We start from the raw sequence: 99,228 nt of genomic DNA on the forward strand, positions 1-99,228 counted from the left end.
CAATGACTTCCACGAGTTCCACGGCGTCAAGCTCGTAGTCGGAGAGAGCAATGCGCTAGTTGCCAAGGATGGGACGCGGGTTCTTTTGGTCAGCTAACAAGCTTTCCTGCCCTGGCCATGTCGCGCATCCGAAGACGAGTCTTCATGGCGTCTTCCATTTGCTGCGGGGTGCTGCTCTGGATCACGTCGACATAGAGGTCGACCGCGTATTTCAGACGCTCTGTTTCTGCGGAAATGACTTCAAGCTTGCCGAAGCGTTCATGTCGTGTTTTGACTGACTGCAAGGCTCTTTGTCCATTCTGCAATGCTTCAAGCAGAGGATTTTTGGCGGCATCTGGGCCACCAATATCGATAGCGCGAATAGAGGCCACTCCAAGCGCCTCGGAAACGATCAGCGGATCGTCGATCTCCGTTGAGACGCCATCCATCAGACGTTACAATGCTGCGCGAACATTGATGATTGAGCGGGAAAGTGCATTTTCTGCACTCTGGTGGATGTTGGTGGTATCGCCGATGATTGGGCCAGCGCCGTATCCTCTGCACATTGCGAGCTGAGCAAATAGGGCGCAGGAGCCCGCGACTTTCTTCAATGCGAGGTCCTGCGTTCCTTTGCGGCCTTTCCTTTCTGCTCGGCGCTGTGCGCGATTCATGACGATATTCATTGCTATCTCCAATACAGAGGTGCATGTGACCAGTGCTGCAACACGGCGCGTTCAAGTTCTTCCAGGGTGCCACTGTTGATCACGGTCTGATCGGGGGCGAATTCCTTGCCGCTCACGGTGCTCACATGGTTGGATGCGATGGCATGGCCTGGGCGGTGGATGCGCCAAATTTGACCTCCCATCTCGCGGATCAGATCAGCCTCGTTCCCGAAGCGCACATCAGTGATCACGATGGCTGGTGCGGGCAGTGGAATGCCATCAGCCCAGGCGATACGCTCACGCATGGCCTTGATCCAGTACTCTGGATCTTGTGCGCGGCGGTACTCAGTGCCCCACCAGCGCATGATTTGGCGTGGGCTCTGTGGCTCGTTCGGGTCGGTCTCAGGATGAGAGGCCAGTACCGCACTGACAAAGCTGAGATCCGTGCTACGCCAAAGAGCAAGCAATTCGCTCGGCAGCTCTTTGGTGGCTCTGCATGTCAACTCGTGCATGTCAACAGTAAAGCTGCGTGAGACTTCCTGGCGCAATGAGTCGGCAAACGCCACTGGAAATGCAATGCGATGCCGGAGCAGAATCTCAGCGGCGCTATCCTTGCCTGCGCCTTCCAGGCCCGTCAGGCCGATGATGCGGAGTTGGGTCATTCTGAGTTGGCCGCGTTTGGCGGCATTGCGAGGTGGTGATGGGCATCTACCAGGGCGCGCGCCAGAGGTAGTAGCAATTCGATTGGCAGGTGAAATGTCACTTCTGCGCGATTGATTGCTTCTAGTACCATATAGACGTGGCTAGAGTAGGCATTGGTGCTGCCTATGTAGAAGCCAAACTGGCTATCGCTACTGGGTTGCCAGCCTTGGGAGTAGGTAAAGCATCCTGCCCCTTTCTCGATTGGCTGGCGGGGTAAATGTGCGAACAGCTTGGTGGATGCCTCAGTGAGGTGGGGTGTGCTCATGCTGCCACCTAGTCAACACGGTACACATCGTGCACGCGGTCGCGCAACACATGAATGGCGGTTTTGCGGGCAGCATCTGCGCTGACAGACTTGATTCTGGTGCGAGGCAGGCGCTTGGCCTCGGCCAGCATGTCTACATCTTCGGGCCGCACGTTGACGGGAACGGTGATGACTTCGTAGGTGTGCAACTGGATGTTGGCCAACTGCTTTTGTTGTGGTAGCACTGGCGATTGGTGGATAGTGCGGCGGCGGATACTGTGGTCCATAATGTTGCTCCAGTAGAAAAGCCACCGAGCGCTCAATCTATGCGCTGGTGGCTGTCTGATTGATGGTGGGTTGATTTATCGCTTGCAGTAGCTGCCCATCAGCACCGGGATAGCCTCGGGGATCTGCTGGCGGATCAGTCCACTCATTTCCTCGGCCGCCTCTTCGCGGTGGGTTTCCAGTGCGATGATGTTGAGCTGAAACAGCGGCTTTGCCTCGCTGGTAATGACGCTGATGCGTGTGATGTACGTCCGCTCGGTCAACTCAGGAGCTGGGCGGCAACTGAAGAGGAGTGCCGTAGGGATGGCTTCATCGCTCTTGGCTTTGACGCTTTCAAAGGCGCTGCGGCTAGAACTGAGCGATTCTTCCTTGTGCTGTGCGCTGGCGGCGCTTTCGATAGTGATGTTGCGCACCGCTGCCAGTGCCTTATGCAAAGGCATTTCGTCAGCCTTGCTGCCCATGGAAATCTGGGGTGCCCAGTTTTCGATCCATTCTGCAAAGTCGCGCTGGCTCAATTTGCGGGTAGTGGCATGCAGCAGTGCATCGTAGGCCGCAGTTGTGCGCAGGGTGAGGCTGCAGAGGTTGTCGCAGTGGCCGGGGTTGCTCGCATCGCCAAAATCAAGCACAGCCGTGGCGCGCAGGTGGTCAGCATCCACAAACACGGTGGTGCCTTCGCCCTGGTGCTTTTCGGTATAGGCCGCAAAGGAGCGAATCACCTGAGTGCTCATGGTGCCCTTGGGGCGACGGCGGAATGGGGCATATGCCTCAAGGCCTTCGACCTTAAAGTCATCCTGTACTGCCACGACCTTGGCTGAGCTGTTGGTGGCCTTCGCCAGAGCGGCGTTAGCCTGCTCGATATTAGTGTTCTGGCTCAGGATCTGGCCACATGCTCCAGAGGGCATACCGAACTGCTCCAGTGTGGCATTTGCGAACTCTTGATTCACGGTGTTCTCGGGTGTCATATTTGCTTCCGATAAAAAATGCCCCCCGGCGGTGTGCCTGGCGGGCAGAAAGTTGGAGTGATCGCGACGGATGTGGCGTGGGGCTTAGGCCGTTGCCTTGTCGAACATCTTGAGTTGGTTTTCGGGCATCAAGGTCAGCTTGCCGAATTTGCCGACATGCAGCACTGTGGTGCGTGTGGCTTCTTCGCCTGCCTTGCCGTCAGCGGTAGGGCGGGCGAATTTGAGCGTGTGCTTCAGGTTGATCTGGCTCGTGCCTGGGATATGCTCGATGTGGAATTTGATGTTCACCTCGCCCACGCGCTTGTTGTCCACCACGCCTGCGGCCACTTGGCTCAAGGCGATGGAGAGCATGCGGTCAAACTGTCCGCCGTCCAGATCGGTAATGAATTCGCCCACGTCGGTGGCGGCTGCGGTGCTGTCTACTGCTGTCATGGTGCACTCCTTCTTGGTTAGTGCGGGTTGGGAAATCGGGTGCGCCAGCTAGCGATGCCTTCGCTGACTGCTAAGGTTTTGGCAATGGCTCGCCTGCTTTGATGGCGGCCTGTGTTGCTTGATCTGCTGCGCTGCTAGGGAAAGGCATCACCTGGCCGTCTGGGTAGTAGAGCCAGTCGCCTGAACGGCTGGGGAGGGTATATGCAGCGAAGCGCGCCGCTGGTATGCCTGGGTTCTGCAGCAGCTCAGTTCCGGCGTAGGAGTTCTGCTCGTCAACGGGAAACGCAATTACATTGCTCTCGCGTGGCTGGTTGCGCGCTGCTCTTTCGGCTGGGGTGAGTATTGGCATCTTCCCGCGCGCCGTCGGCACGGTATGGGCGTTGGCCTTGCTGGTCTGAGAAAATGGTCGCGGCCCGCTACTGGCGCGCCGTCGGTGTTGGTGCTGTGGTGTGTCGATCATGGGGCATGCTGCAGATTCAGGCGTTTGACAGAGACCTTGCCGGTGGCGCCTGTGAAATGCGTCAAGGCCTCTACGATTGCGAGGGAGCCGGTGGGGGCTTTGCTGGTGAACTCCAGCTCACCCACGCGTACAAGAAAACGGGGCATGGCGATGCTCCAATGAAAGCGGCCCGCGCATCAGGTGATGGGCGGGCCAGTGGGTTGTAAAAGTGCCGCTTCGCAAGCGTGTGGGCGCTGGAGTGTGCTGGCGGCAAACGCGCTGGCTGCAATGCAGTTACAGCGCGGAGGGAGTGTTCTAGCGGGCCTGGGCTTGCTTGGCAGCCGGTTTCACAGTTGGCTTGGGGCCGTATGCCACCAGCTTGAAATGTGGGCGCTGCAGGTCTTCGCGTTCCTGGGCGAAGCGCCTGCGGATGTCGGTATCAAACCAGCGCTGGTAGCGAAAGTTGTCATCGCTCAGCCCCTTTGTGGGGTGACAGCACTTGGGGTGTTTGCTGGGGATCATTTGCGGGGCTCCAGAAACGAGAAAGCCCACCGGGTGGTGGGCTTGGTTAGAGTAGAAGGGTTAGTGTTTGCGATTTTTTCCTAGGCCATATGCTCCGCCGCTCACGACCAAGTTTCTGTCAAAAACATCATCACCTCGTGGTTGGCGGGGTAGCTTTGGCGTATTGACTTTAGCTTTTGCTGGTTTGAGGTGCTGCATTGGGTCCGCCATGTTGAAGATATCTTGCATATCGGGGCTGGGAATGCCGGCGTGTTGCTCTTTGAAGTGCTTAAGGACATCACTGAGGGCAATATGTTTCTTACATCCACTGCAAAGTATCTGTGTGCGCAAATACGTCTCACGGGCCTTTTCCAGAATCAATTTGTTCTTGGCCTCAATAGGTCCTATACGCTCAGATTCCTTGGAGGGTGTGTGAGCCTTTAGTTTGTGGGCCTTGAGATCCTTTACCACCTGGGCACAAACATAACAGTATTGGGCTGCTTTATTTGGCTCTGAGATCTCGCTCATCTGCAGGTCTCCATCATCCGCACATTGTCCTGCTGCCTGGCGCGCTCGTATGGGGTCAGGCCAATGCTGCTTGCTGAGACTGCCGCGTTGTGCACTTCGTGGCTCAGCGGGCAGGGGCCGTTTTTGCTGCTGTAAGGATTTACTGCTGGGGAGCGGTAGCGCCATGCCTCTTGGCCGTAGCTTGGTTGGCGATATGAGCGTGCTGGCCGGTGGTAGCCGTAGTGCCCGTTGTGCGGTCGTGGCCCGTACCCATAGCCAGATGCAGGGCGGGTGTCTACCGAGCGCGCTGCGCTGCCAGATCCGCAGGGGCCATCTTGATAAGTGACACGGCCCCCGCTATCGCACCGACTGACTGCAAAGGCACTGCCAGCGCAAACCAATGATACGCAAGCAGCTATCAATCTTGAAATCTGATGCATGTTGGTCCTTATTGCCTAATAGGGCATGACGCTAAAGCGATATCGATTGAATGCTTGGACTGGATTTTTACAGTCCACAATGGGTCAAAAGCATTGCCTGTGTCATTTCTGGCAATGGTTGCAATTGCATGGCACAGGCCAGGGGCCTTGTCCGACTCGCCAGGCCACCATACTTTGATGGCCGGCATGATTCGCAAGGTGTCGTTGAACTTTTGCACCATACAACTCAATTTCAGATCGCGTTCGATTTTCTGGCAAATGTTGATGGCGGCCAGATTGGTGTCAATTTCCGGTGTTGGTGCTTTTGGTTGCACCACATACGTTTCGCGCTGCTTGGGTGAGGCTGTTGGTGCCGGTAACTCCGCAGATGGTTTGGGTGCACCGCGCGGGGTTATGTCTTGGCCATCAAGCGTCTCCCATTTTGTAGCGTCAGAAGCGCAACGCTGCGCATTCTGCAGAGTGATAGTCTTACCATTTGGCATGGTGCACTTCACTTGGGCAGGAGTGCTGCCAGCAAAAAGTATCAATACCCAGGCGGCTAAGCATTTGACTATGTACCTCATCCCAAAACACCCGTAATCAGTTGTATCTACAGGGCATTATGGACGATGGGGCCAAAGATGACTACGCCGTAGGCGAAAGCACGATGCGTGCGCGCTCGCGCTCGATGGCTTGCAGTTCGGCCAAGTGTTGATTCAGAAGATTGGTAGTTTCTGGCGGCAACATGCTGCTTCCAATTCCTAGGCTTGGGCGTAGGCAGTTGACTGTATTCATGATCGCTGTGCGCAACTGGTGGTTGCTGAGCTGGTAGTCGAGGTCTGCCCCATCTTGGCGCGAAGTGGGCAATGAAGTGATGTTGCTACTAGGCTTTTGGTTTGTGGGCATGGTTTTAATCGGGCTGAATGCTAATTGGCTTCTGGTCAGCGTTGGCGCGGCTGGCTTCAATGGCGATCAAACTGGTCAAATGATCTTCAAGCTGGCACTTAGTTTTCTCCGCTAATCCTGACGTGCCGAGGTGGCTCAATCTGAGTGCGTTCTGTGTGTCGCGGATAGCAGCCCGAAGTTGAAGGTTGGTCAGCCCAGTCGTGGCTGGCTTAACGTTCATTGAAGACATTGCGCTTTTTCCCCAACCTTCAACAATAATCGTCAGATCCATGCTACGTATCGACAAGTTAAAGGCTGCCAAGCTGGGCACAAGGTGTGTCAAGGCCAGAGTCCCTGTGTCGGGGATGCGCTGGCCGACCCAATTGTCGATAACCTGTTCGAGGCCAAAGCGTTCTAGCAACGCTTGCTGGTTTGCAGTTTTGCCGCTGCCTTGTGGGGCGCAGTAGATGACGGAAGGCTTCATATTGATCTCCAAAAGAGTATTTGTTGAGTCTTAAACTAAAAAAAGCTACCGTTAAGTAGCTTTCCTTGGATGCCGCGAACTAGGGTCTTCATGCGACATGTGGCGCGCCACTGCAGGCCATCTGGTGAGCACCTTGCGACGAAGGGGCTGTTTTTCATCAAGTGATGGGTGAAATGCCGCGAGGTGCTCACCAGATGGCTGCACCTTACGGGTGCAAGTCGGCCATTGGTCGGCGATTTTGTTTGTCCGTGTCTTTGCGGACTGTCAGCGCATAGAGCGCAGGGCGTTTCTTTTCTTGGCACCCCGTTTGCCTCACCCCCGTATTCAGCCCCAGGGTCTGGACTTTGCGTGACCTTTGATGTTCCTGTTGCTGATCCCATCCGGGGGCAGAGCAGTACTGACTACAGCGCACGACGATCTTTTCTATCCCGCTACCGCCTGCGGTGCCCTGTGTTTACCCAGCCGTGCTGGCTGCATGAGCTTGAGGTGCTGGCTCGATGACTTCACACCCATCGCGTTCTGCAACTCCCACTGCGCTCCACTGGAGCTAGACCTTCCTCTTGCATCGAGTCGGTTCAGGGGCCGGATCGCTACCCCTTCGGTCGTTTCGCGTTGTTTGCTGCGATGGGATAAATTTAGCAAAGTATTGCTAATCATGCAAGCAAAACTTTGCTAGAAAAATAGATCGTTAGGTAGGCTTGAGCTTGTCTGCTACAACTTTTGGTGAAGTGCCAGTGCAGCTTGCATGCCAGCCAAAATTGCGGTTGCAAGCCATCTGGCTATGTGGAATACTGTATATAAACACAGTTTTTCAACAAGCACGGAGAAGGCAAATGATTGAAGATCGCAGGCAGCTATTTGGGGCACGTTTGCGCGAAGAGCGCAAGAAACTTGGCTTCTCTCAGGCTGAGGTGGCTGAGTTCCTGAATGTGGCTAGGCAATCGGTTTCTGCCTGGGAGACAGGGGCAACATGCCCTTCTGCTGTTCAGCTTGGTGAGTTAGCTGCGTTGTATTGCTGCTGCGCTCATCTGTTGCTATTTGGCGAGCCTTATCAAGGAAGCTTGCTCAGAAAGCTCATGATAGATACTTCGTTGGTCTCTCATCAAAAAGAAGTCCAGTAGCCACAAACCGCTGTAATTGGCGGTTGTCTTTAAGCGTGCTGTTTCTTTGCCTTCTCGTTCGCCTCGGCCGTAGGCTGTTGCTGTTTTGATGGGTTGCTGGTGAGAGGCTGCTTGCTCAAAGCTTTGTAGGCCTCTTCGATTCTCTCGTACACCAGACGCTGTATTCCATCAAGCGGTCGCACTAGCTCCCATGGCTCTACATCCAGAGCATTGGCGAGCATTTCCACTTCTGTAAGTTTTGCAGACCCTGGCTTCGCATCTTTCCCCTGCTTTCTTCGCTCAGGGTTCAAGTAAAGGCTGATTGTTGTCTGGCCAATCCCACATTTCTTTGCAAGCGCCATCTGAGTGAGCCCGCGCTTTTCCATGTGATAGGCCAAGTTGTCAGCTAATGCCTGGTTAAGTGGACTGGTTTTCATGCTTTAAGTTTGCATAACTTTGCTAGCAAAGTGTTGCTTGATGTTTTAGCAAAACATTGCTAAGATGGGGCATGTCTACGAAATTTGACACTGCAATCCGTAGTCGCCTCGAGGCTCAAAAAGGTGAATGGCCAGACATCGCTAAGAGGGCGGGTGTCAGTCATTCGTGGCTATCGCAATTCATGAGGGGGCTAATTCCAAACCCAGGAATTCGCACGCTCGAAAAGCTGGATGCAGTCTTGCCCACGCTTTCGCCCACCCCTGAGCAAAAGGAGATGGGTCATGGTTGAAAGCGCACAACCAAAAAACACAGGTAGCTCTGGCCACCTGCAGTACTACACCCCCGTTCTCTTGCGCGGTGTGAGCCCCATGCGCAAAACCGGTTGGTGGTGCGTGTCGTTTGAGGCCGAAAACGGTGAGGTCGTTCGTTTGCGTCTGTCCGCTGCCGATGCATCCGCGCTGGTAGAGGCGGGCTACCGCGATCTGGCTGACGCGGGATGCACTCTCCAATTGGATGCTTCGCCGCTCAAATTTGTCATTGATGAGCTGCAGCAGGACAGCAGCATTAAGGAGGCTGTCAATGCGTAATCCAATTCGGATCCAAAAGTTCGCGCACTGGGTAGCTCGAAAGCTGTTTATCGTCGGTGGCGTGGTGCCCATGGCAGCTTTGGAAAAGCTCCGTACCCACTCCACGCCCATCGTCGCTGCAGATACCGCGCTTGAACAACATTTTGCCAACTGGTCTACAAAACGCGCTTTTGTAGTTACCGAATGACGCGGTGCATGTCCATGAGCAGAGTTTCTAACGTCGTATTGCCTTGTTCTTCGGCTTGTTTGGTCAGTCGCGCTATGGCTTCGGCCATTTTGGCGCGTTGTTCTGGCTCTAGCGCGTACGCCATGCTGAGGGCTAACGCCCCCATGCCGCTGACGATGGCATTCATGGTTTCGGCGTTGGCTGGGAATTGGTTTTTCATGCTCGTTCTCTTTGGTAGTTGTGTAGGAGCTGCCATCGTATGCCAACGTTGGGCGGGCACCTATACCGGGAGCTGCAATGCGTGAGTTCATGGCTTTGCTCCATGGCCTGTTGGCATATATCGGCCTAGCGATTTTTGCGCTTGTTGTGGATGTGGATACAGGCCGCGCTGATCCGCGCGCATGTGTAGCACTTGGCCTAGTCCTTTGGGCTGTTTCAGTGGTAACTGGCGTGGCAGTGTGGTTGGTAGTTGGGGGCGGTTCATGCCTCTAAGTATGGGCATCAACCGCCGCGCGTCATATGTTGGCGATGACGATGTGCCCCACATTGCGGGCCAAGACATCTTGGATGTTGCGTACCAGACCGCCCATGGCTATCTGGGCGGTGTGTCTGCTTTGGCTGTCCGCATGGGCGTGGTGCCCGGCACCCTGCTGAACAAAGTGAACCCCAACAACAACAGCCACCACCTGACATTGCGTGAGGCGGTGGAGATGATGGAACTATCTGATAACCCAGCACTGTTGCAAGCGATAGCAGCGCGCCTGGGCTACACGGTCATCCCTGCTGTACCAGACCAGAGTGAAGGTGATCCAGTGCAGGCCATGGCCGAGTTCGGTATAGCGCAGGGCGACTTTATGAACTACGTGGGCCAGGCATTGGGCAATGGCCCACATTGCACGGCCAATCAGGTGCGGGCGGTAGATGAGATGGCCAGCCGCTTCATTGCCGTGGTTGGCCACACCGTGGCTATGGTGCGCCGCCGTATGCGCAAGGCGCCCAAGCACTTTGCGGACCAGTAACAGAGAGCGACTGGCCGCATGAGTTTCTTCCCACCACTCCAGATCAATGCATGCGCGGGCGCAGGGATGTCTCACCCTGCACGCGTCTTAGTCAGCGCAACTGCCATAGGCACAAAGGAAGTTGTGCCCTTTGCGCATGCAGGGGTGGTGGGGCCTTTCTATCCCACAAGCAGGGCGGACCAGACACCCGCACCGAAGCACTACAAGACTATGAACCACCTCCAAACCCCGGCCCCCATGGTGTATGGGAAGGGCTGCATGCACGCGCATGTGTCAGTAACAACGGCATCGGAGCGCGAGACGCGAACCAGCAAAAGGTACTCCCCCGCTCTTGGCGATGAGGGTAATTCGCGCCTCATCGCCTGGGTAGTCAGTGGGCCTGAAAGTTACTGACATGGCTGCCAACTACGATGATGTGTTGGGCCAACTGCAGGTGTTTGGCCTGCAGGTGGACAGCCTGGAGACCGGGAGGCTCCGACGTTGCCGTGTTGATGGCGAGGGCCGTGAGCGCAAGGGCTGGTACATGCTGCACGAGCTGCGGCTCGACAACGGCACCGATGTGCTGGTTGGTAGCTATGGCGTATGGAGAGGTGCAGAGAATAACGCGCAAAAGGTCGAGCTGAAAAAAAATACCCTCAGCCGCGAACAGCAGGCGGCCATGCGCGAGCGCCTAGCCCAAGATAAGCGCCGGGCAGAGGCCGCGCGCCGGGCTAACGCAGAGCGCGCGGCGAAGCGGGCCAGCCGAGCCTGGAAGGCGGCGGTCGAGCAGGGCAGCAGCGAGTACTTGAGCCGCAAGGGCATCGGTGGCCACGGCGTGCGCTACTCGCCCCAGGGCGCGATGGTGATTCCGATGTGCGATGCCCTGGGCAATGTGCATGGCCTGCAGATCATTCGCGGGCGCGATGTGCTATCTCCCGATGGCCAAGAGCGGCGTGAAAAAGAATACTGGCCGGCTGGCCTGGTCAAGCAAGGCCACTTCCACCTGATCGGCGGCGTTCCGCAGGGCCTGTTGCTGGTGGGCGAAGGCTATGCCACCTGCGCCAGTGCCTACGAAGCGACGGGTATTGCCACGGCCGTGGCGTTTGACGCGAACAACCTAGCGCCGGTTTGCGCTGCGTTGGCCAAGCGCTACAAGGGCGTCAAGATCCTGGTGCTGGCCGACGACGACAACACCCAGAAATGCCAGGCTATCGAAGAAAGCAAAACCATAGAAGCCGGGCGAACAGTCTTGTGCAAGGCCCCGGTTTGGCTGCCCGATGGACAGGAGTGCGAGGTATGTGGCCATCCGCATAAGGCAGTTAATGCCGGCGTAAGCTGCGCCAGCGCAGCAGCGCTGCAGGTGAGCGGCGCTTGGATAGCTCCACGCTTTGCAGACCCGGCAGCCGTTCGCATCGCTTGGATAACTAAGGGCCGCAAGGCCAACGATTTCAACGACCTGCACCTGGCCGAGGGCCTTGTAGCCGTGCGCAGCCAGATCGAGGCCCGCCTGCTGGAGTTGAACTGGCGGGCTCCGAGCGCAGCGCCTCGCACACCACGCCGGGGGGCGGGGGAGAAGCTGGTGGATCTGACAGCCATCAGCGCACTGGATGAGTTGCTTGAACGCTATTCGCTGGTGTACGGGTTGGGTGACGTGGTGTTTGATCACCAGGAACACATTCTGGTGTCCATGGTGGACATGCGCAATTTGTGCATCGGTAAGGATCTGCACCGCACCTGGCAGGACCACCCCGACAAGAGCGTGGTGCGAGAAGAGGATGTGGGCTTCGACCCGGCTGGCTCGGACCCCGCAGTCAAATGCAACCTGTGGGGTGGCTGGCCCATGCAGCCCAAGGCGGGCAAGTGCGACCATCTGGTGCAGCTGCTTGAGTACATGTGCGGCGAGGAAAAGAATGCGCAGGAGCTCTTTACCTGGGTGCTGCGCTGGCTGGCGTACCCGCTGCAGCATCCGGGCGCCAAGATGAAAACCACTATCGTTGTGCACGGTCCCCAGGGCACCGGCAAGAACATGTTTTTCGAGGCGGTGATGCGCATCTATGGCCGCTATGGTGGGGTGATCGACCAGAACGCCATCGAGAGCCAATTCAACGATTGGGCGATGCGCAAGCTGTTCTTGATTGCTGATGAGGTGGTTGCGCGGGCCGAGTTGTACCACGTCAAGAACAAGCTTAAGACGATCATCTCGGGCGAAAAGATACGCATCAACCCCAAGAACAAAGCGGCGCACGACGAGCAGAACCACGCCAACCTGGTGTTTCTGTCCAACGAGACGCTTCCGGTTGTATTGGAAGCCGATGACCGGCGCCATGCGGTTATCTGGACGCCGGCCAAGTTGCCGCAGGATTTCTACGCCGGGCTCAAGCACGAGATCGCCAATGGCGGCGTGCAGGCGTTGTACGACTTTTTGCTGCACCTGGACCTGGGAGACTTCAACGATGGCACGCTGCCGCCGATGACCGAGGCCAAGCGAGACCTGATCGACCTATCCAAGGATTCGCCCAGCAAGTTTGTGCAGGCGTTTGAGGACGGCGATATCGACGGCTTCCCCGGTTTGCGCGAGCCTAAGCTTTTGTCGCCCATGCTCAGCAGCGATTTGTACGAGCTCTACAAAGCATGGTGTGCCCGCACAGGGCTCAAGGCACTGGCCCAGCCGCGCTTTGCCGCAGACCTCAAGCGTAAGCATCAGGTGCTGGTGGATCGCAAGCGCTACACCGTTACAGACAGCGAAGGCTTTTCACTGCGCGAGCGCGGGCCGGTGGCGGTGAGCTACTTCCGCGGCGGACACGAGCTGCCTGTGGGCGCGGTGGAAAAGGAATGGCTCAGCGAGCGCATCGATGTGTTCAACCGCGCAGTGCGCGACTTCATCGGGAAGGTGATGTGATGCGCGTGGCCCCCGTTCGCCCTGTTCTGTGCGGTATGTGCGGTATGCCGTGCGGTATGTTGTGCGGTATTAAGTCATTGATTTTTAATGATTGTGCGGTATGTGTGGTATCTGGCGTCCGACCCCATGCGCACACACCCGCACACACATACACATGCAGGCGTGCGCATGTGCATGGGTGCACGGATACCGCACATACCGCACATACCGCACACGCCACTGTCCATGCAGTTTTGCTTGCGCCGCATACCGCACACCCGTACCCCACATACCGCACAAAGAAAAAAGGACTGTTATGGAAAGAGAGAAGCAAGCGAGGGTGCGTTGTACGGAAAGCAATGCGGCGGACTTCCGGCAGCTGGTTAGTGAGTGGCCGTCCCTGGCTGCCACGGTTGCCAGCTTGCAAAAGCAAGGGCTGTTCCCTGGTTTGCGGGGCATGCAAATCACGCTCACAGGCGATCAGCAGTTTGTAGATGGGGGTGTGGGTAGCCTGATCGGAGAAAACGGCTTGCTTGCCCGCGTGGCGCGTTCTGAGTGTGCAAAGGGGGGTAATGATGGCAATGCGGTTTGATGCGCGCATGACGGGCGCTGATGAAGTGCTGGCGACCCTGCTGGGCTTGAGCCGTGGTGGCGCAGCGCGTGCGTATGCCAAAGCGCTCAACGATGTGGGTTTTGCAGGGCGCGCTGCCATGCAAAAGGAGTTCGGCGAGGTGTTCAACCAGGTCACGCCCTACATCCAGAAAAGCGTGCGCGTAAAGATGGCTACCGCTGAGCGGCTGTCGGTCACCATCGAGCCGACCTACTACGGCGGCAAGGGCATCGATCCCCAACGGGTTTTGCAGGCGCAAGAGTTCGGCGGCCGGCGCCGCGACAAGCGCTCTGAGGTGGCGCTACGGCGCGTGGGCATTCTTCCCAACGGTTACCAGACTGTGATCCCCGAGGACCCGTTTCCTGGCAGCGTCGACCAGTTCGGCAACATCAAGGGCGCGTTCATCACGCAGCTGCTGTCGTACATGCGTGCATTTGGCGAGCAGGGCTACCGCGCCAACATGACGGACAAGGTGCGCGGCAATCTCCACCGCGGCGGCAAGAAAGCCGAGGGCAGGCGCTACTTTGTGGCCTACGGCCGCATGCGCGGCGACGCCAAGAGCGGCCACCTGGCCCCGGGCATCTGGGCGGCATCTGGCACGCATGGCTCCAACATCCGGCCGGTGCTGATGTTTGTGCGTGCGCCAAGCTATTCGTCGCGCCTGTCGATGGACAAGGTCGTGCAAAAGGCCCAGCTCGAAAGCTACCTGGACCGGCGCATTCGCTTCCGCTTCCGGGAGGCCGCAGGCGTATGAGCAACACCACCGATGACAAACTGGTGAGCCTGGCCGACCTGTCGCAGGCCCTGGGTTGCAAGCGCACCTACGCCTACCAGCTCCGCAAGGAAGGGCGCCTGGTGCCGGCTGATGATGGCAGCAAGCGCGTATGGCTGCGCGCGAGCATGCAACGGGTGCAGGACACCAAGGACCCCAGCAAGGCCGGGGTGGTGGCGCGCCATGCCGCTGCGCGTGGCGCTGGCATGACGCAGTTGCCTGACGATGACGCCGACGACGAGTTGGCGGGTGGTGCCGGAGCTCAGGATGCCGAAGGCCTCGCCGGTGGCTACGATTTCCAGTCGAGCAAGGCCAAGCGCGAGCACTTCGCAGCGGCACGCGAAGAGAACGAATACCGCAGGGAGGCTGGTGAGCTGATCGAGGTGGCCGAGGCCAAGAGCGCCTTTGCCGACGCTGCAGCCTTACTGGGCGCCGGGCTTGATGCCATGGCACCCACCCTGGCACCGCAACTGGTGGGGCGCGATGAACTGGCGATTCGCAATGCGCTTCAAGATTACGCCGAAGAGTTGCGTGGCGAGCTGGCCGCCCGCATCGCCAAGGCCGCGCAGGAGTGGAGCGGGCATGCGGCTTGATGGATACGCATCTGCTGCGCAGCCACTGCTGAGCATGGCGCGGGCCCTGGCGCCGCGCAAGCGCCGCACAGTGAGCGAGTGGGCCGATGCAGAGCGGCGCCTCTCGGCCAAGGGCAGCGCGCTGGCCGGCAAGTGGCGCACCGACCGCAACCCGCCGCTGCGCGAGCCCATGGACTGCATGAGCGCCAAAGGAGGCGCGCGCGAAGTGGCGCTGATGTTCCCCATCCAGTTCGGCAAAACCGAGGTGGCCATCAATGCCCTGGGGTACACGATGGATGAGGACCCGTGCCCTATCATGGTTTGCCTGCCGTCCGAAGTGAGCATGAACAAGTGGGTGGCGCAAAAGCTCAACCCGGCGCTGGATGAAACGCCGGCCATGAAAAACGCCCTGGCCAGCGTGGCCAGCCGCGACAGCGCGAACACCCGCACATTCAAGGACTTTGCGGGCGGCCAGCTGTATCTGGAGCACGCGGGCAGCCCCTCACGCCTGAAGTCGACCACGGTGCGCAAGTTGATCGTCGATGAGGCCGACGAGTTTGCCAACAACCTCACCGGCGGTGACGATCCGCTGGAAATGCTGGACGGACGTACCAGCGCCTTCCCGGCCACCAGCCAAAAGCTTTACATCAGCACGCCACAGATCAAGGGGCTCTCGCGCATCGAGGCGAAGTGGAACGCCAGCGACCAGCGGCGCTACCACGTGCCGTGCCCGCACTGCGGCCACAGCCAGCATTTGCAATGGTCTGGACTGCACTGGAACACTGCATGCACAGAGGTTTGGTATGTGTGCAATGACTGCGGCGCGCACATAGAAGAGCACCACAAAACGGCAATGATCGCCGCGGGCGAATGGGTGGCCGAGAACCCGAGCGCCAAGATTAGGGGCTACCACATCAACTGTCTGTACTACCAGTTCGGCATGGGCCCGCGCTGGATCGAGCTGGCAGAGCGTTGGCGTGAGGTGCAGGGCGACCCGGCCCGCATGAAGACCTTCGTCAATGACCGGCTGGCCGAGCCCTGGGAAGACGCTGCCATGCGCTCGGTGCGGCATAACGCCATTGCCGACCGGGCCGAGCCCTACGCGCTGCGCGCGGCGCCGGCAGGGGTGCTGGTAATCACAGCCGGCGTGGATACACAGGACAATCGCCTGGCTGTGCACATCACTGGCTGGGGCGCGGGTATGGCTTTCTGGACACTCGACTATGTGGAGTTGCCCGGCGATCCCGCCGACGGCGCGGTGTGGGCATCGCTGACCGATCTGCTCAATCGGCCCATCGAACACGCCAGCGGCGCCATGCTGCATGTCGAGGCCACCGCGATCGACACCGGTGGCCACCGGGGCGAATATGTCAAGGCCTACGTGGCCGAGCGCCGCATCCGTCGGCCAATGGCCATCTTTGGCGCGGTGCCCAACAATGCTCCGCTGCTCAGCAAGAGCAAGGCGGTGGACGTGATGCGCAATGGCCGCGTGGACAAAAAGGGCGTGATGCTCTACACCGTGGGCACGGTGGCCGGCAAACACTGGCTGTATGGCCGTCTGTCGGTGGATGCGGACAAGCTGCCCGAGGATCGGCAGACCCATTTCAGCGCAGATCTGGAGCTGAGCTATTTTCAGGGCCTGGTGTCAGAGACATTCAACCCCGCCAAGAATCGCTTTGAGAAAGCCCGCGGCGGTGCGCGCAATGAGCCGCTGGACACCTGGAACTACAGCTTCGCTGCGGCCCACCACCCCGAACTGCGCCTGCACCGCTTGCGCCGGGCAGATTGGCAGCTTATCGCTGACCGCATCACATATAGCAAACGCTCCGCAGAGGCGAGCGCCTCCGTCCCCACCAGCCCCGCAGAGGGTAGGGCTCCCAGCCCAACAAAACCTGAGACCACACCACAGCGTGCTTCCTCACGCGGTAACCGATTTGCCAGCCAAGGCTGGATCAACCGCAGATGACAGAAACCACCATTCGCAAAAGAATCACTCCAGGTAAAAATGAAGACATTGCTGTGCAGTTGGAGTCGGAGTTCGCAAACATACTGCGCGATGACATGGGTTACACCGCCAGCGAAGCTTCGACCCGAGCGGCAGAGTTGGTGCAAGGGATGCGCAGTCGCCTTGGGGGCGCCTGGTGCTATATCCCGGTTCCCAGCAGCGGGCGTCGGGCGAGGGATGAAGCAATACGCCGCGAATTCTGCGGTCCGGCAAGCCTGCCTGCGTTGACGCGAAAGTATGGGCTTACCCCCAGGCGCATCTACCAGATTGCAAGGCAGCGCAGTAATTGAAATTTTTGCGGTACGCATTTCATAAGCGTGCGTATACGCTCAGCGCGATACATAGCCCGCGCGGGCAGTAGAGCAAGGATCAACACATGAGCAACGCCACCGAGATGCTGGCTAAGTACCTGCAGGCAGAGTCTGCGGTGCTGTCCGGCCAGAGCATTACCTTCAATGGCCGTACCGTCAGTCGCGCTGACCTGTCCGAAATCCGCAAGGGTCGGCAGGAATGGGAGAAGAAAGTCCAAGCCGAAGAAGGCGCAGGCTCACCCAGCATCGGCGGCAAAGGCTTTGCTGTGGCTACATTCGGGCGCCGTCTATGAATTGGATCGAACAAACCATTGCCAGCATCAGCCCGCGTTGGGCGATGCAGCGCGCCCATAGTCGCCATGTGCTGGCCCACTATGAGGCCGCCCGGCCCAGTAAGCAGCGCATATCACACAACAGCAACGCTTCCATCAACACCAGCATCCAAGCTAGCGCTGGCTCAATCCGCGCGCAGGCGCGTGATCTGGAGCGTAACCATGACATTGTGCGCGGCGCCTTACGCGTGTTGGTAAACAACGTGGTGGGCGCTGCGGGCATCGGTGTAGAGCCGCAACCGCGCATGACCAATGGCGAGGTGCACGAAGACTATGCCGCGCAGTTGCGTAGTGCATGGGCTCTGTGGCAGCGGCGCCCTGAAGTAACGCGTCGCTACCACTGGGGCATGTTGCAGCGCTTAACTGCCTACACCTGGCTGCGAGACGGTGAGGCCTTTGGTCAGATGCTGAGTGGTCCGGTGGATTACCTGCGCCACTCCACGTCGGTGCCTTTCTCGCTGGAGATGATGGAACCCGACTTCATCCCGCTGGACTTGACCGATCCTGAGCGCAATCTGCGCCAGGGTATCCAGTGCAATGCATGGGGCCAGCCCGTGGCCTACCACTGCTACAAGGGCGACCCGCGCGAAACCTACCAGCTGGCGACCAAGACCATTCCCGCCGAGCGCATGTTGCATGTAGCCACGATTGACCGCTTGCATCAGTACCGTGGCATGAGTGAACTGTCCAGCGTCATAACGCGCCTGGAGGATCTGAAGGACTTTGAGGAAAGCGAACGTATTGCCGCCAAGGTGGCCGCCAGCCTGACGGCCTATGTGAAGCGCACCGAGGCGTTTACTGGCAACGATGTGCCAAAGGTCAACGGGGACGATGATGAAGACAAACGTCCTCATCGCGAGTTGGAAATGATGCCCGGGATGATTATTGACACCCTACAGGTGGGCGAAGAAATCGGCATGATTGACACCAAGCGACCCAACCCTAACCTGGTTGCATGGCGTGCAGGTCAGCTCAAGGCAGTGGCAGCAGGCATGGGAGCCAGCTACAGCAGCATCAGCCGCGACTACGACGGCACCTACAGCGCGCAGCGGCAAGAGTTGGTGGAGCAATGGGTGCACTATGCCGTGCTGGCTGATGAGTTTGTGGGCATGCTGGTGCAACCCGTTTGGGAGGCCTTTGTGCGCGCGGCCCATTTGTCTGGTGTAGTGCGTTGCCCCAAGGAAGTGCCGCTTGAAAACAGCGACGACGCGCTCTACATCGGACAGGCCATGCCTTGGATCGATCCCTACAAAGAAGCGGTTGCCATGGAAAAGTTGGTGCAAGCTGGTTTTGCAAGCGAGGTAGAGGCCATCCGCAAGCGTGGGCAGAACCCGCGCGACGTGATGGACCAGACCGAGCAGTGGCGTAAAGATGCAGCGCGGCGTGGTCTGCGCTTTACCAGCAACGCTGCCAGCATGACTGGCGGTGGAGCTTTGGCCAGCAATGACGGCGGCAGCGATAGCGGAGACGATTCGGCAACCAAAAACAAGAAGGATGCACCCGCCGCCGATTAGGCTTGAGCAGAAAGTGAAATTTCTGCGGTATTCATTTCACAAGCGTTTGTTGAGACTAGATCCCATTGCAATCAATGGGCTCATTAAATGTCTGCTGCACACACTGCACCTTGGTACAACATCCGGCAAAAAACTGCCGTGGCTGCTGCTGCATCGGGTGTGCAAAGCGCTGCTGAGGTGATGATCTATGGCGACATTGGTGAAAGCTGGTGGGATGAAACCATAGCCGCAAAGGACTTTGTGCGCGATATCGCGGCGCTGGATGTAACTGAACTAACAGTGCGCATCAATAGCTACGGCGGCAGTGTGACGGATGGCGTTGCCATTCACAACGCCATCAAGAGGCACAAGGCTCATGTGATTACCGAGGTAGATGGGTGTGCATACAGTATCAGTAGTTTGATTGCACAGGCGGGTGACAAGCGTCGTATGGCCGCTAATGCCCTGATGATGGTGCATGCACCTCTAATCGGCGTTAGTGGAAATGCAATTTACCTGCGGGGTGCCGCTGATTTGCTGGATCAGACCAGCGTGGCATTGGTATCTAGCTTTGTGGCTAAAGGTGTGGCCGAAGCCGACATCAAGGCCTGGCTCGCCGATGGCAAAGACCATTACTTCACCGCCGAAGAAGCCCTGGCCAACGGCCTGATTGACGAAATCTCCGACCCACTCCCCATTGCCGCCTCCGCCCATGTGCGCGAGGCAGCGCAAGCCCGCTACAGCCGCCATCCGGTCGCTGTAGCGCAACCTCGTGCGGCCACCGCCGTGAAACAACCCAAGGAACCATCCATGGATAAGACCGAAAACCAGGCGGTGCAGACTCCTGTCGCAGCCGCCGCTCCTGCCGCGGCTGCTGTGCCAGATGCTGCAGCCATTCGTGCCGCAGCCTTGCGCGAAGATACTGAACGCCGCCAGTCGATTGCCGCGCAGTTTGCGCCATTTGCTGCGCAAGAAGGCGTGGTTGCCTTGCAGCGCAGCTGCGAGGACGATGTGACTATCACCGCCGTTGCCGCCGGCCAAAAGCTGCTGGCCCACATGGCGCAAGGTGCCAGCTCTGTTGCGGGCAATGTGGTGGTGTTGCAGGATGAGGCGGATAAACACCGCCAGGCACAAACTCAGGCGTTGCTGGCCCGCGCAGGCATGGTCAAGCAAGACGCTGCCAACCCCTTCCGTGGCTATACGTTGATGGAGCTGGCCCGTGCATCAGCAGGCCGCGCTGGCCTGGGTTCTGGCGACAAGATGGCGGTGGTGGGCAGCGCGTTTACACACGCTACCAGCGATTTCCCGCTACTGCTCTCCGATGTGGCGCGTCGCTCCCTGATGCAGGGCTACGAAGAGGCAGCCGAGACTTTCCAGTTGTGGACGCGTGCAGGCACCTTGACCGACTTCCGTGAATCCAAGCGTGTATCACTGGGTGCATTTGCTGGTCTGGACAAGGTGGCCGAAGGTGCGGAATACAAGTACGGAACCATCGGTGAAGGCGGTCAAAAGGTGGCACTGGCTACTTACGGCAAGTTGTTCTCTATCACCCGCCAGGCCATCATCAATGACGATTTGGGCGCCTTTACTGCTATCCCCCGCGCCATGGGGCGCGCTGCCATCCGCACCGTTGGTGACATGGTGTATGCGCTGTTGACCGGTGAGCCACTGATGGATGAGGACGGCAAGACGCTGTTCCACGCCGATCATAAAAACCTGCTGACAGCAGCTGGCATCAGCACCGATAGCGTGGAGGCCATGCAAGCGGCCATGGCGCTGCAAGAGACACGTGACGGCCATGTCACGAACATCGGCATGAAGTACCTCCTGGTGCCTGTCTCGCTGCGCGGAACTGCCAATGTGGTGCGTGCTTCGGAGTTCGCAGTCGGCGCGACGGCCAAAAACAACACCATCCCCAATATCGTCCGCGATACCTTTGAGGTGGTTTCGGATGCTCGCTTGGACAAGGCCAGCAAAAAGGCTTGGTACGGCGCTGCCGACCAGAACATGTTTGACACCGTGGAGGTGAACTACCTGGACGGCAACCAAACGCCTTACCTGGAGCAAAAGCAGGGCTGGCATGTGGACGGCACTGAGTTCAAGGTGCGCATCGATGCTGGCGTGTCGCCGCTGGACTTCCGCGCGTTGGCCAAGAACCCCGGCCAGTAATCCCCAACCGTGCCTGGCTAGCGCCGGGCGCATCCTTTGATAGGAGAGATCCATGAAGAATTTCGTGCAAGTGGGGGATGTACTGGACTACACCCCCTCGGCCCCGGTAGCGGGCGGTACTGCGGTTGCCATTGGCAAGCGCGTAGGCGTGGTGGTCAAGTCACTGGCTGCCAACGAGCAGGGCGCTTTGCGCGTCAGTGGTGTGGCCACGCTGCCCAAGGTGGAGGGCGACGCTCTTACCCAGGGTGATCTGGTGTACCTCAATGCTGAGGGCCTGATCACCAAAACCTCGACCAGCAACACGCCAGCGGGCTATGCGGCCTACCCCGCAGACGCGGGCGTTGCAACGGCGCAGGTGCAGCTCAACGGCTAATCCCATGACGCAAGCGCTTGCCCCTTTTGCTGACCTGATGGAGCAGACCAATGCTGCAGTGCTGCAGACATTGTCGAACGCCATTGCACGCATCGGGGCTGGCGAACCGTTTGGCGTGATGTTCGAGACGCCCTTCCGCGAAGGCTATGGCAGCGTGATCGACGGACGTGCGCCTGTGTGCGTTGGCTCTGTTGAGAAGTTAGGGGAGTTGGAGCGTGACGACGAGATCGTCATCGGTGGCCAGCTCTACAGCGTCGAGAGCGCCGAGCCCGATGGCGACGGCTTTGTGCGCTTGCAGCTGATCAAGGGGGGTGAGTGATGTTGGCTCTGGAGCCAGTGATTGTTGAGCGCTTGCGGGCTTTGCTCGATCCGCTACAGCCCGACCTGAGAACCGAGGTCAAGGGCTGGAGCGAGGACGGCGACCGCAAGGCCGCACAAGGCAGGGTGCTGATCATCGTGCGCTTGGCCGGTACGCCCATGGGGCCGGTCTCCAAGGTGGCCGCAGCGGTCAATTTGGGCTGGTGGATTGAGCTGCGCACCAAGCGTGCACCGATTGCCGCAGGTCTGCTCGATCGCTGCTTTGCAGAGGTTATGTCTGGGCTGCATGGTTGGTCGCCTCAGCCTGCCGGGGGCCGCCAGTGGATGCAACTGGCGTACCAGAGCACAGAGCCTGCAGAAGGTATTGATGACGGCGTTTTCGGCCTGTCAATGTATTTCCAAACAGCCGCGATCTATAGCGGCAAACGATAGAGGAGCCCACCATGGCTTTCAAGCGTGAAGAAACCCAGCTGCTGATGCCGCGCGGGGAAGTATTTTTTGATTTGGAGTTGCCCGAGGGCGGCTACGCCGGAGAGTTCCCGATGGGCAATTGCCCGGAGGCCAACATCAGCATCAGCGCTGACAAGGCAGACCACTACGACAGTCGCACCGGCATTGCGCAAAAGGATAAGACTGTGCCGATCAAGGTGGAGCGCTCGGGCAAGCTGACCTGCGACAACTTCTCGGGCGAGAATTATGCCCGCTACCTGTCCGGCTCGCTGACGCGCATTGCGCAGCAAGCGACGCCAGTTGCGGACGAAGTAGTCATGGTCAGCCAAGGTTACTTCTACCAGCTCGGACAGACGGCAGAGAACCCCATCGGCGTGCGCGATGTCACTGGCCTGGCAGTCAAGAGCGAAGACGGATTGACCACGTATGAGCTGGGCACCGACTACGAAGCAGACCCCAAGCTTGGCCGCATCCAGATCACCGTGGGTGGTGCCATCGCAGACAAGACCAAGGTCAAGCTGGCATACACGCCCGTGGCAGGCGTCTACGAGCTGATCAAGTCCGGCGGTGTTTCCGAGCTAAAGGGGCGACTGCGCATCGTGCCTGATAACGCTGTGGGCGCGAACCGCGATATGTACTTCCCTTCGGTAGTACTCACTCCCGATGGTGAGTTGCCCATTATCACCGAGGGCTCCAGTACCGACTTCGCTCAGATGGAGTTTGGGCTCGAAGTTCTCAAGCCTGCTAATGGCGAAGCCGTGTATGTTGGTGGGCGTCCCGTGCCCGGCGTCTTGTAAGTACCCCTAAACAGATCTCCCGGAATGGCCATGCCTTCCGGGGTGGTTTGCCCTGTGGTTAGCAGCACTGACCTTAGCGCAAACCAAAGCAGCAAACGGCATGGCATTCAAACCCATTCAAATCATTATCGGCGCCAAGGATGAAGCATCCAAGGTGATCGATGGCTTGTCTGCTCGGATCAAGACCGTAGGTGTTGCTGTCGCGGCCTACTTCGGTATCAATGCGTTTGCCGGAGTAGTCAAAGGTGCTGCCGACCTCGAAGCGGCCATGTCGAAGGTGCAGGCTGCCACTGGCGCGACCAGGGGCGAGATGCAGGCTATGGAAGGTGCCGCCGACAAGGCGATTGCCGGGACTGCATTTACTGCGATCGATGCGGCTGGTTCGTTGGAAAACCTTGGCAAGGCAGGTCTGTCAGCAACAGATGCAATGCAGACACTCGCGCCTGTGGTTGCCTTGGCGTCTGCTGGCAACCTCGATCTAGCTGCTTCGTCGGACATTATGACCAAGGTGGTCATGGGCATGGGCTTGGCGTGGAGCGATGCTGCTCGTGTTGCTGATGTACTGGCTAAGGGTGCCAATGCAACCAACACCAGTGTTGAGGGCCTGGGGCAAGCGCTGAGTTATACGGCACCCATTGCTCGCACGCTGGGGGTCAGCCTTGAAGGCACTGTAGCCATGATCGGTAAATTGGCCGATGCTGGTATTGATGCGAGCCGGGCAGGTACTGCACTCAACAGCATGATGAGTCAGTTTGCCGACCCAGCCAGCAAGTTCAAACAGGAGCTTCGCGCCGCAGGTATTACGACCAATAGCTTTGAAGAAGCGCTCAAACAGATGGCTGCCGCTGGGCCGGCAGCGAGCAAGGCCATCAATGCCGTTGGTCTGGAGTCTGGCCCTGCATTGCGGAGCCTGCTCAACCAGGGTATGGGTGCACTTACAGGTCTCAAGACCGAACTGCAGAACGCAGGCGGAAGTGCGAAGTCGTTTGGCGACATTCTGCGCTCTAACCTTAATGGCAGCCTGAGTGCTTTGAACCAGGCATGGACGGCTCTCACCAATGCTCTTGGGAAACCTGTACTCCCCATTCTGCAGTCGGGTGTCGACAAGTTGGCTGAAACCTTTCGGGCTTGGGTGGCAGATGGCACCATCGGCAAGTTGGGTGATTCCATAGCCAAGACTTTTGAAGCAGGAATTAAATGGGTCCAGCAGTTCATTGCTTCGTTTGATCTGGATGCACTGACCGCCAAGGTCAGTGGTTTTGCTGACCGTGCTGGTGCAGCAATGACGGACTTTGGTAACAAGGCTGCAGTAGCCGGCGGTATAGTCCAGACCGCATACGGAATTATGTCCGCGGGCGCCAGTGGCGTGATGACGGCCGTCTATCTTCTTGGTGGTGCATTCACACGGCTGCTAGAGAATGTTTCACTGGTACACCAGAAGGTGCTGGAGTTCTTCTCGAAGATTTCGTTTGGCGACATGTCCAAGCGTTTCAAGGAAGAAGCTGATCGCATCAAGATCGAAACAGAGGGATTGGGTGCAGTTGCAGAGGCGCTAGAGGCAAAGGCGCGAGAATCCTTCGCTGGTATGGCCGATGGAGCGCAGACCGCTCGTGAAGGCTTTGAGAAAATTACCGGAACCATAGAGGACAATACTGCGGCTGTTGTTGATAACAACAGGGCATACAAAGATGCGCTTGCCATGGCTGACGCTGGCCAGGCGCAAATGGACAAAGAATACGCGGCTGCACAAAAGACTACCGCAGCCATAGTGGACAAGAAAGCTGCCCTGGCCGACCTCCGAGCGCAGTATGCAGAAGCTGCCAAGAGTGGGGATGTTCAGCGTATGGCTGAGCTTCAAGGCCAAATGAAAGCCGCTTTTCAGGGCACTACCGGTGCAATGAAAGAGCAGGCTGCACAGGCGTCCGCAACATCTGAGGCAGTGGTAAACGCCTTCACTGACCTCGGTGTTGTTAGTACTGCCCAACTTAAAACTGCCGCGGCAAATGCTCGCAAATCCTTTGAAACTATCCGCGATGCCGGCACGAGTACGCCGGAGGATATTGCCAACGCCTGGGAAGCCTATTCTAAAAAGGCAATTGCCGCGAATAAGGGGGTGGAAGACTCTGCTCTTAAAACGGAAGGCTCCATCTACAAATTACGTGATGCGGCAAAAGTTGCTGGATCAACGGGTGGGCAGGAGATGGATGGTGCTGAGCGGTCAACACGTGCTGTAGGGGATGCAGCGCGAGAGGCAGCAGCTGGCTACCAGCAAATGGGTGATGAGGCGGAGGCAGCAGGTGAGAAGGCGGAGCGGGCTGCTGAGCGGCAGAAGCTCGCTACGCAACGCACCGACAACATGGGCCATGACACGCGCAGTGCTGGCGGTAAAACATGGCTATCCATATATAACGATCTCAAAAGCAATGGCCTCGATGAAGAGTCTGCCCGCAAGGGCGCTGGCGACTTCGTTGATGCTATGGGGAATGTCACCTTTTACAACAACGCAGGTCAGAAGAAGTGGCGTGGTAACACGCTTGATGCGGCCATCGGAAACCTGATTCAGGACTATTTTCTCAATGGCAAGGGCAAAGATCTGGCCCAGGCGGAAGCCAACAAGTCAAAGGAACTGGTTTCCGCAGTGCCCACACCTGCGCCTACAGCTGCTACGGCTGCCTCTCCTTCGCGCACCAGTTCCTCAGTGATCAACAACATCACGCTTATCTATAACGGCCAGCAGGAGAAATTCGGTGTCGAGACCGTCAACGGTACTGACTCCGATCTGCAGCGACTGCTCAAGAAATTGGATTTTGCTGCAAAGGTGGCGCAATGAGTAATGAGCATCACAGCCTTGGCGGAATTGTGGTTCCGCGCGGAATGATCTGGATTGATGAGCACGACTGGCTTCCAGTGCAAAAAAGCAAGGAATACAGCGTTGAAGGTGCTTTGCTGCTGGATGTGAGTGTCAAGCAAGCAGGGCGCCCCATCACCCTCCAGGCAGATGACGACGCGGGCTGGATCTCTCTTGGTGTTCTCAATCAGATCTGCGTCCTGGCCAGTGACCCTGTGGCCACCCATCGACTCATTCTCGCCGATGGCCGTGAGTTCGATGTGCAGTTTGACGCCAGTGATGACGCCATTACAGCCCGTCGGATTGGCCGCCCCGCGTTGCCCCCGTTCGATTGGGACTATGTCGCAACCTTCAAATTGATAACCGTATGACCATCCTCGAATCAGACATCGTTCTGCGCAAGTCCATCAAGATGGACGATACCGACAACGGAGGCGGTGGCCCCGGCAGTGAGTTGATCCCGTTTGGCGGCAACAACAACATTTTCCGCGACCTCTCTGCTATCGATCGCGCTGGCGGGCGGGTGCAGATTCGGCAGATCTTCCTGGGCATCCAAAGCCCCAATGCAGACCCGGCCTTGGGCGTGCACCTGTTCATCTCCAAGCCGCCCACGGACCCCAATGTGTCGGTGGTCCTGGTAAAGTGCAGCACCTTTGCTACGCGCGCCCAGATTGCCAAGGCCATCGAGGGCTACCTGGTCCGCTCTGTCGAGATCGGCCCCTATCTGCTTGAAGACCATGTGAAGGGCTCGCGCTCCATCGACCTGTTCCACCGCCCAGGCACCCAGCCGCCTGGCGTCAATGACACGCTGTTCCTGACGATTGACGAGGGCAAGCCGACCGAGCGTGTCGAGCCCATCCGCATCACTCGCGTGGCAACCGAGCCTATCAAGGGCACGGTCTCTATCAATGGCGGCTTTGAGGACTACGACGCGCTCAAGTCCAAGTGTGACCTCGCTGACCCGCTGCAAGACTTCTGGCCGGGTAGCCCGCCCAGCCGTTCATTTGGGCGCGACACCAGCAAGACGCGCGTGCGTTCTGCCTCTGTTGCAGACTCTGCCGACTTCTATGGCGCGTCCTACCTCACGACTCCCGCACAATTGGGCGACCGCACCGTGCGGGTGGACTCCATCTTTGGGCAGATCGTGCCTAACACCCGCTCGGAGCGCTCGTCCATCGACCAGCGCCCCGCAGCGGCCCGCACGCTCACCCTGGCAACCACTCCGCGCCTCGTAGAAATCGGTACGGCCGCCCACACGGACCGCATTCTGGTGACGGCTGCCAACCAGGGCTACAGCTTTGTACGGCAGATGCGTCCCGTGCCCGCGCGCGGCTCAGTCACCGTGTCCTACCGCGCTGGCGGCAATTGGTATGAGCTGCGCGACCAGGGCGACGGCAACCTCACCAGCGATGGCGCGGGCGTGGGCCGCTACAACGTGCAGACCGGAAGCCTCGCCATGGATTTTGCGGCGGTGCCCGACGTTGGGAGTTTCATCCTTATCCAGTGGGCGGACAACATCGGTTTCACCAACCGCTCGGGCGGATCGATCAATCTGGCGCCGCCCGAATACTGCTTTGTGCTGCCCGACCAGGGTGTGATGCCCGAGACCATGACCATCCTGTGGCCCAGCGGCTCGACCACGGCACTGGCGACCGTCAGCGCAACTGGCGACGTTAGTGGCGATGCTACGGGCGTCTTTGATGCGCCCAGCAGCACCATGCTCCTGCGCCCGCTCAAGATGCCAGATCCGGGGGCTGAGTTCGCAATGGAGTACCAGGTGGACAACGTGATCACCGAGCTGCTCACGCCCTCGGCAGTGGATGCCGGTGGTTTTGTGACCGTCAACCTCGCTCAGCAGCCAGCGGCGCGCAGCCTGCAGCTGCGTTGGGTGACCGCGCGCAGCGTCTCTGGCACCTCGGGTGCCAACCAGACCACTACCAATGCGATCAAGGATGTTGATGTCACCTACACCATCCGCTCGGTGCCGGAGTACTACGCCCCAGCTGAGCAGGCGACAGCTAGCACGGGCGCAACCATCACCTATCCCAAGGTGAACCCCTACGACGCAGTACGCACGGACACAAAGGGCTGATAAAGGGCTGATCTATGGCAATCAAATACGAACAACGCCCGTTTACTGTCACCAAGACGGCGGGCAATTCCAGCACCTACACCACGCAGGTGGCGCAGACCTCGGACAACAAGCTGCTGGTCATCCATGACCTGACAGACGATGGCGCAGGCAATTTCATCGGCGGCATGGGCACCGTGAGCTATGCCAGCAAGTCAGCCAATTTCAAGGCAGTGCGCTTTGACCGCACGACCGAGGCCTACCAGCAGGACTATGAAGACGCCAAGAATTTTGATGTGGCGGTGGGGGACGGCTCGGGCAACAGCTCCAGCAATGGCCTCAAGGGTGGCTCCTACAGCACGGCCAGCGTTGGCGAAGAAGTGCTGGCAGCATCCAGCGTCGTGGCGACCTATCGTGTGGCGCCCGCTGCACCGCAGAACAAGTCGTTCACCTACCAGCCCGACGCCATCGTGCTCGACCTGTGTCCGCTGACCAGCGACACGGTCGTGCCAGGCTCGGTGCGCTTTGTCTGGATGGGGCAGACCTATGACGACTTCGAAGGCGTCATCTACCGCAACCGCACGGACACCGATGTGGGGGTTCCCTCCGGCAATATGGACTACGAGGGCGGCAAGGCAATGATGTATGACTATGTCGTGGGGCCCAACCCGCAGACCGTGAACATCGTGAGCCTCTACACCCGCAAGGGCAAATGGAAGACCGCTTCCATTTTCTTCCGCACGCAGGCTGCGCCCGTCAAGCCCACCTCGGTGATCATCAACCTCGTCGACGTGCATGGTGGCAACATTTCCGTGCAGGGCGACAGCCAAGGCAAGCTCACGGGCGACCATGCCTGGGGCACCTTTGATTACCAGAGCGGCTGCGGGCAGGTACTGCTGGGCGATTGGGTGCTCGATAGTGCCCTCACGGCCGCCGATAAGGCCGAGTGGTGGTACAGCGCAGCCGACGTGGGCGCGGTGCAGCCGGGCAAGATCTGGCGCCCCTGGCCAGTGGACCCTCAGTCCATCCGCATCAATAGCGTCACCTACGTCTACCTGCCCATTGATTCCAGCATCGTGGGCCTGCAGGCCACCACCTTGCCGCCCGATGGGCGCGTGCCGATCTTCCGCCGTGGCTACTATGCGGCGCTTAGCCACACCACCGACATGGCCCCGGCGGTGCTCACGGCTGGCAACCTGATCGATGTCGGGCGGGAACGCCTCTCGCGGGTGCATCTGATTGACGCCCATGGCGAGCTGATACACACCGGCTATGTGGCAGACCTCAACATGGGGGCCATCTCGATCCAGGACACAACCGGCTGGGCGCAGCCAGTGACAGTGCGCCACGCGATTGAGCAGCTGTTCCGACTGCCCGATGTGCAGATCAATGGTGTCATCACCCTGGACTCCGATATCGCACACGACTTCCCGATGGGCAGCGTGCTCTCCAGCGCGTTGGTCGCTGGCGACCTGGAGGCCAACGTCTCGGCCAACTTCACGCAGGCCAGCTGGACCAACGTGTGGGCAGATTCGCCCATTGGCAACAAGCCCACCGCCAGCTACGACTTCCTGAACAACAAACTCGCCATGACCAACGCGGGCGGCATCACGGAGCGCTGGGCGCTGGTCTTTACCAGCACTACCCAGTTCTATGTGATGGGAGAGCACCTGGGGGTGATCGCCACAGGCGATATCAACACCAATTGCGCGCCGCTCAACCCGTTTGCCGGAGTTCCGTACTGGACGCTGCCTAAGGCGGGATTTGGCCTCAATTGGGGCGCTGGCAATGTCATCCGCTTCAACACCGTCAGCAGCCTCTACAGCCTGGCCGCAGCCATGGTGGTGCAGGCGGGCTCTCCCGAGGTGATTGATCACCAGTTCCAGCTCGTGGGCCGGGTCGATGTTGACCGCCTGCCAGCCTGACCACAGAGCACACAGAAAGGTATTCCATGGCTTTCCCCGTTAAAAACTATTCCTCGGTGAGTGCGGCAGCGCCAGTGCTCACGGGCGTTGCGCAGTCGCTGCAGCAGCTCATTCGTGCCTGCCTGGTGACCGGCTATGGCTCCAAGGCGGTGCAGTCGCTCACCGTGAGTGCTGGCATTGCGACCGCAGTCTATGCCACCGCCCATGCCTATGAGGTGGGCAAGGTGCTGCGTGTGACGGGCGCAGGCGCATCCACGGTCAACGGCGAGCGCCTGGTGCTCTCTGTGACCGCCAGTGCTGTCACATTCGCAGTGCCTGGCACGCCGGATGGTGTTGTCTCTGGCAGCATCTCCACCGATATCGCCCCTGCGGGCTGGACGGAGGTCTACACGACAGGGAGTGTGTCGGTATTCAAATCCAGCGCAGTGGAAGCCACGGGCCTGTTTCTGCGTGTCGATGACGCTGGTGCGCTCAATGCCCGTATCCGCTTGTACGAGACGATGAGCGATGCCAGCACCGGCACGGGGCCGACACCACTCGACAGCCAAGTGTCGGGTGGTCTGTACTGGCCCAAGAGCGGTGCTGCCAATGCCACGGCGCGGCCCTGGGTTCTGATCGCCGATGACCGGGGCTTTTACTTTGCCGCAGATCCGCTGAGCACTGGCCGTTACACGCTGGTGTTTGGCGGCGACTTCGCCAGCGTTAAAAGTGGCGATGCCTGGGCGGCCATGGTTGCAGGCAATCAAAGCGATCAGACCAACCTGACCACTACGCCGGACGGCTGCTGCGGCTTCTCCAACCGGGATGCCCGCTCTGGCGCCTACATCGCCCGCGCGCATTCGGCCACAGGCGGATCAGTTGCCGCCAATCGCATGGGCGCGGCGCACAACGGCACGGCTTCGGCAGTCTATTCCGGGGGCTCGGGCTACTCGGGCGCAGCGTACCCCAACCAGCCCAACAACGGGCTGCTGCTCACAAAGCCTGAACTGTGGAGCCTGGGCCTGCGGGGCACGCTGCCGGGCCTGTACCACATCCGAAACTCGGTCGGCCAAGATGTTGGTGTAGGTATCACGATTGACGGCACCGATGACCTGGCAGGCCGCAAGCTCCTCTTGCTGCGCGTGGCACCGCCTACGGGTGCTGTCGCGCCGGGCGTCGTTGCGCTGGATCTGACCGGGCCTTGGGCACGCTGAAATGGCAGTCCCCAGCTTCAACTTTGGGACGGGCAACTGGGAGATCGAGTTCTGGCTGCGCATGCTCGATTTCACATCCAACTATGGAACGGTCGTGGGTAACGCCACGTCCAGCTTTGTGTCCAGTTCGTTTTACATCATGGTGTTCGGCGATGGTGTACCCCAGACTGACGTTCGCAGAAAACTTGCAGTCGGTGGTTTCAGCGCGATCACCGGTAGCAACGTTTATGAAGCAGCAGGCAATCCGTTGTGCCTTTCGGATGTCATGCCCCAGGGGAAGCTGGAACACATCGTAGTCAACAAAGTAGGCTCGCTTGTCCGCATCTGGCAAAACGGCGCGCTCAAGGGGTCGGGCACCAGTAACGCTGCGTGGAACTTTGAAGCCAATGGCCTTTTGCTGGGCCGCAACGGCTGGGACGGGAACGCCAGTTTCCTGTCAGCGGCCATCGTGGATATGAAGGTCCGCACCGTGCCCATCCGCACCGCTGCATTCACGCCGCCAGCCGCGCCTGCCATCGGGCTGCTGCGGGAGGGCTCGGCCATTGGCACGAACCACCCCAGCTATGACGCTGTTTGCAACGGGGGTGTCGCGGTGGCATCGGTGGGCTTTGCAGGCTACCGCTACCCCACTGATGGCGCAGGGGGCACGCGCCTGGCTGCGGGCCTGTGCGGCTCTTCTGCGCCCCAGGCTGACGCCACCATCTCCGAAGCCAGCGGCCTGCTGGGCCGCGATCTGGAGTTTGGTGGGCCTGGGGTCTACCCCTTCACGGTGGAGGGCTTGCCCGATTCTCAAAAGGCGCGCGTAACCTTGCTGCGCGCCCGTGACAAGCTGGTGGTGCGTGAGGCCTGGTCCACGGCAAGCGGCACCGGCGAGTTCACGGGCCTGGATCTCGCAACGAAGTTCATTGCCGTGGCGCAGGACCCTGCAGGGCTGATGCACCCCTGCGGCGCTGAGCACTTTCCCAAGCTGCCAGGGGGTGCTCCATGAGCGAGTTGTATCTGGGTCCCGAGCATATAAACGCCCAGCTGCTGGCAAGCCTTGCATTTGCCGATGCTGCCAGCGGTGCGAGCCATATCGTGCTCTACAGCGCATTGCCTGCGCAGCCGCGTGATGTTCCGGCGGGCAGCGCCCTGGCCGATATCGCGCTTGCCAAGCCCTGCGGCTCGGTCGCTGGCGAGTCATTCACCCTGCAGCCAGCCAGCGCGGGCGGCACCATGATCCTGACCAACGGCTTTGCCCGCTGGGCGAGGTGGGTGCGCTCTGACGGCAAGCTGGTGGCCGCAGGCACGGTGAGCAATACGCTGGGCGACGGCGCGTTTCGTCTGTCGGGCGGTACGACGCCCGATGGCGAGACCACACCGCTGCTGCAGGCGGGCGGCCTCGTCGTGTTCGGCACATTGATTCTGACCTGATATGTCCGATCTTCCCGCTCTGCCTGCACGCCTTGTCTTTAGGCGCCACACGGACGATGGCCTGCCCGCGCGTCTGGTGTTTGGTGACTCGGGCGAGGGTGGCGACAACGTCACCCTCCACAGCAGCGCCAGGCTGTCGGGCCTGCGCGGCTTCGTTCGTGGCCGCGTGGGTGTCCGGCTGGGCGGTGGTGGGCGTATTTCCGGGCTGCGCGGGTATATGTCGGGCCGCTATGACGTGAATGTCGAGCGCCCCCTAGTAGGGCAGACCAAGCAGCATGTGCAGGCAGCTGCCAAGGCAGCGCTGCAGTCCTCGGACCGCTGGCAAGATAGCGAGCGGGCCCAGGTGCATGTGCAGCAGCACCAGCAGCAGGCGCTGCGCCTGTCAGGTCTCATGACCGGCAGGTGGCAAGACAGCAGGCAGTTGACCACCGCCATGGCGCAGCGGCAACAGCAGGCATTGCGCCTAGCAGCTGCAATGTCGGAGGCGTTCTCTGACGCGGGCCAACTGGTGATCTCGCTGGCCTCCCGCACCCAGGCGGCAGACAGGCTCGCTCAGCTCGCTGAAGAGGCGTTTGAGGATGCCGGTCAGCTGCGCACGGTTGCGGGTGAGCGCATTCAGCAGGCAGACCGTCTGCGGGTGCTGGCCCGTCACGCTGGTGGCTCTGCAGTGCAGTTGCTCCTGCACCATGCCGAGCGCACGCAGCAAGCAACATACCCAGGGCTGGGCGTGCGGCCTCCATTCAAGCCAGAGGGGCCAAAGCCTTGCCACCCGGATCTGCCAGCGCTGCTGTGCTTCGAGCTACCTGCGACCGGCACGCTGCCTGCCCGGCTGTATTTCCATTGCTGTGACAGGCAGGAGCCTGGCGGCGAAACCATCGTTGTCCCTGTTCAGAAGGTATACATCGTGCTCAATAGCATTTACATGCGCCGTGTGCGTGACAACGCAGTCATTCCTGCATACAGCTTTGGAATGAGTCTTGACGTGGGAAGCTGGACCTGGAGCTGGCAGGCCAGCCTGCACAGCTCGGCATTGGCCCAGATACAGCCAGAAGATGGCCAGCCGGTTGAAGTGGTGGTGGCAATCAATAGCGTCCCATATCGTCTGCTGATCGATGGATTTTCTCGGGAACGAACATTCGCAAGCACCCGAATCAATGTCTCCGGACGCGGCCGATCCGCTGTGCTGGATTCGCCATTTTCTCCCGCGCTGAACTATTCCGTTGACTCTGAGATGACCGCACGGCAGCTCGCTGAGCAGGTGCTCACGATCAATGGTGTGCCCAACGGCTGGGGTATTGACTGGCAGCTGAATGACTGGCTTGTCCCCGCAGGTGCTTGGTCGATGCAGGGCAGCTACATCCAGGCGCTGACCGACATTGCATCCTCTGTGGGGGGCTATCTACAGCCGCACAACACGGATACAACCTTGCGAATTCTGCCTCGCTATCCATCTGCGCCATGGAGGTGGGGGGTGGTCACGCCGGACTACAGCTTGCCGTCCAATGCTGTGTCTGTCGAGGGTATTGAGTGGCTGCAGAACGCTGAATACAACCGCATCTTCGTAAGCGGTGAGGGGGTGGGCGTGCTGGGTCAGGTCACCCGCATGGGCACCGCTGGTGATCTGGTGGCTCCAATGGTGACGCATCCGTTGATTACACATGCAGATGCTGCACGTCAGCGCGGAATAGCGGAACTGGCGCCTTCTGGCCGCCAGCAGCAGATTCGGCTGAGCCTGCAGATATTGCCGCAAACCGGTGTTATCAAGCCTGGCTCCTTTGTGCGCTATGTCCTGCCCTCTGGTGCTCATTTGGGCCTTGTTCGCAGCACCAGTGTTGACTGGCAAGGGGACGCAAAGCTGCGCCAATCCATCACCTTGGAAGTCCCGGAGTTCGCATGAGAAACCTTTATACCGAGTTGAAAAGGCTGGTTGGCGGAAAGCCTCGCCAGGTTGGAGATGTGATCTCCGTGGGTGATGTTGTCACTGTTGCCTTGCTGGGCGGGGGCGAGATCAAGGTAATCGGCGTTGCTGAAGTTGGGCAGCGAGTGTTTATCCGTGATGGTGTTGTAGAGGGGCCTGCGCCCGATCTGCCTATGGAACTGATCGAAATCTAGAAGGGTGACTATGCAAGATGACTATGGAGATTTGTTGCCCAGCCAGTCGGAGATTGTCAAGCGTCTTGACGCGGGTGATTCACGCATGGGGCGCCTTGAGGAAGGCTTGGACAAAAACACAAAGGCCACAGAGAGCATGGCGCGTGATGTGGCCATGCTGGTTGAGTTCCTGAATGCCATGCGTGGCGCATTCAAGGTCCTCAATTGGCTGGGCCGGTTGGCCAAGCCGTTGGGTTACATCGTTGTGCTGGCCACCGCTCTGCTTTCATTTTGGGCGGCAATCAAAGGAGGTAGATCATGAGCATGCCGGAAGTTCTCAAGCGCCGATTGATCGAAACCGCGGTTGCTATTGCTGCCGGAGCTGCCGGTGTAGCGGCATACACAGAAGCAGAAAAGCCATCGCCTGCCGTGCTACTGGCCATGGAGGTGGGCTCTTACTATGAAAGTAGCAGCCGCCATATTGGAACGCCCTACATTGACAATGCCGGAAAGGGGCGCCCGCTAACAGTCTGCAATGGAATCACGGGCAAAGAAGTTGTGGCTGGCAGGTACTACACGCCAGAAGATTGCAAGCGTCTGGAGTTGCCGCGCTACCAGAAATCGGAGCGGGAGGCCAAGGCTGCGCTCAAGCATTGGGCGACTTACAACCCCTACATCCAGGCCAGTTTCATCGACGCCTATTTCAATATGGGTGCGCGCACGGTGAACGCAGGTAGCATTCCAGCGCTTGCCAACTCCGGCGCGCTGGGCCTCGCATGTCAAAAGATGACTGAGTATGTTCTGGGGACGGTCAATGGGCAAAAGGTGAGGTTGCGTGGTCTTGTTGATCGCCGCGGCACGACGGCCGAGTTGTGTTCCGAATGGGGGCGGGACGGGCACTTCAGTGCGGGGCTCATCACTGCGGAGGCCAAGCCATGATCGTCAAGCCAATTCGCCTTTACACCTATGTGGCCGTCGGATTGCTTGGGCTCACCCTTGGTTCTATCGCTGCCTGGAATGTTCAATCTTGGCGCCTTGGTGCGCAGGTGTCCCAGGTGGAAACAAAGGAGGCGAACGGGCGTGCCAGTCGCGCCGAGGCCGCCCGCACCGACGAAACCCAAACCGCTCAACTGGAGAGTAAACATGCACAAAGCACGATCTACAATGCTGACAAGCTGGCCACCCTCAAAACTGGCATTGCTGTTGATGTGCGCTCTGAGCTTGAGCGCGCTCACCGGCTGCAGCTCAGCGCCGACAGCCGAGCCGCCACTTATCGCGCGCAAGCCGAAGCCGACGCCACTGCCCGCCGCGATCTTGCAGATAAGGCCTCTGCCCTCGATCGCCAGCTTGCAGAGGGCGTCGGAGTGGTCGCGGAACTCGGAGGCGCTCTTAAACAGAGAGACGCCGAAGTAGCAGCGCTGTGCGACCAGGTGAGCATCGAGCGCGGGTTGAACGGTGATGCGGGCGATCGGGCGTGTAGAGGACAATAAAAAACCGCCCGGAAGGCGGAATATGGAGTGTGTTGGAGCGCTTTTAAGCAAGCTTGTATGCCAAGGAAGGAGAGGCTTGCTGGCCTTGCTCCTGATCCTGTTTCTCCTTGTCAGTAGGTGGCTTTTTCCCTTGCTCTTGCGGGGATGGGATACCTGACATGTGGAGCATTCGCTTGGTTTTGGCCCAGAAGGAAGCTGAAGGATAGGCTGAGAAGTTGAACATGTAGACCTCCGGTCTATTGCGGCGCATCGAGATGGATTGCCTAGACCCACAGTACTCTCTTTAATCCCCTAAATCCTGATTACACAAAGACTTACGTGTAGAGACTCTTCTCTGGTTCAGATTGCCAAGGCGCAACGGGTAGTGTTGTTTCATTGTTGAAAATAATAAAGATAGCGGACTTTATGGCAATTGATGTATAGTGGGCTACACAAAGAAGCGTGTACTCAATGTGCAGTGCCTATTTGTTCGCTTCTTGGTGGCTCAACGCCACCCCAAAGCGTCCTCTGCGAAATTCGCCATGTTGACTTGTAGGGCTGCAGTCAACAGAGTACTTTTAAGCCCTCCAGGCCGACGAGGCTTGTGCTTCTGATTGATCTTCATTTTTAAGTCTTCTATTCCCATGGGCAAGTACGTCGTTTCGCCCGCGACTCATCAAACCGTCAGTGGCCGTTTCAGCGCCTCTTTTTCGGTTCAGCGTTCACAAGGCAATGGAAACTACTGCCGCGTGTTCCGCTTTGACAAAACCTTCGCCTCTCGCGAAGCCGCTCGAATGTTTGCAGTCACCCAGGGCTGGCTTCAGTCGAGCATGCCTAACCCGCCTGCATGTTGATGATCTGGTGACCACAGATCCAATCCCATCGCAATCCAGCGCTAATTTTCGCGTCTGTATTCGGCCAGTGCGTCACTTCTTAGCGCACACTAATCAAGAAAGGCTCCACCATGAGCAACAAAATTTATGTGGGCAACTTGCCCTACTCCGTAACCGATTCCAGCCTGAAGGACAACTTTGCTGAATTCGGTGAAGTGTCATCTGCCAAGGTGATGATGGATCGTGATACTGGTCGCTCCAAAGGCTTCGGCTTTGTAGAGATGGCATCAGCTGATGTTGCACAGGCCGCGATTAAAGGCCTGAATGGCATGTCCGTTGACGGACGACAAATTATTGTCAACCTTGCTCGCCCCCGTGAAGAGTCCAGAAACTCTGGTGGATATGGCGATAACGGTTTCCGCGCAAGTGGCCGTAGTGATGTTGGCTATGGCGCAGGCGGTCATGGTGGTGGCCGATACTGAGCACTTCAAATCGTGAAGAATAGGCTGAAATAGCCGACTTCTATAGGGCTTAGATAGGCCATCTAGCCCAAACTAAGAGCCTCCCCGGCGCCACTACGGCACTGGAGAGGTTTTTTCTTGTATGGAGAACCCATTGCATGTTCGTTATACTGTATTTTTGAACAGTATTTAAGGGTGGCCCATGCAGATTGATCAGATCGCAATTGCCGTGCTTGGGGCTGCTGCTGCCTGGCTGTCTCAGGCGCGCTCGGAGGCTTTCAGGCGGTGGGCATGCATCTTTGGCATGCTTGGGCAACCATTCTGGTTCTACGCCTCATGGAATGCTGAGCAGTGGGGCATATTCGTAGTGAGTGTGCTCTACGCCCTGGCCTGGATGAAAGGGCTCTGGAACCATTGGATTCGGCCTACACCCAGCGACATGGCGGCGGAGAAAATAGGCACCATTCAATTCGTCCCCGAAGCGAAAAAATGATCCAGAGCCTGCACATTGAAAAAAAGCGCGCCCGGTCAGTATCTGGCCCGGGTCATGAATGAACACTCAGAAGCCCTGAGCTTCACATCGAGTTGCATTGCTGGCGCGATCCGAGACGCCGCCCGCATGATCCCCAAGGCCAAAGCGTTTCACATCTGGTATGAGCATGTGAGCATCGGAACCACACCCGTCCTGCACATGCAGAACGACTCGGAGACGCTGGCCTCCAAGCTGAAGCTGTTGCATGGGCAGTTTTGGGGTTGAAGGTTGACGAAGAACTACCGTCAAAACGGCACATCCGGCCCTAGATCGCGGCAGACTTCCCGCATTTCCGCAGGTGTTGGTGCGCAGCGCCAGATCATTGAGCCCAGGATAGGCATAGTCTCAGGGTGCGACGGCTTGATGCTGTCCGCGCGCTCATGCTCCGGCGTCTTGATCCATTGATCTTGTGGCTTGATGTGCCATTGCCAGTATCTTGATCCAATCATGTTGATCTCCAAAACACTGTATATTTATACAGTAATATGGAGTTGCCATGGAATCATTTGCACACTTTGAAGTCGGGGATTTGCCTGGCAGGTTTAATCAGGGCAGGGCCTCTCCTGGAACTGATGGGTACATTGCAGCCAAGAAAAAGGCGGGCTATCCATCCTGTGTACTGAGGCTGCAGCATGCTGGCGTGATTCTTCCTGTCTATCTGCTGCAATTCAGACCAAGGCTGCATGGAAATTTGGTCACAACCCGCGCCTATGATGGTTCTGACTGCACCTGTTTGGTAGACCGCGAAGATCCTGACAAATTGCTTTGCCAGGCTTTGGAGCATGCAGAGGTGTGGAAGGAGCGGGACAATGTGCTCTTGCTTCGCGGTATCGAGTGGGATGAGGCAGAGTTGCAGCAATGGCCTCAGATTTGGATCTGCGCACCTTCGCCTGCTGAGATCGCGAGCAGTCTAAAGATCCTGAGCCCTTGGCTTGAGAAGCAATACATGAAGGTCAAACGGCCGCCATATCCTGAATTCCCCCGGAGGAAATAGTTACAGCTCTACGTGCGCTGCGGGTGCGGAGGATTGGGTTCCTGTGATCTTGGCATTGGTAGCTATCCCATCCGGCCAGTGACACAGGTTTGCAGAAAAGGTGTTGCTATTGGAGGTCTCTCGATTTCGCCGAGCGCACCCCTACAGGTAGAATCGAAAGCGAAATTTGCCCTATAGTTGGTGGTAGAAGTGGGTAAGGGTTTTAACTCTTTGATTTATAAAGATGCGATAATCCCTTACAAGGCGTAGGTCGGCGGTTCGACCCCGTCAGCACCCACCACCACCGAATAAAGGCGAACGAAAGTTCGCCTTTTCTTTTTTCTTGCTCAGAAAGTTAGACGATGTTTGAATCCATCCGCAAGTACTCCAAGGTGCTGATGTATCCGCTGTTCTTGCTGATCATTCTGTCATTTGTTCTGGTAGGAGTGAACCAGAACTATTTCGGCGAAAAGAGCCCCGTTGTCGCCAAGGTCAACGGCAAAGAAATCACTCAGATGGATTGGGACAATGCGCACCGCATGGAGACTGATCGCATGCGTCAGCAAAATCCCAACATGGATGCCAAGTGGATGGACGGCCCCGAAGCCCGTTACCTCACGCTGGAGCGGGTTGTGCGTGATCGGGTGCTGGATGCCGCCGTGCAAAAAATGCATCTGACCGTAGACAATGCCGCTCTGGGCCGCGCGCTGATGGAGATTCCGCAGATTGCCGCTTTGAAAAAGCCCGATGGCAGCCTGGATGTGGAAGCCTATCGCGCCTTGGTAGGTGCGCAAGGCATGACTCCCGAGGGCTTTGAAGCGGGCATGCGCCGCGATTTGGCGCTGCGCCAGGTTCTGGGTGGGGTCTCGAACACGGCTTTTGTGACTGACGCACAAACCAAGTCCGCTATCGACGCGCTCTACCAGCAACGCGAGATCCAGATTGCGCGCTTTGACACGAAGAGCTTTGCATCGCAGGTCAAGGTGAATGATGCCGATCTGGAAGCTTTCTACAAGTCCAACCAGGAGTTGTTCCGCCAGCAGGAAGAAGCCAGCATCGAATACGTCGTGCTGAACGCCGACACCGTCAAGGGCATGATCAAGCCGAGCGAAGATGACTTGCGCACCTATTACAAGGAAAACCTGAACCGCTTCGTGGGGCCGGAGACACGCACGGCCAGCCACATCCTGATCAACGCACCGCAATCCATGGCCGCCGCCGATCGCGCAAAGGCCAAGCAGCGTGCCGAGGCGCTGCAGGCAGAAGCGAAGGCCAACCCCGCGCAGTTTGCAGAACTGGCCAAGAAGAATTCGCAGGACACCAGCTCTGCTGTCAACGGCGGCGCACTGCCGGCCTTCAAGAAAGGTGACATGGTCAAGCCGTTTGAGGACGCCGCATTTGCCATGAAGACGGGTGATATCAGTGATGTGATCAGCACCGAATACGGTTTCCACATCATCAAGATGGGTGAAATCAAAACCCCTCGTACCCCCACTTTTGAAGAGCTGCACAGCAAGCTTGAAGAAGAAGTGCGTGCCCAGCAGGTGCAGAAGAAGTATGCAGAAGCTGCCGAGATTTTTTCCAACACCGTGTTCGAGCAATCGGACAGCCTCAAGCCCGTGGCCGAAAAGCTGGGTCTGAAGATCGAAAAAGCCGAGCACATCACCCGTACACCAGCTGCTGGTGCCACAGGCGCATTGGCCAATCCTACATTCCTGGAAGCACTGTTCTCGAACGACTCCCTGCAGAACAAGCGCAATACGGAGGCCATTGAGGTTGGCACCAGCATGTTGGCATCGGGTCGCATCGTCTCGCACCAGGATGCACGCGTGCTGCCATTTGAAGAAGTCAAGGCCAAGGTGCATGACTTGTATGTTGCACAGCAGGCCACAGAACTGGCACGCAAGGAAGGCGAGGCAAAGCTGGCAGCATGGAAGACAGATGCCACAGGTGCCAATCTGGCAGCTCCCATCGTGGTGTCGCGTCAGGATGTGAAGGGACAGCCGCTGGCGCTCATCAATGCGGTGATGCGCTCCAAACTGGATGGCGCTGCTGTATGGACAGGTGTGGACCTGGGCAAGGACGGCTACGCCGTGGTGCGCGTCAACAAAACTGTGCCTCGTGCTGAAGACACTGCGGAAAAGCGTCTGGCCCAGAAGCAAGAGTTCGAGCGGCTTGAGGCTTATGCAGAAACCATGGCGTACTATGAGTTGCTCAAGGAGCGATTCAAGGTGCAGATCAAGGTGCCGCGTCCACAAGAATCCAAGGCTTCATAAAAATCCTTGTTTTCGTTTAGATCGGTAAATTAACCGCTATAATCATGTCTTCACCAACACGGTGGCTGTAGCTCAGTTGGTAGAGTCCAGGATTGTGATTCCTGTTGTCGTGGGTTCGAGCCCCATCAGCCACCCCAAATAAACAAAGGCGCTAGTGCTATTAAAGCTCTAGCGCCTTTTGCTTTGTATTCCAACCGTTGGAATTTGGATCCTTGCAAAGAAGCTCTTCGGAGTGGTCATTGGCCGCGCAGGTGGCTGCCCGTTCATGCTGTCCTTCTACGTGCATGCTACATCGCAGGCAAAAAAATGCCACCTCTAGGGTGGCAAAGCACTTACAGCATAGTGCCATGGTGCCTCCGCTCCCAGAGGCAAGGTGATGGGAGGGCAAGGGGAGGGAGGGTGTTTTGAGATGGGTCAAGGCGGTGCGCACTCGGTAGGATGGAGGGGTGAGAAGGGACAACCCGCTCAAAGACAGGGTAGAGGTCATAATTTAAAAGACGATGCCGATAACTACCAAACCTTGATGCATACCATATCAACCATCGAATGGACCTCGCTTCTCACTGAGCCAAAGGCCGTACTCGGCCCCTATGGCGGGAGCCCGCCACCGCTCAGCACGTTCGCTCCGCATGCTTGGCGTGCACAGTTCGACCAACTTGCGATTCTTGGGCAATTCACGCAGTTGCCTGTGAATGAGCCAACAAGTTGGGGTGAGCCAGGGAATGCCCGTGCAGATGTTGTGTTTGAGTTTTCCTGCACTCGACTTTTGCGAGTGGATGGATTTCTAAAAGCTAGCGAAAGTGACGACTCTCTCCACGGAGCGCCGTGCGGACTGCCTGGAGACTGCTCGCTGATTGCTCTGCCAGACTTCTATCTATTTGATGAGGAGCGAAGTATTGCTATACCATGGAAGCGGTTCGAATTTCAGCAATCGAATTTTTCCATAGTGTTGGAGGCGGGGCACGTTAGGGCCTATTGCGGACAACGTGCGGTGGGCCAGTTCAATCGTTGAATGTATTGTCTTCTAGCAAATGAAACCGAGTGTTTGCGCGTTGAACGGTTTTTGGCCACTATGCGATAGAGGCAAACCGGCCAGAAGCGGACGCTTGGACGTTTCCCAATCAGAAGACTCTGCAACCGCCTAGAAAGCCTCAATGAAGAAATTAATATTTTGCCTTTCTCTGACACTGCTTTTTCTTTCCGAGAGTGCAAATGCTCAGGATAGCGCGCTAGTCACAAGTCAAAAAACAATAGCAGGCAAAACTCAGACTGAGTGGGCCGCAAGATGGTGGCAATGGGCTTTTTCGTTTGACAGGATGCGTAGCCCCATTACCGACCAGACAGGGGAAATGTGCGCAAGCCGGCAAGAAGGAGAAGTTTGGTTTCTTGCCGGCACCTATGGGACCAAGCGCACGCAACGGCACTGTAAGGTTCCCGCGGGAAAAACTCTTTTCTTCCCTCTAATCAATTACATGACTTTCAGGCCCCAGGGTTCCAGCGCGAGTTGCGCAACCTTGGCGAAGCAGGCGGCAACGCTAACGGATGAGCCGTCTGCACTTATTCTGGAAATAGATGGCAGACGGTATGAAGGGCTTGCCGCCCATCGGCTCAAGACCCCGTGCTTCAGCTTAGTCGATGGGCAGGGTCAGGACGCAGTCGCGGATGGATACTATGTCGCAGTGGGGCCTTTAACCAAAGGTAAGCATGTATTGAACTTTGGAGGGGTGCTGCCAACAATGATGCAAGCAGTGACCTATGACTTGCTGGTTGAGTAAAGTCATCACGTCCCCACGCAGCTTTGTCTCTCGGCAATATCGAATGGCGAGTTAGAGGCGAGCAGCGACAACCGCAATCGGCCAGAAGCGGAAGTTGACCACGCAGCTCTTATCAACTGAGATTTTCACGCCAATGCGCCAAGCAGCACAAGTACTCCATGACATAAACCAGTTCCACCCTGTCGATGGTCAGTGGCTACCATTCGATGACTTACTGAAGGAGTTGTGGTCACTCGGAACTCCACCGCTAGAGTCGTTGTCAGTTCTTTTTGGCGTATTTGAAAGATTCCCTGACGATGATGGCGCAGGCGTCCTTTGGTCGATTGTCCATGGAATTGAAAGCCTGCCATACGAATACGATGCATTGCTCGCCGAGTCCTATCGCCGTTGCCCCTCCGAAATGGCTCAAATAATGTTAACCAGACTGGCCAAGTCGGAAGAAGCAAGGTAGCGAATTACTCAAAATCAACGTGACTCCATAGACGAGCTGATTTTGGGGAGAATGGGTGATTTGCTTTGCGTGAAGGCCATCATTGGGTCGAACTGGTACAGTCTCTATTAGCCATATTCGGACCTTTGTACCGGAGACCGAGATCAAAAATTTTAGGCCTGTCTAAAAGCGGCGATAGCAAATTTGCCTATCGAACAGCAAGCTCATGTAGTATTAGGCGAACTAGCCGTGCAAACTGCATGTCTTCTAAATCTAGTTAGGCTTCTCTATGCAGGCGCCAGAAATCGCATCGTTTGTTTCTGATCGAGCCAAAAAATTCGGTTTCGATAACTCTCAGCAACTTCAGTTTTGCGCATCTCGGTTGAGATTGCTACCAGAAGAGACGGTGCTCGCGGGGCTGCTTTTGGTGTTCACTGAAGGCTCGCCTCCCCCAGAAGGTACTGCAGCACAAGAGTTGGCTGGCCGGTTGCTTGTCGCGCTTGCACCCAAAGGCAACGTCGAACTGGAACAGTTACTACGCTCGGCCATATCAAAGTACGAGCTCAGCGTCGAGCAACTGCCTCAGTACCTCATGTATCTATGTGGCAAGGAAGCTGTAGCTAGTACCTTACACTTGCTTGAAGCCGAGGACCTCGGAAGCGATGAACGCCGAGCACTTGGAACCATGCAGTTTTGGGTCCGCAACTTACCCGAACACCTATGAAATTCCCCTTCGTCGCTTCGCCCCGAAGCCTACTACGCGCCCTATATGCAGGTTTTCAGAGCTGACCGATTTATGGCACCGCATATTCAGAACCAAGTGGAGAGAGAGCAGGGACAATAGTGGTTCAACGGCTATCGCAGCTAGTGGAAACTCTTGAGAAGTAACTTCGCTAATTGACTGCCAGCTTCGGGTTGTTCAGTGACAGTCGCAGGTTGGCTAGCAATCGAAATTTCAATGTAAAGTCAATGCAGCACGTTATCGTTTACTTCAATCACAAGATTCAAGACCTCATCCCATGGTGCGAATTCATTGAACGCTTGCGGCTTGAACTCGACTGCAGTGGAGCAGGTGAGTTTGTTGGGGATGACATGGCGATTGATGGAGGAGATTGTGAAGCTATATTTCGCGGGGCCGACGCGAATGCACTGTACGAATACCTGCGGCCTCACTTGCTTCCGCTTTCTTTCTTGAACTCGACAGCAACTAGAGTGGCGCTTGTTTACGGTGAACTCGAATCCTCAGCAGAGTTAAGGACAGTTGGCCTAATCGGATAGTTGCTCAACAGCTGCTTTGGGGCGTTCAGTGACAGCCACAGATCGGCATGGTGCAACCACAGAGACTCATGCTTCTAAGGTGTGTTGACGATGAACTTCTTTCTCACCGCAATTCTTCTGCTCATCGTTCCTCTTGGGTTGTTCCTTGCTTGGGATCAATGGCGACTTGGCAGGAAAGCATCAGAGGATGCCAAACTAGTAAGGCCTTATCCGGCCGAGCCTCTAAAGAATTACGCGACGAAGGGTGGCGTTGCCGATGGGGGTAGTGGAGATGCCAGTTGTAGTGACGGCAGTAGCTGTTCTTGAGCACATGCATGCGATGCACCCAGCAAAAAGCCCACATCAGTGGGATCGTCTTGGGGGCAGTGGAGGTCAGTGGTGCAATACTGCTATGGTAGGTGGCTGGCTACAGTAAGAGTTGAACCTATGAAAGCAACAACATTGGCCGAGCGGACACTGAAGGTCAATCATGCGGGTGAGAATGGAGCTGTGAATATCTATGCGGCTCAAATAGTGGTGGCACGAGTCACCGCGCCGTCAATGGTCGGCAAACTCAAGGAGTTCAAGACTCATGAACAGGAGCACCGCGCGATCTTCTGGAGCGAGCTTCAGAGACGCGGGGTACGCCGTTGTCGAAGCTACATGCTGTGCGGTATTGGCGGGTATGTGCTCGGCTTCATCACCGCTCTCTTTGGCCTCAAAGCCATAGCGGCAACTACTGCTGCCGTGGAGCGTGTTGTACTAGGCCATCTACAGAGCCAGCTTCGAGCACTTGACGGTCAGGACGAAGCAGCGGTTGTAGCAATTTCAAAGATTGTTAATGATGAGATGCTGCACCTTGAACAATCGGAAGTGCATCTTGATGTAGGTCAGTTTTGGCCAAGAGTGCTTATCCCAATTGTGGCGGCATCGACTGAGTTTGTTATTTGGTTGGGGATGCGTCTATGAGGTGAGTTCACCAGACTTTCAACACCTAGTTTTCTAGTGTTAGGCCTTTTGGAATAACTTCTGGAGGCCCTTCTTTATAGCTCGCCGAGGCGAGTTTTTTTACGCCCGAACCCGCCAAGAAACAATCTACGCGGTGATAGATCTATGCGGTTGAAAGTTGCGTACAAAGTGGAAGAGTTCACTGTGAGTTTGTAAATGTAAAAATCGCCTAGATAGTGATCTCGGGACGTTGTCCTACGGAAGAGCCCAATCTTCAGGAGAAAGATGCAGACTCCATCAATGATAGGAGGCGTTTATGAAGAAGCAGTTTGTCATAAATGATCTGGATATCTTGAATGCAGCTCTTGAGTTGCATCCAACTCTTTTCTCAGCCACTCATTTAGTCTATGCGGCGCGAAAAGTTGGCATCTCATATCCTCTGAAGGGGGTTGAAGATTTGAAGCCAATCTTCGATAAATTCCCCACATTCGGCTCACTCGAAATTAAATTTGAGCAGGCAAGGAAATTCATACCGTCTAAGTATTTCCCGGTTGAAACAGAGGACGAGTTGCTTGTTAGAGCGTTGATGGCATTCAGCATTGGTGAAAATTCACACACACTGGACCGCAAGCAAAATTTCCATGACGACACTGAGTACGAGATCATTCCGGGGCCGAGTGCTACTCACATGAATTTTGATTCACTTTCTGTAAAGGGAGAAAGCCATGCCAACTAGCAAAGCAAGGAAGGTCGAACTCCGTAATAACAGATGGGTTCAAGTGGAAAAATTCTGGATGAAGGTATGGCCGCGCTGGGAGGAATACAGCGTCCAGGCAAATGCCAATGTCTACTGGAAGTGGTACAGCGATGCCGCACCATTCTTTCTAGAGGGCAAGTTCACGCGCAATGACGTGAGGCTTTTCATCCCCGGAGGCGTTCACTGCCAAGTATTCATGCGCTCAGAGAAGAACAGCACAGTCGTTGTGCGCTAGATCCTGGAATAGATCTCCAGTCTTTTCATCTGCAAGCCTCTTGACCCTGAGTCGGAGGCTTTTTTCATGGGCTCACGTTTTCGCGTGGGCCTTTTTTATTTGAGGCCCAAACATGGCAGATATCGAACCAATTGGCGCAAAAAAGCCCTCCGGAGAGGGCTGGGGCGAGAGGTAAGCAGTCCAGCAAGGGGTTCTCTATAGAATAGGATCGATTGCTTCAAATGTGTATCCTATTTATGAAAACTTTTTTTAGTGCGACGCTGCTTGCTGTATCAAGCGCAACCTCAGCCGCACCTCCGGTAGAGATTTGGAGCACAGCTACTGCGACAAGAGCCTCTGATGGCTGGGTCTTGATATATCGAGTTGCTGATCGCATGATCCCAGAGTTCCAGAAGCAGAGTCAGCCTGATCGAGTTGTAGTTTCCTGGCGGTTCAGCGGGCAAAAGGGACTTCCTACGGCTTCAGAACAGAAGTCTATGGATGCTTTGGAAGACGCGGTCGATGGCCTATCGGCGAATTTGGCCACGTTGGTGTCTGTTTCTACAGGGAACAACAAACGCCAGTGGGTTTATTACACTCAGTCTGGGCGTAACTTTATCGACGCTGTCCAAAAGGTCCAGTCAAAGGCCGTTGTACCACTCGAATTTGAGACCATTTGGGATCCCAAGTGGGCCTTGCACGATTCATTTGTGCGCTCCATCCGGCGTTAAGTCAGTAGCGCATCATGCGGGCAAAGCACTTACAGCAAAGCGCCTCCGCTCCCAGAGGCAAGGTGATGGTAGGGCGGGAGCGGGAAGGGCGCTTCGCTCTGTCAAGGTGGGGCGCACTCGGTAGAATGGCTGAAGTCGGCTAGGCGTGGACGGTGATCTTGTGATTGAATAGCGACAGGAACCGATATTGAAGGGTTTATGCGATTATCAGAAACCAAAGTCCGATTTTTCGCCACACTATGTGCAGTCTTACTTAGTGCTGCAACGTGGGGTGTAGTCTTCGCGGCATCGCCCTACTTATTTAAAGGTCCATCGCACGAATGGGGATGGTATGCATTTTTGCTATCAGTCATTCTGTCAACTGTTGTCCTGATCGCAACTTACAAGTGTGTTGTCAGAACTGTCGGCCCAAAACTGGTGAGAAAAACGGTGTTGAGTAATGGAATTGACTTCCCAAGCTAAAGGGCGATCAATCGGTATCATTGTGTGGCTATTTTTAGTGATCATGCCAGCACTAGCATTTTTAGTAGCTACCTATATCACAGCGAATGTTCCAGGTTGTAGATGTGACACAGGGGCTGGTTGTCACGGATGTGGCTTGGATAGCTTTGTTGAGTTATGTCTTTTCGGTGGTTTCATTGGATCACTTCTCATTTTTATGTTTGGTTGGCCAATCATCTTCATTGTGAACTTGTTTGCGCGACGCTAGGCACCTTCTTGAATTGTCTCGGCAGGATTGGACGCTCTTGCTCAGACACGTTGAACAAAAAAGCCCACATCAGTGGGCTCGTCTTGGGGGGACTTGCCATGCAATCAAAGCAAAAGTCCCTGCTAATATGACCAATGTCTACACCTAGCAAGGATCTGCAAACATGTCTCATCGGAGAAACCGGTTGTCCGCTGAGCTGTCTACGTTTGTGCAGCAATACGGTCGTAGGGCGCAGCGAGGAGTGGAGCCGAATGACCGCGGCTACTCGCGTGAGATCGAGGCGCTCATGAAGAGACTTCCACCCGAAGAACTATCTGAACTCCTTAACTCTGAGACTTATGAGCAGCCGCAATCAGCCGGCCCAAAATAGGCGGAGTTCGTCTGCCCGACTACAGGTAGTCCAGATCGTGAAGGAGACGATAAGTTGTCTAGAGCAGGCTCGGAGCGGACCCTTAAAGGCCTCCCGCCGCGCTGAACAACTTTGCAATCTTGCGAAAGCGTTTTGATGCCCTTGTATACCTACGTCGTCTCCTACAAAGGCGCTACCCACATAGCGCAAGGAAGTCACAGCAACTATCGCGGATTTATTTCTACTTGGTGTTCAAACATCCCGTCCGGCGCGCTCCCGGCTTTGACCCCCGCACTCATGAAAGAACTTGCTTTGAAAGCGTATGGCGAGTTCACACCTGTCTCAAACATCAAAAATGCCTGGCGCAAGTCGATTGATGTTGATGGAGGTGAATGTGTTGTAGTCGTCGTTCAAACTCAGCAATAGTTAAGACGCTCAAAACTCCCAGAACGTATCCGCGTATATTGACAGCCTATGCATCGACTTTACAAAGTTCCAGACGACTTCAAGGTGTCCATCAGAATCCTGTCCTTTGAGGAGGGTGGGCGGCAGTCACCACCATTCAACGGTATCCGCTGGGATTTTTGCTATGCAGAGGACGCACCAGCTAAGCATTTGTGGATGTTCTGGCCTGATTTCATGGATGAGCAAGGGAACTCGTTGCCTACTGACGAGTTACTTCCTGTAGGTGTCAACCTAGCTGCTCGGATGACGGTATTGAATGATTAGTTGAGGATGGAAGTCTATCGAGAGCGTCTGGCTGTCGGCTCAATGTTTTACTGCCATGAAGGAGGTAAACAAGTAGCTGTTGGTCAAGTCACAAAGATCACAGGCCTCTTCAATGAAAGGCCCAGCAGGTCTTAAAAACAACGCACCCGCCGCCCCCGAGGCGGTTTTTTTACGTCCGAACCCGCCAAGTGCGGGTTTTTCTATTTGAGGCACAGGCAAAATTACTTTAAAGATTACCCATCTTGGGGTGCTGGAGCTATCCTTTGTTTTTTTCTGCATACAAGATATCATTTAGCTCCTGCCAAGTTGGATCTTTATCGCTGGAGCTCTTCTTTTTACTTAAAACGATTTCGATAGAGTCATCGTATTTGGCCCCATATTTAAAAATTTTTTCTATTATTTTTAGTGTGGAATTTTGGCGTGGCTGATATTCTCTTACGGCAATATAAAGAGGTGTTTGGAAGAGCGGATCGCGTTTGTAGCTGGGGAATTGATATATATCTATTGGATTATTTACGTCTGCACCAACTAAGACGCCAAAATCTATCAACGCGGGACTGTTTGACATTATGGCTGAATATATGATTAATGATTTATTGAACCCGGTAAGAGCTTTGTAATCATTCAAAAGTCCCGCAAGTTGAGGAAGGTCTTGAGGTTCTGTTTGGACAAGGGCGATGCGGAAAGTTGATGAGCCAGTCTCACATTTACTAGGACGAGCCCCAGCAATTAATGCCTTTCTAACTATATCAAACCTTTTGCGTCTTATTGCTATATCTAGCAGGCACGCACCATAGCCTCCAGATTCAGCTTTATGATTTATTGTTCTTAAAATAATTGGGCGATCCTTTTCAAAAACATCATCTAGATAGGAGTCAAGAACTTGCCTTTCCCTATTGGCCATTTCGGTGCGAGCTGGAGCAGTCGCAAAGCCCATGATCAATACCGCTGATTCGCAGCCATAGAGAAGACTAGAGATCGCAATAAATGTACATAATTTGAAAACGGATTTTCTATTTTCTAGGAACATATATCTCTGGTTGGTATCCGAGCTACGACAAGACGATCTTACGCAACCATGCCTATGACGACAAGGATGGCATAGTGGCACATAGTTCCATAGCTCGTTTCGGCGGGCTTTTTTTATGGGCTCACGCTTTCGCGTGGGCCTTTTTTATTTGACGCCCGAGCATGGCAGACATTGAACCAATTGGCGTTGCCAATGGAGGGCTACTTGGAGTTCCCCTTCGACCGTTGGAATGGCGGGACTCGTGCAATTTCGATTCCGTCTTCATCTGAGATTGTGAAGCCCTCGGCGAGTCCCTTCAGGAGCCCTGCTAGAGCGGACACCTCTTGAGCGTTCTTGGCAAGCCTTGAAAAGACCTCTTGCATTTGCTGAGGGCTGAATGATCCATCCTCCGGTAAGGATGAGGCCTGCTTCACCGCAACAAGGGGCGGGAGTTCTGAGCGGAACGAATTCTCTAGTCTGGCCACCAGCTCCGCTGTCAATGTGCGCTTGTTGCCCACAGCAGCAGCCTCAAGACGCTCCTTGAGCTCAGCAGGGATTCGGAAGTTGAGTTGGGGGTCGGTACGGGCCATGAGTGAATTATTGCATCACGGTGCTTGCAAGTTGGCTAGTACCGTGCTACATTAGCACCGTGCTATACGAAAGGAGTCACAAATGGCACGTAAAGACGAACAAACCAATGTCCGCATTCCGCAAGAGCTAAAGGAGTGGCTGAAGGACCAAGCTAGTGCAGCACGGCGTAGCGTAACTGCTGAACTGGTAATGCGACGTGAGCAGAGTCGAAAGGCGCAGGAGGCAGGCAATGAGCAGGCAGCCTGAAAAAGGAAACGCCCCGGAAGTTGCAGCAACCGAGGCGTTGAGTGTCAAACCCCAAGTTCTCACACAAGGAATCAACATGTCGAATTGTACCGATATTCAAGTTAGTAGCCAACCCGTCTTCAACTTCGGCGAACACCAAGTGCGCGTTGTGATGCGGAATGCTGAACCATGGTTTGTTGCCGCCGATGTGGCGAGGGCGCTGGAATTTCGTGACGCGTCTAATGCAGCGCGCATGCTTTCCGACCATCAGAAGGGTACTCACTCAGTGAGTACCTCTATGGGAAATCAACAACTTACTGTGGTTTCTGAGGGCGGTCTTTATAGGATGGTGTTGCGCAGCCGCAAGCCATCAGCGGTTGCATTCAGTGATTGGGTGTCCTTTACATACCGGAACGATAAGAATCCGATGAGAAGCCGCAAGGTGTTCGATTTGTTCGATACAAAGTCGCACACCGTTCCAGTCAGTGCCTGCGTGCTTGTTGATCCTGTATTGCAAGAGTTCACAGAACAGGGTGCAGTTTGGCGCGGTTACGAGATCGCTGTGATTGACGGCGAGGTGTACGAGTTTGCTCAGCTCTGGCTTGTGCGGCAGGTTTGGTGATAGAGGGTCGCGCTCCTGAGTTCATCCAAGCTTGGCTGGTGTCTTTGCTATAGCTGGCGTTTCGAGACTAGGCAAGGAGACAAGCAAGGCCTTTCCTCGTAGATAGAATGCTGGTTGCTATAGTTTTTCGCGGAAACGATGCGGAAACTTATGAGGAAACGATGAAATGAATGCGACCAGCCAGAAAAATAAAAAAGCCGTTAAGTTATTAAAACTTAACGGCTTTCAGGTTGGTGCCCGGGGCCGGAATCGAACCGGCACGCCTTGCGGCGGGGGATTTTGAGTCCCCTGCGTCTACCAATTTCACCACCCGGGCTGTGTATCTCGCAGACCAAAATTATGACACAAAATTCGGCCATGAAAAGATATCCAACGATCGAAGACGCTATCGGCAACACCCCTTTGGTTGCGTTGCAGCGCATTGGTGCGGACTATAACGAGCCGCACGGCAATGTGGTGCTGGGCAAGCTGGAAGGCAATAACCCCGCTGGTTCGGTGAAGGACCGCCCGGCCATCTCGATGATCCAGCGCGCGCAGGAGCGCGGCGAGATCAAGCCTGGCGATACCTTGATCGAGGCGACATCGGGCAACACGGGCATTGCCCTGGCCATGGCTGCGGCCATCAAGGGCTATCGCATGGTGTTGATCATGCCTGAGGATCTGTCGATCGAGCGGGCACAGACTATGAAGGCCTATGGCGCCGAGCTGATCCTTACGCCCAAGAGCGGTGGCATGGAATATGCGCGCGATCTGGCCGACAAGATGGTGGCCGATGGAAAGGGCAAGGTGCTTGACCAGTTTGCCAATCCAGACAACCCACGTGCGCACTACGAAGCCACCGGTCCTGAGATCTGGCAGCAGACTGGCGGCAAGATCACCCATTTTGTCAGCGCCATGGGCACCACGGGCACCATCACAGGTGTTGCGAAGTACCTGAAGGAAAAGAACCCCGCCGTGCGCATCATCGGGGCGCAGCCTACCGAGGGCTCGCGCATTCCCGGTATTCGCAAATGGCCTGAGGAATACCTGCCTGCCATCTACGATGCCAGCCTGGTCGATGAACTGGTGTATGTGACGCAGGACGACGCAGAAGACATGGCGCGGCGCCTGGCACGCGAAGAAGGCATTTTTGCAGGCATCTCTGCTGCTGGCGCCTGCCATGTCGCGCAGGAAATTGCACGCCGCGAGCGCAACGCTACGATTGTGTTCGTTGTCTGTGACCGCGGAGACCGCTATTTGTCGACCGGGGTATTTCCGGCCTGATGGATCGATAGCGCGTGGTTCCTCAGCGGCTGCGGTTATTCCTTTGAAAGCGTTATGCAATACGAAACCAAATTCTGCGTGAACTGCGCCACCCCACTGCAATGGATCGTGACGGCCGAAGACAGCGGTGATGTCAGCCGTCTGCGCTGTCCGGCCTGTGGCTGGACGCACTGGGGCAATCCCACGCCTGTGCTGGCTGCCGTGGTGGAGAACGATGATGGACAGGTATTGCTCGCCCGCAATGCGCTGTGGCAGGAAGGTGTGTTCGGGCTGATCACCGGTTTCATGGAAGCGGGCGAATCGCCCGAAGCAGGCATTACACGGGAAGTGCTTGAAGAGACGGGCCTGCGTGCCAAGGCGCTGCGCCTGATTGGTTGCTGGGAGTTTCTGCGGATGAACCAGGTGCTGATTGCCTACCATGTGCGTGTGCATGGCAAGCCCGGCGATGTGCGCCTGTCGCCCGAGCTGGCCGATTACCAGTGGAAGACCGCGCAGCAGGCGCAGTGCTGGCCGGCTGGCACAGGCTACGCGCTGGCCGAGTGGATCAAGAGCAAGGGCGAGCCTGTGCGTTTTGGGGCATTCCGCCCTGGCCAGAACCCGGAGCCAGACCCCGCCAAATGGCCCGTGCGCTACTGGGACGAGGATGGCCGCTTTGTAGTAGCGCCTGCTTTGGACTAGGCTTGCAGCGGTCATTGATGGCTTTGCTCCATGGCGATGCCATGGGCCGCGAGGTGGGTTGGGATAATTGGAGTGATGACGCAGCGCCCCCGCGCTGCAGAGAGAGTGCACGATGGAAGTTGACCAAGAAGTAGATACCCGCGGCCTGAACTGTCCGCTGCCCATTCTGAAGGCGAAGAAGGCGCTTGCAGCCATGCAAAGCGGCCAACTGCTGAAGGTGGTGGCTACCGATACCGGCTCGATCCGGGATTTTCAGGCCTTTGCCAAACAAACGGGCAACGAACTGATAGAGCAGCAGACGGTGGGCGAGGAGTTCATCCATATCCTGCGCAGACGATGAGAGGGGCCCAGGCGACCGCATCGGCTTGTGGCGATGCAGCAATGTAGCAGCGGCTTGACCATGGATTCTTTTTGCTATCGATAAGGTAGCATTTTGCGCAAAAAAGCCTGCATTTGCAGGCCTTTTCGTATTTGAAATCCACATGTCCCCCGATGGGGCCACTGTGGATCCCATCAGATGCTCAGGTTTTTGAGGTATTCGCGAAAGCTCTCGCCCACATCAGGGTGCTGCAGCGCGAGCTCGACCGTAGCCTCCAGAAAGCCTTCCTTGCTGCCGCAGTCATAGCGTTTGCCGTTGTAGCGGAAGGCGTACACCGTCTCGTGCGCCATCAGGCGCTCAATCGCATCGGTCAGTTGAATCTCTCCGCCCACGCCTTGGGGTTGGTTGCGGATCTGGTCGAAGATTCCGGGGGTGAGCACATAGCGGCCTGCAACGCCCATGCGCGATGGTGCCTTTTCTGGGGCGGGTTTCTCCACGATCTCATCAATGCGCATCAAGGGGCCACCTGCGGGCTCGCCCTTGACGATGCCGTAGCGCTTGGTGTGCTCCAGCGGTACTTCTTGCACGGCCAGCAGCGAACGGCCTTGCTTGAGGAAAGCCGCCGTCATTTGCGCCATCACGCCCTGGCCACCGGCAGAGCCGGTCATCAGGTCGTCGGCCAGCAGCACGGCAAATGGCTCATTGCCTACCAGCGGCTCGGCGCACAGCACGGCGTGGCCCAGGCCCAGCGAGCGCGGCTGGCGCACGAAGAGGCAATTCATGTCATCGGGGCTGACGCTGCGCACCAACTCCAGCATGGCTTGCTTGCCGGCGCGTTCGAGTTCGTTCTCCAGTTCGTAGGCGGTGTCGAAATGGTCTTCGATTGCGCGCTTGCTACGGCCAGTGACAAAGATCATGTCGCGGATGCCAGCTTCATAGGCCTCCTCCACTGCGTACTGGATCAGCGGCTTGTCCACCACGGGCAGCATTTCCTTGGGGGATGCCTTGGTTGCAGGCAAGAAGCGGGTGCCCAGGCCAGCTACCGGAAAAACTGCTTTGCGGACACGAGTTGGAGTGATCATAGGTGCTCAGTTTGATAAGGCAGATGTGACAAAGGCGCAGCATGCTGCGCCTTGTGCACTGTCATGGCGCATTATCTGACGATTTGCGCATGGCTATTCGGGTCAGCCTCCCGGTTCAGCCCAGGCGCTGCAACTGTTCCTGCAGTTTGGCCAGGGTGGCGCTCTTTTCGGCCACGCGGGTGCGCTCCTGCTCCAGCACTGCGGGCGGCGCCTTGGCGACAAAAGCCTCGTTGCCGAGTTTCTTTTGCGAGCTGGAGAGTTCAGCCTCCAGCCGGGTGATTTCCTTGGTCAGGCGGACTTTTTCGGCAGCCACATCGATTTCGACGAACAGTGCCAGGCGCGCATTGCCCACCACCGAAGCGGGTGCGTTCTGCGCGTCTGCAGCCCAGGCGGCTTCGTCTTCGAAGACCTTGACATCACTGAGTTTGGCCAGGCTCTTGAGCACCTGGGCATTGCTGTGCAGGAACTGCAGCTCGTCGGCGGAACCTGCCGTTGCCAGCAGCGGCACGCGCTGGGCTGGAGAGATGCCCATCTCGCCGCGCAGCGCCCGGCAGGCGTCCACCATCTGCTTGATGCGGGCTACGTAGGCGATGGCGGCTTCGTCGATCTTTTCGGGCTGGGCCTCGGGGTAGCGCGCAATGGCGATGGATTCGCCCTGGAGGCCGGCCACCGGTGCCACTTGCTGCCACAGCTCTTCCGTCACGAACGGGATGATGGGGTGCGCCAGACGCAGGATCGCTTCGAGCACGCGGATCAGTGTGCGGCGCGTGCCGCGCTGCGCAGCTTCGTTGCCGGTCTGGATCTGCACCTTGGCGATTTCCAGGTACCAGTCACAAAATTCGTTCCAGACGAAGTCGTAGATGGTGTTGGCCACGTTGTCGAGGCGGAACTCCGCAAAGCCCTTGGCCACCTCGGCCTCGACTTTCTGCAATTGGGAGACGATCCAGCGGTCCGGCTGACTGAATTGCAGGTACTCGCCGGTGGCACATTGTTCCTTGGTGTGTTCCAGCAGGCCGCAGTCATGGCCTTCGCAGTTCATCAGCACGAAGCGCGAGGCGTTCCAGAGCTTGTTGCAGAAGTTGCGGTAGCCTTCGCAGCGCTTGCTGTCGAAGTTGATGCTGCGGCCCAGCGACGCTAACGCAGCGAAGGTGAAGCGCAATGCATCGGCGCCGTAGGCGGGAATGCCGTCGGGGAATTCCTTTTGCGTGTTCTTGCGCACGGTGGGCGCAGTCTCGGGGCGGCGCAGTCCGATGGTGCGCTTGTCCAGCAGGGGTTCAAGCGCAATGCCGTCGATCAGGTCCACCGGGTCGAGCACGTTGCCTTCAGATTTGGACATTTTCTTGCCTTGCGCGTCGCGCACCAGGCCGTGGATGTACACATGCTTGAACGGCACGCGGCCGGTGAAGTGCGTGGTCATCATGATCATCCGGGCGACCCAGAAGAAGATGATGTCGTAGCCGGTCACCAGCACCGAAGAGGGCAGGTAGAGGTTGTAGTCGTCGTCGGCCGCGTCGGTCTGGGCAGGCCAGCCCATCGTCGAGAACGGTACCATGGCCGACGAGTACCAGGTGTCGAGCACATCGGGATCGCGGGAGAGCTTCTTGCCCGGCGCAACCTTGTCGGCCTGGGCCTGGGCTTCGGCTTCGGTCTTGGCAACATAGATATTGCCTTCTTCGTCGTACCACGCCGGAATCTGGTGGCCCCACCACAGCTGGCGCGAGATGCACCAGTCCTGGATGTTGTTCATCCACTGGTTATAGGTGTTGACCCAGTTTTCGGGCACGAACTCCACCCGGCCCGAGGCCACGGCGTCGATCGCCTTTTGTGCAATGCTCTTGCCCGTAGGGTCCTGGTCGCTGACCTTGCTCATGGCGATGAACCACTGGTCTGTCAGCATGGGCTCGATCACCTGGCCGGTACGGTCGCAGATTGGCACCATGAGCTTGTGCTTCTTGGTCTCTATCAGCAGGCCTTGCGCCTCCAGGTCGGCCACGATGGCCTTGCGGGCCACAAAGCGGTCCATGCCACGGTATTTTTCGGGCGCCTCGTCGTTGATCTTGGCGGTCAGCGTCAGCACCGTGATCATGGGCAGGCCATGGCGCTGGCCCACCTGGTAGTCGTTCTGATCGTGTGCAGGGGTGACCTTCACCACGCCGGTGCCGAACTCGCGGTCGACGTACTCATCGGCAATGATGGGGATCTGGCGGCCCACCAACGGCAGGGTCACGGTCTGGCCGATCAGGTGCTTGTAGCGCTCGTCCTCGGGGTGCACCATGACGGCCACGTCGCCCAGCATGGTTTCGGGGCGGGTAGTGGCGACCACCAGATTACCTTCGCCGCTGGTGAGCGGGTAGGCAATATGCCAGAGGCTGCCGTCCTTTTCCTGGTTTTCGACTTCCAGGTCGGACACGGCCGATTGCAGCACCGGATCCCAGTTCACTAGGCGCTTGCCGCGGTAGATCAGGCCCTGCTCATAAAGCTTGACGAAGGTGTCGGTCACCACGGTGGACAGCTTGTCGTCCATCGTGAAGTATTCGCGGCTCCAGTCCACGGTATCGCCCATGCGGCGCATCTGCGTGGTGATGGTGTTGCCGCTCTTTTCCTTCCACTCCCAGACTTTCTTGACGAAGTCGGGGCGGCCCAGGTCGTAGCGGCTCCGGCCTTGTTCCTGCAGCTGGCGCTCCACCACGATCTGCGTGGCGATGCCAGCGTGGTCGGTGCCGGGAATCCAGGCGGTGTTGTAGCCCTTCATGCGGTGGTAGCGCGTGAGGGAGTCCATGATGGTCTGGTTGAACGCATGGCCCATGTGCAGCGTGCCCGTCACATTGGGGGGGGGGAGCTGGATGGCGAAGTTCTTGTGCTCCGCAGTGGCCTGGGCGTCCGGCTGACCGGTGCCACGATAGCCTGCGTTGCCATAACCGCGCTTTTCCCACTCGGGGCCCCAGTGGGCTTCGATGGACGAAGGCTCAAACGACTTGGAGAGGCTGTCGAGGCCCGGCTGGGAGACCGTTGTGGAATTGGTTTCGCTCATGGTGTTATCAATGGAAAACGGCATCGCGGGTGGGGATGCCGTTCTATAGCAATCAGACAGATGGCTTGATTTTAGCCCGCCCGCTGGCGGGAATGGGCTGCGTGGGCATGTGGGCCGTGGCAGGTTGGTTGCGACTGCGGTATGTACTCCCAAAAAAATAGCTGCCAGCGCTTATGCATCAAGCGCTGGCAGCTATTTTTATCTGAAATTTGAGCTTATTGCTTTACGGCTTCGATCTGCAGTACCAGGCGCACATTCTTGGGGAAACCGTAGGCAATGCCGTAGTCCAGGCCCCACTGGGTGCGGTCGATGGTGGCTTCAAAGTCGCCGCCGCAAACTTCGCGCTTTTGCAGCATGGGGCTTTCGTAGCAAGTGAACTTGTTGGCCTTGATGGTCATTGGTGCGGTCTTGCCCTTGAGGGTGAGCTGGCCGGTCACTTCCTTGAGCTTGTCGCCGTCAAACACGAACTTGTCCGACACGAACTTGGCGGTGGGGAATTTCTCCACGTCAAAAATGTCGGCGCTTTGCAGGTGCTTGTTGAACGATGGCGTGCCGGAGTTGACCGAAGTCATGTCCAGTTCCACTTCCACTTTGCCGCTCTTGCCTTGCTTGTCGAACTCGACCGAGCCGCTCTTCTTGTCGAAACGGGCTCGGTTGGTGGAGGCGCCGAAGTGGTCGATCTCGAACGTGGCGAAGGTGTGGGTCGGATCGATGGCGTAGGTAGCGGGCGCTGCCTGTGCGGCGGTGGCAAACAGAGCGGCAGCGGCCAGGGCAAAAACGGTGGTACGCATGGTGAAAACTCCTTGTTGGAATGTGGATTTCAAAAATGAGAGCTACTGGCGCTTGATGGATAAGCACCAGCAGCCAATTTCGTTCAAATCTTGCCGACGCCGGTCAAGGCCAGCTTGAACTGCACGTTCACTTCATCGGCCACCATCGAGGTGTCGGCCCAGTCGCCATCGCCAATCTTGAAGGCCAGGCGCTTGAGTGGCAACGTGCCGGTGGCCGTGGTGGTGGTGCCCGATTGCGCCAGCGTCACGGGCAGGCTGACCTTCTGGGCATTGCCCTTGATGGTGAGCGTGCCGTCCACCTGGAACTTGCCGCCACCCAGCGCCTTGACGGCGCTGGAGTCGAACGTAGCCTGCGGGAATTTGGCAACGTTGAACCACTCCGCCTTGGGCAGCTCGGCATCGGTTTCCTTGGCGCCCATGGTGGCGCTGCCGGTATCGACCGTGAAATGGATCTTGCTCGCTTCGGGCTTGGCTGCGTCGAACGCGATCTTGGCATCAAACTTCTGGAAGTGGCCCTTGATTGGCACGCCCATCTGCTTGGCTTCGAAATTGACGGCGCTTTGCGCCGGCACCAGGGCTTGCTGGGCGAATGCGGGGACGGCAAAGGCAGCTGCGCCCAGGGCAGTGGCGATGAGGGTGGTTTTGAAGAAGGAAGACATGGGTTCGGACTCCAGAGAATGGGGAATATCAGGCTTTGCCGGGCAGCATGCGGGCCAGCAGGCCATCACGGTCGATCAACTGGTGCTTGAGGAGCGCTGCCACATGCAGTACCACCAGGGCTGCCAGGGCATAGGCCAGGTAGGCATGCCAGGGCTTGAGGGTCTCGGCCAGCTCGGGGCTCTTGCTCACCAGATCAGGCAGAGGCAGCATGCCAAAGAGAACGATCGGGAACCCGGCGGCAGAGCTGTAGGCCCAGCCGACCAGCGGAATGGCGAAGAACAGCACATACATCAGGTGGTGCACGCCATGGTGGGCGATGTGCTGCCACGCTGGCATGCTGCGGCTGACAGCCTCTGGCAGCGCAGGGGGGCGGTGCGTAATGCGCCACAGAATGCGCAGCGCCGACAGGATCAGGATCGTCATACCGGCCCATTTGTGCCAGTTGAAGTATTTGAGCCGGGCGGGCGAGAACGGCAGGCTGGTCATGTACAGGCCAAAGGCAAAGATGCCGATCAGGGCCAGGGCCAAAATCCAGTGCAGTGCGATGGCGGTGCCGGTATAGCGTTGCGAAGTAGTTGGAGCAGAGGACATAAAAAAAGCGCTGCGCTACAAGCGGCAGCGGTCATCAATGGGAGCCAGTGTAGGAGCTGCGCGAGTTGCGAAAGTTCAGCCTGATTGATGTTGAAGTTCAAAAGAATTGAATTGACTGGCCGGAGCCACACAAAGTTCCAGAACCAATTGCCATATGCAAATGCCGGTTGGCTATTTGCGCAACACGGCTCTGCAGCATGGTTGACTTGGTACAAGCCCTGACAAACAAAACGGGTAAACCCCATGGACGGCTTTTAGATATGCAAATAAATTTGCATTGACGCTTTGCATGCAAATATTTATTGCTTTTGGTGATGGGCCTATTCAGCGCACGCCTCGCCTTCGGGGTTGGGTAGTGCGATCGGGCCGCAGCGAGGGCAGCTTTTGCGAATGGCCAAGCGCCTGATCTTCAACATGCCTGAGAAAGGGTTGCGATGAAATTCAAGTTCAAGAAACTGCTGGCCGTGGGCCTTATGTCGCTGGCTGCTGCGGGTGCCTCGCAGGCCGCACAGCTGGTAGTGGCCACGGATACGGCTTTTGTGCCTTTTGAATTCAAGCAGGGCGACAAGTACGTCGGTTTTGACATCGATCTGTGGGATGCGATTGCCAAGGAACTCAAGCTCGACTACCGTCTGCAGCCAATGGATTTCAACGGCATTCTGCCTGCGCTGCAGACCAAGAATGTGGATGTGGCGCTGGCCGGCATCACCATCAAGGATGAGCGCAAAAAGGTCATCGACTTCTCGGATGGTTATTACGACAGCGGCTTCATGATCATGGTGCCCGCCAACAGCAAGATCAACGGCGGCGAAGACCTTGATGGCAAGCAGATGGCGATGAAGACAGGCACTTCGGCTGTCGACTACGCCAAGGAGAATTTCAAGAAAACCGAGCTGCGCCTGTTCCCCAACATCGACAACGCCTACATGGAGCTGATGACGGGTCGCGTGGATGCGGCCATGCATGACACGCCCAATGTCCTCTATTACGCCAACACCACTGGCAAGGGCAAGGTCAAGGTGGTGGGCAAGCAGATGATGGCGCAGGAATACGGGATCGGCTTTCCCAAGGGCAGCGAGCTGGTGCCCAAGGTCAATGGTGCATTGGCCAAGATCAAGGCCGATGGCCGCTACACCACCATCTACAAAAAGTGGTTCGGTGTGGAGCCTCCCAAGAAGTAACTGTCCCTGAGGCGCCACGCGCCTTTCCTCCCTCTCGGGCGCCTTGCGCCGGGGAGGGCGGCACCGTTGCTGCAAGAGGCGGCAAGGGCTTGTGCGTTCATTGAAGAAAGAAACTCATGGATTTCGACTGGTCAGTGATCTGGAGCGCCATGCCCGAGCTGATGAAGGGCACGCGGCTCACGCTTTACATTGCCATCCTGGGGCTGCTGGGTGGCCTGGTGCTGGGACTGCTGGCGGGCCTGATGCGAGCCTATGGCAACAAACTGCTGAGCGGCATTGCGCTGGTGTATATCGAGGCCATTCGCGGCACGCCCATCGTCGTGCAGGTGATGTTCCTGTACTTTGTGCTGCCGCTGCTGGCGGGCCTGCGCATCGATCCGATTGCCGCATCGGTGCTGGCCATCATGGTCAACTCCGGCGCCTATATTGCCGAGATCGTGCGTGGCGCATTTCTGTCGGTGCCCAAGGGCCTGAGCGAAGCGGGTCAGGCCATGGGCATGCCGATGTGGCGCGTGCTGCTCTTCGTGGTGGGGCCGGTGGCTTTCCGCCGCGCCGTTCCCGCGCTGGGCAACCAGTTTATCGTCAGTTTGAAGGACACCTCGCTCTTCATCGTGATCGGCGTGGGTGAATTGACGCGCCAGGGCCAGGAGATCATCGCCACCAATTTCCGGGCGGTGGAGATCTGGACCGCCGTGGCACTGATTTACCTGGCTCTCGTGGGCGTGCTGACCTTTGGCCTGCGCCAATTGGAGAAAAGGATGCGCATCCTATGAGCATGGTCGAATTCAAGAAAGTCAGCAAGCGGTTTGGCAAGACCGTGGTGCTCGATGGTGTGGATCTGCAGATCGAAAAGGGCGAGGTCGTGGTGCTGATCGGGCCTTCGGGCTCGGGCAAATCCACCTTGCTGCGCTGCATCAATGCGCTGGAAAAAATCGACGGTGGCGATCTGCTGGTGGATGGCCTGAGCGTGAAGGGCGGCGAGCGCACGGTGCGCGAGATCCGCCGCGAAGCGGGCATGGTGTTCCAGCAGTTCAACCTGTTTCCGCAGATGACGGCGCAGCAGAACGTTGCCTTTGGCCCGCGCCAGGTGCGCGGCACGGCCAAGGCGCAGGCCATGCAGGAGGCCGAGCAACTGCTGGCCCAGGTGGGCCTTGCCGAGCGCAAGGGCCACTACCCTTCGGAGTTATCGGGCGGCCAGCAGCAGCGTGTGGCGATTGCGCGTGCGCTGGCAGTCAAACCCAAGCTGATGCTGTTTGACGAGCCTACCTCGGCCCTCGATCCCGAACTGCGCCAGGAGGTGCTCAAAGTGATGCAGAACCTGGCTGAAAGCGGCATGACCATGATTGTGGTGACGCACGAGATTGCATTTGCCCGCAAGGTGGGTACGCGCCTCATCTTCATGGAGCATGGCCACATCTCGGTCGATGGCAATCCGGTGGAGATGATCGACAACCCCACCAATCCGCGCCTGCGCGATTTTCTGCAGCACGTGGAGTAGCTTTATGTTGAAGTATCTGGAAGTGGAAGGTTCGCCCTACGAGTTGGGCCTGGCGTTGGGCCGCTTTGGCAAGCAGGCGGTGCACGATTTGCTCCTGCCAAGCGCTGCATGGGTCAGCCTGATGGCGTGGCGCGGCAGTGCAGAGGTTGCGGCCATGCAGCAGCTCACGCAGGAGCGGTTTCCCGCGATCTGGCAGGAAATCGAAGGCCTGGCCGCTGGCCTGGAGCTGCCGCTGGCCGATGTGTTCATCTGGAACTGCCGGGGCGACCTGTGGGCTATGGCGCCCGATGGCTGCACCACCGTGCTGTTGCCCGGCGAAGGCGGAGTGCCTGCCCGGCTGGCGCACAACGAGGATGGCCTGCCGTTCTTCAAGAACCACTGCGCCATCGTGCGTGCCAGTGTGCGGGGCCACAGCGATGTGGTGTCGTTCGCCTACCCGGGCTCGATTCCGGGCCATACGTTTGCCGTGAATGCCCGGGGGCTGGGCATCACCGTCAACAACGTGCGCACGCGGCTCGTCAGCGCTGGCGTGCCCCGCATGGTGCTGGGCCGCGCGGCGCTCAATCTGGACAGCGCCGTGGCGGTGCAGCATATGCTCGAAGAAGTGCCGCGCGCGGGAGGCTTTCACTTTTCGGTGGCACAGGCGGGTGTGGCGGCCATTGCCAGTGTGGAGTTCACGGCACACCGGGTGTCGATGGAGCTAGTCACCGCGCCAGCGCTGCATGCCAACCATCTGGTGCACACAGCCATGCGCCACCATCCGCAGCTGGTCACCAATTCATCGGGTTTTCGGCAGGAGCGCGGCGAGCAGCTGTTGCGGGAGGGCGTGCGGGATGCGCTGTCGATCCTGGCAGACCAGCACAACAGCGCATTTCCGATTCTGCGCAATGCGGCCGATGACAGCGACGATGAAAACACCATGGCGACGGCCTTCATGGCGGTGGGGGCAGATGCCATCCATTGGGAGGTACTGGAAGATGGCGGGCGCGCGCCGGTGATGCGCTTTGTGAACGCCCAGGCGGCATGAACCCGCCAGCCACGCCAGAGTTGACCGGCACCGCTGCACCTGCCAGCCTGCATGCCTTGGCCCAGCTGGTTGATCGCCTGGCGCAAGGCACGGGCGATGTGCAGCTGGGTCGCAAGGCCATGACGGCGCTGGCGCAGGCATTGGCTGCGCCCGCTGATTTTGCGCTGCTCAGCATCACGCAGGCAGCGACGCGCCACGGCATCAGCGCATCGACGTGGACACGTCTTGCCACCCGGCTTGGCTACCAGGGGTTTGCAGATTTTCAGGCGGTGTTCCAAGCGCATCTGGCGCAGCAGACGCCGTATTTCTATGCGCGCCAGACCAGGCAGGCAGTCGACCTGCAACAGCCCGGTGGCGCAGCCGCCGCCGTGCTGGCTGCCATGGCCCAGAGCGCCATCGACAACATCCATGCGCTGGGCAGCGAAGGCCATGCGCAGCAGATCGAGCAGGTGGCGCAGCAATTGGCTGCCGCGCCCCGGGTGGCCTGTTTTGGCCTGCGGCAGATGCACAGCGTTGCCAGCTATTTAAGCTATGGCCTGGGTCTGCTACGCCCAGATGTGTGCGTGCTGGGCGGCAGCAACATGGCCGTAGCCGAGGGCTTGGCGCAATTGGCGAGCGGCGATGTGCTGGTGGTGACCAGCGTGGCGCCCTATACCCGCATGGTGGTGGATGTGGCACGCGCTGCGCGCGAGCAGGGGTTGGTGGTGGTGGCCTTGACCGACCACCGGGCATCGCCTCTGGCCGCTGCTGCCCAGCACGCCATTTATGTATCGCATACCTCGGCCTTTGTCAGCAACAGCCTTGTGGCGCATCTGGTGGTGTGCGAAGCGCTGGTGAACACAGCCGCTCAGTTGCTGGGCGATGGCGCGCTTGCAGCGGTGCAGCAGCGAGAGCGCTGGATTGCCAGGCTCGGGATCGAGCAGTGAAGGGCGAACCACAGCTGTAAGCCTTGCAACCCTGCAAAGGCCATAGTGTTCAGCGTCTTTATTGCATTGGTTTTTAAGGGTAGAAACACCAAAAAACCAGGCGAAGCAATCGCTACCTGCTATTGTTTTTATCGATAGCGATGGATGGAAGAACGCTGAGTGCCGCCTGCTTCCAGGCCTGCGCCGCTGCCGCGTCGTCACCGCGATGCTCTGCCAGGCGAGCGAGGTGGTGCCAGGCCCTGCGGCGCAGCTCGGTGTCCTGCAGGGCAGGGGCGGCCTGCTGCAACCACTGCTGGGCCTTGCCCCACAGCTGGCGCTCCAGGCAGGCGCAACCGGCGAGGTACTGCAGATGCTCGTCGTGCGGGCGCTTGCGATGGGCATTTTCGATCCGGGCCAGCCATTCGCCGTCCAGATCCAGCATGCTGTCTTCCAGCACGCGCACCAGGCGCTCGGTTTGCAGGCTGGGTAGGCTTTTGCTGCCACCCGTGAACCGCTCCCAGGCAGGCAGCAGCCATTCGCGCATCTGGGCGGGTGATCCGGCCAGGGTGTGCAGGCGGCGCGCTGCGTGGATGCCCACTTCGGGCATGGCGCGTTCAGCCACATCCAGGCTGCGCCAGGCCTGCATCAGCTGCTCGGGGTCGTGCGCGTCGTTGATCAACTCCATCGCCAGGCCTTTGACGATGCTTTGCGCCGCAGCGGCCGAGAATGCACGGTGCTTGGCCAGCAGGCGCGCGGTATCGAGCGCTGGCAGGGCCTGTTGCAACTGGCGCGCAGCCTTGAGCTTGAGGCGAAGCGCCAGCGTGCGGCGCGCGGCGCCCTGCGGCAACTGAGCCAGGTTGTCGAGCGCGGCATGGGCGTCGTGGTCGTCCAGCGCCCATTGCGCGGCGCGCAGCTGGGTGCCTTCGCGCAATTCGGGCAGGTGTCTGGCGTCCGGGCTGGCCGCTTCCTGCATGGCCAGGTCCCAATGGCGATCGCGCTGGGTCTGGTCCTGCAGCGCATGGGAGCTTTCAGCGGCCAGCACGTGCGACAGCACGCGCAGTTGCAGGCCGTGTGGCATGGCTTCGCCAGTGTCGTGCAGGGCCTTTTCCTGCGCCAGGGCCGACAGCGCTGCCTTGCGGGCCCGCACGAAGCGGCCTGCCTGCAGCTGGGTGACGGCATCAAGCGCCGCGCCATGCATGGCGCGTTCCTTTTGCTGCACGCGCCAGCGCTTGGCCTGCTTGGGCAGCTCGAACATGACGCTGATGCCGCGCAGCGCGCCATAGAGCACCACAAAGCCCAGCAGCAGCAATACCACCACCATGTTGAGCGAAAAATCAATGCGGTAGGGCGGCCAGTACAGGGTGACGCTGCCCTGGTTGCTGCCTGCAAACAAGGCAGCGGCGACGGCAATCGCAAAGAGACCGATCAACCAGATGGCGGCGCGCATGGCTTAGCGTCCTGCAGCCGCAGTGGCCAGGGCCGCCAGCGTGTCGCTGGCACGGGGGATTTCCACGTCGCGCATGGCCTGCTGCAGCTGCAGCAGTTGCTGGCTGGCCTGCTGCGTGCGGCGCGATGAGGGGTCGAAGTACTTGCGGATGGTGTCGCCAGCCGATGCGAGGTCATTGCGCGATGCGGGCATCTGGCGCGCCAGCAGGGCCAGGCGTGCGTTCATGATGCGCAGCTTGAGGTTTTCGCGCAGGAAGAAAGCCTCGCTCGGGGAGAGCAGCACGGCATCGGGGTAGTCGATGCGGCGAACGCGCACCAGGCTGCGTGCCTCGTCATGCACGGCGTTCCATACGGTGGAGAACGCGGTGGACCACCAGCTCTGCGGTTCATCCGCGGCGTCGTCCTTGCTGGCCACGTCTTTGCCGTGGGATGCATTCTTGGCGCGGGCAGGTGCGGCGCGGCGGCCCGTGTTGGTGGCCACGTCGTTCTGTAGCGGCAATTCGTCCACCTGGCGCAGCAGATCGTCCAGTCGCGCCAAAAGACCAGCGGTGTCGAGCGATTTGCTGCTGGCAAAGCGATCCAGATCGCGGGCAATGGCGCGTTCGACGGGCGCCAGGCGCGGCTGGGCAGAAGCCACGACGCGCTGCTGCGCCGTTTTGAGCGCACTCACCACCGGGTCCGGGCTGCCGCTGAGCTGGCTTTGCTGCATGGCAAAGCGGATCGCACCTTCAATATCGCCCACGAGGTTGTCATCGCGGCTGCGCGAGAGGCTGTGCATCAGCTCTTCGAGCTGGCCGCGCTGCAGCGCCACTTCGCCCACGCGCGCTTCGAGTACCGACATGCGCGAGGCCGCGTCCCGCGATACATCTTCGGCCTGGCGCGCCAGGGTGCGCGCTTCCACCGCCTGGCCGCGCGAATCGGCACTTTGCAGGGCCAACTGCTGCTGGATATTGCCCAGCCGCTGCCACAGCAGCACGCTGCTGACCACCGCGACGGTCGCCGCAGTGCCCAGCACGACCGTAGTCCATACCCATGCATTCGAGGCACCGCTCGCACCGCCGCTCGAAATGGCAGGCCCCGCAGCCGCAGCGCCTGCGATGCTTGCAGTGCTGTCAGTCACGGGAGAGGCGGGTGCTGGCGTAGGGTGGGGGGCCGGTGTCTGCTCTGGCGGCGTCATAGCCTGGATTCTAACGACGCTATGACATCCGTCATGGTGGGCCGGCATGGCTTGACAGAGGCAAATCCCGCATTCTGTGCGGCCTGCGCTATGCGTGGATGGGTGGCGATAGCCGATACGGATGCCAGTTCTGCGGGTGAAAAAATGTTGCGTAAATGCATCACTGCCTGCGAACTGCTGAACAGCCAGAGGCTGCCATCGGCGAGCGCGGTGCGGGCCTGTGCCATCTGCTCGGGCGACCAGTGCGGCATTCGTCGCTCGTACACCGCGACAAAATCCACCCCCACACCAGCGGCCTGCAACTGCGTGGCCAGCCATTGGCGGCCCTTTCCGCCGGGGGCGTAGTTTTCGCCAGACCCACCGTCGCCCTCGGACGCGCCACGTACAACCAGGACGCGCAGGCCTGCCTCCGCCATCGCAGGTACCTGTGGGGCAACCTGGGCCCATAGCGATTCAGAATCAAACTGCGCAGCACCCGGCGCAGGCTGGTCGATCAGTGCGGCGGGAATGCCATGCGCCATGGCTGTGCGCGCCGTGCCGGGGCCGGGGCACCATACTCTTGTTTTGATAGCCACTGGTGGTTGACAGGAAAGCGCCTGAGCCATTTTTTGATCGATAAAGAACTGCGCCGCATTGCCGCTGACCAGCATGATGGCGCCATAGGGGCCGCTGTTTTGGCAATCGGCCCGGGCCTGGTTGGCTGCCTGCTGGTCGGCAGGCAGGGTGGCTGCCCCGATCTCGATCAGCGGCAAGGCCAGTGCGGGCACGCCATGGGCTTGCAGTTGCGACACCCATGCGTCCGCTTCAGGTTGCGGGCGGGTGACGATGATGCAGGGCAGGGTCATATCATTCATCCATGATGCTGTGCACTACCCGCGCCGGCGGCTCATCGCTGCTTGGCACCTGCGGCTTGCAACAGCTGCGCCACTTGCTGGCCCAGGGCGTCGGCACTGGCCAGGTCAGTGACTTGCGCGCTGGCAGCAGTGCGCACGAGTGGCGCGTCAGGCTGAAGCTCGTCGCCCCAGGCGGCGCGCAGGTGCAGGGTGTCGCCTTGCCACTGTCCGTGCGCGGCCAGCGGCATGGAGCAGCTGCCGCCCATGCAGCGGCTGACAGCGCGCTCGGCCGTCACTGCCCTCCAGCTACGGGCATCGGCCATGCTGGCAAACAGTGCCATCAGGTCTTGCCGGTCTGCGCGGATTTCAATGCCCAATGCGCCCTGGCCCGCGGCGGGCAGCATGGTGTCGGTATCGAATTCGTGGCGGATGCGATCGTGCATGTCCAGGCGTTTGAGGCCCGCCGCCGCCAGCACGATGCCATCGTATTGACCATCGTCGAGTTTGCGCAGACGGGTGTTCACATTGCCGCGCAGTGGCTGAATGTCCAGGTCTGGCCGCAATGCCTTGAGCAGTACCTGGCGGCGCAGGCTGGAGGTGCCGACAACCGCGCCCTGGGGCACGTCATCCAGCCGCGCATAGCGGTTGGACACCCAGGCATCGCGCGGGTCTTCGCGCTCCAGCACGGCGGCTAGCGCAAAGCCTTCGGGCAGCTCCATCGGTACGTCTTTGAGTGAATGCACGGCCAGATCGGCGGCGCCGGTCTCCAGCGCGGTCTCCAGCTCTTTGACGAACAGGCCCTTGCCACCCACCTTGGAGAGTGTGCGGTCCAGGATCTGGTCGCCGCGCGTGGTCATGCCCAGCAGCGAGGCCTGGTGGCCCAGGTTTTGCAGCAACTGCTGTACATGCCGGGCCTGCCACAGGGCGAGCTGGCTTTCACGGGTGGCGATGGTCAGGGATAGAGAGGTCATGGGCTTGGGCACCGTCTTCTGCGCTGACCCGCGGCGGATTCCCCACCACTACAGCGAAAAAAGCGACTCAAAATAGGTCACAAAATGCAATCTTCGATGCTAGCATGTGCTGCGCCGTGATTGGCGCAGTGCGGATTCGCCCTGCGTAGCGCGCTCTGCCCTCTGCTCTTTGTTTTGCCACCCGTTTTCCTTTGCCATGACTACTGCCAGCAAAAAAGACTCTCCTGCAGCGCATGCAGTTGCCAAGACCGCAACGCGCAAGACCAGGCTTGCCGACAGCGCTGCAAGCCAGCCGACCGGCCGCCGCGCCGACAAGGACCAGCCGCTGATCGAGGACATCCGTCTGCTGGGCCGCATTCTGGGCGATGTGATCCGCGAACAGGAGGGCCAGGCCGCGTTCGACCTGATCGAGCAGGTGCGCCAGCTCTCGGTGGCCTACCGGCGCAATGACGACCAGGACGCGGAAAAATCGCTCAAAACCCTGCTCAAGCATCTGTCGGGCGACCAGACGGTGAGCGTAATCCGCGCCTTCACCTACTTCTCGCACCTGGCCAATCTGGCGGAAGACCGCCACCACATCCGCCGCCGCGAGGTGCACGAGCGCGCAGGCAACACTCAGGAAGGCAGCATTGAAGTGGCGCTGGCGCGGCTGCGCTGGGCGGGGATTCCGGTCAAGTCGGTGGCCGATACCCTGTCGCACAGCCTGGTATCGCCGGTGCTGACCGCGCACCCGACCGAAGTGCAGCGCAAGAGCATTCTGGACGCCGAGCGCGCGATTGCCGCCTTGCTGGTGGCGCGTGATGACATTGCAGCCCGTGCCCAGCTCTTCAACAGCAGCAAGGACACGCTCACGCCCAGGCAACTGGCCGACAACGAACTGCTGCTGCGTGCGCAGGTAACGCAGCTGTGGCAAACGCGCTTGCTGCGCTTTTCCAAGCTGACGGTAGAGGACGAAATCGACAACGCGCTGTCGTACTACCAGGCCACGTTCCTCACCGAGATTCCCAAGCTCTACGCGGCGCTGGAGCGCGAGTTGGGCGAGCGCGATCTGGCAACATTCCTGCGCATGGGCCAGTGGATTGGCGGCGACCGCGATGGCAACCCCAACGTGACCGCGCACAGCCTGCAAGAGGCCTTGCGCCGCCAGGCTGACCTGGTGCTGCGCCACTACCTCAAGGAAGTGCATTACCTGGGCGGGGAGCTATCCATGTCGCAACGCCTTGCAGGCACTACGCCCGCACTGCAGGCCCTGGCCGGGCGATCGCCCGACACCAGCGAGCACCGCGAGGACGAACCCTATCGCCGCGCGTTGATCGGCATGTATGCGCGGCTTGCCGCAACGCTCAAGAACCTCAGCGGCGGCGATGCGGCGCGCCATGCCGTGGCGCCGCAAAACCCGTATACGACGAGCGATGAGTTTCTGGAAGACCTGCGCGTCATCGAAGACTCGCTGCGCGACAACCATGGCCGTGCGCTTGCCGAGCAGCGGCTGTCACCGCTGATCCGTGCGGTGCAGGTATTTGGCTTTCACCTCGCCACGGTGGATCTGCGCCAAAGCTCCGATCAGCATGAGGCCGTAGTGGCAGAATTGCTGGCCACTGGGGGGCTGGAAGCCGATTACGCCCAGTTGCCTGAAGCTGCCAAGCGCGAGCTGCTGATCAGCCTGCTGTGCGACGCGCGCCCGCTGCGTGTGGTAGGGGCCCGGTACAGCGACAAGACCCAGAGCGAGATGGCCATCTTTGAGCGGGCCTGCCAATCGGTGAAGCTGTATGGGCGCGATGCCATCCGGCACTACATCATCAGCCACACCGAAGCGGTGAGCGACCTGCTCGAAGTGCTGCTGCTGCAAAAGGAGGTGGGCCTGCTGACCGGGCGTATCAACGACGGCCAATCGCAGGCCGCGCTGATCGTGAGCCCGCTCTTCGAGACCATCGACGACCTGCGCAACGCCGCCAGCATCATGCGTGAATACTATGCGCTGCCGCATATTGCGTCTCTCATCCAGCGCAGTGGGGCGGAGCAGGACATCATGCTCGGCTACAGCGACAGCAACAAGGATGGCGGCATCTTCACCAGCAATTGGGAGCTGTACCAGGCCGAGATTGCATTGGTGGCGTTGTTTGACGAACTCAGCAAGCCGCACAGGGTGCAACTGCGGCTGTTCCATGGCCGAGGCGGTACCGTTGGCCGTGGCGGTGGGCCCAGCTATCAGGCCATTCTTGCGCAGCCGCCGGGCACGGTGCGTGGCCAGATTCGCCTCACCGAGCAAGGGGAGGTGATCGCTTCCAAATACGCCAATCCCGAAATCGGCCGCCGCAATCTGGAAACCTTGGTCGCCGCCACGCTGGAAGCCACCTTGCTGCAGCCCACCAAGCCCGCTACGCAAGCGTTTCTGGCAGCAGCCGCCGACTTGTCGGCGGCCAGCATGGCCGCGTACCGCGAACTGGTTTATGGCACCAAGGGGTTCGAGAGCTACTTCTTCAGCTCCACCCCGATCCGCGAAATTGCCGAGCTGAACATCGGCTCGCGCCCCGCATCGCGCAAGGCCAACCAGCGCATTGAAGACCTGCGCGCCATCCCCTGGGGCTTCAGCTGGGGCCAATGCCGCCTCACCTTGCCAGGCTGGTATGGCTTTGGCACGGCGGTGCAGGCTTTCGTGAACCAGGAAGGCAAGTCTCCCAAAGCGCAGTGGGCCCTGCTGCAGAAAATGTACCGCCAGTGGCCATTCTTTCGCACCCTGCTGTCCAACATGGACATGGTGCTGGCCAAGAGCGACCTGGCGCTCGCTTCGCGCTACAGCGAACTGGTGGCCGACACACGCCTGCGCAAGCGCGTGTTCCAGGCGATCGAGACCGAATGGAAGAGCACCGCGCATGCCCTGGCCCAGATCACTGGCGAACAGAACCGCTTGGCCAACAATCCGGCGCTGGAGCGCTCCATCCGCCACCGCTTCCCCTACATCGATCCGCTGCACCACCTGCAGGTCGAGCTCATCCGCCGCTGGCGCAGCGGCGAGGACAACGAGCGTGTGAAAACCGGCATCCATATCTCGATCAACGGCATCGCGGCGGCATTACGCAATACGGGTTGAGGGAATTTACATCTGTAAAAAATGTTTGTTGGAAATTTTCTTTGGCTTATTGGTTAATGAATATGAAATTACGTCATTGCGTCTCCGTGTGGGCTCTGGGGCTGATATCACTGGCTGGTGTGGCCTTTGCTCAGCAAACGGTGCCTGCTGATGGTTTTCGAGTCAACGCGTATCAGCAGCCGCTGAACACGCCCCAAGAGTTTGTTCTCACCAAAGGCATGCAGGCGGGTCTGGCAGTTGAGCCGGTTCACATTGATCTGGGCGAATGGAGTGGCCTTAAATCTGTTTCCCAGGGTCCGATGCTCCTGGTAGGCCAGTCGCGGGAGATCAGTCAGACGCAATCGACACAAGCATTGAGTTCGATGCTGCAATGGCGCGCTTCTGCCAATGGCGGATCGGTGGCGGCCATCAGTGTTCGTTCAGGAGGCGCCGAGGGGATGCGCCTAGGCGTTGTGGTGGATCAGTTACCCGGCAACGCGTTGCTGCGCCTCTACACCGACCATCAGCCCAACGCTGTGTTCGAAATTGCCGGCCAGCGTGTCATGCAGATTCTCCAGGCCAATCTGGACGCAGGCGACCGCAGCGAAGCGGGCCGCACGTGGTGGACGCCCAGCAATTCGGGCGATCAGGTAACCCTGGAGATTGAACTGCCAGCTGGCACGTTGCGAGAGGCGCTGAAGATTGCATTGCCACGCGTGATGCATATCTATGAAAACCTGTCCTTGCCCATTGGCGACGAGGCTGGCGCGGCGATCGATGAAAAGACCATGCCGCTTGGCAATCCGCTTACCTGCCATTTGGATGCCACTTGCTACAGCCAATACGATATGCAGCGCCGCGGCGTTGCCCGCATGGCCTATATCACCGAAAGAGGGGCAGATGGCAGCTATTCCTATGGCCTGTGCACCGGCGCCTTGCTCAATGACTACCAGTCTTCCCGGACACCGTATTTCCTGACTGCGGCCCACTGCATTTCCTCCCAGACCCTGGCTTCTGCACTGGAGACCGATTGGTTCTATTCTTCCAGCAGTTGCGGCAGCAATAGCCTGTCGCCCAATAGCGTGAATCTGCGCAATGGTGCGCAATTGCTGTATTCCAGCGCCAATCCGGATGTCACGCTGTTAAAGCTCAATGATGTGCCTCCTGCGGGTGCCTATTTTCTGGGTTGGGATAGCAATCCTGTTCCATTGAGCAGCAGTGTGGTTGGCATTCATCACCCCGATGGGGGACTGCAGAAAATCAGCATGGGCGTGACACCGCTTCGTGCCAACTGCACCCCTAGGGGTGGCAATTTCAACTGCTCCATAGGGGGAAGTACCGGCAATTATTACTACGTGCAGTGGAGTCAGGGATTGACCCAGCCCGGTAGCAGCGGCTCGCCGTTGTTCTACCAAGGGTTGGTCACGGGTGTTCTGTCAGGTGGATCGACTGCGAGCTGTCCAGCTTCTGACGCCACTAGCATTTACCCAAGCTTGAGCAGCGTTTTTCCAGAACTGCGCAAATGGCTGGTTGATGCCAATGCCAAACCAAATTCTGATCCGGCACGTGTGCCCGTCTACCGCTTTCTTAACACCCAGACGGGTTCCCACTTTTTTACAGCCGATGCGAGCGAGAGGAACCATTTGATTGCCAACAGCCCGGTGTTCCAGTATGAAAACATTGCTTTCTATGCTTCCAAACAGTCGGTAACGGCTCCCGATGCGGTGTATCGCTTCTATAACACCAGCGCTAACTCCCATTTCTATACGATCAATGAGGACGAGCGCAGGAGCGTGATCGCCAATTACCCGGCTTTCAGGGAAGAAGGTATTTCCTGGTATGCACGAAAAACGGAAGGGGAGGGCAGTATTGCAATGTACCGTTTCTACAATATGAATACCGGCTCCCACTTCTACACCATCAATGTCTCGGAGCGAGACTTTGTGATCGCAAATTACACCCACCTCCGATTCGAGGGAACCAGCTACTATGTATGGAGTAGCCAGTAAATGCGTATGCGCATGGCTTGGGTATAAAAGCACGGCCTCTAGGCCGTGCTTTTATTTTTGGTCTGGATTTTTTGGAGCTGAATCGTATTGATCCCGTTTCAGGCCCAGTGCAGGGATGAAAGTTTCGTGCCGGCGTTTCACCCGCGCTCCACCGGCCGTGCCGCATCGCTGCACCATTCGCTCCAGCTGCCTGCAAACAAGGCCGTGGGCGCGTAGCCTGCGATTTCCATGGCAATCAGATTGGGCAGGGCGCTCACGCCGCTGCCGCATTGGTGAACGACGGTGCCAGGATCGCGGTCGCCCAGCAGTGCGTCAAATTCGGCCCGCAATTCGGCAGCAGGTTTGAAGCGCCCATCCGCGCCGATGTTGGTGCTGAACAGGCGGTTGAGCGCCCCAGGAATGTGGCCGGCCACCGGATCGAGCGGCTCCACCTCGCCGCGGTAGCGGGCGGGCGCGCGGGCATCGATCACGGTCTGCGTACTGCCCAGCGCTTGCAGCACCTGGCCTGCGGTGCGCAGCTCGCGCAATGGGGCTTTCAACTCGAAATTGCTCTGGAAATGGCTGGTGGGCTTGCCACTCTCCACCGCTCCGCCCGTGGCTTGCCAGGCCTGCAGGCCACCGTCGAGCACGGCGACGGCATCGTGGCCTGCCCATTTCAGCATCCACCACAGGCGGCCTGCGTAGTTGACGCCATTGCGGTCATACACCACGGCCTGCATGTCGTTGCGAAAGCCGACCTGCGACAGCCACGTGGCAAAGGTTTCGCGCGTGGGCAGGGGGTGGCGGCCGCCGGATGCCGCAGAAATCACCCGGCCAGCGCCGTCATGCGGGGCGCTGAGGTTCTTGTCGAGGTTGGCGTAGATCGCGCCGGCAATGTGCACTTCGTCATACAGTGCTTCGCCCGCCAGGGGTTGGGCCAGCTCGAAGGTGCAGTCGAACACCATGACGCTGCCGGGCGAGCTTTGCTGCAGGGCCTGCAGCTGGGCGGGGGTGATGAGGGTGGTATAGGGGGGGGTTGCCATTGCAGTGCTCCAAAAATACGGCTGATGCAGGCCGGACAAGACCCGCTCAAGCCCGAAAAGAGTCGCTTTCAGCCATTATGGTGCAGCGCCACTAGCGCAGGGCCTTATGGATAGAAATGCGGCTAGCGCATTGCTGGTGTGCGCTGTCAGCTATCCTTTGCGCAGCACGGTGGCGGCAATGCCGCTGCCCACGATCAGCGCCATGCCGATCCAGCCGATGGCCGGGATCTGGTCGCCAAACACCACAATGCTGGCCAGCCCCCCGAACACGATGCCCGAGTACTGGAGGTTGGCTACGACCAGGGTCGCGCGGCGCGTGATGGCACTGGCGTAGGCCATGGTCATGAACAGCTGGCCTGCTGTGGCCAGAATGCCGATGGGTATGTGCCAGAGTGCGGGCCAGCCGGGGAAGGGCGAGGCGCCGGTGAACAACATGGTCAGCCCGCCTGCAACAGCGGAGCCCACCGCAAAGTAGAAGACCACGCGCTGCTCGGACTCTCCGATGCGCGACAGCGCCACCACTTGCATGTAGGCAAAGGCAGACATCAGGCCTGACAGCAGGCCGATGATGCCGGCAAACAGCTGCTCGGCATCCATGCTGGGGCGCAGCATCAGCAGCACGCCGGCAAAGCCGATGAGGACGGTGAGCACCAGCGGAATATTGAGTGCTGGCTGGTCGCCTGCCGCCTTGGGCCGCCAGGCCATGAGCGCGCCGCCCACCACAAAGGCCGCAATCCAGAGGCTGCTCATGTAGTTGAGCGTCATGGCAGTGGCCAGCGGCAGCTTGCCGATGGAGTAGAACCAGAAGCCCATCGAGAGCACGCCGATGAAGCTGCGCCAGGCGTGCATCAGCGGGTACTGGGTGCCCAGGGTGATGCTCTTGCGCCGGGCCAGCCACCACAGCAAGGCCATGCTGATGAGGCCGCGGTAGAAGATGATCTCTGCCGCGTTGTAGTGGGCAGATGCGAATTTGATGCACACGCCCATGAGTGCGAAACAAAAGGCGGCGGCCACCATCCACAGGGCTTGCATCGGAATGACTCTGTAATAAAAAAGCTGCTTGCGCTTATTGATTAAGCGCGAGCAGCTATTGATTTGATAGTAATTGAGAGGAATTACTTCGCCAAAACAGCGTCTTTCATCATACTGCGATACCACTCATGAAAGTGCTGCATGCCGTCTTCCATGGGACTCTGGTAGGGGCCGACTTCGTTGTCGCCGCGCTCCCAGAGGGCCCGACGGCCCGCGTCCATGCGCTCGCCGATCTCGTCGTCTTCAATGGCGGTTTCCATATAGGCCGCACGCTGGGCCTGCACGAACTCGGGCTCGAAGGCGCTGATTTCCTCCGGGTAATAGAACTCGACCACGTTCATGGTCTTTTCCGGGCTGATCGGGTGCAGGGTCGAGACGGTCAGCACATGCGGATACCACTCGACCATGATGTGCGGGTAGTAGGTGAGCCAGATGGCGCCATGCTCGGGCATCTGCCCGCCACGGTAGGCCAGCAGCACTTCGTGCCACTTTTTGTAGGTGTCGGAGCCGGGGCGGGCAAAGCCGGGCGCAATGCCCACGGTCTGCACCGAGTACTCCTTGCCGAACTCCCACTTGAGATCGTCACAGGTGACGAAATTGCCCAGTCCAGGATGGAAGGGGCCGACGTGGTAGTCCTCCAGATAGACCTCGATGAAGGTCTTCCAGTTGTAGTTGCACTCGTGCATTTCCACGTGGTTGAGCACAAAGCCGTCAAAGCTGAGCGCAGCGGCGGGGCCCATGCCAGCGAGGTCAGCCAGGATGTCACGGCCATTGTCTTCAAACAGCAGGCCGTTCCATTCGCGCAAACGGTAGTTGTTGAGGTTGAGACAAGGGTCTTGCGCGAAATGTGGAGCGCCCAGCAGCTCGCCGCTGGGGCTGTAGGTCCAGCGGTGCAGCGGGCAGACGATGTTGCCGCCTGCACTGCCTTTTTGCTGGTGATGGAGCGAACCCCGACCTTTGAGCATGACCGCCTGGCGGTGGCGGCAGACGTTGGAGATCAGCTCGGCCTGGCCGGAGGCGCTGCGCACGAGGGCGCGCCCCTCCTTTTCATGCGGAAGGGCATAGTAGTCGCCAATCTCGGGGATCGCCAGCTGGTGGCCGACATACTTGGGGCCGTGCTGGAAGATGGTTTGCATCTCGCGCTCAAAGAGCGCTTGATCGAAATAGCTTGAAACTGGAAGTTGGCTTGCGGCCTGCTGCAGTTGAAGACTTAAATCAGACATGGGTGACCTGACCTAAAGACTCCCCACAGGGAGGTTGCGCGTGCATGCGCAGAGAAAAAATAAAACCGGCTACCCTAGAAGAATACCGGTTTCGCGAACAATGGGATTATACCCAGTGGGGTTATTCCCGTTCCGTTCATGCGTGAATTGAGAGCAATTCTCGGCTACAGAACGGAACTGCCTTTCCATACTGGCTTCAAAATTCTATCAAATTGATAGCTGAATGCGCGCTCTAGTTGGGCGAAAGCCCTGTCTGGAGAACTGGATATGATGGCCCGCTGGTCTGCGCCTTGCAGGGACAGCGGGAGCTGTGTTCGTGGTGGCGCGCGCAGCGCCTAAAATCATCGCTTTCCATTCCGTTTTAGCGGCAACTCCGGTTGCCCCGCATGCCCATGCCCAAGGCCACAGCCTCCAAGGCGTCTGCCACGCCAGATTTGCCCGAACCCGCCAACTATGAAAGCGCCTTGCAGGAGCTCGAAGGCTTGGTGGCGCGCATCGAATCGGGCCAGTTGCCGCTCGACGACATGCTGGCCGCATACCAGCGCGGCGCCGTGTTGCTGGCCTACTGCCGTGGCAAGCTCGAAGCCGTGCAGGACCAGATCAAGGTACTGGATAACGGACAGCTCAAGCCCTGGGCGAGCGAGGAATAAAGAGAACAATGACAGCAGCGCACGAAAATTTTGCACAGTGGTGCAGCGATGAACTCGCCCGCGTGGAAGCGGCCTTGAACCAATGGATCGTGGCGGATGCTCCAGCCAATCTGGGCGAGCCCATGCGCTACGCCGTGCTCGATGGTGGAAAGCGCCTGCGCCCCCTGCTGGTGCTGGCCGCTGCCCAGTCCGCAGGTCCGCTGGGCGTGCCGCAGGCCGAAGCCGCCTTGCGCGCGGGCTGTGCGGTAGAGCTGATCCATGCCTATTCGCTGGTGCACGATGACATGCCCTGCATGGACAACGATGTGCTGCGCCGGGGTAAACCCACGGTGCATGTGCAGTTTGGCGAGGCCCAGGCGCTACTGGCGGGCGACGCTCTGCAGGCTTTGGCGTTTGAATTGCTGGTGCCCGAGGGGCGCGATATTCCCGACGTCATGCAGGCGCGGTTGTGCCGCCAGTTGGCACTCGCTGCAGGCTACAACGGCATGGCAGGGGGGCAGGCGATCGATCTGGCAAGCGTTGGCAAGAGCCTGACACAGCCCCAGTTGCAGCAGATGCACAAGCTCAAGACGGGTGCGCTGCTGCAGTCCAGTGTGGAAATGGGCGCCACCTGCGCCGGTATTACCGGCGCTGCACTGGCAGCGCTGCGGCAATACGGCGCGGCACTGGGCCTGGCCTTTCAGGTCATCGACGATGTGCTTGATGTGGTGGCGGATTCCGCCACCTTGGGCAAGACGGCAGGTAAGGATGCGGACAATGACAAGCCTACCTATGTATCGCTGATGGGCCTGGATGCCGCCCGTGCCTACGCCAATGATTTGTTGGCCGAGGCGCAGCTGGCGCTGGCAGGCAGTGGCCTTGCGCAACCGCGCGCGCTGGCCGCGTTGGCCGATATGGTGGTGCGCCGCAGCCATTGAGGCATGTTGCAAAAAGTGCCTTGATGTTGGTCAATTTGCCCAAGGCGCTACCATAGACCATTGCGATTTGAACAAAAAACTGCGCCAGCGATTGTCTGGCATGCGCAGTCAGCTATCGAAACAGTAGTATGCCCACGAAGAATTTTCCACTGCTCGCCACCATCAACGATCCGGCCGATCTGCGCAAGCTGTCGCGCGCCGAGCTCAAGACGCTGGCGCGCGAGCTGCGGGAGTTCGTTCTGGAGAGCGTGTCGCAGACAGGCGGACACCTGAGCTCCAACCTGGGCACCGTCGAGCTGACCATTGCTTTGCACGCAGTCTACGACACGCCCCATGACCGCTTCGTGTGGGACGTGGGCCACCAGACCTATCCGCACAAGATTCTGACAGGACGCCGTGACCGCATGACCGGCCTGCGCCAGATGGGCGGAATTTCGGGCTTTCCGCTGCGTACCGAGAGCGAATACGACGCTTTTGGCACCGCGCATTCGTCCACCAGCATCTCGGCGGCCCTGGGCATGGCCGAGGCCTCCAAGCTCAAGGGCGAAAGCCGCCAGGCAGTGGCCATCATCGGCGATGGCGCCATGACGGCTGGCATGGCGTTTGAGGCTTTGAACAACGCCGGGGTCAGCGATGCGAACCTGCTTGTGATTCTGAACGACAACGACATGAGCATCAGCCCGCCAGTGGGCGCGCTCAACCGCTACCTGGCGCAGTTGATGAGCGGCCAGTTCTATGCCAAGGCGCGTGGCGTAGGCAAGAGCGTGCTCAAGCAGGTGCCGCCGCTGCTGGAGCTTGCCAAGCGCCTGGAGCAGCAGGCCAAGGGCATGGTGGTGCCCGCCACGTTGTTCGAGAATTTCGGCTTCAACTACATCGGCCCCATCGATGGGCATGATCTTGATTCGCTCATTCCCACGCTGGAGAACATCCGCCAGCTCAAGGGGCCGCAGTTTCTGCACGTCGTCACCAAGAAAGGCCAGGGCTACAAACTGGCCGAGGCCGACCCGGTGGCCTACCACGGCCCGGGCAAGTTCGACCCGGCCATTGGCCTCGTCAAACCTGCCACACCGCCCAAGCAGACCTTTACCCAGGTATTTGGCTGCTGGCTGTGCGACATGGCGGCCCACGATGAGCGCCTGGTGGCCATCACGCCAGCCATGCGCGAAGGCTCGGGCATGGTGGAGTACCACAAGCGCTTTCCCAAGCGCTACTTCGATGTGGGCATTGCGGAGCAGCACTCGGTCACCTTTGCCGGGGGGCTGGCCTGCGAAGGCCTCAAGCCGGTGGTCGCCATCTATTCCACCTTTCTGCAGCGCGCGTACGACCAACTGATCCATGACGTGGCGCTGCAGAATCTGCCCGTGGTGTTTGCGCTGGACCGCGCAGGCCTTGTCGGTGCCGATGGCGCCACGCACGCGGGCAATTACGACATTGCATTCACCCGCTGCATTCCCAACATGAGCGTGGCCTGCCCGGCCGATGAGCGCGAATGCCGCCAGCTGCTGAGCACCGCCTATGCGCAGAACCACCCCGTGACCGTGCGCTACCCGCGTGGCGCAGGCGTTGGCGTGGCACCGCTGGAGTCGCTGGAGGGCCTGCCTTTTGGCAAGGGCGAAATCCGCCGCCAGGCCCAGCCCGCAGTGGCGGGTGCGCCGCGCATCGCCATTCTGTCGTTCGGCAGCTTGCTGTATCCGGCCTTGCAGGCGGCTGAGCAGATCAATGCCACCGTTGTCAACATGCGCTGGGCCAAGCCGTTGGATACCGAGCTGCTGCAGCAGATTGCGCAAACCCACGATGCCCTGGTGACCGTGGAAGACGGTTGCGTGATGGGCGGTGCAGGCAGCGCCGTGCTCGAAGCACTACAGGCCCTGCGCCTGGAGGTGCCAGTGCTGCAACTGGGCCTGAAGGACGAATTCATCGAACACGGAGACCCCGCCAAGCTGATGGCGCTGCAAGGGCTGGATGCGGCCGGAATCCAGAAATCGATCATCGATCGCTTTGGCGTGCGGGCTGCGGCAGCCGCCAGCGCTGCCGCCTGAATCCCGAAAGTGTGGATCACGATGCCTGGCAGATTGCCAGGCATTTTTTATGAAGCGCATTGCCGGATAAAAGTGTTTGCCTGAGGGCAGGGCTTCATCCGGAATACCTTTGCTGGAGCGCGTGGCCTGTCTCCAACGTCGCAAGCAAGGTTTCAGGTACGCCAATCAGCGTGCATGGGATGAAAGCGCACGCACCCAGCGCTTGTGCTCCTCATCTTCCAGCTCCAGCAAATTCTCCGGCGAGCCACCGCCGCCGACGGCCTGGAGGTCTTGCAGATGCTTGCGCACCTCGGGCTTGGCAAGCACCTGGGCTATGGCGTTCTGCAGCAGGCGATTGGATGCGGCATCTGAATCGGCTGGCGCCCAAAGGCTGAAGTGGTCATACGCGGTGTAGCCGGTCAAAGCTGCGCTCGACGCCAGGGTCGGCCACTGCACCCCTTGGTAGCTTTGCGGGTGCTCCGGGGCGGCGGTGGTGCCCAGTACACGCAACTGGCCACGCTCTACTGCAACTTTCACCCCGTTTGCGGGTGCAAACAGCAGGTCTACCGCATGCTCTTTGGTGATCACATCGGAGTCGGGGTACATGCGCCTGAAGACCACGCGTTGCATGTCGGCGCCGCTCATGGCGAGCAACTGGTTGAAGGCGAGATGGCCCGTCCAGCCATCATCGCCCGTACCGATGCGCAGGCTGCCAGGGTGGGCACGTGCGTAGGCAAGCAGGTCATCGGTGCTATGAATGCCCAGCGTGTCGGCCTTCTCGCTGTCCATCACCAGAACCAGGGGCTCGGACGCCAGCAGCGTGACGGGGAGGAGGGATTGCAGCAGCGCGTCGATCGGTGGGCCCCGGTGCACACCCTGGATGCCCCCCCGCGGCAGGCGCACGGCCGCGAGCATAGCCCTGGTGTTGCCGCCCTCCGTCATCAGCCTGGGGTCATCGGTCAAGGTGGTTGGCGGTACATGGTCGACCAGCACGCTGCGCCCCAACAGGTTGGGCAGATGCGTAGCCAGCATCTGGGCATAGTGGCTGGTGCGACCGCCCTGTGCAAACGGTACGGTGATGTGCAGCGCGGGCTGCCGCACAGGGACAAGCCATTGCCCCGCATCGTTCAAAAGGCCGTCGCGGATGACCCACCGCCCGTCTGTGGAAGCGTTGCGCACCAGCGCTTCGGCCACCCAAAAACGGCCCATCCGATAGAACTGCCGGATGATCGGCTGGCTGTCTTGCCACCCTGGTGGCCGCCAGTCCTCGGGAAAGGCGCCTGCCACGACAGCATAGCCGTGGCGGAAAGGGCGCGCCTCATGAAACTGCGGCGCGATCACCCATTGGCCTTGCGCGTTTTGGTAGCCCCAGCGGCTGGTGCTGGTGTCTTTGACCGGGCGCAGTGCAGCGCCGCCTTGGCTGCCGCGCAGCCTTTGCCAGCGGCATGCGCGTGGCGTGCTGGCATTGCGCTGGCGATTGAGCCCCACGGAAGTGCACAGCCGTATGCGCCGCTGGGCTGTTGCATCGGGTAAATTGCCAAAGATGAATGGAATCACCACCTTTCCGCGCGCGTCGATGAGGCCCGAGCCGGTGGAGCCTGGCGTCACTATTTGCAGCAGGTAGTCCATCCACTGTGCCGTGGCGATATCCCGTGGCGGGGCAGGGGTACGCCACTGTCCCTGCGCATCGCGCAAGCCGTGCTGTGCATACACCGTGTCCACCTGCAGCTCGGAAGGCATTGGCCTGGATTCTTCCGGCATCAGGTAGGAGAGAGCGGTGGAGGATTCGATGGACATGGTGGTCTTGCCATCGCAGCTGACGGGTGGAACGGCCCACTGGCCTTGCGCATCCATGCGCCCAACGGCCGTGGTGGTTCGCAGCCCGCCCCCGGGGCGCTGCTCCACCAGCCACACCTTGAGCGATGGCTGGTATTCGGTGTTCAGAGAGATATATTCCAACCGTACGACCTGCCAGCGGCCTTCGCAGAAGCTGCGAGCTGACGGAGACAGCGAAAGCGTACGCCCGTCAAAGGCGTCGAACAGCGCAGGGGCAAGCTCGCTGTATCGGTTTGGATTCAGGCTCAGCCAGCGCAGCCGTTCAATCAGGTTGGGCGCAATGCCGATGGTGAATGCGAAGATGTCGTCCCACGGGGGTGCCTGTGTTTGCACCGGCTGCAATTGCCAGGTAGGCTGCATCGGCATGGTGCGGGCCGGATTCGCATACAGGTCCTGGTAACTCGGCGGCGCTGCACGGGCCAAACCAGGTGCCATGCCGAGCCATAGCAGGGCTATAAACAGATACAGGCGCTTCATCGGGGCCTCCAGGCACTGCGTGACCGTTTCCATGGCGTGATTTTCCTGACTTTGCCACGCCGTTCCTGCAAAGGGCTGGTCAGCCTGGCAATGGCGCGCGGCATGTGCCCTCCGGCAATGCAAGGCTGTCTTCACCCTGATCAGTCCTGTCAGCTTGCCACTGGCTGGCTGCGCATTGTAGATGTCCCACCGCTATTCTTGGGCGTTCATCCCGAATGCCTATGTCTCGTACCAACCCCGTGTCTGGTTCACGACGCGCACCACCAGCAGCATGATCGGGACTTCAACCAGCACACCCACCACAGTAGCCAAGGCGGCACCCGATTGCAGGCCGAACAGGCTGATGGCTGTCGCTACAGCCAGCTCGAAGAAGTTGGACGCACCGATCAAGGCCGACGGGCAGGCGATGCTGTGCTTCTCGCCCACCACCCGGTTCAGCCAATACGCCAAAGCAGAATTGAAGAACACCTGAATCAGAATGGGCACGGCCAGCAGCGCAATCACCAACGGCTGCTGCAGGATGGCCTTGCCCTGAAACGCGAACAGCAGCACCAGCGTTGCCAGCAGCGCCACCATCGACCACGGGCCGATGGCTGCCAGCGCGCGATCAAACGACGCCTGCCCCTTGGCCAGCAGCCTGCGGCGCAGCCACTGCGCAAGGATCACCGGCACCACGATGTAGAGCAGCACCGATACCAGCAGCGTTGCCCATGGCACCGTAATGGCGGAGAGGCCGAGCAGCAGGCCCACCAGCGGGGCGAACGCGATGATCATGATTGCGTCGTTGAGGGCGACTTGCGAGAGCGTGAACAGCGGATCACCCCCGGTGAGACGGCTCCATACAAACACCATGGCCGTGCAGGGCGCGGCAGCCAGCAGGATCAGCCCGGCGATGTAACTGTCGATCTGCTCGGCCGGAAGCCACGGCGCAAACGCATGGCGAATGAAAATCCAGCCCAGCAAGGCCATGGAGAATGGTTTGACCAACCAGTTCACGAACAGGGTGACGCCGATGCCCTTCATGTGGTGGCGAACTTCGCCCAGCGCACCAAAGTCCACCTTAAGCAGCATGGGGATGACCATCACCCAGATCAGCAGGCCCACCGGCAAATTGACCCGCGCCACTTCCATGGCGCCGATGGCCTGGACCGGGGCAGGAAACAGGTGACCCAAGGCGATGCCCGCAACGATGCACAGGAATACCCAGACCGTGAGGTAGCACTCGAAGACGCCCATCGAAGCGCCGCTCGCCTGCAGGGAGGCAACGTCACAGGTTGGGTTCATGGCGTTGTCTGGTGCGGAGAGTTCGCGGGCCGTGTGCTGCAAGGCCTCCTGATGGAGCTTGTCAGCGGGCAGGTTCACCAACAGCTCCAGGCGCTGCCGCATTCGGTGCATGGTCTGCCGAAAGGCTTCCAGCTTCGCCTCAGGCGGCGCATCGCCTTCGGACGGATCGGCATACCCCCAGTGGGCGGTGGCCGGATGGCCGGGCCAAAGGGGGCACATCTCGCCCTTGGCGTTGTCGCACACGGTAATCACCAAGTCCATCTGAGGGGCATCGGGCTGGGTGAATTCATCCCAGCTTTTGCTGCGCAGGCCCTCCACGGCAATACCTGCGCGCTGCAATACTTCCAGACCCAGCGGGTTGGGTTGCTGGTTCGCGCGCGGGCTGCTGCCAGCCGAGTAGGCCTTGAAGCGGCCTTGTCCCATGTGGTTGAGCAGGGCCTCGGCCACGATGCTGCGCGCCGAATTGTGGGTGCACAGGAACAGCACGTTCAGGGGCGAAGCGGTATGGGTCATGGTGACTCAGCAGCAAGCCTTGGCGGTGTTGGTGGCAGCGCGCGGTTCGCAGCAGCTGGGTGCTGCAGCAGGGGCAGTGGTTGCGGGGATGCAGCAGGCGGCAGTCGCAGGCGCAGGCGCTGCAGAAACTACCGATTCATGGAACAAAGGGATGCTGCCCAGCGAATGGAAGTGCTCCCACGCCATGCCTTGCGGATCGGTGATCCAGTGCTTTTCGCTGCGGGCATAGCAGCAGGTGGTTTCGCCTTCATCAAGCATCGCCATGTCGGCCGCTTCTGCCTGCGCCTTGAGTGTATCCAGCTCGGCGGCGTCATCGACTTGGAAGCCCAGGTGATCGAGTCCTGCCTTGGCATCACCGCGGGTGGAGATGGCGAAATTGATACGCGGGTCTTCCAGCATCCACTTGGCGTAGTCGCTTTCTGCGCGGGTGGGCTCGGCACCAAACAGCCTGGAATAGAAGGCGATGTTCTGGGCCAGATCATCGACATGCATGTGAACGTGAAAGCGCTTCATCGTGGGGTCTTCAGCAATTGCAGGAAGCGGCAGGGGCAGGGCTGCAGGCGGCGCCGTGGCAGCAGTTTTCTGTGAGATAGCCCAGCAGGGCGTTCATGGTGTCAAACGAGGCGCGATACACCAGATTGCGCCCTTGGCGCTCCTGCGTAATCAACCCAGCATTCGTCAGTTCTTTGAGATGAAATGACAAGGTGTTGGCGGCAATGCCCAACTGCTCCGCCAGTGTGCTGGGTGTCAGTCCTTCAGGGCCTGCAACCACCAGCGCGCGGAATGCACGCAAGCGCGCCTCCTGGGCCAGAGCGGCGAGAGAGCGAATGGCTTGGGTTTCTTGCATACTTCAATATTTCAACTTTTATTGGATTATATGCTTGCCCTTCAAGTGTTGCAAGGGCGCGGGAAGAACGAGGAAAGGTTCTGGTCCGTGCGGTTGAGCAGAACATGCAGCATCCGGGCCAAGCTGCATCGCACAATGCCTTACAGAGCCCGGCCAGCGTCACTGGCCACATACCGGCCCTGGCCTGTATGTGGCGGACGATACACTCGGCAGGATGAAATCGATGATCCGCCCCGAAAGGCCCGCAGACCATGCAGCCATCGCGTCCGTGACGGCTGCTGCCTTTCTTGATGCTCCGCACTCAGGCCATAACGAGCAGTTCATTGTTGCGGCCCTTCGTGACGCGGGTGTGCTCCACCTTTCTTTCGTTGCAGAGGTGGATGCCGCCGTGGCCGGGCACATTGCTGTTTCGCCAGTCTCCATTGCCGGTGGCTCGGTGGGCTGGTTTGGCATCGGGCCGGTGTCGGTCATTCCTGCGCTGCAAGGCAGAAGCATGGGGTCAAAGCTGGTGCACCAAGCCTTGGATGCGCTCAGAGACCAGGGGGCGTCCGGTTGCGTGGTTCTGGGTGATCCTTTGTACTACGCGCGATTTGGTTTCAAAAATGAGCCAGGCCTTCTCTTGCCCGGTGTTCCGCCCGAATACCTCATGGTGGTGTCATTTGGCCCTGCAGTGCCTGTCGGCATCGTGACCTACCACCATGCATTCATGGCAACGCATTGATTGAATGCGTTTGGGGCTTTCTGGTTTTCAGCGCCATAGCATCTGCTTTTGCCAGAGGCCTTCCTTTTCCGTTTTGGGCCACCGAAGCCGTTGGTGCAACCTGTCCGTTGCGCCCTGCCAGAACTCCACAGTGGCTGGCATTACGGCGAACACCCGCCATCCTGGCTCGGCAGCCGTCAACATCGAATCTTGACATGCGCGGCGGCTGGTCATTTCATGGTGGCTTCCAAGGGTTATGAGGAAGTTCTGAGATCAGTGATCGGTGGTTGAAAGATCGGCCTCATTTGCTGCTCTGGAGGGCAGGGTGAAGGCGCTGCCCGTTGCTGCGCAGATGATGCAGAAAATGACCACCCATTGCCAGAGGTTCAGATGCTCGTTCAACACCACCATACCCATGAACGCGGCAACCGCAGGTTCGGAGGCGAGCGCAACGCCAAAGGTGGCAGGCGGCAGCCGTCGCAAGGCCAACATTTCCAATGAATAGGGCAGCGCACTGGAGACCACGGCGACCGCCAGGCCCAGCAACAGAACGGATGGCTGCATAAGCTTGGCACCTGCCTCTGCCAGACCTATGGGCACCACAATCACAGCAGCGCACAGCATCCCTAGGGAGGCAGCCTGCCCGTTGGGGATGCCTCTCAAACGCCGGCCCAGCACGATGTAGAGCGCCCAGCAGACGGCCGAGCCTGCTGCACAGGCGAGCCCCAAGAATTGCACCAGCGTCGCTAACTGAGCGCTGCGCAGTGGCCAGCGCCATGGTCGCCATATCAGCGCCAGAATGATGGCGGCCAGACCTACCCGCAAAGCCGACGCCCCTTGCGCGCCAAGGATTGGAAACAGCTGCTTGGCGAGCGATGTTCCTGCCGTCAACGAGCTGACGGAAGCAAGAACCGCGAGCAGCGGCCAATAATGACTCCTGTGTTCTTGTCCATCGCCTCTTTGCGCTGCCTGTAGTGATTGCCGACCGATCCCTTGCCAGCGCTGCAATGCGACGTGCGTGGTGTGGGGCATGTTGCGGAGCGCCACTATGGAGGGATATGCGCCGATCGTCGAATGAGCAAATACTCATGACATGGACCCAGCTAACCGGGTCTTCCTTCGGTTCTCTCCACGCCAAGGAAAACGGCCTGCAAACAGCCCGGCAATGCGCCATCACACAGACACGCTGCGAATGTGGTGGATAGGGGACATAAATAAGGTGCGATCTGCAGGGAAAACCCGAGCAAGTCGCTTCAGCAACCATTTCTACAATTTGCAAACCCCAAACCAGACCGCAGCTGTGGCACGATTGCAGCTGCAACTTTTTACAATCAGTCGGAGATATAGATGGATCGTCGTTCCCTTATCAAGAATGCTGGCATCGCTGGCATCGCTGGCATCGCTGGCGTGTTGGCCGCTGGCGTGGCCCCCGCCGTGCATGCCCAAGCGGCAGTGCGCTGGCGCCTGGCCTCCAGCTTCCCCAAGTCGCTGGATACTATTTTTGGTAGCGCCGAGAAGCTGTCGCAGACCGTCAAGGCGTTGTCGGGCGGCAAGTTTGAAATCTCCGTTCACCCCGCTGGCGAGTTGATGCCCGCTTTCGGTGTGGTCGATGCACTGCAGTCCGACACCATTGACATGGCGGAAACCGCTGCCTACTACTTCACGGGCAAGGATCCGATCTTCGCTTTCAGCTGTGCGGTGCCCTTTGGCCTGACCACCTTGCAGATGAATGCCTGGAAGGACCATGGCAACGGCCGCAAGCTGCTCGATGCCTTCTTTGAAAAGTACAACTTCAAGACGGCGTCTGCTGGCAACACCACCACCCAGATGGGCGGTTGGTACCGCAAGGAGATCAAGACCGTTGCTGACCTCAAGGGCCTGAAGATGCGCCTGGGCGGCGGCGTGTTCGGTGAAGCCATGGCCAAGCTGGGCGTGGTTGCGCAGAACATGCCCGCAGGCGATGTGTACCAGGCTCTGGAAAAAGGCACGCTGGACGCCGTGGAGTTTGTTGGCCCCTACGACGATGAAAAGCTGGGCTTCAACAAGGTGGCTCCGTTCTACTACTACCCTGGCTGGTGGGAAGGCTCCGCAGACCTGGAGTTCTTCATCAACATCAAGAAGTACAACGCGCTGTCGCCTGAGAACAAGGCGATCCTCGATGCAGCGACCCGTGTGGCGGCAGCCGACATGACCAGCAAGTACCAGGTCCTGAACCCCATCGCGCTCAAGAAGCTGGTGGCCAACAAGACCCAGCTCAAGCCATTCCCCAAGGAGTTGATGGACGCGGGCTTCAAGGCTTCGATGGAAGTGTTTGCCGAGCACGAAGCCAAGTCGCCCGAGTTCAAGAAGATTCACCAGGACATGCGTGCCTTCCAGCGCGATCAGATTCTGTGGAACCGCTTCTCCGAGTATCCGTTCAACCAGTACATGGCATCGGTCAAGATCTAAGGCGATTCCCGCCGCAGTGCTCAGCGAGCGCTGCGGGAAAGCCCCCCAAGCCGCAGCGCAAGCTGCGGCTTTTTTATTTGCGGTGTGCGAGAGTGCTCAGGCTCTGGCGCCGCTGGGCTCGAAGCACTCGCCGGTGTCCATGCGTACATTGCGCAATTGGGCGGTCTTGAGGTGCGAGGCATACAGCGGCGCGGCAAAGTAGCTGACCAGGAACGAGCGGCGCCGCGCGCCGGATGGGTTGACGCAGGCACCATGCACCAGGTCTGCATCAAATACCAGGATATCGCCCGCACGGCCTGTCAATTGCAGCGAGCGCGATTCATCGAGGTAGTCGAATGGCGCTTCGTGTGGGCGCACGCGGTGGCTGGTCGGCACAATGCGCGTGGCTCCGTTGTGGGGCCCGTAGTCGTCCAGAAAAATAAGTGCACTGACATTGTCTCCCGGCCGCTGCGAAGAAAGATCGCGGTGCAATTGCTGGTGACCGCCGCCCTGGCGCGGCTCCCGGCCCTCCACCTGGGCGAGGAAGAAGCGCTCGCCGATCAAGGCGCCCACCACTGACAGCAAGGCAGGCAAACGGCACACCGTCTGCACCAGAGGCTCCAGATCAACCATGGCGTGGTTCCAGCTTGATGAACGGGGCACGGGCCACAGCGCAGACGCTGCAATATTGTTGTCAAAAATGGTGCGCAGCTCTGGCAGCCAGTTCTGTGGCACAGCCTGGCTCAGCAAGGAAAAGCCATTGCTCTGGAGTTGCTCGTATTCGTCTGAGGAAAGTGAAGGAGAGGTGGCAGCGGTCATGGTGTGGTGCAGGAGCGAAATACGACCAGCACGGGGCAAGAAGAAATTGTCTGCGGACTCTTGAAAGATACAAAAAAAAGCCCCGGCACATGCCAGGGCGAGAGGGAGTGGTTCAGCTTACTTGCTTGCAGGTGCTGCAGCAGATGCTGCATCCTGCAAGATTTTGGCTGGATCGTCAGAGCCGTAGCCACCATCAGCAGCAGGCGCGGCGGGTGCGGTCGGAGCATCCGCCCCCGGGGCTGGCGGCTCGCCGTTGATGCTGGGTGCATCAGAGCCATAGCCACCATCGCTGCTACCAGGGGTGGCAAATGGGTTTTCTGAGCCATAGCCAGCACCGGCGTCGTTCAACTGCTCCATCATTTCTGCGTTGATCTTGTTCATGTCCACGGCCACCGGTTTGTCGACGGCGCCCGTCACGATGCCGGGGAAGGCGATCAGAACGCCCACCATCACCAGCTGGATCAGCACGAAGGGAACGGCGCCCTTGTAGATCTGCATGGTGGTCACCGGCTCGATCACCTTGTGCGTCACGCGGTCCACATATTGCTTGTCAGGCGCCACCGAGCGCAGGAAGAACAGCGCAAAGCCGAAAGGCGGGTGCATGAAAGAGGTCTGCATGTTGACGGCCAGCAGCACGCCAAACCAGATCAGGTCGATCCCCATCTTCTCGGCCACGGGGCCAAGCAGTGGCACCACGATGAACGACAGCTCGAAGTAGTCCAGGAAGAAGGCCAGGAAGAAGATCATGATGTTGACCACGATCAGGAATCCAGTCTGGCCGCCGGGCAGGCTGGTGAGCAGATGTTCTACCCACTTGGGGCCATCGGCCGCCTGGAAGACCAGGCTGAAGGTGGTGGCGCCAATCATGATGAACATCACGAAGCTGGCCAACTTGGTGGTAGAGCCCAGGGCTTGCTTGAGCAGAGTCATGTTCAGGCGCTTGCGGGCAAAACCCATGATGAGGGCTGCCATCGCACCCATGGCGCCGCCTTCGGTGGGCGTTGCAATGCCCAGGAAGATGGTGCCCAGCACCAGGAAGATCAGCAGCAGCGGTGGAATCAGCACAAAAGTCACACGCTCAGCAAGCTTGGACAGCAGGCCCAGCTTGAACACGCGGTTGAACGATGCCAGCAGGAAGGCGATGAAAGTGCCACCGCACATGGCCGTGACGATCTTTTCATCGGTCGGGACTTCGGTGACTTCAACACCTTGCCACCAGGTATGGATGTCGGCCATGTGGCTTGCCAGGAAGAGCGCCACCACGGTCGAAATACCCATCACCACGATCAAAGAGGTGTATCCAGCGTTGCCATTGGCCTCGCGGTAGATGCGTGCTTCAACAGGCAGGGCTGGCACCATCTTGGGCTTGACGATGGCCAGGAACATGACCCAGACCACGTACAGGCCCATCAGCATGAAGCCAGGAATGAACGCGCCCTTGTACATATCGCCCACGCTCTTGCCCAGCTGGTCGGCCATCAGAATCAGCACCAGCGAAGGTGGAATGATCTGTGCCAGAGTGCCGGATGCTGCAATCACGCCCGATGCCAAGCGCCGGTCATAGCCATAGCGCAGCATGATGGGCAGCGAGATCAGCCCCATCGAGATCACCGATGCCGCAACCACGCCGGTGGTGGCTGCCAGCAGGGCGCCCACAAAGATCACTGCCAGTGCCAGGCCGCCGCGGATGGGGCCGAACACCTGACCCACCGTGTCCAGCAGGTCTTCGGCCATACCGGAGCGCTCCAGAATCAGACCCATCAATGTGAAGAATGGCACGGCCAGCAAGGTGTCATTGGCCATGATGCCGATCAGGCGCTGGGGCAGCCAGGCCATGACGGACGATGGGAACACGCCCATCTCAATGCCGATGAAGCCGAAGGTCAGACCCGCGGCGCCCAGGCTGAATGCAACCGGAAAGCCCAGCAGCAGAAAGACGATGAGCCCCGCGAACATGATCGGGGCGTAGTTGGTAGCGATGAATTCCATGTGTTTTTCTCCCGCTACCGTCAGGCTTTATGAGGACTTGCTTGCGCAGCCAGCGCTTCGGCCTGCTTGCGCTCTGCTTCGGCACGCAGCGCCTCGGCCAGTTCTTCTTCGGCGCTCTTGTCGCTGAGCTTGCCCATCGGGTCTGGGCCGTCACCTGTCAGGAAGGCAATGCGCTTGATCAGCTCGGAGATGCCTTGCAGCAGCAGCAAAGTGACGCCAACTGGGATAGCCGCCCATACCGGCCAACGGATCAGCCCGCCGGGGTTGCCTGAAATTTCGCCCGATTGGTACATCTGAATCACCACGGGCATGGACAGCCACAGGATCGTCAGGCACAACGGTGTCAGGAAGAAGGCAAAGCCGATGATGTCGATCCACACCTGTGCCTTCTTGGACAGGCGCGAGTTGATCACGTCAATGCGCACGTGCTCGCGGTGCAGCAGCGTGTAGCCGGCGGCAATCAGAAAAGACCAGGCAAACAAATACCATTGCACTTCCAGAAAGGCATTCGAGCTGGTGTCGAAAGCCTTTCGCACAATGGCGTTGGCGGCGCTGATGAAGGTGGCGGCAAAAATAAGCCAGATGGAATATTTGCCGACAAAGGCGTTCAGCCTGTCGATAGCCCTGGATAGGGCAAGTAAAGCCTGCATGGTGTCTCCAATGGTTGGCTAGTCCTGTGTCGTGCGCTGGTCTGCCGGTAAGCGGGCGTACGCATCGTCAAAAAGCATCGATTTTACGAATAGCTACGCTTTCTCAGGAATAAGTTTGAACCCGGGAAAGTGCTGAATGTTGCGTTCACAAGGAAAATAGTATTTATAAATATTGAAATCTAGGGTAAATACTGAGTCGAGGCTGATATTGATTGCTTCCATTGCTATGGTTTTTGGGCTTTCCCTGGAGCCCGGGTTCAAGATGCTCCACAACGCGCAAGCGCAATCTGTTGCGCAGTGCTGCAGCGTCTTCAAGGCGTTCTGGTTACAATCGCGCTCGCATTCCGTGCTTTGTATGTTGAGCCATTGCCGTGCTGCTGGCCCGGCCTTTGCAGCGGATCGAATCGATTTTTTTCTTCTTCATAGTTAATGCACCAACGGTGTTTGGAGTTTCACAGTGAGTTCCTCGCAAAACAATGACAGTGATGAGCGCTTTGCCCTGGGCCTGGTTTTTGCCCTGATCACCCTGGTGGTGCTGAGCGTGTTGTGGTTTGGTGCATACAAGGGCATTCACGGTGCCAAGTCTGCCAAGGGTGGCGTGACTGCCGCCAAGGTGCAGCCCGGCGCCTCCGGTGCCGTGCTGGGGGGCACTGCTTCGGCAGGGGCCGTTTCTGCAGGCGCTACAGGTGCTGCAGGGGCAGTTGATGCTGCAGCTCAAGCTGGTGCGGGTGTTGCGGCTTTTGCTGCTGGCGCTGCTGCCCAGGCAGGCGCTGCGGCAGACGACGTGGCCCGCGTGCTGATCGAAAATGGCATCGTCAAGTTCTACTTTGCTACCGCCAAGGCCGATCTGGCCCCAGGTGCCAATGAGGCCCTGGCTGATGTAGTGGCCGGCGTGAAGGCGGGCCAGCGCGCGGTGATCTCGGGCTACACCGATTCCACAGGCGATGCTGACAAGAACGCCGAATTGGCCAAGCAGCGTGCTTTTGCGGTGCGCGATGCGCTGGTGGCCCTGGGCGTGGCTGAAGACAAGCTGGACCTGAAGAAGCCCGAAGCGGTGGAAAACGCAGGCAACAATGCCGAAGCTCGCCGCGTGGAGGTGGTGCTGGCCAAGTAAGCCTGCACCTGCTGCAAACAGCCCGGCCGCATGCCGGGCTTTTTTATGCCTTGTTGCTTTTGATTTGATAGCGTTTAGTGCTTTATGAGTGGGCGCTAGATGCTATTTTTTCATTGCTATTCAGTGTAGCACCGCGACGCTTTTGAGTTGCGCATGCACAGCCATGCCAGGAGCAATCTGCAAGAGGCGTGCGGACCGGGCGGACACCAGCGCGAGCAAGTGGGTGTCTGCATTGCCAGGCGCCAGGCGCAGTTGCACCAGCACCTGCCCTGGGCCGCTGGCCTGCACACCGGTCACCATGGCAGGCAGGCTGTTGAGAATGCTGCTGCCGGTATGTGGCGCCAGCGACAGGCTGACATCGCGCGCCAGAATGCGCAGGCGTACACGCTCTTCTGGCTGGTAGTGGGCTTCGGGCTCGGTCCAGTGCAACTGATGGGCGGTGTGTGCGCCGATCTGCATCGACCACAGATGGTCTTGCGCATCATGGGCGCAGACCCTGCCTTCCATGATGCTGGCCTGCTGGTCGCCAGGCAGGCTGCGTGTCAGCGGCGCATCCATCCGGGTCAGCACATCGGCCACCTCGCCTTGGGCCACCACGCGGCCAGCCTGCATCAACAATATCTGATCGGCCAGGCGGCTGACTTCGTCAATGGAGTGGCTGACATAGAGAACAGGCAATGCCAGCCGCTCGCTGAGCTTGTCCAGATAGGGCAGTACTTCGGCCTTGCGCTCGGCATCCAGTGCGGACAGCGGCTCGTCCATCAACAGCACGCGCGGGCTCGTGGCCAGTGCGCGCGCGATGGCTACGCGCTGGCGTTCGCCACCCGAGAGTGTTGCCGGCCTGCGCGCCAGAAGATGGGCAATGCCCAATAGATCAATGATCTGTTCCAGCGCAATACTTTGGCGTGATGCTGGCGCGCGGCGCAAGCCATAGCGGATATTGCCTTCTGCCGTGAGGTGGGGAAACAGGCTCGCTTCCTGAAACACATAGCCCAACGCGCGCTGGTGCGTGGGCAGCCACTGGCGCGTGGCATCGTCCTGCCAGACATGGCCGTTGACGGCGACTGCACCGCGCGCCCGCTCCAGCCCTGCCATGCTGCGCAGCAGGCTGGTCTTGCCACAACCCGAGGGCCCGAACAATGCGGTCACTCCCTGGCCGGGCAGTTTCAGATCCACATCGAGCACAAAATCGCTGCGCTGCAATTGCAGGCGTGCGCGAATGCCTTGGGAGGTGCTACTCTCGTTCATAGTGGTGCGGCGTTTCGCTGGTCACGCGGCTGGAGCCATTGCAGTGCCACCAGCACCACAAAAGCGAAGGCCACCATGCCGCCAGCCAGCCAATGGGCACGGGCGTACTCCATGGCTTCCACATGGTCGTAGATTTGTACTGACACCACGCGCGTTACGCCTTCGATATTGCCGCCCAGCATCAGCACGATGCCGAATTCGCCCACTGTGTGGGCAAAGCTCAGTACCGCAGCAGTGATGAAACCAGGCAATGCCAGCGGCAGCGCCACGGTAAAGAACGTGTCGATACGGCTGGCGCCCAGCGTGGCGGCGACTTCCAGCGGGCGATTGCCGATCGATTCAAACGCGCGCTGCAGGGGCTGCACCGCAAAAGGCAACGAATATACGAGCGAACCCACCACGAGCCCTGCAAATGTGAAAGGCAGGCGACCGAGCCCGAGCGACTGCGTGAGGTGTCCAATCGGTCCATTCGGGCCCATGGTGACCAACAGGTAAAAACCGATCACCGTGGGCGGCAGTACCAGCGGCAGTGCAACCACTGCCCCGACCGGCCCGCGCCAGCGTGAGCGGGTGTGCGCCAGCCACCAGGCCAGCGGCGTGGTCAGTACCAGCAGCAAAACGGTGGTGGTGCCAGCCAGCTCCAGGGTCAACCGGATGGCGGCCCAGTCTTCGGGGCGGAGGAGAATGGTCAACGGTGTGGCTGCAAAAATGCGCTGTCAAAGTAGCATGTGCAGGCTGCGTGGGGTGCTTCAGGCTTCTCCAGCCAAAAGCCCCCGTATTGTGGGTGCGCCTGCTGTTGGTCGATCTTAGTTCTTTGAACAGGTTCTTAAAAGGCGTAACCGTAGCTTTTAATGACCGCACGAGCCTTGTCGCCCTTCAGGTACTCCATCAGCGCCTTGGCCGCGGCATTGTCCTTGGCACTGTTGAGCACGATCGCATCCTGGCGGATCGGCTCGTGCATGGCTTCGGGCACCACCCAGGCAGAGCCTTCGCGCAGCTGGCCGCCCTCCATCACCTGCGACAGCGCTACAAAGCCCAGCTGGGCATTGCCGCTGGCGGCGAACTGGTAGGTCTGGCCAATGTTCTCGCCCTGCACGACCTTGGGTTGGACCTGCGCAGTCAGGCCCAGCTTGTCGAGCGTTTGCATGGCGGCCAGGCCATACGGGGCCAGCTTGGGGTTGGCGATGGCGATATGCTGGTAATCGCCGGTTTTGAGTACCTCGCCCTTGCCGTCCACATAATTGGCCTGCTTGCTCCACAGTACCAACTGACCAATGGCGTAGGTAAAGCGGCTGGCATCCACCGCCTTGCCTTCCTTGGCAAGCTTTTCTGGCGTGGTGTCATCGGCTGCGAGCAGAATGCCGAAGGGCGCGCCGTTGTTGATCTGCGCATAGAACTTGCCTGTTGCCCCGAACGACAAGGTCGCCTTGTGGCCCGTGTCCTTTTCAAACTGGGCAGCGATCTTCTGCATGGGCGCAGTGAAGTTGGCAGCGACGGCCACGGCAACTTCGTCGGCCTGCGCCGATGCGCAGAAGAAGGCGGACAGTACCAGGGCAATGGAGGCAGGGCTCAGGCTATTCATAGGTGTCTCAGAGGGTTCGCTATTCTTAATGGGAATAACGAGTGTAATCTGATTTGTTGCAGCTGCCAAATATCGGCGGCTTCATGCGAAGATGCGTGCCATGATCCGTAAAGCATCCCTTACTGCTGCGCTGGCCGAACAGCGCTCTGATCGACGCATCGAAGTGCTGCGCCGCATCCAGGCGAGCGGCTCCATTTCGGAAGCCGCCCGCCAGGTGGGTATCAGCTACAAGGCGGCCTGGCAGGCGCTCGATACCCTCTCCAACCTCGCAGGGGTGGAGCTCGTGCAGCGCAGCGTCGGGGGCAAGGGCGGTGGCGGTGCCGTGCTGACGCCCGATGCCCTTTTGCTGCTGGAGGCCGCCGATGCCATGGGCCAGGCGCGCGAACAGTTGCAAGTGCAACTGCAGCAGGCGCAAAACCAGGCAAAGGGGGATGCGCCGCGCGCAGGTATCTCCGTTGCTACCACGTTGGCGCGGCTGCAGGTGGTCACAAGCATGCGCAACCAGTGGCCCTGTGTGGTGCAAAGCCTCAGCGCAGACGGGCCACTCGTGGTGGTGCAGATGCATGGCGCAGAGGCTGGCGCGCAGCAGTTTGGGGTGCGCTCGCACATCACGGCCGAAAGCGCGCAACTGTTGGGCTTGAGGGCAGGCCTGCCGGTGCTTGCGATGTGCAAGGCGACCGCGGTAGCAGTGATGCCAGCGAGCGAAACCATGCGGTCCGCTGCCAATCATTGGCAAGGTACTGCCACCCGCGCTACCCGGGGCGCAGGGGTTCAGGAAGTCGCCGTACGGCTGGCGGCCGGGGTGCAACTGGTCGGTTTCAGCCAGCAGGCTGTCGGCTTGCGCGCACGTGCCAGGGTGCAGGTGGCAGTAGAGCCTTCTGCTGTAGTGATTGCGCTCAGTGGAGAGTGATGCAGATATTGCCTCGCTACGTGCATGCAGAGGGCAGGGCGAAAGCGCGGCTGCGGGCGCCCAATCGTGTCCGGCGAAACGCTGAAATCGCAGCACGATGCGGCCAAGGCAGGGGGCGCTGGCCTTTCTGGATAACTAAAGCCCAAGCGTTTCACATTTTTTATGCAGATGCGCGCATCGGAACAATCTCCGTACTGCCCATGCTGCCAGACTCGAAGACGTCGGCCTCAAATCTGAAGCTGCTGCTCGGCTCGTTTGGTCTTCCCTGCTGGTCAACAAACTGTCGGATTTGCAAGGTTGCCGAAGTCTGCGTCAGCGAAATGGATAGCGAACATATATTCCGTACGCTACCAAAGCCTGAGCCTCCCCAGCCCCACTATGACATCGGAGAGCTTTTCCGCCCATGGACCGGGTCAGTACATAAGGCGTTATGACTTCTTCCCTCTCCGCAGTTAATACAGCGAATCAGAGTCTTGATAGTGCAGACGTTTTTGACGGTCTTCCCCTGGTCTTCAATGGTGGCGTGTAACACTGACCAGGAAAAAGAACCGCCTCTACCTCTCGAAGTGAGACTAGGCCGAACCCAGGCGTCTTTAGCAAGTCGTGTGGATACGCTTTAATAACTTGCTCCTCAGAATTAATGCCTCTTCTGGACAGTGCATTGAGCACCCGGGTTGTAAGTCTATTCGTTAATGGGGAATATTGGGGGAAGAAAGATTTAGTCATTTAATTTCGACTCTTTAGCACGAAAATCCAATTCTTCCCGAAAGTATCATAGAATGGTAGTTCAGTGTGAATAATGTTTGTCAAGCATTATTAATTGTGATGGAGATAATTCAGATATTGAATTGCGCAATTTAATAATTGAATTTATGAGAAAATAATGCTGATGCACAAGCTATTTGACCGATGGTGGTGATGATTATTTTGTATTGTAAATTTAATCGCTCGATATCACTTCTATTGTTTATCAGGAACTTCATTGACTAATTTATCGTGGGACATGCGATGCATTGAGGGGTTGCGCCAGACACCTAATAACCATACCAAGGCACCGACTGCCGAACCGAATACAATCTCCATGATTACTGCTGTTCCAATTTTGTACTTTAGCCAATGAATGATTTTATCGACGCCTAGATCTGCTGCGTAAGGTAATAAATATATTGCTGAGCATAAGCCTCCAATCAATATACTCATAATTAAATTGATGCGGCCGAACCGCCAAACGATCAACAGCGCAATCAATGCTAAAGGAAACACATAGACATAGAAAAATATCGCCGTATGTGTTGCATCAGAAGCCACTGCAAAAACAGTAGCATATCTAGGCGCGCTCCAGAAAGCGCGCATCAGCCATGTTAAATATGGAGTAAAAAGCAGAGCAGCGGTGAAACGCAACATTTTTATCTACAGGTTTGAATAAATCTAAGTCTATAAAAACTTCGGTCGGTATAGCAAAGATCATCAGACACTCGCTACCGGTAATGCCAAGAAAAATAGAAGGTGCTGTGTCGATATTAAGAGCCGCTAACACAACCCTTGATACGTCGTTGCTTCGCCGGGGGTGCCTAGCCGGGGGCGCCTAGCCGGGGGCGCCCAGCCTTGTCGTACGTCTGTACTGCCTGCGGCTTCGCCTAGCGCGGCCCGGCGCCTCGTCTCAAACGCAAATCTGCGATTTGCTGGGTGGCGTTAGCGGCTCTAAGTGTTTCGGCAATCCATTGTTAGGCACGCCCCCGAGTAGTCCAAGAATTTCTTGTAGGGGGTGTCGATACGACTGCAGCCTCAACAGAACCAATAAAAAAAGCCACCCGAAGGTGGCTGTTTTTTTGCATCAGTGCTGGCGCCTGCGTAGCTGCACTACGCCCATCGCCACCAGCAGGAGCGACATCGCCATCACGCCCCATTCCTTGAGGGTGGGCACAGGTGCCGGTGTGGGTGGCGCCGTGCTGGTGAGCTGGTTCACAAACGCTGCCACATTGCCGCTGCCCGATGTCACCAGCGTCACGGCAGGGGGCAGGTCCGTGCTCCAGGCATAGCCTGCAGGAGCCGCTGGCAGCGCAGCATCTTCACTGACCGTGCAGCTTGCGCCTTGCGGAACATTGGTGATGGCAATGGCGCCAGTACTCGTGCCACT

105 protein-coding genes, 2 tRNA genes and 1 pseudogene are annotated in these 99,228 nt (G+C 58.8%); 62 read left to right on the forward strand and 46 right to left on the reverse strand.

The genetic code is table 11. The features are described from left to right. Positions 1–89: 89 nt before the first annotated feature. From HNP33_RS12450 to HNP33_RS12505, 12 genes are all read right to left on the reverse strand, one after another. The gene (locus HNP33_RS12450; protein ID WP_184708904.1) at positions 90–428 is read right to left on the reverse strand and encodes a hypothetical protein; all 339 of its coding nucleotides are present in this window, start codon (positions 426–428) and stop codon (positions 90–92) included. 6 nt (positions 429–434) lie between these two features. Next, positions 435–662 carry a hypothetical protein gene (locus HNP33_RS12455; RefSeq protein ID WP_184708906.1) on the reverse strand — a complete coding sequence of 76 codons (228 nt, stop codon included), beginning with the start codon at positions 660–662 and terminating at the stop codon, positions 435–437. 2 nt (positions 663–664) lie between these two features. Then, positions 665–1,303 (reverse strand): hypothetical protein, encoded by a 639-nt coding sequence (locus HNP33_RS12460; RefSeq protein WP_184708908.1) that lies wholly within the window; start codon positions 1,301–1,303, stop codon positions 665–667. Continuing rightward, positions 1,300–1,608 (reverse strand): hypothetical protein, encoded by a 309-nt coding sequence (locus HNP33_RS12465; protein ID WP_184708910.1) that lies wholly within the window; start codon positions 1,606–1,608, stop codon positions 1,300–1,302. The genes HNP33_RS12460 and HNP33_RS12465 overlap by 4 nt, the downstream gene beginning before the upstream one ends. An 8-nt stretch (positions 1,609–1,616) precedes the next feature. Beyond that, positions 1,617–1,874, reverse strand: a complete 258-nt coding sequence (locus HNP33_RS12470) for a hypothetical protein (RefSeq protein ID WP_184708912.1) — start codon at positions 1,872–1,874, stop codon at positions 1,617–1,619. 75 nt (positions 1,875–1,949) lie between these two features. After that, entirely contained in the window at positions 1,950–2,834 is an 885-nt protein-coding gene (locus tag HNP33_RS12475) for a DUF2303 family protein (protein ID WP_184708914.1), read from the reverse strand. Positions 2,835–2,918: 84 nt separating this feature from the next. Further along, entirely contained in the window at positions 2,919–3,266 is a 348-nt protein-coding gene (locus HNP33_RS12480) for a hypothetical protein (protein ID WP_184708916.1), read from the reverse strand. 456 nt (positions 3,267–3,722) lie between these two features. Continuing rightward, positions 3,723–3,872: a hypothetical protein gene (locus HNP33_RS12485; protein ID WP_184708918.1), complete on the reverse strand. Its 150-nt coding sequence runs from the start codon at positions 3,870–3,872 to the stop codon at positions 3,723–3,725. Between the two features lie 148 nt (positions 3,873–4,020). Further along, positions 4,021–4,227: a hypothetical protein gene (locus tag HNP33_RS12490; RefSeq protein WP_184708920.1), complete on the reverse strand. Its 207-nt coding sequence runs from the start codon at positions 4,225–4,227 to the stop codon at positions 4,021–4,023. A gap of 60 nt (positions 4,228–4,287) precedes the next feature. Continuing rightward, positions 4,288–4,734 (reverse strand): hypothetical protein, encoded by a 447-nt coding sequence (locus HNP33_RS12495; RefSeq protein ID WP_184708922.1) that lies wholly within the window; start codon positions 4,732–4,734, stop codon positions 4,288–4,290. A gap of 427 nt (positions 4,735–5,161) precedes the next feature. Continuing rightward, on the reverse strand, positions 5,162–5,635 hold the full coding sequence (locus HNP33_RS12500) for a hypothetical protein (protein ID WP_184708924.1): 474 nt from the start codon (positions 5,633–5,635) through the stop codon (positions 5,162–5,164). 407 nt (positions 5,636–6,042) lie between these two features. After that, entirely contained in the window at positions 6,043–6,501 is a 459-nt protein-coding gene (locus HNP33_RS12505; protein ID WP_184708926.1) for a hypothetical protein, read from the reverse strand. A gap of 833 nt (positions 6,502–7,334) precedes the next feature. Between HNP33_RS12505 and HNP33_RS12510 the strand changes: the two genes are divergently transcribed. After that, a complete protein-coding gene (locus HNP33_RS12510; protein WP_184708928.1) occupies positions 7,335–7,622 on the forward strand; it encodes a helix-turn-helix transcriptional regulator in 288 nt (95 codons plus the stop codon). 29 nt (positions 7,623–7,651) lie between these two features. Here HNP33_RS12510 and HNP33_RS12515 read toward each other — a convergent pair whose 3' ends face one another. Continuing rightward, positions 7,652–8,038 (reverse strand): helix-turn-helix domain-containing protein, encoded by a 387-nt coding sequence (locus tag HNP33_RS12515; protein WP_184708930.1) that lies wholly within the window; start codon positions 8,036–8,038, stop codon positions 7,652–7,654. A gap of 282 nt (positions 8,039–8,320) precedes the next feature. Here HNP33_RS12515 and HNP33_RS12525 point away from each other — a divergent pair, with 282 nt between their 5' ends. Both HNP33_RS12525 and HNP33_RS12530 read left to right on the forward strand, forming a co-directional pair. Continuing rightward, positions 8,321–8,626 (forward strand): hypothetical protein, encoded by a 306-nt coding sequence (locus tag HNP33_RS12525; protein WP_184708935.1) that lies wholly within the window; start codon positions 8,321–8,323, stop codon positions 8,624–8,626. Beyond that, positions 8,619–8,813: a hypothetical protein gene (locus HNP33_RS12530; protein ID WP_184708937.1), complete on the forward strand. Its 195-nt coding sequence runs from the start codon at positions 8,619–8,621 to the stop codon at positions 8,811–8,813. The genes HNP33_RS12525 and HNP33_RS12530 overlap by 8 nt, the downstream gene beginning before the upstream one ends. Here HNP33_RS12530 and HNP33_RS12535 read toward each other — a convergent pair. After that, positions 8,803–9,012: a hypothetical protein gene (locus tag HNP33_RS12535; protein ID WP_184708939.1), complete on the reverse strand. Its 210-nt coding sequence runs from the start codon at positions 9,010–9,012 to the stop codon at positions 8,803–8,805. The two genes, HNP33_RS12530 and HNP33_RS12535, sit on opposite strands and share 11 nt — an antisense overlap. A gap of 262 nt (positions 9,013–9,274) precedes the next feature. Between HNP33_RS12535 and HNP33_RS12540 the strand changes: the two genes are divergently transcribed. The 40 genes from HNP33_RS12540 (at position 9,275) to HNP33_RS21195 (ending at position 48,551) form a co-directional block, all read left to right on the forward strand. Continuing rightward, the gene (locus HNP33_RS12540; RefSeq protein WP_184708941.1) at positions 9,275–9,811 is read left to right on the forward strand and encodes a phage regulatory CII family protein; all 537 of its coding nucleotides are present in this window, start codon (positions 9,275–9,277) and stop codon (positions 9,809–9,811) included. 394 nt (positions 9,812–10,205) lie between these two features. After that, on the forward strand, positions 10,206–12,689 hold the full coding sequence (locus HNP33_RS12545; protein WP_184708943.1) for a DUF5906 domain-containing protein: 2,484 nt from the start codon (positions 10,206–10,208) through the stop codon (positions 12,687–12,689). A 554-nt stretch (positions 12,690–13,243) separates the two neighbouring features. Further along, positions 13,244–14,032 carry a hypothetical protein gene (locus HNP33_RS12550; RefSeq protein ID WP_233464512.1) on the forward strand — a complete coding sequence of 263 codons (789 nt, stop codon included), beginning with the start codon at positions 13,244–13,246 and terminating at the stop codon, positions 14,030–14,032. Then, entirely contained in the window at positions 14,029–14,643 is a 615-nt protein-coding gene (locus HNP33_RS12555) for a hypothetical protein (protein ID WP_184708947.1), read from the forward strand. Before HNP33_RS12550 ends, HNP33_RS12555 begins: the two co-directional genes overlap by 4 nt. After that, positions 14,633–16,588: a phage terminase large subunit family protein gene (locus tag HNP33_RS12560; protein WP_233464513.1), complete on the forward strand. Its 1,956-nt coding sequence runs from the start codon at positions 14,633–14,635 to the stop codon at positions 16,586–16,588. The genes HNP33_RS12555 and HNP33_RS12560 overlap by 11 nt, the downstream gene beginning before the upstream one ends. Next, entirely contained in the window at positions 16,585–16,917 is a 333-nt protein-coding gene (locus HNP33_RS12565; protein WP_184708949.1) for a Mor transcription activator family protein, read from the forward strand. The genes HNP33_RS12560 and HNP33_RS12565 overlap by 4 nt, the downstream gene beginning before the upstream one ends. A gap of 86 nt (positions 16,918–17,003) precedes the next feature. Next, positions 17,004–17,231, forward strand: a complete 228-nt coding sequence (locus tag HNP33_RS12570) for a primosomal replication protein PriB/PriC domain protein (protein WP_184708951.1) — start codon at positions 17,004–17,006, stop codon at positions 17,229–17,231. Beyond that, positions 17,228–18,784 (forward strand): phage portal protein, encoded by a 1,557-nt coding sequence (locus HNP33_RS12575; RefSeq protein ID WP_184708953.1) that lies wholly within the window; start codon positions 17,228–17,230, stop codon positions 18,782–18,784. The genes HNP33_RS12570 and HNP33_RS12575 overlap by 4 nt, the downstream gene beginning before the upstream one ends. An 87-nt stretch (positions 18,785–18,871) precedes the next feature. Beyond that, the gene (locus HNP33_RS12580) at positions 18,872–20,932 is read left to right on the forward strand and encodes a ClpP-like prohead protease/major capsid protein fusion protein (protein WP_184708955.1); all 2,061 of its coding nucleotides are present in this window, start codon (positions 18,872–18,874) and stop codon (positions 20,930–20,932) included. Positions 20,933–20,984: 52 nt separating this feature from the next. After that, positions 20,985–21,305 (forward strand): DUF2190 family protein, encoded by a 321-nt coding sequence (locus HNP33_RS12585; RefSeq protein ID WP_184708957.1) that lies wholly within the window; start codon positions 20,985–20,987, stop codon positions 21,303–21,305. 4 nt (positions 21,306–21,309) lie between these two features. Next, positions 21,310–21,624, forward strand: coding sequence for a head-tail joining protein (locus HNP33_RS12590; protein WP_184708959.1), 315 nt, complete (start codon positions 21,310–21,312; stop codon positions 21,622–21,624). After that, complete coding sequence (locus HNP33_RS12595) at positions 21,624–22,055, forward strand: hypothetical protein (protein ID WP_184708961.1); 432 nt, start codon at positions 21,624–21,626, stop codon at positions 22,053–22,055. The genes HNP33_RS12590 and HNP33_RS12595 overlap by 1 nt, the downstream gene beginning before the upstream one ends. 11 nt (positions 22,056–22,066) lie before the next feature. Beyond that, positions 22,067–22,870: a hypothetical protein gene (locus tag HNP33_RS12600; protein ID WP_184708963.1), complete on the forward strand. Its 804-nt coding sequence runs from the start codon at positions 22,067–22,069 to the stop codon at positions 22,868–22,870. 100 nt (positions 22,871–22,970) lie between these two features. Continuing rightward, complete coding sequence (locus tag HNP33_RS12605; protein ID WP_184708964.1) at positions 22,971–25,700, forward strand: phage tail tape measure protein; 2,730 nt, start codon at positions 22,971–22,973, stop codon at positions 25,698–25,700. Beyond that, entirely contained in the window at positions 25,697–26,089 is a 393-nt protein-coding gene (locus HNP33_RS12610; protein WP_184708966.1) for a hypothetical protein, read from the forward strand. Before HNP33_RS12605 ends, HNP33_RS12610 begins: the two co-directional genes overlap by 4 nt. Next, entirely contained in the window at positions 26,086–27,810 is a 1,725-nt protein-coding gene (locus tag HNP33_RS12615; RefSeq protein ID WP_184708968.1) for a hypothetical protein, read from the forward strand. Before HNP33_RS12610 ends, HNP33_RS12615 begins: the two co-directional genes overlap by 4 nt. A gap of 14 nt (positions 27,811–27,824) precedes the next feature. Next, positions 27,825–29,714 (forward strand): hypothetical protein, encoded by a 1,890-nt coding sequence (locus tag HNP33_RS12620; RefSeq protein WP_184708970.1) that lies wholly within the window; start codon positions 27,825–27,827, stop codon positions 29,712–29,714. A 26-nt stretch (positions 29,715–29,740) separates the two neighbouring features. After that, complete coding sequence (locus tag HNP33_RS12625) at positions 29,741–30,907, forward strand: hypothetical protein (protein ID WP_184708972.1); 1,167 nt, start codon at positions 29,741–29,743, stop codon at positions 30,905–30,907. 1 nt (position 30,908) lies between these two features. Continuing rightward, positions 30,909–31,895 carry a LamG-like jellyroll fold domain-containing protein gene (locus HNP33_RS12630; protein ID WP_184708974.1) on the forward strand — a complete coding sequence of 329 codons (987 nt, stop codon included), beginning with the start codon at positions 30,909–30,911 and terminating at the stop codon, positions 31,893–31,895. Beyond that, entirely contained in the window at positions 31,892–32,320 is a 429-nt protein-coding gene (locus HNP33_RS12635) for a hypothetical protein (RefSeq protein WP_184708976.1), read from the forward strand. The genes HNP33_RS12630 and HNP33_RS12635 overlap by 4 nt, the downstream gene beginning before the upstream one ends. A gap of 1 nt (position 32,321) precedes the next feature. Beyond that, the gene (locus tag HNP33_RS12640) at positions 32,322–34,217 is read left to right on the forward strand and encodes a hypothetical protein (protein WP_184708978.1); all 1,896 of its coding nucleotides are present in this window, start codon (positions 32,322–32,324) and stop codon (positions 34,215–34,217) included. Continuing rightward, positions 34,214–34,432 carry a hypothetical protein gene (locus HNP33_RS12645; protein ID WP_184708980.1) on the forward strand — a complete coding sequence of 73 codons (219 nt, stop codon included), beginning with the start codon at positions 34,214–34,216 and terminating at the stop codon, positions 34,430–34,432. The genes HNP33_RS12640 and HNP33_RS12645 overlap by 4 nt, the downstream gene beginning before the upstream one ends. Before the next feature lie 10 nt (positions 34,433–34,442). After that, positions 34,443–34,733: a hypothetical protein gene (locus HNP33_RS12650; protein WP_184708982.1), complete on the forward strand. Its 291-nt coding sequence runs from the start codon at positions 34,443–34,445 to the stop codon at positions 34,731–34,733. Beyond that, positions 34,730–35,350 (forward strand): lysozyme, encoded by a 621-nt coding sequence (locus HNP33_RS12655; RefSeq protein WP_233464514.1) that lies wholly within the window; start codon positions 34,730–34,732, stop codon positions 35,348–35,350. Before HNP33_RS12650 ends, HNP33_RS12655 begins: the two co-directional genes overlap by 4 nt. Further along, positions 35,347–35,901: a hypothetical protein gene (locus HNP33_RS12660; RefSeq protein WP_184708984.1), complete on the forward strand. Its 555-nt coding sequence runs from the start codon at positions 35,347–35,349 to the stop codon at positions 35,899–35,901. The genes HNP33_RS12655 and HNP33_RS12660 overlap by 4 nt, the downstream gene beginning before the upstream one ends. A 623-nt stretch (positions 35,902–36,524) precedes the next feature. Further along, positions 36,525–36,734 carry a hypothetical protein gene (locus tag HNP33_RS21060; protein ID WP_233464515.1) on the forward strand — a complete coding sequence of 70 codons (210 nt, stop codon included), beginning with the start codon at positions 36,525–36,527 and terminating at the stop codon, positions 36,732–36,734. Positions 36,735–36,844: 110 nt separating this feature from the next. Then, complete coding sequence (locus tag HNP33_RS12665; RefSeq protein WP_184708986.1) at positions 36,845–37,195, forward strand: RNA recognition motif domain-containing protein; 351 nt, start codon at positions 36,845–36,847, stop codon at positions 37,193–37,195. 181 nt (positions 37,196–37,376) lie between these two features. Continuing rightward, on the forward strand, positions 37,377–37,667 hold the full coding sequence (locus HNP33_RS12670) for a hypothetical protein (protein WP_184708988.1): 291 nt from the start codon (positions 37,377–37,379) through the stop codon (positions 37,665–37,667). A 54-nt stretch (positions 37,668–37,721) separates the two neighbouring features. Beyond that, positions 37,722–37,931, forward strand: coding sequence for a hypothetical protein (locus HNP33_RS12675; RefSeq protein ID WP_233464516.1), 210 nt, complete (start codon positions 37,722–37,724; stop codon positions 37,929–37,931). Between the two features lie 271 nt (positions 37,932–38,202). Continuing rightward, positions 38,203–38,700, forward strand: coding sequence for a hypothetical protein (locus tag HNP33_RS12680; protein ID WP_184708990.1), 498 nt, complete (start codon positions 38,203–38,205; stop codon positions 38,698–38,700). Between the two features lie 341 nt (positions 38,701–39,041). Beyond that, positions 39,042–40,955, forward strand: coding sequence for a SurA N-terminal domain-containing protein (locus tag HNP33_RS12685; protein WP_184708992.1), 1,914 nt, complete (start codon positions 39,042–39,044; stop codon positions 40,953–40,955). Between the two features lie 61 nt (positions 40,956–41,016). Next, positions 41,017–41,092: transfer RNA gene (locus tag HNP33_RS12690), tRNA-His, on the forward strand. Between the two features lie 1,017 nt (positions 41,093–42,109). Further along, on the forward strand, positions 42,110–42,730 hold the full coding sequence (locus HNP33_RS12695; protein ID WP_184708994.1) for a hypothetical protein: 621 nt from the start codon (positions 42,110–42,112) through the stop codon (positions 42,728–42,730). A 94-nt stretch (positions 42,731–42,824) separates the two neighbouring features. Further along, positions 42,825–43,181: a hypothetical protein gene (locus HNP33_RS12700; protein ID WP_184708996.1), complete on the forward strand. Its 357-nt coding sequence runs from the start codon at positions 42,825–42,827 to the stop codon at positions 43,179–43,181. Positions 43,182–43,449: 268 nt separating this feature from the next. Continuing rightward, a complete protein-coding gene (locus HNP33_RS12705; protein WP_184708998.1) occupies positions 43,450–43,884 on the forward strand; it encodes a hypothetical protein in 435 nt (144 codons plus the stop codon). 980 nt (positions 43,885–44,864) lie between these two features. Further along, positions 44,865–45,386, forward strand: a complete 522-nt coding sequence (locus HNP33_RS12710; RefSeq protein ID WP_184709000.1) for a demethoxyubiquinone hydroxylase family protein — start codon at positions 44,865–44,867, stop codon at positions 45,384–45,386. Between the two features lie 295 nt (positions 45,387–45,681). Continuing rightward, positions 45,682–46,101 (forward strand): hypothetical protein, encoded by a 420-nt coding sequence (locus HNP33_RS12715; RefSeq protein WP_184709002.1) that lies wholly within the window; start codon positions 45,682–45,684, stop codon positions 46,099–46,101. Next, on the forward strand, positions 46,091–46,357 hold the full coding sequence (locus HNP33_RS12720) for a hypothetical protein (RefSeq protein WP_184709004.1): 267 nt from the start codon (positions 46,091–46,093) through the stop codon (positions 46,355–46,357). The genes HNP33_RS12715 and HNP33_RS12720 overlap by 11 nt, the downstream gene beginning before the upstream one ends. 236 nt (positions 46,358–46,593) lie before the next feature. Then, positions 46,594–47,067: a DUF695 domain-containing protein gene (locus HNP33_RS21325; RefSeq protein ID WP_184709006.1), complete on the forward strand. Its 474-nt coding sequence runs from the start codon at positions 46,594–46,596 to the stop codon at positions 47,065–47,067. Between the two features lie 1,355 nt (positions 47,068–48,422). Next, positions 48,423–48,551: a hypothetical protein gene (locus tag HNP33_RS21195; protein WP_267906715.1), complete on the forward strand. Its 129-nt coding sequence runs from the start codon at positions 48,423–48,425 to the stop codon at positions 48,549–48,551. A 342-nt stretch (positions 48,552–48,893) separates the two neighbouring features. Here HNP33_RS21195 and HNP33_RS12735 read toward each other — a convergent pair whose 3' ends face one another. The 3 genes from HNP33_RS12735 to HNP33_RS12745 all read right to left on the reverse strand — a co-directional run bounded on the left by HNP33_RS12735 (position 48,894) and on the right by HNP33_RS12745 (position 50,453). After that, complete coding sequence (locus HNP33_RS12735) at positions 48,894–49,133, reverse strand: hypothetical protein (RefSeq protein ID WP_184709010.1); 240 nt, start codon at positions 49,131–49,133, stop codon at positions 48,894–48,896. Further along, positions 49,111–49,884, reverse strand: coding sequence for a hypothetical protein (locus tag HNP33_RS12740; RefSeq protein ID WP_184709012.1), 774 nt, complete (start codon positions 49,882–49,884; stop codon positions 49,111–49,113). Before HNP33_RS12740 ends, HNP33_RS12735 begins: the two co-directional genes overlap by 23 nt. Positions 49,885–50,084: 200 nt before the next feature. Then, positions 50,085–50,453, reverse strand: coding sequence for an Arc family DNA-binding protein (locus HNP33_RS12745; protein WP_184709014.1), 369 nt, complete (start codon positions 50,451–50,453; stop codon positions 50,085–50,087). Between the two features lie 82 nt (positions 50,454–50,535). On the opposite strand from HNP33_RS12745, the gene HNP33_RS12750 reads away from it, so the two are divergent. Both HNP33_RS12750 and HNP33_RS12755 read left to right on the forward strand, forming a co-directional pair. Then, entirely contained in the window at positions 50,536–50,700 is a 165-nt protein-coding gene (locus HNP33_RS12750) for an Arc family DNA-binding protein (RefSeq protein ID WP_184709015.1), read from the forward strand. Then, positions 50,684–51,301, forward strand: coding sequence for a Bro-N domain-containing protein (locus HNP33_RS12755; protein WP_221452070.1), 618 nt, complete (start codon positions 50,684–50,686; stop codon positions 51,299–51,301). Before HNP33_RS12750 ends, HNP33_RS12755 begins: the two co-directional genes overlap by 17 nt. A 231-nt stretch (positions 51,302–51,532) precedes the next feature. Here the strand turns inward: HNP33_RS12755 and HNP33_RS12760 are convergent. Further along, positions 51,533–51,617 (reverse strand) — tRNA-Leu (locus HNP33_RS12760). A gap of 41 nt (positions 51,618–51,658) precedes the next feature. Here HNP33_RS12760 and cysM point away from each other — a divergent pair. The 3 genes from cysM to HNP33_RS12775 all read left to right on the forward strand — a co-directional run bounded on the left by cysM (position 51,659) and on the right by HNP33_RS12775 (position 53,582). Then, positions 51,659–52,564: a cysteine synthase CysM gene (gene cysM / locus HNP33_RS12765; RefSeq protein ID WP_184709017.1), complete on the forward strand. Its 906-nt coding sequence runs from the start codon at positions 51,659–51,661 to the stop codon at positions 52,562–52,564. Positions 52,565–52,618: 54 nt separating this feature from the next. Next, positions 52,619–53,242: an NUDIX hydrolase gene (locus tag HNP33_RS12770; RefSeq protein WP_184709019.1), complete on the forward strand. Its 624-nt coding sequence runs from the start codon at positions 52,619–52,621 to the stop codon at positions 53,240–53,242. Positions 53,243–53,354: 112 nt separating this feature from the next. Further along, the gene (locus tag HNP33_RS12775) at positions 53,355–53,582 is read left to right on the forward strand and encodes a sulfurtransferase TusA family protein (protein ID WP_184709022.1); all 228 of its coding nucleotides are present in this window, start codon (positions 53,355–53,357) and stop codon (positions 53,580–53,582) included. Between the two features lie 173 nt (positions 53,583–53,755). Here HNP33_RS12775 and galU read toward each other — a convergent pair whose 3' ends face one another. From galU to HNP33_RS12800, 5 genes are all read right to left on the reverse strand, one after another. Next, complete coding sequence (gene galU / locus HNP33_RS12780) at positions 53,756–54,643, reverse strand: UTP--glucose-1-phosphate uridylyltransferase GalU (protein WP_184709024.1); 888 nt, start codon at positions 54,641–54,643, stop codon at positions 53,756–53,758. 115 nt (positions 54,644–54,758) lie between these two features. Next, positions 54,759–57,674, reverse strand: coding sequence for a valine--tRNA ligase (locus HNP33_RS12785; protein ID WP_184709026.1), 2,916 nt, complete (start codon positions 57,672–57,674; stop codon positions 54,759–54,761). A 215-nt stretch (positions 57,675–57,889) separates the two neighbouring features. After that, complete coding sequence (locus HNP33_RS12790) at positions 57,890–58,465, reverse strand: YceI family protein (RefSeq protein WP_184709028.1); 576 nt, start codon at positions 58,463–58,465, stop codon at positions 57,890–57,892. A gap of 83 nt (positions 58,466–58,548) precedes the next feature. After that, positions 58,549–59,124: a YceI family protein gene (locus HNP33_RS12795; protein WP_184709030.1), complete on the reverse strand. Its 576-nt coding sequence runs from the start codon at positions 59,122–59,124 to the stop codon at positions 58,549–58,551. Positions 59,125–59,152: 28 nt separating this feature from the next. Next, a complete protein-coding gene (locus tag HNP33_RS12800; RefSeq protein ID WP_184709032.1) occupies positions 59,153–59,716 on the reverse strand; it encodes a cytochrome b in 564 nt (187 codons plus the stop codon). A 434-nt stretch (positions 59,717–60,150) separates the two neighbouring features. Here HNP33_RS12800 and glnH point away from each other — a divergent pair, with 434 nt between their 5' ends. The 5 genes from glnH (at position 60,151) to HNP33_RS12825 (ending at position 64,348) form a co-directional block, all read left to right on the forward strand. Then, positions 60,151–60,897 carry a glutamine ABC transporter substrate-binding protein GlnH gene (gene glnH / locus HNP33_RS12805; protein WP_184709034.1) on the forward strand — a complete coding sequence of 249 codons (747 nt, stop codon included), beginning with the start codon at positions 60,151–60,153 and terminating at the stop codon, positions 60,895–60,897. Positions 60,898–61,013: 116 nt separating this feature from the next. After that, positions 61,014–61,670, forward strand: a complete 657-nt coding sequence (gene glnP / locus HNP33_RS12810) for a glutamine ABC transporter permease GlnP (RefSeq protein ID WP_184709036.1) — start codon at positions 61,014–61,016, stop codon at positions 61,668–61,670. Then, positions 61,667–62,395 (forward strand): glutamine ABC transporter ATP-binding protein GlnQ, encoded by a 729-nt coding sequence (gene glnQ, locus HNP33_RS12815; protein ID WP_221452071.1) that lies wholly within the window; start codon positions 61,667–61,669, stop codon positions 62,393–62,395. The genes glnP and glnQ overlap by 4 nt, the downstream gene beginning before the upstream one ends. Before the next feature lie 4 nt (positions 62,396–62,399). Further along, entirely contained in the window at positions 62,400–63,422 is a 1,023-nt protein-coding gene (locus HNP33_RS12820) for a C45 family autoproteolytic acyltransferase/hydolase (protein ID WP_184709038.1), read from the forward strand. After that, entirely contained in the window at positions 63,419–64,348 is a 930-nt protein-coding gene (locus HNP33_RS12825) for a MurR/RpiR family transcriptional regulator (RefSeq protein WP_184709039.1), read from the forward strand. The genes HNP33_RS12820 and HNP33_RS12825 overlap by 4 nt, the downstream gene beginning before the upstream one ends. A gap of 112 nt (positions 64,349–64,460) precedes the next feature. On the opposite strand, the gene HNP33_RS12830 is transcribed toward HNP33_RS12825, so the two are convergent. From HNP33_RS12830 to hemC, 4 genes are read right to left on the reverse strand one after another with little or no spacing between them, the layout of a single operon-like run. Continuing rightward, the gene (locus HNP33_RS12830) at positions 64,461–65,774 is read right to left on the reverse strand and encodes a heme biosynthesis protein HemY (RefSeq protein ID WP_184709041.1); all 1,314 of its coding nucleotides are present in this window, start codon (positions 65,772–65,774) and stop codon (positions 64,461–64,463) included. Between the two features lie 3 nt (positions 65,775–65,777). Further along, on the reverse strand, positions 65,778–66,950 hold the full coding sequence (locus HNP33_RS12835) for a uroporphyrinogen-III C-methyltransferase (RefSeq protein ID WP_184709043.1): 1,173 nt from the start codon (positions 66,948–66,950) through the stop codon (positions 65,778–65,780). Beyond that, positions 66,947–67,804, reverse strand: coding sequence for a uroporphyrinogen-III synthase (locus tag HNP33_RS12840; protein ID WP_325064937.1), 858 nt, complete (start codon positions 67,802–67,804; stop codon positions 66,947–66,949). The genes HNP33_RS12835 and HNP33_RS12840 overlap by 4 nt, the downstream gene beginning before the upstream one ends. A 32-nt stretch (positions 67,805–67,836) precedes the next feature. Next, positions 67,837–68,754 (reverse strand): hydroxymethylbilane synthase, encoded by a 918-nt coding sequence (gene hemC, locus HNP33_RS12845; protein WP_184709046.1) that lies wholly within the window; start codon positions 68,752–68,754, stop codon positions 67,837–67,839. A gap of 196 nt (positions 68,755–68,950) precedes the next feature. On the opposite strand from hemC, the gene ppc reads away from it, so the two are divergent. Both ppc and HNP33_RS12855 read left to right on the forward strand, forming a co-directional pair. Beyond that, positions 68,951–71,845 (forward strand): phosphoenolpyruvate carboxylase, encoded by a 2,895-nt coding sequence (ppc, locus tag HNP33_RS12850; RefSeq protein WP_184709048.1) that lies wholly within the window; start codon positions 68,951–68,953, stop codon positions 71,843–71,845. A 62-nt stretch (positions 71,846–71,907) separates the two neighbouring features. Continuing rightward, on the forward strand, positions 71,908–73,833 hold the full coding sequence (locus HNP33_RS12855; protein ID WP_184709050.1) for a trypsin-like peptidase domain-containing protein: 1,926 nt from the start codon (positions 71,908–71,910) through the stop codon (positions 73,831–73,833). A 137-nt stretch (positions 73,834–73,970) separates the two neighbouring features. On the opposite strand, the gene HNP33_RS12860 is transcribed toward HNP33_RS12855, so the two are convergent. The 3 genes from HNP33_RS12860 to HNP33_RS12870 all read right to left on the reverse strand — a co-directional run bounded on the left by HNP33_RS12860 (position 73,971) and on the right by HNP33_RS12870 (position 77,110). Further along, entirely contained in the window at positions 73,971–74,855 is an 885-nt protein-coding gene (locus HNP33_RS12860; RefSeq protein WP_184709052.1) for a sulfurtransferase, read from the reverse strand. Positions 74,856–75,005: 150 nt separating this feature from the next. Continuing rightward, positions 75,006–75,887: a DMT family transporter gene (locus tag HNP33_RS12865; RefSeq protein WP_184709054.1), complete on the reverse strand. Its 882-nt coding sequence runs from the start codon at positions 75,885–75,887 to the stop codon at positions 75,006–75,008. An 83-nt stretch (positions 75,888–75,970) separates the two neighbouring features. Further along, positions 75,971–77,110, reverse strand: coding sequence for an aromatic ring-hydroxylating oxygenase subunit alpha (locus HNP33_RS12870; protein WP_184709056.1), 1,140 nt, complete (start codon positions 77,108–77,110; stop codon positions 75,971–75,973). Positions 77,111–77,502: 392 nt separating this feature from the next. Here HNP33_RS12870 and HNP33_RS12875 point away from each other — a divergent pair, with 392 nt between their 5' ends. From HNP33_RS12875 to dxs, 3 genes are all read left to right on the forward strand, one after another. Next, the gene (locus HNP33_RS12875; protein WP_184709105.1) at positions 77,503–77,760 is read left to right on the forward strand and encodes an exodeoxyribonuclease VII small subunit; all 258 of its coding nucleotides are present in this window, start codon (positions 77,503–77,505) and stop codon (positions 77,758–77,760) included. 8 nt (positions 77,761–77,768) lie between these two features. Further along, positions 77,769–78,677: a polyprenyl synthetase family protein gene (locus tag HNP33_RS12880; RefSeq protein ID WP_184709058.1), complete on the forward strand. Its 909-nt coding sequence runs from the start codon at positions 77,769–77,771 to the stop codon at positions 78,675–78,677. A 128-nt stretch (positions 78,678–78,805) separates the two neighbouring features. Continuing rightward, a complete protein-coding gene (gene dxs / locus HNP33_RS12885) occupies positions 78,806–80,716 on the forward strand; it encodes a 1-deoxy-D-xylulose-5-phosphate synthase (RefSeq protein WP_184709060.1) in 1,911 nt (636 codons plus the stop codon). Positions 80,717–80,881: 165 nt separating this feature from the next. Here the strand turns inward: dxs and HNP33_RS12890 are convergent, their stop codons facing one another. From HNP33_RS12890 to HNP33_RS12905, 5 genes and pseudogenes are all read right to left on the reverse strand, one after another. Next, positions 80,882–83,041, reverse strand: coding sequence for a tripartite tricarboxylate transporter substrate-binding protein (locus tag HNP33_RS12890; protein ID WP_184709062.1), 2,160 nt, complete (start codon positions 83,039–83,041; stop codon positions 80,882–80,884). 186 nt (positions 83,042–83,227) lie between these two features. Next, positions 83,228–84,292: an ACR3 family arsenite efflux transporter gene (gene arsB / locus HNP33_RS12895; protein WP_233464517.1), complete on the reverse strand. Its 1,065-nt coding sequence runs from the start codon at positions 84,290–84,292 to the stop codon at positions 83,228–83,230. A gap of 96 nt (positions 84,293–84,388) precedes the next feature. Continuing rightward, a pseudogene (locus HNP33_RS21065) lies at positions 84,389–84,805 on the reverse strand (arsenate reductase ArsC); the annotation flags it as partial. Between the two features lie 6 nt (positions 84,806–84,811). After that, complete coding sequence (locus tag HNP33_RS12900) at positions 84,812–85,318, reverse strand: ArsI/CadI family heavy metal resistance metalloenzyme (RefSeq protein ID WP_184709066.1); 507 nt, start codon at positions 85,316–85,318, stop codon at positions 84,812–84,814. A gap of 10 nt (positions 85,319–85,328) precedes the next feature. Further along, the gene (locus HNP33_RS12905; RefSeq protein WP_184709068.1) at positions 85,329–85,652 is read right to left on the reverse strand and encodes an ArsR/SmtB family transcription factor; all 324 of its coding nucleotides are present in this window, start codon (positions 85,650–85,652) and stop codon (positions 85,329–85,331) included. Positions 85,653–85,875: 223 nt separating this feature from the next. Between HNP33_RS12905 and HNP33_RS12910 the strand changes: the two genes are divergently transcribed. Further along, positions 85,876–86,373 carry a GNAT family N-acetyltransferase gene (locus tag HNP33_RS12910; protein ID WP_418903844.1) on the forward strand — a complete coding sequence of 166 codons (498 nt, stop codon included), beginning with the start codon at positions 85,876–85,878 and terminating at the stop codon, positions 86,371–86,373. Between the two features lie 27 nt (positions 86,374–86,400). Here the strand turns inward: HNP33_RS12910 and HNP33_RS21070 are convergent, their stop codons facing one another. Both HNP33_RS21070 and HNP33_RS12920 read right to left on the reverse strand, forming a co-directional pair. Next, positions 86,401–86,586 carry a pyridoxine 5'-phosphate oxidase C-terminal domain-containing protein gene (locus HNP33_RS21070; protein WP_184709072.1) on the reverse strand — a complete coding sequence of 62 codons (186 nt, stop codon included), beginning with the start codon at positions 86,584–86,586 and terminating at the stop codon, positions 86,401–86,403. 39 nt (positions 86,587–86,625) lie between these two features. Beyond that, positions 86,626–87,273 (reverse strand): EamA family transporter, encoded by a 648-nt coding sequence (locus HNP33_RS12920; protein WP_233464519.1) that lies wholly within the window; start codon positions 87,271–87,273, stop codon positions 86,626–86,628. A gap of 426 nt (positions 87,274–87,699) precedes the next feature. Here HNP33_RS12920 and HNP33_RS12925 point away from each other — a divergent pair, with 426 nt between their 5' ends. Continuing rightward, the gene (locus tag HNP33_RS12925) at positions 87,700–88,800 is read left to right on the forward strand and encodes a TRAP transporter substrate-binding protein (RefSeq protein WP_184709075.1); all 1,101 of its coding nucleotides are present in this window, start codon (positions 87,700–87,702) and stop codon (positions 88,798–88,800) included. A gap of 96 nt (positions 88,801–88,896) precedes the next feature. Here HNP33_RS12925 and HNP33_RS12930 read toward each other — a convergent pair whose 3' ends face one another. From HNP33_RS12930 to HNP33_RS12940, 3 genes are all read right to left on the reverse strand, one after another. Then, positions 88,897–89,598 (reverse strand): phytanoyl-CoA dioxygenase family protein, encoded by a 702-nt coding sequence (locus tag HNP33_RS12930; RefSeq protein ID WP_184709077.1) that lies wholly within the window; start codon positions 89,596–89,598, stop codon positions 88,897–88,899. Between the two features lie 117 nt (positions 89,599–89,715). After that, positions 89,716–91,587, reverse strand: coding sequence for a TRAP transporter large permease (locus HNP33_RS12935; RefSeq protein ID WP_184709079.1), 1,872 nt, complete (start codon positions 91,585–91,587; stop codon positions 89,716–89,718). A gap of 20 nt (positions 91,588–91,607) precedes the next feature. Beyond that, on the reverse strand, positions 91,608–92,237 hold the full coding sequence (locus tag HNP33_RS12940) for a TRAP transporter small permease subunit (RefSeq protein ID WP_184709081.1): 630 nt from the start codon (positions 92,235–92,237) through the stop codon (positions 91,608–91,610). A 457-nt stretch (positions 92,238–92,694) separates the two neighbouring features. On the opposite strand from HNP33_RS12940, the gene HNP33_RS12945 reads away from it, so the two are divergent. After that, the gene (locus HNP33_RS12945) at positions 92,695–93,351 is read left to right on the forward strand and encodes an OmpA family protein (RefSeq protein ID WP_325064938.1); all 657 of its coding nucleotides are present in this window, start codon (positions 92,695–92,697) and stop codon (positions 93,349–93,351) included. A gap of 120 nt (positions 93,352–93,471) precedes the next feature. Here the strand turns inward: HNP33_RS12945 and modC are convergent, their stop codons facing one another. The 3 genes from modC to modA form a co-directional block, all read right to left on the reverse strand. Then, positions 93,472–94,599: a molybdenum ABC transporter ATP-binding protein gene (modC, locus tag HNP33_RS12950; RefSeq protein WP_184709083.1), complete on the reverse strand. Its 1,128-nt coding sequence runs from the start codon at positions 94,597–94,599 to the stop codon at positions 93,472–93,474. Then, positions 94,596–95,285 (reverse strand): molybdate ABC transporter permease subunit, encoded by a 690-nt coding sequence (modB, locus tag HNP33_RS12955; protein ID WP_184709109.1) that lies wholly within the window; start codon positions 95,283–95,285, stop codon positions 94,596–94,598. The genes modC and modB overlap by 4 nt, the downstream gene beginning before the upstream one ends. Positions 95,286–95,425: 140 nt before the next feature. After that, the gene (gene modA / locus HNP33_RS12960) at positions 95,426–96,181 is read right to left on the reverse strand and encodes a molybdate ABC transporter substrate-binding protein (protein WP_184709085.1); all 756 of its coding nucleotides are present in this window, start codon (positions 96,179–96,181) and stop codon (positions 95,426–95,428) included. A gap of 100 nt (positions 96,182–96,281) precedes the next feature. On the opposite strand from modA, the gene HNP33_RS12965 reads away from it, so the two are divergent. Continuing rightward, positions 96,282–97,091: a LysR family transcriptional regulator gene (locus tag HNP33_RS12965; protein WP_184709087.1), complete on the forward strand. Its 810-nt coding sequence runs from the start codon at positions 96,282–96,284 to the stop codon at positions 97,089–97,091. Between the two features lie 465 nt (positions 97,092–97,556). Here HNP33_RS12965 and HNP33_RS21330 read toward each other — a convergent pair whose 3' ends face one another. From HNP33_RS21330 to HNP33_RS12980, 3 genes are all read right to left on the reverse strand, one after another. Beyond that, positions 97,557–97,817: a DNA-directed RNA polymerase subunit alpha C-terminal domain-containing protein gene (locus tag HNP33_RS21330; RefSeq protein ID WP_184709089.1), complete on the reverse strand. Its 261-nt coding sequence runs from the start codon at positions 97,815–97,817 to the stop codon at positions 97,557–97,559. A gap of 234 nt (positions 97,818–98,051) precedes the next feature. Then, positions 98,052–98,495 (reverse strand): hypothetical protein, encoded by a 444-nt coding sequence (locus tag HNP33_RS12975; RefSeq protein ID WP_184709091.1) that lies wholly within the window; start codon positions 98,493–98,495, stop codon positions 98,052–98,054. A 430-nt stretch (positions 98,496–98,925) separates the two neighbouring features. Further along, a partial coding sequence (locus HNP33_RS12980; RefSeq protein ID WP_184709093.1) for an IPTL-CTERM sorting domain-containing protein occupies positions 98,926–99,228 on the reverse strand: 303 nt, incomplete at its 5' end.

Source organism: Comamonas odontotermitis, from assembly GCF_014207855.1.
In the GTDB taxonomy this organism is placed as follows: domain Bacteria; phylum Pseudomonadota; class Gammaproteobacteria; order Burkholderiales; family Burkholderiaceae_C; genus Comamonas; species Comamonas odontotermitis_A.

Bases quoted from the DNA above. Each gene is read 5' to 3' on its own strand.
- HNP33_RS12450 (WP_184708904.1), bottom strand. From the start codon at position 428: ATGGATGGCGTCTCAACGGAGATCGACGATCCGCTGATCGTTTCCGAG.
- HNP33_RS12455 (WP_184708906.1), bottom strand. From the start codon at position 662: ATGAATATCGTCATGAATCGCGCACAGCGCCGAGCAGAAAGGAAAGGC.
- HNP33_RS12460 (WP_184708908.1), bottom strand. From the start codon at position 1,303: ATGACCCAACTCCGCATCATCGGCCTGACGGGCCTGGAAGGCGCAGGC.
- HNP33_RS12465 (WP_184708910.1), bottom strand. From the start codon at position 1,608: ATGAGCACACCCCACCTCACTGAGGCATCCACCAAGCTGTTCGCACAT.
- HNP33_RS12470 (WP_184708912.1), bottom strand. From the start codon at position 1,874: ATGGACCACAGTATCCGCCGCCGCACTATCCACCAATCGCCAGTGCTA.
- HNP33_RS12475 (WP_184708914.1), bottom strand. From the start codon at position 2,834: ATGACACCCGAGAACACCGTGAATCAAGAGTTCGCAAATGCCACACTG.
- HNP33_RS12480 (WP_184708916.1), bottom strand. From the start codon at position 3,266: ATGACAGCAGTAGACAGCACCGCAGCCGCCACCGACGTGGGCGAATTC.
- HNP33_RS12485 (WP_184708918.1), bottom strand. From the start codon at position 3,872: ATGCCCCGTTTTCTTGTACGCGTGGGTGAGCTGGAGTTCACCAGCAAA.
- HNP33_RS12490 (WP_184708920.1), bottom strand. From the start codon at position 4,227: ATGATCCCCAGCAAACACCCCAAGTGCTGTCACCCCACAAAGGGGCTG.
- HNP33_RS12495 (WP_184708922.1), bottom strand. From the start codon at position 4,734: ATGAGCGAGATCTCAGAGCCAAATAAAGCAGCCCAATACTGTTATGTT.
- HNP33_RS12500 (WP_184708924.1), bottom strand. From the start codon at position 5,635: ATGCCAAATGGTAAGACTATCACTCTGCAGAATGCGCAGCGTTGCGCT.
- HNP33_RS12505 (WP_184708926.1), bottom strand. From the start codon at position 6,501: ATGAAGCCTTCCGTCATCTACTGCGCCCCACAAGGCAGCGGCAAAACT.
- HNP33_RS12510 (WP_184708928.1), top strand. From the start codon at position 7,335: ATGATTGAAGATCGCAGGCAGCTATTTGGGGCACGTTTGCGCGAAGAG.
- HNP33_RS12515 (WP_184708930.1), bottom strand. From the start codon at position 8,038: ATGAAAACCAGTCCACTTAACCAGGCATTAGCTGACAACTTGGCCTAT.
- HNP33_RS12525 (WP_184708935.1), top strand. From the start codon at position 8,321: ATGGTTGAAAGCGCACAACCAAAAAACACAGGTAGCTCTGGCCACCTG.
- HNP33_RS12530 (WP_184708937.1), top strand. From the start codon at position 8,619: ATGCGTAATCCAATTCGGATCCAAAAGTTCGCGCACTGGGTAGCTCGA.
- HNP33_RS12535 (WP_184708939.1), bottom strand. From the start codon at position 9,012: ATGAAAAACCAATTCCCAGCCAACGCCGAAACCATGAATGCCATCGTC.
- HNP33_RS12540 (WP_184708941.1), top strand. From the start codon at position 9,275: ATGCCTCTAAGTATGGGCATCAACCGCCGCGCGTCATATGTTGGCGAT.
- HNP33_RS12545 (WP_184708943.1), top strand. From the start codon at position 10,206: ATGGCTGCCAACTACGATGATGTGTTGGGCCAACTGCAGGTGTTTGGC.
- HNP33_RS12550 (WP_233464512.1), top strand. From the start codon at position 13,244: ATGGCAATGCGGTTTGATGCGCGCATGACGGGCGCTGATGAAGTGCTG.
- HNP33_RS12555 (WP_184708947.1), top strand. From the start codon at position 14,029: ATGAGCAACACCACCGATGACAAACTGGTGAGCCTGGCCGACCTGTCG.
- HNP33_RS12560 (WP_233464513.1), top strand. From the start codon at position 14,633: ATGCGGCTTGATGGATACGCATCTGCTGCGCAGCCACTGCTGAGCATG.
- HNP33_RS12565 (WP_184708949.1), top strand. From the start codon at position 16,585: ATGACAGAAACCACCATTCGCAAAAGAATCACTCCAGGTAAAAATGAA.
- HNP33_RS12570 (WP_184708951.1), top strand. From the start codon at position 17,004: ATGAGCAACGCCACCGAGATGCTGGCTAAGTACCTGCAGGCAGAGTCT.
- HNP33_RS12575 (WP_184708953.1), top strand. From the start codon at position 17,228: ATGAATTGGATCGAACAAACCATTGCCAGCATCAGCCCGCGTTGGGCG.
- HNP33_RS12580 (WP_184708955.1), top strand. From the start codon at position 18,872: ATGTCTGCTGCACACACTGCACCTTGGTACAACATCCGGCAAAAAACT.
- HNP33_RS12585 (WP_184708957.1), top strand. From the start codon at position 20,985: ATGAAGAATTTCGTGCAAGTGGGGGATGTACTGGACTACACCCCCTCG.
- HNP33_RS12590 (WP_184708959.1), top strand. From the start codon at position 21,310: ATGACGCAAGCGCTTGCCCCTTTTGCTGACCTGATGGAGCAGACCAAT.
- HNP33_RS12595 (WP_184708961.1), top strand. From the start codon at position 21,624: ATGTTGGCTCTGGAGCCAGTGATTGTTGAGCGCTTGCGGGCTTTGCTC.
- HNP33_RS12600 (WP_184708963.1), top strand. From the start codon at position 22,067: ATGGCTTTCAAGCGTGAAGAAACCCAGCTGCTGATGCCGCGCGGGGAA.
- HNP33_RS12605 (WP_184708964.1), top strand. From the start codon at position 22,971: ATGGCATTCAAACCCATTCAAATCATTATCGGCGCCAAGGATGAAGCA.
- HNP33_RS12610 (WP_184708966.1), top strand. From the start codon at position 25,697: ATGAGTAATGAGCATCACAGCCTTGGCGGAATTGTGGTTCCGCGCGGA.
- HNP33_RS12615 (WP_184708968.1), top strand. From the start codon at position 26,086: ATGACCATCCTCGAATCAGACATCGTTCTGCGCAAGTCCATCAAGATG.
- HNP33_RS12620 (WP_184708970.1), top strand. From the start codon at position 27,825: ATGGCAATCAAATACGAACAACGCCCGTTTACTGTCACCAAGACGGCG.
- HNP33_RS12625 (WP_184708972.1), top strand. From the start codon at position 29,741: ATGGCTTTCCCCGTTAAAAACTATTCCTCGGTGAGTGCGGCAGCGCCA.
- HNP33_RS12630 (WP_184708974.1), top strand. From the start codon at position 30,909: ATGGCAGTCCCCAGCTTCAACTTTGGGACGGGCAACTGGGAGATCGAG.
- HNP33_RS12635 (WP_184708976.1), top strand. From the start codon at position 31,892: ATGAGCGAGTTGTATCTGGGTCCCGAGCATATAAACGCCCAGCTGCTG.
- HNP33_RS12640 (WP_184708978.1), top strand. From the start codon at position 32,322: ATGTCCGATCTTCCCGCTCTGCCTGCACGCCTTGTCTTTAGGCGCCAC.
- HNP33_RS12645 (WP_184708980.1), top strand. From the start codon at position 34,214: ATGAGAAACCTTTATACCGAGTTGAAAAGGCTGGTTGGCGGAAAGCCT.
- HNP33_RS12650 (WP_184708982.1), top strand. From the start codon at position 34,443: ATGCAAGATGACTATGGAGATTTGTTGCCCAGCCAGTCGGAGATTGTC.
- HNP33_RS12655 (WP_233464514.1), top strand. From the start codon at position 34,730: ATGAGCATGCCGGAAGTTCTCAAGCGCCGATTGATCGAAACCGCGGTT.
- HNP33_RS12660 (WP_184708984.1), top strand. From the start codon at position 35,347: ATGATCGTCAAGCCAATTCGCCTTTACACCTATGTGGCCGTCGGATTG.
- HNP33_RS21060 (WP_233464515.1), top strand. From the start codon at position 36,525: ATGGGCAAGTACGTCGTTTCGCCCGCGACTCATCAAACCGTCAGTGGC.
- HNP33_RS12665 (WP_184708986.1), top strand. From the start codon at position 36,845: ATGAGCAACAAAATTTATGTGGGCAACTTGCCCTACTCCGTAACCGAT.
- HNP33_RS12670 (WP_184708988.1), top strand. From the start codon at position 37,377: ATGCAGATTGATCAGATCGCAATTGCCGTGCTTGGGGCTGCTGCTGCC.
- HNP33_RS12675 (WP_233464516.1), top strand. From the start codon at position 37,722: ATGAATGAACACTCAGAAGCCCTGAGCTTCACATCGAGTTGCATTGCT.
- HNP33_RS12680 (WP_184708990.1), top strand. From the start codon at position 38,203: ATGGAATCATTTGCACACTTTGAAGTCGGGGATTTGCCTGGCAGGTTT.
- HNP33_RS12685 (WP_184708992.1), top strand. From the start codon at position 39,042: ATGTTTGAATCCATCCGCAAGTACTCCAAGGTGCTGATGTATCCGCTG.
- HNP33_RS12695 (WP_184708994.1), top strand. From the start codon at position 42,110: ATGAAGAAATTAATATTTTGCCTTTCTCTGACACTGCTTTTTCTTTCC.
- HNP33_RS12705 (WP_184708998.1), top strand. From the start codon at position 43,450: ATGCAGGCGCCAGAAATCGCATCGTTTGTTTCTGATCGAGCCAAAAAA.
- HNP33_RS12710 (WP_184709000.1), top strand. From the start codon at position 44,865: ATGAAAGCAACAACATTGGCCGAGCGGACACTGAAGGTCAATCATGCG.
- HNP33_RS12715 (WP_184709002.1), top strand. From the start codon at position 45,682: ATGAAGAAGCAGTTTGTCATAAATGATCTGGATATCTTGAATGCAGCT.
- HNP33_RS12720 (WP_184709004.1), top strand. From the start codon at position 46,091: ATGCCAACTAGCAAAGCAAGGAAGGTCGAACTCCGTAATAACAGATGG.
- HNP33_RS21325 (WP_184709006.1), top strand. From the start codon at position 46,594: ATGAAAACTTTTTTTAGTGCGACGCTGCTTGCTGTATCAAGCGCAACC.
- HNP33_RS21195 (WP_267906715.1), top strand. From the start codon at position 48,423: ATGAAAGAACTTGCTTTGAAAGCGTATGGCGAGTTCACACCTGTCTCA.
- HNP33_RS12735 (WP_184709010.1), bottom strand. From the start codon at position 49,133: ATGCAGAAAAAAACAAAGGATAGCTCCAGCACCCCAAGATGGGTAATC.
- HNP33_RS12740 (WP_184709012.1), bottom strand. From the start codon at position 49,884: ATGTTCCTAGAAAATAGAAAATCCGTTTTCAAATTATGTACATTTATT.
- HNP33_RS12745 (WP_184709014.1), bottom strand. From the start codon at position 50,453: ATGGCCCGTACCGACCCCCAACTCAACTTCCGAATCCCTGCTGAGCTC.
- HNP33_RS12750 (WP_184709015.1), top strand. From the start codon at position 50,536: ATGGCACGTAAAGACGAACAAACCAATGTCCGCATTCCGCAAGAGCTA.
- HNP33_RS12755 (WP_221452070.1), top strand. From the start codon at position 50,684: ATGAGCAGGCAGCCTGAAAAAGGAAACGCCCCGGAAGTTGCAGCAACC.
- cysM (WP_184709017.1), top strand. From the start codon at position 51,659: ATGAAAAGATATCCAACGATCGAAGACGCTATCGGCAACACCCCTTTG.
- HNP33_RS12770 (WP_184709019.1), top strand. From the start codon at position 52,619: ATGCAATACGAAACCAAATTCTGCGTGAACTGCGCCACCCCACTGCAA.
- HNP33_RS12775 (WP_184709022.1), top strand. From the start codon at position 53,355: ATGGAAGTTGACCAAGAAGTAGATACCCGCGGCCTGAACTGTCCGCTG.
- galU (WP_184709024.1), bottom strand. From the start codon at position 54,643: ATGATCACTCCAACTCGTGTCCGCAAAGCAGTTTTTCCGGTAGCTGGC.
- HNP33_RS12785 (WP_184709026.1), bottom strand. From the start codon at position 57,674: ATGAGCGAAACCAATTCCACAACGGTCTCCCAGCCGGGCCTCGACAGC.
- HNP33_RS12790 (WP_184709028.1), bottom strand. From the start codon at position 58,465: ATGCGTACCACCGTTTTTGCCCTGGCCGCTGCCGCTCTGTTTGCCACC.
- HNP33_RS12795 (WP_184709030.1), bottom strand. From the start codon at position 59,124: ATGTCTTCCTTCTTCAAAACCACCCTCATCGCCACTGCCCTGGGCGCA.
- HNP33_RS12800 (WP_184709032.1), bottom strand. From the start codon at position 59,716: ATGTCCTCTGCTCCAACTACTTCGCAACGCTATACCGGCACCGCCATC.
- glnH (WP_184709034.1), top strand. From the start codon at position 60,151: ATGAAATTCAAGTTCAAGAAACTGCTGGCCGTGGGCCTTATGTCGCTG.
- glnP (WP_184709036.1), top strand. From the start codon at position 61,014: ATGGATTTCGACTGGTCAGTGATCTGGAGCGCCATGCCCGAGCTGATG.
- glnQ (WP_221452071.1), top strand. From the start codon at position 61,667: ATGAGCATGGTCGAATTCAAGAAAGTCAGCAAGCGGTTTGGCAAGACC.
- HNP33_RS12820 (WP_184709038.1), top strand. From the start codon at position 62,400: ATGTTGAAGTATCTGGAAGTGGAAGGTTCGCCCTACGAGTTGGGCCTG.
- HNP33_RS12825 (WP_184709039.1), top strand. From the start codon at position 63,419: ATGAACCCGCCAGCCACGCCAGAGTTGACCGGCACCGCTGCACCTGCC.
- HNP33_RS12830 (WP_184709041.1), bottom strand. From the start codon at position 65,774: ATGCGCGCCGCCATCTGGTTGATCGGTCTCTTTGCGATTGCCGTCGCC.
- HNP33_RS12835 (WP_184709043.1), bottom strand. From the start codon at position 66,950: ATGACGCCGCCAGAGCAGACACCGGCCCCCCACCCTACGCCAGCACCC.
- HNP33_RS12840 (WP_325064937.1), bottom strand. From the start codon at position 67,804: ATGAATGATATGACCCTGCCCTGCATCATCGTCACCCGCCCGCAACCT.
- hemC (WP_184709046.1), bottom strand. From the start codon at position 68,754: ATGACCTCTCTATCCCTGACCATCGCCACCCGTGAAAGCCAGCTCGCC.
- ppc (WP_184709048.1), top strand. From the start codon at position 68,951: ATGACTACTGCCAGCAAAAAAGACTCTCCTGCAGCGCATGCAGTTGCC.
- HNP33_RS12855 (WP_184709050.1), top strand. From the start codon at position 71,908: ATGAAATTACGTCATTGCGTCTCCGTGTGGGCTCTGGGGCTGATATCA.
- HNP33_RS12860 (WP_184709052.1), bottom strand. From the start codon at position 74,855: ATGGCAACCCCCCCCTATACCACCCTCATCACCCCCGCCCAGCTGCAG.
- HNP33_RS12865 (WP_184709054.1), bottom strand. From the start codon at position 75,887: ATGCAAGCCCTGTGGATGGTGGCCGCCGCCTTTTGTTTCGCACTCATG.
- HNP33_RS12870 (WP_184709056.1), bottom strand. From the start codon at position 77,110: ATGTCTGATTTAAGTCTTCAACTGCAGCAGGCCGCAAGCCAACTTCCA.
- HNP33_RS12875 (WP_184709105.1), top strand. From the start codon at position 77,503: ATGCCCAAGGCCACAGCCTCCAAGGCGTCTGCCACGCCAGATTTGCCC.
- HNP33_RS12880 (WP_184709058.1), top strand. From the start codon at position 77,769: ATGACAGCAGCGCACGAAAATTTTGCACAGTGGTGCAGCGATGAACTC.
- dxs (WP_184709060.1), top strand. From the start codon at position 78,806: ATGCCCACGAAGAATTTTCCACTGCTCGCCACCATCAACGATCCGGCC.
- HNP33_RS12890 (WP_184709062.1), bottom strand. From the start codon at position 83,041: ATGGAAACGGTCACGCAGTGCCTGGAGGCCCCGATGAAGCGCCTGTAT.
- arsB (WP_233464517.1), bottom strand. From the start codon at position 84,292: ATGAACCCAACCTGTGACGTTGCCTCCCTGCAGGCGAGCGGCGCTTCG.
- HNP33_RS12900 (WP_184709066.1), bottom strand. From the start codon at position 85,318: ATGAAGCGCTTTCACGTTCACATGCATGTCGATGATCTGGCCCAGAAC.
- HNP33_RS12905 (WP_184709068.1), bottom strand. From the start codon at position 85,652: ATGCAAGAAACCCAAGCCATTCGCTCTCTCGCCGCTCTGGCCCAGGAG.
- HNP33_RS12910 (WP_418903844.1), top strand. From the start codon at position 85,876: ATGATCCGCCCCGAAAGGCCCGCAGACCATGCAGCCATCGCGTCCGTG.
- HNP33_RS21070 (WP_184709072.1), bottom strand. From the start codon at position 86,586: ATGACCAGCCGCCGCGCATGTCAAGATTCGATGTTGACGGCTGCCGAG.
- HNP33_RS12925 (WP_184709075.1), top strand. From the start codon at position 87,700: ATGGATCGTCGTTCCCTTATCAAGAATGCTGGCATCGCTGGCATCGCT.
- HNP33_RS12930 (WP_184709077.1), bottom strand. From the start codon at position 89,598: ATGACCGCTGCCACCTCTCCTTCACTTTCCTCAGACGAATACGAGCAA.
- HNP33_RS12935 (WP_184709079.1), bottom strand. From the start codon at position 91,587: ATGGAATTCATCGCTACCAACTACGCCCCGATCATGTTCGCGGGGCTC.
- HNP33_RS12940 (WP_184709081.1), bottom strand. From the start codon at position 92,237: ATGCAGGCTTTACTTGCCCTATCCAGGGCTATCGACAGGCTGAACGCC.
- modC (WP_184709083.1), bottom strand. From the start codon at position 94,599: ATGAACGAGAGTAGCACCTCCCAAGGCATTCGCGCACGCCTGCAATTG.
- modA (WP_184709085.1), bottom strand. From the start codon at position 96,181: ATGAATAGCCTGAGCCCTGCCTCCATTGCCCTGGTACTGTCCGCCTTC.
- HNP33_RS12965 (WP_184709087.1), top strand. From the start codon at position 96,282: ATGATCCGTAAAGCATCCCTTACTGCTGCGCTGGCCGAACAGCGCTCT.
- HNP33_RS21330 (WP_184709089.1), bottom strand. From the start codon at position 97,817: ATGACTAAATCTTTCTTCCCCCAATATTCCCCATTAACGAATAGACTT.
- HNP33_RS12975 (WP_184709091.1), bottom strand. From the start codon at position 98,495: ATGTTGCGTTTCACCGCTGCTCTGCTTTTTACTCCATATTTAACATGG.